This window comes from Microbacterium sp. ARD31, from assembly GCF_031844425.1.
The window spans coordinates 1-114,222 of record NZ_JAUZVE010000016.1 but is presented as its reverse complement, the minus strand read 5'-3'; the positions used below and the strand labels follow the sequence as shown (position 1 = coordinate 114,222).

Here is a 114,222-nt window from a genome sequence, read left to right as displayed (position 1 = left end):
CAGGATCGCGTTGGCGAACCCGGCGAACAACGGCGTCGCGAACATCAGCAGCATGATCGTGCCGTGCATCGTGAACAGCTGGTTGTACTGGTCCTTCGTCGGGACGATCTGCATGCCCGGCTCGAACAGCTCGGCGCGGATGATGAGAGCCATCACGCCGCCGAGCATGAAGAACACGACCGAGGCGATCAGGTACATGTACCCGATGGTCTTGTGGTCGGTGGAGGTGATCCACTTGACGACGATGTTGCCCTTGTGCTCGACGCGCGACGAGCTGAGCAGCGCCGCCTGACGGGGCGGCAGGGTAGTGGGCCGGCCGGAAGGCTTGGCTTGAAGCGGAAGCGTCGTCGCCATGATCACTCGTCTCCCTCGGAGTCTGCGCCCGTACCGGGCAGGTTCTGCAGACGGTCGTACGCGTCGTCGATGTCACCGGTCTGGCCGGCGGCCTCGAGCGAGGCGAGATAGTCCTCGTACTCGGCTTCGCTGACGACCTCGACGTTGAAGAGCATCATCGAGTGGTACTCGCCGCAGAGCTCGGCGCACTTGCCGGCGTACGAGCCCTCGCGGGTCGGCGTGAAGGACCAGTAGTTGTCCTTGCCGATGTACATGTCCTTCTTGTAGAGGAAGTCGATGATCCAGAAGGAGTGGATGACATCTCGCGACTGCAGCTTGATCTGCACCGTCTGGTCGACGGGCAGGTAGAGCGTGGGCAGCTCGGAGATGATGTCGCCGCGCTCGTCGGTCTGGGCCTGAACGCCCATCGACCACACGGTGTCGTCCTCGGACTCGCCGTTGTACTGGAAGTCCCAGGCCCACTGCTTTCCGATGGCGGTGATCGACACGTCGGGATCGTCGTACTGGGTCTCGAGGATCGTCTGGTCGCGTGCGGTGAACGCGAAGAACCCGACGACCAGGATCAGCGGCACGACCGTGTAGAAGATCTCGATCGGCATGTTGTACCGCAGCTGCACGGGGAGGCCGGTCTGACCCTTCCGGCGGCGATACGCGATGGCCGCCCAGCCCATGAGGCCCCACGTGATGACACCCACCACGAGCAGCACGATCCAGGAGGTGGTCCACAGACCCGACACCATCTCGGTGCGGTTCGTGGTGGGCTCAGCCCCCTCCACGAAGCCGGGCAGATAGCCGTTCAGCTCGGTCGGCGTGCAGCCGGCGAGGGCGACGGCCGCGGCGATCCCGACGGGGATCAGGGCCCAGCGTAGGCGGCGTTTCGAGGGCACGGGCGCACCTTTCCAGTTTCGAAATGTGACTGTCGCCAGTCTAGGGCAACTTCTCACGGTTCTCCGGCCAACCACCCAGGTTGACCGGCCTCCGTGGCGGGCAGGAGAACGGCCCGGACCGCTCTGGCGAGCTCGGTCCGGGCCGCGGGATCATGCTCAGTGGAAGCTGTCTCCGCAGGCGCAGCTGCCGGCGGCGTTGGGGTTGTCGATGGTGAACCCCTGCTCCGAGATCGTGTCCTTGAAGTCGATCTGGGCGCCGTCGAGATACGGGACGCTCATGTCGTCGATGATCACCTCGACGCCGTCGAAGTCGACGGTCTTGTCGCCGTCGAGGTAGCGCTCGTCGAAGTACAGCTGGTAGATGAGACCGCTGCAGCCGCCGGGCTGAACGGCCACGCGCAGACGAAGATCGTCGCGACCCTCCTGCTCGAGCAGGCTCTTCACCTTCAGTGCGGCGGCATCGGTCAGGACGACGCCGTGCTCGCGGACGGACGGGTCGGTCGTCAGTGCGGTGTCGGTCATGTCACTCCTCCGGACGGGCCGCTCGCGCGGCGGGTTCGGTCCGATTCTACGCCCCGCCCCGCGACGCGGCGCCGCGCTCAGCCCTCGAGCGTCCGCGCGTCGAGCTTTTCGAGCAGCAGCGCCTCGGCCAGCAGCGCATGACGGAAGGTGTCCAGGTGCAGCGACTCGTTGGGGCTGTGGGCCCGGGCGTGCGGGTCCTCGACGCCGGTCACGAGGATCTGGGCGCCGGGGAACTCGCGCACGAGGTCGGCGATGAACGGGATCGATCCGCCCACGCCCATGTCGACCGGTGCAGGGCCGTAGGCCTGTTCGAGCGCCGCGCGCGCGTCGGCGACGGCCCAACCGGTGGTGTCGACGAGGAACGGGTTGCCGAAGTCCTGGTCGAAGAACTCCAGCTCCGCGCCGAACGGAGCGTGGGCGCGCAGGTGCGCCTCGATGGCGGAGTAGGCCTCGCGCGCGTCCTGCCCCGGCGCGACACGTGCGCTGATGACGACGGCAACCTCGGGCGACAGCGTGTTCGAGGCGTTGACGACGCTCGGCGCGTCGATGCCGGTGACGGTGATCGAGGGCTTGTTCCAGATGCGTCCGAGGATGCTGTCGCGACCGATCGGCCGCACGCCGTCGGGAAGACCGGCCTCGTCGCGGAGCGTCTCCTCCGAGTACTCGGGCGTCTCGGCGTCGCGCTCGGTCAGGCCGTCCACAGCAACGGCGCCGTCGGCGTCCCACAGCGTGGACAGCAGAGTGACGGCCGCCATCATCGCGTCCGGGACGGCGCCGCCGAACATGCCCGAGTGCGACGCGTGCTCGAGCGTGCGCACGCGCATGGTGAACCGCGTGTTCCCACGCAGCGATACCGTGAGGGCGGGAGTGCGGGAGTCCCAGTTGCCGGAGTCGGCGACCACGATCACGTCCGCCCGCAGCACGTCGGCGTTCTCGCTGAGGAACGTCGCGAAGGAGCGCGATCCGGCCTCTTCCTCACCTTCGATGAAAAGGGCGACCCCGAGATCGAAGTCTGCGCCGAGCGCCTCTTTCAGCGCGCGCAGCGCGCCGATGTGCACCATGATACCCGCCTTGTCATCGGCTGCCCCGCGACCGTAGAGCCGGCCGTCGCGGACCGTCGGCTGGAAGGGCGGCGAGTCCCACAGCGCCTCGTCGCCGACGGGCTGGACGTCGTGGTGGGCGTACAGGAGGATCGTCGGCCTGCCGTTCTTGGCCGCACGGCGGGCCACGACGGCGGGCTTGCCGATCTCGTCGGTGCCCGGGATCGACGCGCGCCTGATCTCGACCGTCTTGAACAACGCGGTGCCGCGGACGAGGTCGGCGACGGCCTCGGCGCTGCGCTCGACGTCGGCCGGGTCGAATCCCGGGAAGGCGACGGACGGGATCCGCACCAGTCCTCCCAGATCGGCGATGGCGGTCGGGTAGCCGGAGGCGGCCGCGTCGTGCACGGCCTGGTGTCGGGAGGGCGCGGATGTCATGCGGGTAATCTTAAGCGCACCCCCGTCCCGCACTCTCGAGGATCTCCTGTGGCCAAGACACCCGCCTCCCCCGCACCCGAGGATGCCGGCGACGTCGCCGGCGCGTCGGGCAAGGGGCGCCCCACGCCCACCCGCGCCGAGCAGGAGGCCGCCCGCAAGCGCCCCCTCGTCGCCGACACGAAAGAGGCGAAGGCACGCGCCCGAGCGGAGCTGACGGCCCAGCGCGAGAAGGCCCGCGTGGGCATGGCGGCGGGCGACCCCCGCTATCTTCCGGCCCGCGATCAGGGGCCGCAGCGCAAGTTCGCGCGCGATTTCGTCGACTCCGGCTGGCACCTGGGCGAGGCTGTCATGCCGGCCATGATCCTCGTCATCATCGCGACCTTCATCCCCGTGGCCGCCGTGCAGTTCTACTCGTTCGTCGTGCTGTGGGTGTTCATCTTCTTCGTCATCGGCGACATGATCCTCACGGCCATCAACGTCAAGCGGGGCGCGAAGGCGCGCTTCGGCGCGGATCGAGTCGAGAAGGGTCTCGGCTGGTACGCGGCGATGCGCAGCATCCAGATGCGGTTCCTGCGTCTGCCGAAGCCTCAAGTCAAGCGCGGGCAGAAGCCCTGAGGCCGCGGTTGATCTGACGGGCCCACAGCGGTCCGCGATACAGGAACGCGGTGTAACCCTGCACGAGGTCGGCACCGGCATCCAGGCGCTCGCGGACGTCGCCTGCCGTCTCGACGCCGCCCACCGAAACCACGCAGAAGTCCGCCGGCACGACCGCGCGCACACGTCGCAGCACCGCCAGTGATCGCTCGCGCAGCGGGGCGCCCGACAGGCCGCCCTCGCCCGCGGCCGCGACGACCGCCGGCGGTGTGGAGAGCCCCGCGCGCGAGATGGTCGTGTTCGTCGCGATGAGTCCGTCGAGGCCGAGGTCGACGGCCAGGCCTGCCACGGCCTCGACCTCGTCATCGGGGAGGTCGGGCGCGATCTTCACCAGCAGCGGGGTCGCACCGGCCGCGTCGTGCACGGCCGACAGCAGCGGACGGAGGGTCTCGACCGCCTGGAGGCCGCGAAGGCCCGGCGTGTTCGGAGACGAGACGTTCACGACCAGATAGTCCGCGAGCGGCGCCAGCAGCGTCGCGCTGCGGACGTAGTCCGCCGTCGCCTCGGATACGTCGACGACGCGGCTTTTGCCGATGTTGACACCGACGACCGCGCGCCGACGGCGGCGTCGTCGAAGCTTCTCGAGCCTCTTCGCGGCCGCTTCGGCGCCGGCATTGTTGAAGCCCATGCGGTTGACGACGGCGCGATCCGGGATGAGGCGGAACAGCCGCGGGCGCGGGTTGCCGTCCTGCGGGATGGCGGTGACGGTGCCGACCTCGACATGACCGAAGCCGAGGGCGCGCAGGCCCGCGACGCCCACGACGTTCTTGTCGAAGCCGGCTGCCACGCCGAAGGGCGAGTCGAAGCGCAGGCCGAGCGCGGTGGTGCGCAGCCTCTCATCGGGTCGCGTCAGCGCACGGGCCGCCCACGACAGCGGCGGGACGCCCAGCATCCGGACGACGAACATGCCGGCGTGGTGGGCCGTCTCGGGATCCATGCGGGCGAGCACGGTCCGGAAGAGGAGGGGATACATCGGTCCCAGATTACTGGTCGGCGTCCGCCCGGCCCGACAGGCGGTCGACGTGGTCGGCGCGCAGCTGGGCGATCGACGACTCGAAGTCCTCGAGCGAGTCGAACGCCTGGTACACGCTCGCGAAGCGCAGGTAGGCGACCTCGTCGAGTTCCCGCAGGGGCCCGAGGATCGCCAGACCGATCTCGTTCGTGTCGATCTGCGAGGCACCCGTCTGGCGGACCGACTCCTCGACCTTCTGGGCGAGCATCGCCAGGTCCGCCTCGGTGACGGGGCGCCCCTGACAGGCCTTGCGCACGCCGGACATCACCTTCTCGCGGCTGAAGCTCTCGATCACACCCGATCGTTTGATGACGTTGAGGCTCGCGGTCTCGATCGTCGAGAACCTTCCGCCGCATTCCGGACACTGCCGGCGCCGACGGATGCTGAGGCCGTCGTCGCTGGTGCGCGAGTCGATGACGCGGGAGTCGGAGTGACGACAGAACGGACAGTGCATGGCCCCGACAGACTACGCCTCGAAGCGGGCCTCGACGGCCTCGCCGTGTGCGGGAAGTGCCTCGGCCTCGGCGAGGGTCACGATGGCGTGGCGCACGTCGGCCAGCGCGGCGCGGTCGTACTCGATGACCTGCTGGGGCCGGAGGAACGTCGACGCTGACAGGCCGGCGGCGTAGCGGGCCTGTCCGCCCGTGGGCAGGACGTGGTTGCTGCCGGCGAGGTAGTCGCCGAGACTCACCGGCGAATCGGGGCCGACGAACACGGCACCGGCGTGGACGAAGTCCTCGGGACGTGGATCGGCGAGGTGCAGTTCGAGGTGCTCCGGGGCGTAGGCGTTGCTGAAAGCGGTGGCCGCGGCACGGTCGTCGACGATCACGACGGCGGACTGCGGGCCCTCGAGCGCCGTCTGCACGCGCTGCGCGTGCCGGGTGCGGGGCGCGCGCTCGCGCAGCTCCCCCGCCACGGCGTCGGCCAGCTCAGCGGACCACGTCACGAGCACGGCGGACGCCTGCTCGTCGTGCTCGGCCTGGCTGATCAGGTCTGCGGCGATGAGGCGCGGGTCGCCGCTGTCGTCGGCGACGATGAGGATCTCGGTCGCGCCGGCCTCGGAGTCGGTGCCCACCAGACCCGCGACGGCCCGTTTGGCCGCGGCGACGAAGTTGTTGCCGGGTCCGGTGACGACGTCGACGGGTTCGAGGCCCAGCGATGGCACGCCGTGAGCGAAGGCGCCGATCGCGCCCGCGCCGCCGACCGCGTAGACCTCGTCGACGCCGAGAAGCCGCGCGGCCGCCAGGATCACCGGGTGCACGCGACCGCCGAACTCGCGCTGCGGCGGAGAGGCGACAGCCACCTCGGACACCCCCGCGACCTGCGCGGGAACGACGTTCATGACGACGCTCGAGGGATACACGGCCTTGCCACCGGGCACGTACAGACCGACCCGCCGGACCGGCTGCCACCGCTGCCGGACGCGGGCGCCCGGGCCGAGCACCGTCTCGGTCGGCGGTGGAACCTGAGCCGCCGACGCGGCCCGCACTCGCGTGATCGCCTCTTCGAGCGCCGCCCGCACCCGCGGGTCGAGCCCGTCCAGCGCCTCGGACAGGTGGGATTCGGGGACGCGCAGCTCGTGACCCGAGACGCCGTCGAACCGCGCCGCCTGCTCGCGCAGGGCGACCTCGCCTCGGGCGGCGACGTCGGCGACGATCGCCGTGGCCGCGGCCAGGGCCTCGGCCCGCGCCGCCGCGGCGCGCGGCACCGTCGCCAGCAGTTCGGCGGGCGCCAGGGCGCGCCCGCGCAGATCGATGGTGCGAAGCATCCTTCTACGCTATCGCGGGCGTGCCCGGCTCAGCCGCGCGTGACGCCCTGGACGTCGTGCAGGTAGCCGATGCGCCCGTCGTCGTGACGGACGACGAACGTCTCACCGCGGTCCTCGATGACAAGGGCCCACGCGGTCGGGCCGATCCGGAAGATCGGGATTCCGACCTCGTCGACGACGTCGCGCTCCTCGGGAGCGAGCGCCCAGAACGCCTGCTGGCGAGTGGGCGCCGCCTGCTCCACGGGCTCGTAGGTGCCTCGCGACTGGGCCGGAGCCCACGCTGCGGTCTCGACATCGGCCGTCGATGCGGCGGGCGTCGCCGCTGCCGCGGGCTCGGCGTGGTCGTCGGAATCGCCGGCGCCCGCGAAGAGCTCGTCGACCGGGTCGGCGGTCGCTGTCGAGCGCGAGCGCTCGGGGACGGAGCGGGCGCTCTCAAGGGTGTCGTCGACGCGGTCGTACGACGCGGTCGCCGGAGCCTCGTCGACCGGAGCCTCGTCGACCGGGACATGAGCGGCGGGCCGCGGCTGCGCCTGCGCCTCTGCGCCGTCGGCGTCGTGATCGACGTCGGCGTGCCACACCGCGGTCGGCTCGCCGGCCGGCTGCGCCACGGGCGCGGCGGCGGCGGCCTCGGGAGCGGGGCGCGGCGCCGGAGCCGGGCGCGGCGTCACGGGACGGATCGGGCGCGCGTTGCGGTGCGCGGGGATCTCGCGACGACCCGCGAAGTCCTGATCGAACGGGGCGATGAAGGGGCCGAAGACGGTCAGCAGCACTCCGGCGAGCATGAGGAAGAACTCCACCCAGACGACCCATGTCGCGAGGAAGACGTCGCTGGAGGCCAGCGTGACGAAGGAGTTCCAGATCATCGACAGCCACAGGAACGCCGAGACCGAGAACGCGACCGAGGCGAACTGGTCGATGCCGAGAGACCCGACGCGGCGGATGCCGTCCGGCGACAGGCGACGCAGGACGATGAGGAACACCGCCGCGGTCGGCAGGCCGATCGTGAGCACCCAGTCGATGCCGTTCGTCCAGACCGAGGGTCCGTTGCCGATGCGCCCGTAGATCGGGAAGAACGACACGATGAGCGCGAGGAGCCAGATGCCGCCGAGCGCGACCTCGCGGATGGAGAACGGTCCGACGCCGTACTGCGGCGCCTCGGTGTCGGTCGTCGACGCCTGCTCTGCAGGCTGGTTGTCGGCGTACTGCTGGTCGGTCACGATTGTCCTTCCCGGCCGCGCGCTGGCGGCTCGCGTCGTCGATGATACCCACGCGTCATGAGACGCACATGAGATCACCCCAGGCACTGGGGGCCGAGCAGGCCCTTGAGCTCCCCGTAGAGGTCGGCTGTCACCCGCACCGGCATGGGCACGTCGAACACCTTGGCGGCCGAGCCGCGATGCAGCCGCAGCGTCACCTCGGTGTCGCCCCGGTGCCGCCCGAGCACCTCGGCCAGTTCGGTCACGATGCGCTCGGTCGCTCGACTCTCGGGCAGCAGCAGCGTCAGCGGTCCGGAGGCCTCGAGGCTGCCCAGATCCGGCGAGAACGCCGTCTGCGCGTGCAGGTTCATCCCGTCGTCGCGACGCGACACCCGGCCCCGCACGACGAGGATCGAGTCGGCCTGCAGCATCGACGAGAACTCGAGGTAGGTCTTGCCCATGAACATCACGGTGATCTCGCCGTCGAAGTCTTCGACGGTGATCATGCCGTACGGGTTTCCGCTCTGCTTGGCCACGCGATGCTGGACGCTCGTGACCAGCCCCGCGATGGTCACCTGCGACCCGTCCTCGATGTCGTCCGAGGCGAGCAGGTCGTGGATGCTGGTGGACGCCAGCTTCGCCAGCGGGATCTCGAGTCCGGCCAGGGGATGATCCGACACGTACAGCCCCAGCATCTCGCGCTCGAAGGCGAGCTTGTCCTTCTTCGTCCACTCCGGGCGGTCGGGCACCTTCGTGACCTGCTGGGGCTCGTCCCACAGCGAGTCGAAGTCGAAGCCCACTTCGCCGTTGGCCTCCCGGCGCTTGTCGAGCACCGCCTGCTCGGTGGCATCCTCGTGGATCTCCATGAGGGCCCGGCGCGTGTCGCCGAGCGAGTCGAAGGCGCCCGCCTTGATGAGCGATTCCACGGTGCGCTTGTTGGCCACATGGACCGGCACCTTCGACAGGAAGTCGTGGAACGACGTGAACGGCGCCTCTTGGCGGGCGGCCACGATCGCGTCGACCACGTTGGCGCCGACGTTGCGGACGGCCCCGAGGCCGAAGCGGATGTCCTCGCCGACGGCGGCGAAGTACCGGATCGACTCGCCCACGTCCGGGGGCAGCACCTTGATGCCCATCCGGCGGCACTCGTTCAGGTACACCGCCAGCTTGTCCTTCGAGTCGCCGACGCTCGTCAGCAGCGCCGCCATGTACTCGGCCGGGTAGTGGGCCTTGAGGTACGCCGTCCAGTACGACACCAGCCCGTACGCTGCCGTGTGCGCTTTGTTGAAGGCGTAGTCGGCGAACGACTCGAGCACCTTCCAGAGGGTCTGCTGCGCGGCATCCGAGAAGCCGCGCTCGGTCATGCCGCCGAAGAAGATCTCCTGCTGCTTGTCGAGCTCGGACTTCTTCTTCTTGCCCATCGCGCGACGCAGCAGGTCGGCCTGACCCAGGGTGTAGCCGGCGACGCGCTGTGCGACGGCCATCACCTGCTCCTGGTAGACGATGAGGCCGTAGGTGGTGTCGAGGATGTCGGACAGCGGCTCGGCGAGCTCGGGGTGGATCGGCTCGATCTCCTGCTGCCCGTTCTTGCGGAGCGCGTAGTTGATGTGCGAGTTGACGCCCATGGGGCCCGGGCGGTACAGCGCGAGCACGGCCGAGATGTCTTCGAAGTTGTCGGGCTTCATCAGCCGCAGCAGCGACCGCATCGGACCGCCGTCGAGCTGGAAGACCCCCAGTGTGTCGCCGCGGGTCAGCAGCTCGTACGACGCCCGGTCGTCGAGCTCGAGGTCTTCGAGCACCAGCGGGTGGCCGCGGTTGGCTTCGATGTTGTCGAGGGCGTCGTTGATGATGGTGAGGTTGCGCAGCCCCAGGAAGTCCATCTTGATGAGTCCGAGGGACTCGCACGCGGGGTAGTCGAACTGCGTGACGATCTGGCCGTCCTGCTCGCGCTTCATGATCGGGATGATGTCGATGAGCGGCTCGCTCGACATGATCACGCCGGCCGCGTGAACACCCCACTGGCGCTTGAGGTTCTCGAGGCCGACCGCGGTGTCGAAGACGGTCTTCGCCTCGGCATCCGTCTCGATGAGCGCGCGGAACTCGCTGGCCTCTTTGTAACGGGGATGCTGGGGGTCGAACATGCCCTCCAGCGGCATGTCCTTGCCCATGACCGCGGGCGGCATGGCCTTGGTCAGCCGCTCCCCCATGCTGAACGGGAAGCCCAGCACCCGGCCGGCGTCCTTGAGTGCCTGCTTGGCCTTGATCGTGCCGTAGGTGACGATCTGGGCCACGCGCTCGTCGCCGTACTTCTCCGTGACGTACTGGATGACCTCGCCGCGGCGGCGGTCGTCGAAGTCGACGTCGAAGTCGGGCATCGAGACGCGGTCGGGGTTGAGGAACCGCTCGAAGATGAGGCCGTGCTGGAGCGGGTCGAGGTCGGTGATCTTCATGGCGTAGGCGGCCATCGATCCCGCACCCGAGCCGCGACCGGGGCCGACGCGGATGCCGTTGTCCTTCGCCCAGTTGATGAAGTCCGCGACCACGAGGAAGTACCCCGGGAAGCCCATCTGCGCGATGACTCCCGTCTCGTACTCCGCCTGCGCGCGCACCTCGTCGGGGATCCCCGCGGGGTAGCGGTCCTTGAGGCCGTTCTCGACCTCTTTGATGAACCAGGACTCCTCGGTCTCGCCCGGCGGCACCGGGAAGCGGGGCATGTAGTTGGCGCTGGTGTTGAACTCGACCTCGCACCGCTCCGCGATCAACAGGGTCGAGTCGCAGGCCTCGGGGTGGTCGCGGAACACCTGGCGCATCTCGGCGGGCGACTTGACGTAGTAGCCGTCGCCGTCGAACTTGAAGCGCTTGGGGTCGTCGAGCGTCGATCCCGACTGCACGCACAGCAGCGCCGCGTGGCTGTTCGCGTCGTGCTGGTGGGTGTAGTGCAGGTCGTTCGTGCCGACGAGCGGGATGTCGAGGTCCTTCGAGATCTTCAGCAGATCGCTCATGACCCGCCGCTCGATCGACAGGCCGTGGTCCATGATCTCGGCGAAGTAGTTGTCCTTGCCGAAGATGTCCTGGAACTCCGCCGCGGCGGCCCGCGCCGCCTCGTACTGCCCGAGTCGCAGCCTGGTCTGCACCTCGCCCGAGGGGCAGCCGGTGGTGGCGATCAGTCCCTCGCTGTAGGTCTGGAGGAGCTCGCGGTCCATGCGGGGCTTGAAGTAGTAGCCCTCCATGCTGGCCTTGGACGACAGCCGGAACAGGTTGTGCATGCCCTCGGTGGTCTCGGAGAGCAGCGTCATGTGCGTGTACGCGCCGGCGCCGGACACGTCGTCGTCGCTCTGCTCGGGCGTTCCCCACCGGACGCGGGATTTGTCGGTGCGGTGCGTGCCCGGGGTGACGTAGGCCTCGATGCCGATGATCGGGTTGATGCCGGCGTCTTTCGCGGTCTTGTAGAACTCGTACGCGGCGAAGGTGTTGCCGTGATCGGTGACCGCGATCGCCGGCATCCCGAGCCGGACCGCCTCTTGGATCATCGGCCCGATGCGGGCGGCCCCATCGAGCATCGAGTACTCGCTGTGCACGTGCAGGTGAACGAAGGAGTCGGATGCCACCCGACGAGTCTACGGACGCCTCCGACATCGACCGCGGGCCGCCGGGCGGTTCGCGGCGCGCGTTCGCGAGGTCGTTTCACCCTCGAGCTGAGGGTGAGGGTTCGAGCTCCCGACCGACGTCGCCATAGGGTGTCATCGTGCCGATCCCCGACTTCATCGTCGACCTCCGCCGCCTCGTCGGCACCCGCCCGCTCTCCCTCGTCGGGGTGACCGCGGTCGTGGTGCGCGGCGACGAGCTGCTGCTCGGGCGGCGCAGCGACAACGGCGCCCTGACTCCGGTCACGGGCATCGTCGACCCCGGCGAGGAGCCCGCCGACGCCGCGGTGCGCGAGGCCGAGGAGGAGGCCGGCGTGCGCATCCGCGCCGACCGGCTGGCGTGGGTGCATCAGATTCCGCGGATCGTCTACGACAACGGAGATCAGGCCGACTACCTCGACCTCACCTTCCGCTGCAGCTGGATCTCCGGCGAGCCGTTCCCCGTGGACGGCGAGATGACCGAGGTCGGATGGTATCCGCTCGCCGAGCTGGACGCTCTGCCGCTGGACGACGACATGCGCGCGCGGGTCGCGCACGCGCTGGCGGAGGCCCCGGCTCGCTTCGAGCAGCGGGACTGAGGCCCGTCAGTCCGCGCGCAGCACCTCGAGCGCATGCGCGAGATCGGCGGGATAGTCCGAGGAGAACTGCACCCACTCCCCCGTCGCGGGGTGCGAGAAGGCCAGCTGCCGGGCGTGCAGCCACTGCCGGGTGAGCCCCAGTCGCGCCGACAGCGTCGGGTCGGCACCGTACAGCGGGTCGCCGGCGCACGGGTGCCGGTGAGCGGCCATGTGCACGCGGATCTGGTGGGTCCTGCCCGTCTCGAGGTGGATCTCGAGAAGCGACGCCCCCGGGAACGCCTCGAGGGTCTCGTAGTGCGTCACCGACTCCTTGCCGTCGGGCACGACGGCGAACTTCCAAGAATGAGACGGATGCCGCCCGATCGGCGCCTCGATCGTGCCGGTCAGCGGGTCGGGATGCCCTTGGACCACCGCGTGGTAGATCTTCTCGACCTCGCGCTCCTTGAACGCGTGCTTGAGCGCCGTGTAGGCGCGCTCGGACTTCGCCACGACCATGAGCCCGCTCGTGCCGACGTCGAGCCGGTGCACCACCCCCTGGCGCTCGGCGGCGCCGCTCGTGGCGATGCGGAAGCCCGCGGCGGCCAGCGCTCCGAGCACTGTGGGACCCTCCCAGCCGAGGGAGGGATGGGCGGCCACGCCCGCGGGCTTGTCGATCACGACGAACTCGTCGTCGTCGAAGACCACCCCGAGGTCGGGCACCGCCATCGGCACCACGACGGGCTCCTCTTTCGGCCGCCAGGACACCTCGAGCCACGCGCCGCCACGGAGCCGATCGGACTTGCCGAGCTCGCGCCCGTCCTGCCGCACGCCGCCGGCGTCGGCGACGTCTGCGGCGAAGGTGCGCGAGAATCCCAGCATCTTCGCCAGTGCGGCATCAACGCGCGCCCCGTCGAGCCCATCGGGTACGGGCAGCGTGCGTGACTGCATGCGGGTCAGCCCCGCTCCGGCGTGCCGTCGGCCGGATCCGCGGACCCCGTGTCGATGCGCTCGGCGTCCGTCGGCTCCTCCACTCGGCGCTCGCGCGTGCCGTCGAAGCCGATTCCGACCAGCACCAGCAGAGCGACGGCGATCATCATCGAGACGATGAAGATGTCGGCGACGTTGTAGATCGCCGGCATCATCCACGGAGTGTTGATGAAGTCGACGACGTGGCCCACCGGGAAGCCGGGGGTGCGCAGGACACGGTCGGTGAGGTTGCCCAGCACGCCGCCGAGCAGCAGCCCGAGCGCCACCGCCCACAGGCGGGAGCGCACCCGCATGATCGCCAGGTAGACGATGATGACGGCGACGGCGGCCAGAGCCAGCGTGAAGATCCACGTCACGCCCTCACCGAGCGAGAAGGCGGCGCCCGGGTTTCGCACGAGGTAGAAGATCAGGAACTCGCCGAGGACCGGAACAGGCTCCTCGGGAGGGAGCCCCTGGATCGCGAGGTGCTTGGTGAACTGGTCGGCGGCCAGCACGACCACCGCGAGGATCGCGATGATGGTGCTGGCCGCCGCCTGATGCAGGGGTGTTCGGCCTGCCAAAGACCGGCCTACAGACCGATGGCCGAGACCGGAGTGGCACCCGACGTGGTCGCAGTGGTCTCGAGGTCGCGGAGCTTGCCCTCGATGTAGCTACGCAGCTGCGAGCGGTAGTCGCGCTCGAAGTTGCGGAGCTCCGAGATGCGGTTCTCGAGGTTCGCGCGCTCGCGCTCGAGACGGGCGACCTCTTCGCGGCCGCGGGTCTCGGCCTCGGAGATGATCGAGGCGGCCTGCGCCTTCGCGTCGGCGATGAGCTGGTCGCGCTGTGCGCGCCCCTCGGCGACGTGCTCGTCGTGCAGGCGCTGAGCGAGCTCGATGATGCCGGCGCTGGCAGCGGGCGCGGTGGCGTCGGACGCCGGGGCCTCGACGGCGGGAGCCGGGGCGGGGGCTGCGGCAGCGGCCGGAGCGGGAGCCTCGGCCGGAGCGGACTCGCCGGACTCGTACGCAGCCAGCTTGGCCTTCAGCTCCTCGTTCTCGGCCAGGGCCTTGCGCCACTCGACGACGATCTCGTCGAGGAAGTCGTCGACCTCGTCGGGGTCGAAGCCCTCCTTGAAACGGACGTGCTGGAATTGCTTCGTGACGACGTCATCGGGGGTCAATGCCATGGTGATTCCTCTTTCGAGCGCTCAGGTCGCTGGCCGATGTCGGGTGACCGCCGCGATGAGCGGTCGTATCTGGAAAGCATAGTCGCGGGCTCGGGGCCTGTCGAAGGCACCGCCGCGTGGGCGCGTCGCCCCGTCAGGCCGCCAGCGCGCGCGTGACGCTCAGCAGGATGAACACCAGGAGCATCGTGAGCGCGAAACCGAAGTCGATGGCGATGGCGCCCACGCGCAGCGGCGGGATGAAGCGACGGAAGAACTTGATGGGCGGGTCGGTCACCGTGTAGATGAGCTCCGCGGCGACGAGTCCCGCGCCGCGCGGCCGCCATTCGCGGTTGAACAGCGGCACCCATTCCAGCACCAGCCGTGCGAACAGCACGAAGACGTAGATGAGAAGCGCGAAATTGAGTACTGCTGCGATGAGCCGGATGATGTCCACGAGTCAATGCTGGACGAACGGAACCGCTTCCGGGTCGGCCTGAGCGACCGCCCCGTCACCGGAGACCGCCACATTCTCGGGCGAGAGCAGGAAGACCTTGCTCGTGACGCGCTCGATGCGACCGAAAAGGCCGAGCGAGAGACCGCTGGCGAAGTCGATGAGGCGCCGTGCGTCGGCGTCGCTCATCTGCGAGAGGTTGATGATGACGGGCACGCCGTCGCGGAAGTTCTCGGCGATCACCTGGGCGTCGCGGTACTGCTTGGGGTGGACCGTGAGGATCTCGCTGATCGCGCTGGGCGCGGGCTGGCGGACGACGGTCGGACGGTGCAGAGGGGTCACGGGTGCTGCCTTCTCGACGGACTTCTCCTTGCGGGCGGTCGACTGGGGCGCAGGCTCGTCGTACATCTCTTCCTCGTCGGCGAGGCCCAGGTACACCATGGTCTTCTTGAGCGGGTTCGACATCGCATCCTCCGTTGTGCTCATCTGTGTCGAGGCTAACGGCGCTCGGGCCGTGGGCCGGTGATTGCCGAGCCGATCCGCAGGTGTGTCGCACCGGCGGCGATCGCCTCGGCGAAATCGGCGGACATCCCCGCCGAGATCCAGTCCGCAGAAGGCGCCACCGCGCGCAGGCGCCCCGCGTAGTCGGCCAGCCGGGCGAACGCGGCGGCGGGTTCCTCGTCGAGCGGGGCGACGGCCATGATGCCCCGCAGCCGCAGCGTGCCGCACGACAGCACATGCTCGGTCAGCGACTCGATGTCGGCGGGAGCGACGCCTCCGCGGTCCGGGTCCTCGGTGAGGTTGACCTGGATCAGCACGTCCAGCGGTGCCGACCCGTCGGCGCCTGCACGGTCGAGCGCGTCGGCCAGGCGCGCCCGGTCGAGGGAGTGGACGACGGATGCCGCCTCGCGCACGGCGCGCGCCTTCTTGGTCTGCACCTGGCCGACGAAGTGCCACGTGAGGCCCTCGGGCCGGCCGAACTCCGCGACCTTCTCGGAGATCTCCTGCTGACGGTTCTCGCCGACGTCGCGCACGCCCAGGTCGACGAGGTCGCGGATCAGCGAGAGCGGGTGGAACTTCGTGATGACGATCCGGGTGACCGCGGCCGGGTCGCGTCCCGCGGAACGCGCCGCGCCCGCGATGGACGCATCGACCTCGTCGAGACGGGCGGCGAGATCGGCGTCCACGCGGGCGTGCGCTTTCGGCTTACTTCAGGAAGTCGGGGATGTCGAGGTCGTCGTCGCCGAACGCGGAGTCGTAGCTGCTCTCGGCGGGGGCGCTGACGCTCACGCGAGCAGGCTCGGGCTCGGGACCGCTCTCGCGCGCGGCATCCTCGGCCGGCACCGCCGGCAGCACCGGGGGCGCGACGACACGCGAGGTCGTCACCGGGTCGAGGCGCAGCGTGGGCTCTCCGCTGTCGAAGCCCGCCGCGATGACGGTGACCCGCACCTCGTCGCCGAGCGTGTCGTCGATCACGGTTCCGAAGATGATGTTGGCCTCGGGGTGCGCGGCCTCCTTCACCAGCTGCGCGGCATCGTTGATCTCGAAGATGCCGAGGTTCGATCCGCCCTGGATCGACAGCAGCACGCCGTGGGCGCCTTCGATCGACGCCTCGAGCAGCGGCGACTCGACCGCGAGCTCCGCGGCCTTGATGGCGCGATCCGCCCCGCGTGCCGAGCCGATGCCCATGAGGGCGGAACCTGCTCCCTGCATGACGGACTTCACGTCCGCGAAGTCGAGGTTGATGAGACCGGGGGTCGTGATGAGGTCGGTGATGCCCTGCACACCGGCCAGGAGCACCTGGTCGGCCGTGGCGAACGCCTCGACCATCGAGATGCCGCGATCGCTGATCTCGAGCAGCCGGTCGTTCGGGACGACGATGAGGGTGTCGACCTCTTCCTTCAGGCGGGCGACGCCGGCCTCGGCCTGACTCTGCCGGCGGCGGCCCTCGAACGAGAAGGGCTTGGTGACGACACCGATGGTCAGCGCGCCGATGGATTTGGCGATCTTCGCGACCACTGGCGCTCCACCGGTGCCCGTGCCGCCGCCTTCACCGGCGGTGACGAAGACCATGTCGGCCCCGCGCAGGGCCTCCTCGATCTCCTCGGTGTGATCTTCCGCTGCGCGGCGCCCCACCTCGGGGTCGGCGCCCGCGCCGAGCCCGCGTGTGAGCTCGCGCCCGACGTCGAGCTTGACGTCGGCGTCGCTCATCAGCAGCGCCTGCGCATCCGTGTTGATCGCGATGAACTCGACCCCGCGCAGACCAAGTTCGATCATGCGGTTGACGGCGTTGACTCCGCCGCCACCCACACCGACCACCTTGATCACGGCGAGGTAGTTCTGGTTCTGGCTCATGCCGGCCTCCGTCTTCCCGAACCCGAAACCTTAAACCTCTAGTAGAGGTATAAAGAATTGCTCGGTATGCAATTCCTGCATTGAAAGTAAGCGCGCGCGACCCCGCGAACCGGCACCGTGCGGGCGTGTCGCGACATCTCCCGCGATAGTCGTCTCAGCGGACGACGATGGCGTCCGGCGACGACACGTCGTAGACGCTGACATCGGCCGGCGGACGGGCCGCCATGGTGGTTTCGAGGACGACGGCCTTCAAGGCGGATTCGTCGGCGCTCCCCCACACGATGTCGGTGTCGGTCTCGCCGAGGGTGAGGGTGACGTCGTCCGGCGTCGACGCCGACACCGCCGTCACCTGCACGCGGATCGTCTCGGGAAGCGTGCGCATCACCTGCCCGACCGCGTCGAACGCCTCGGAGTCGGTCCCGCCGCGGATCTCGAGCAGGGGCCGGCCGGCCGCGGGCTTCTCGGTCGTCGAGAGGGCGACACCCGCGGCATCCACGAGCGTGTATCCGGCTTCGGACGAGATGAGCCCGATGGGGGTGCGCTCGACCACGCGCACCACGAGCTCGTGCGGCGGCCGCGCCTCGAGGGCGTACGACTCCACGAGCGGGAAGGCGATCAGCGCAGCCTTGACCGCGCTGTCGTCCACGAGCGGCAGCGGCGTGCCCAGCTGATCCGCCAGGGCCTCCTCGACCGCCACGGCGTCGAGCTCCGACGCGCCCACCACGGTGATGTCCTCGACCGCGAAGAGGGGGCTGTAGGCCGCGCCCAGGCTGCCGAGGACGAGAAGGGCGAGGGATGCCGCGACGCCGAGCCCCAGCATCCGTCGACGCCGCTGCCGCCCCGTGAAGCGCCGCACCTCGCTGCGCAGTGCGCGCCGGCGCGCCCACGCGGCCCGCCACACGGTCGCCAGACTGATCGGCTCGTCCGCCGCCGCGGAACCCGGCGCCGCGCGATCGGGCGGGACGGAATCCGGCGCCGCCGGATCGGACGCCGCGGCGAGGGGTACCACCGGGGCGAGTTCGGTCGTGTCCTCGCGTGCGGTGCTGCCCGACCCCTCGCCGAGGCGGTCCTCGCGCGCGCGGCGCCGGCCGTCGTCGTCCCGCCGCGCCGACGCCGGGGGTGATCCGGCCGGTGGCGGCGGCAGCGGAGTGGGCCGGCGCATGGGGTGCTACTCCCCCGCGCCGTGCGCGGCCGAGTCGTCCGAGACCGCAGACTCCGAGGCTCCCGCAGCGCCCGGCCCGTGGAGGGTGAGGGCCTGCAGGACCTGCGGGATGATCTGGTAGACGTTGCCGCAGCCGAGGGTGATGACGTAGTCGCCGGGTCGGGCTACCTCGGCGGTGTAGTCGGCCGCCGCCTGCCAATCGGCGACGAAGTGGACGTGGCCGGGATCCTGGAACGCGTCGCTGACCAGTTCGCCGGTGACTCCGGGGATGGGATCCTCGCGCGCGCCGTAGACGTCGAGCACGACGGTGTGGTCGGCGTGCTGCTCGAGCACGTCGGCGAACTCGCGGAACATCTCCTGCGTGCGGGAGTAGGTGTGGGGCTGGTGGAGGGCGATGATGCGTCCGTCGCCGACCACCGTCCGCGCGGCGGACAGGGCCGCGGCCACCTCGGTGGGGTGATGGGCGTAGTCGTCGTACACGCTGACCCCGCGCTCGACCCCGTGCAGCTCGAAGCGGCGGATGGTTCCGGCGAAGCCCTCGACGGCGCGCACCGCGGCCTCGAGGCCGTGGCCGAGGGTGACCAGGACCGCGACGGCCCCGGCCGCGTTGACGGCGTTGTGGCGGCCGGGGACCGGAAGCCGCCCCTCGACCGACGAGCCGCCGTGGACGATGGTGAAGGACACCGGCCCGTCGGTGGCGATCCCGGTGACGCGCACGTCCGCCTCGGGCGCCTCGCCGAAGCTCACGACGTTGCGGTGCGAGAGGGCGGCGGCCACGCGACGGGCGCCGGGGTCGTCGGACGAGATGACCACCGCTTCGCGGGCCTCATCGGCGAAGCGGACGAAGGCGTCGTAGAAGGCCTCGCGCGTTCCCCAGTGGTCGAGGTGGTCGGGATCGACGTTCGTGATGAGGGCGATCGAGGTGTCGTACAGGAGGAAGGTGCCGTCCGACTCGTCGGCCTCGATCACGAACAGGTCGTCGGAGCCCGTGCCGCTGGAGGTCCCCAGCTGGGCGATGACGCCGCCGTTGACGAACGTGGGATCCTCGCCGAGGTCCCGCAGGGCGGTGACGATCATGCCGGTCGAGGTCGTCTTGCCGTGTGCTCCGGCGACGGCGACGAGGCGGCGGCCGCCGATGAGCCAGTGCAGCGCCTGCGATCGGTGGATGACGTGGAGGCCGCGCTCCTTGGCGAGGAGGAACTCGGGGTTCTCCGGCCAGATCGCCCCGGTGTGCACGACGGTGTCGGCATCGTCCGGAAGATGAGAGGCGTCGTGACCGACGAACACCGTCGCGCCGCGCGCGGCGAGGTCCTGCAGGGCCGCACTGTCGGCGCGGTCGGAGCCCGAGACCCGGATGCCCCGGTCGAGGAACATGCGGGCCAGGCCCGACATGCCCGATCCGCCGATGCCGATGAAATGGGCAGCGGTGATGTCGGCGGGGAGGGGCAGCGAGAGGTCGGGTCTGATCATGGCCCGTCAATCCTAGATCGGCGACCCGAGGGCGCGGTCCCGGCGCGCTGGCCGCGCGGGCGGCCGGTCAGCGGGCGACGGCGTGATCGATCATCGCGATGAGGTTCTCGGAGCCCGAACGGGTGCCGACGGTCGCCGCGGCGGCCGCCATCGCCGTGCGGCGCCCCGCGTCGCGCAGGAGCGGCAGGACGTCACGGCGCACACGGTCTCCGGTGAACTCGGCATCGGAGATGAGCAGGGCGGCGCCCGCGGCGACGACGGCGGCGGCGTTGAGCGCCTGCTCTCCGTTGCCGACCGCGTACGGCACGTATACGGCGGGGATGCCGAGGGCGCTGATCTCCGAGACGGTGGCGGCTCCTGCGCGCGAGACGATGAGGTCTGCCAGCGCGAAGGCGAGGTCCATGCGGTCGACGTACCGCCGCACGGCGTAGCCCGCAGCGCCCGGGTCGGCCAGTGTCGAGCGCTCCCCCGTCACGTGGATGAGCTGCCACCCGGCCGCGATCACGTCGCGCCAGGCCGCGTCATGACCCTCGCCGAAGGCCTCGTTGAGGCGCTGCGCGCCGAGCGAGCCGCCGAAGACGAGAAGAGTGGGCCGGTCCGCCTCGAGCCCGAAGTGCCCTGCCGCCTCCGCGCGGAGTGCGGCTCGGTCGAGGTCGACGATCTCGCGGCGCAGCGGCATCCCGACCATGTGGGAGCGCGCCAGCCGCGTTCCGGGAAAGGCGACGCCGACCCCGGCAGCGCGTCGCGCGCCGAGGACGTTCGCCAGGCCCGGCTTCGCGTTGGCCTCGTGGACGACGACGGGGATCCGCGCGCGGTTGGCGGCGACGTAGGCGGGTGCCGACGCGTAGCCGCCGAAGCCGACCACGACGTCCACGTGACGATCCCGCAGGTGCGCCCGCACCTGGGCGATCGCCCGGCTGAAGCGGGCAGGGAAGGCGACCGCGGCCCGATCGGGGCGCCGCGGGAAGGGCACCTTGTCGACCAAGAGCAGCTCGTAGCCGCGTTCGGGCACCAGGCGGGCCTCGAGACCCTCTCGGGTGCCGAGGACGAGCACGGTGGCATCGGGGTCGCGCTCATGCAGAGCGTCGGCCACGGCGAGCAGCGGATTCACGTGCCCGGCGGTTCCTCCGCCGGCCAGAAGGTACGTCGTCACCCAGGCGAGGTTACCGGGTCGGGCGCGCGCGGACCGGCGTCGGGCGGGCCGGCGGCAGCGGACCCCGCACGGGCAGGGAGCGCGCGAACGCGAGCAGCACACCGCACGCGATGAGCACCGACAGCAGTGACGTGCCGCCCTGCGACATGAACGGCAGGGGCACGCCGAGCACGGGGAAGACCCGCAGCACGACGCCGATGTTGATGAGCGCCTGGCCGACGATCCAGACGGTGATGGCGCCCGAGACGATGCGGACGAACGGGTCGTCGGTCTTGCGGATGACGTGGAAGGCACCGACCGCGAAGAGGGCGAAGAGGGCGAGCACGACGACGCAGCCGATGAGACCGAGCTCTTCGCCGACGATGGCGAAGATGTAGTCGTTGGCGGCTGCCGGCAGCCAGTCGTACTTCTCTTTCGAGTTGCCCAGCCCCAGCCCGAAGATGCCGCCGCCGGCGAGGCCCCAGATGCCGTGGAGGGGCTGGTAGCAGTCGCCGTAGTAGTCGGCGAGGCAGTCGGGGTTGAGGAAGCTCATGATGCGGCGCATGCGGTCGGGGCTGGTGACCGCGAGGGCGGCGACCGACCCGAGCACGAGCAGCGCCGGCAGGGCGAACAGCCGCAGCCGCACCCCGGAGAAGAACAGCGCTCCGAGGACGATGAGGAACAGCACCATGGCGGTGCCGAGATCGTGACCTGCCAGGACGGTGGCGATGACGAGACCGGCGACGGGCACGACGGGGATGAACACGTGCTGCCACTTGGTCAGCAGCGACCGTTTGCGGAAGAGGACGAAGCCCAGCCACAGTGCCAGCGCCAGCTTGAGGAACTCCGCGGGCTGGGCCTGCAGGCCCGCGATCATGATCCAGTTGCGGTTTCCGTTGGCCGTGACGCCCAGCGGGGTGAAGACCAGCAGCTGGAAGATCACGGCGCCGATGAGCGCCGGCCAGGCGATCCGCTTGAAGAACTTCACCGGGAACCGGCTGGCGATGAACATGATCGGGATGCCGAGCAGGGCGAACACGCCCTGCTTGACCATCGCGTCCCACGCGGGCTGCCCGGCGGCGGTGGCGATGGCGCTCGTGGCCGAGAGGACCATGACCAGGCCGAAGCCGGTGAGCAGGAGCGCGGTGGACGCGATCAGCAGGAACTCGCTGGGGACCGGCGCGAACACACGGCCGAGCGAGACGCGGGCGGCGAGCCCGCGAGGGTCCTCGCCGTCAGCGGGCTGGGCCGGCGGCCGGGTCGGCGGAAGCGTCGTGGTCACCGCCGCCCCTTCCGATCCGCTGTCTCACCGCGTCGGCGAAGCGCCGCCCGCGGTCGGCGTAGGACGAGAACTGGTCGAACGACGCCGCGGCGGGGGCGAGCAGAACCACGTCCCCGTCACGGGCGACTCCGGCCGCGATCTCGACGACCCGCGCCATGACGTCTTCAGTCTCGGCGGAGTCGACCTCGAACACCGGCACCGCCGGCGCGTGTCGCTCGAACGCGGCCACGACGGGCGCGCGGTCCTCGCCGATGATCACTGCGGCCGACACCGCGGCTCCGCGCCGGGCGACGAGGTCCGAGATGTCCACCCCTTTGAGGAGCCCTCCGACGATCCACACCGCGCCCGGGTACGCGGCGAGGGAGGACGATGCCGCGTGGGGGTTGGTGGCCTTGGAGTCATCAACCCACGTCACACCGTCGTGGCGCGCCACGACCTCGATGCGGTGCGGGTCGAGCCGGAAGCCGCGCAGCGCGTCGCGGACGGCGGCGGGCGCGATGTCGAGCGACCGTGCGAGGGCCGCCGCGGCGAGGATGTTCGCCGCGATGTGCGGAGCGCCGAGACCGAGCTCCTGCAGCTCCTCGACGGTGGTGAGCTCGAGCGCGCTGGTGCGGCGGTCCTCCAGGAACGCACGGTCGACGAGGATCCCGTCGACGACGCCGAGGTCGCTCGGGCCGGGCACGCCCAGGTCGAAGCCCACCGCCCGGGCGCCCTCGACCACCTCTGCGTCCTCCACCATGCGGCGCGTCGCGGCATCCGCTTTGTTGTAGACGCACGCAACGCGGGTGTTGTCGTACACGTGCGCTTTGGCGTCGCGGTAGGCATCGGCCGAGCCGTGCCACTCGAGGTGGTCGTCGGCGAGATTCAGGCAGACGGCGGCGTGGGGCGAGAGCGGCTGAGGGCCGGTCTGCCTGCCGAGGTACCACAGCTGGTGGCTCGAGAGCTCGACGACGAGGGCGTCGAACCCCTCGGGGTCGCGCACGGCGTCGAGCACCGGTGTGCCGATGTTCCCGACGGGAGCCGCCCGCAGTCCCCCGGCGACCAGCATCGAAGCGGCGAGCCGGGTCGTGGTGGTCTTGCCGTTCGTGCCGGTGACGAGCAGCCACGGCGCGGTCGAGCCGTCCGCGCGGCGCACCTTGTCGCGCACGCGCCACGCGAGCTCGACGTCGCCCCACAGCGCGACACCGGCCTCCTGCGTCCACCTGATGAGCGGATGCGTCGGCGCGAAGCCGGGCGAGGCGATGACGACCTCGGGCTCGAACGAGGCGAGCTCGGCGGGCGGCTCGGCGAGGGGCCCGGTCCACAGGCGCGCGCCGATGACCGGCAGGAGGCGCTCGTACTCCTCGTCGGCCTTCTCGGTGACCACGAGGACGTCGGCGCCGAGCTCGGTGAGCGTGTCGGCGACGGCGAATCCGGTGACGGACAGGCCGAGCACAGCCACGCGCAGACCCTTCCAGTCGCTGTGCCAGCTCGTGAGGGCGTCCAGCCGTGCCGCGCTCATGTGGCGATGAGCCACTCGACGTAGAAGAAGCCGATGCCCGAGACGGCGAGCAGGCCCGCGATGATCCACATCCGCACGACGATCGTGATCTCCTGCCACCCGCGCATCTCGAGATGGTGGTGCAGCGGGCTCATCAGGAACAGCCGCTTGCCGCGCGTGAGCTTGAAGTACAGCCGCTGCAGGATGACCGAGCCGGAGGCGATGACGTACACGCCCGCGACGAGCACCATGAGCAGCTCGGTGCGGGTCAGGATCGCCATCGAGGCGAGCACGCCGCCGATCGCCATCGAGCCGACGTCTCCCATGAAGACCTTCGCCTTGGGCGCATTCCACCACAGGAATCCGACGAGTGCGCCGACGAATGCCGCCGAGACGATCGCGAGATCGAACGGGTCGCGCACCGCGTAGCAGGCCGGCTGCACCGTCGGGGCGAGGGCCTCGCCACCCCAGCACGCCTGGTTGAACTGCCAGAAGGCGATGAGGCTGTAGGCGCCCACGACGAAGATGCCCGCGCCGGCGGCCAGTCCGTCGAGGCCGTCGGTGACGTTCACCGAATTGGACGAGGCGACGCCGATGAACGAGATCCACGTCATGTAGAGGATCCAGCCGATGATCGGACCGAGCGCCATGAACGACAGCATCGGCACGTCGCGGAAGATCGAGATGTACGGGGATGCCGGGGTCTGACCCCACGCGTTGGGGAAGTTCAGCGCGACGACGGCGAACGGGACGGCGACGAGGATCTGGCCGACGATCTTCCGCCAGCCCGACAGGCCGAGGCTGCGCTGACTGCGCACCTTCATGTAGTCGTCGATGAAGCCGACCGCGCCGAAGCCCACCATCATCCACACCACGAGCCAGCCCGAGATGGTCGGCGGGTTGTTGCCGGTGTAAGCGCCGACGAGATAGCCGACGATCGTGCCGACGATGAAGATCGTGCCGCCCATGGTGGGCGTGCCGCGCTTGGCGCCGTGGCTCGGGTTGTAGATGTTCTCGGGCGTCCGGATGACCTGGCCCCAGCCCCACGAGCGGAACAGCCGCAGGAAGACGGGGGTGAGGAAGAGGGTGAAGGCCAGCGAGATCGCCGCGGACGTCAGAAGGGATCTCACGAGAACGATTCTCCCAGACGATCGCCCAGGAACCGCAGACCGGCGGAGTTCGACGACTTGACCAGCACGCGATCCCCGTCCCGGAGCTCGCCCTGCAGGTAGTCGAACGCCTCGTCGGCGGTGGCGAAGAACACCGCCTCGCCGTCCCAGGAGCCCTGTGCGACGGCCTCGAGGAACATCCGGCGGGCCTCGGGCCCGACGATCACGATGCGCTGGATGCCGAGGCGCACGGCGAGCAGGCCGATGCGGTCGTGCTCCTCCTCGGCGTACTCCCCCAGCTCGCTCATGGCGCCGAGCACGGCCACGGTGCGCTCGCCCGGCCGGGTGATCTGGGCGAGGGTGCGCAGCGCCGCGGCCATCGAGTCGGGGCTGGCGTTGTAGGCGTCGTTGATGATGCGGACGCGATCGGAGCCGAGGGGCTGCATCCGCCAGCGTTCGGCGATCTCGACCGTCTCGAGACGGGCCACGCAGTCGGCGAGCGACACGCCGAGCGCCGTGGCGGCGGCGATCGCGGCGAGGGCGTTCATGACGTGATGCTCGCCGAGGACCCGCAGGCGCAGCGTCGCCGTGTCGTCGTCGGCGTGCACGGTGAACGTCGTGCCGTCGGCGGTCACCTCGACGTCGTCCGCGCGGACGTCGGCTTCGGGCCCGCGGCCGAACCAGCGGACCTCGGCGCCGCGCTCGGCGGCGATCGCGGCCATCGTCGCCACGCGCGCGTCGTCTGCGTTGAGCACCGCGAGCCCTCCGGGACGGACCGCGTGGATCAGCTCGGACTTGGCCGCGAGCGTCGCCTCGATGCCGCCGAACCCGCCTGCGTGGGCCATGCCCACCATCAGCACGATCCCGACGTCGGGGTCGACGAGTCCCGCCAGTCGTGCGATCTCGCCCGGTGCGCTGGCGCCGAACTCGCTGACGAGGTAGCGCGTGTCGTCGGTGACCCGCAGCATCGTCAGCGGGGCCCCGACCTCGTTGTTGAACGACGCCTTGGGCGAGACGGTCTCGCCCTCGTCCTCGAGGATGCGGGCGAGCAGGTTCTTGGTCGTGGTCTTGCCGTTGGAGCCGGTGATCCCGATCACGCGCAGGGAGCCGTGCTCGTTTCGGGCGCCGTGCTCGTTTCGGGCGCCGTGCTCGTTTCGGGCGCCGTGCTCGCGCACGCGCCGCACCACCTCGCGGGCGAGGTCGGACAGCGCGGCCACCGCATCGGCGACGACGATCTGCGAGATCGCCGCCTCGACGGGGCGCTCCACGAGCGCCACAGCGGCTCCGGCGGCGGCGGCGGCATCCACGAATTCATGCCCGTCGGTGGTCTCTCCGGGCTTGGCCACGAAGACGTCACCCGGGCCGATGAGGCGGGAGTCGGTGTCGACGGTTCCCGACACGACCGTGTCGGGTCCGTCGCCGCCGGCCGGGTGCAGCCGTCCTGAGACGGCGTCGGCGAGCTGTGCAAGGGTGAGGGCGATCATGTTCTCTCCGGCCTGATCCAGGTGCTCACCCGAACCTTGGCAGCTCCTTGGGCGCCGTCGTGGCGGGCATGACGCGGTAGGTCTTCAGCACCTGGGTCATGGCCTGCTGGAACGCGGTCGCATTGGCCGCAGACGACTTTACCTTCGTCGGCTCGTCCAGCGTGACGACGACGAGGTACTCGGGGTCGTCGGCCGGGGCGAAGCCGATCATCGTGGTGTAGTACGCACCGGCCTTGTAGCCGCCCTGTCCGTTTGACTTCTCGCCCGTGCCCGTCTTGCCGGCGACGCGGTAGCCGGGGATCTCGACGGCATCGGCGTACGTGGCCTGCAGGAAGACGTTCTCGAGGATGCCGCGCATCTGGGCGGAGGTCTTCTCGCTGACCACCCGGGTGGGCTCGGGGAGGTCGGGCTCGACGACGGTGCCGTCGGGCAGCGTGCACGCCTCGACGAGCGACAGCGGCATGCGCACCCCGCCGTTGGCGATGGCCGTGTATGCGCCGGCGAGCTCGGGCATCGTCGTGGTGAGGCCCTGACCGTACGCAGTGTTGTAGGTCGTCTGGCTGTCCCAGCGCTCGGACGGGTAGACGAGACCGGACTGCTCGCCCTGGAAGCCGACGGCGCTGCCTTCGCCGATGCCGAACTTCTTCAGGTAGTCGTAGCGGGTCGCCGGGCTGACGGTCTCGCTGAACTTCGAGATGCCGGCGTTGGACGAGTCGATGAGCACCCCGGTCAGGGTGTACTCCAGGGCGGGGTGGACGAACGAGTCCCGGACGAACGCGCCGTTGGGGAAGGTCTCGGTGCTCGAGGCCACGACGGTGGATGCCGGGGTCTGGCCGCCCGCGTCGATGACGGTCGCGGCGGTCAGGGCCTTGAAGGTCGAGCCCGGTTCGAACCAGCCGCCGAAGATGCGGCTGCCGCGGTCGTCGGCGTCGGTGGCGAGGACGTCGTTGGGGTCGACCGAGGGGTACTCGGCGGCCGCGCGGATCTTGCCGGTCTTGATCTCGACCACGAGGATGGCACCGCTCTGGGCGCGCATCGCCTGCGACTGCTCGGCGATCAGCTGCTGCATGTACCACTGCAGGTCGCGGTCGACCGTGAGCTGCAGCGTTCCGCCGTCCGTGGCGGGCTGGGTGGTCGCGGTGCCGGGGATCACGACGCCGTCCTTGCCCCGCTGGTAGGTGACCCGGCCGTCCGTGGCGGCCAGGCACGAGTCCTCGGTGAGCTCGAGCCCGGCCAGGGCGCCCTCGGCGCCCATGAAGCCGACGAGGTTTCCCCCGACCGCGCCATCCGGGTAGGTGCGCGCGGGGTGCTGGTCGAAGGTCAGGTAGGGCGCACCGATGTCGACGAGCGCCCGGTACTGCTCGGTGGTCAGCCCGCGCGCCAGATAGGCGAACTGCGACTGGGGGTTGTCGGCGATCGAGTCGGAGACCCCGCGGCGGATGGATGCGGCATCCTGCCCCGTGATCTCGGCCATCTCGGAAGCGGCCTGCGCCCACGGGACGCGGACGGTCTCGCCGTCGACCTCGCGCGGGAACCCGCCCTTCTCCTCGTACCCGGTGATGTTGAGCGGGTCCAGCACGCCGTCGTACGTGAGCACGCTGCCCGCGAGGGTCTGCCCCTGCGCGTCGACGATGGTTCCGCGCGATCCGTACAGCGTGCGCGAGCCGGCGAGGGCGTGCGACATCGAGTCGTCGATGTGCTCCTCGGCGTTGACGACCTGGATGTCGACGAGCCGGACGATGAAGCCCGCGAGGACCGCGAGGACGACGGCAAGGGCTACGACGGTGCGACGGCGGGGGCTTCGGGTGCTGGCCGAGGTCATGAAGTCAGTGTGTGCTCGGAGTGGGCAGGCCGTCGGTCAAGGGCGGCGGCGTGTCGGTCGGCCCGGTTCCGGGGATCGCCGCGCCGTCGGCGGCGTCTCCGGCCATCGTGGCGCCCGGGTCGGTCACCAGCGGCGTCTCGGCGAGGAGCGCGTTGGGCACCGAGGCGCGGCCGAGGGCGTTGACCGAGGCGCGGCCCTCTGCGGCCTCGGAGACCCCGAGGATCTTGCCGTCGCTCAGGCGCAGATAGTTGGGCGACTCCTCGATCACCATGCCCAGCGCGGTGGCGTTCGCCGCGAGGTACTGCGGCGAGCTGAGCCCCGCCACCTCGTCGTAGAGGATCTGCGCCTGCCAGTCCAGCTCTCGCTGCTGCTGGGTGAGCGCCGACATCTCGTAGGAGGACTGCGTCGTGAGGATCGACAGCGACATCTGCGCGATCGCGATCCCCACCGCGCCGAGCACGGCGATGATGCCGTACGCCAGCCGGGGCCGGCGCCGCGGCAGGGGCTCCGCGACGACGTGGAGCCGCCGGCCCGGGGACGTCGTCCGCTGGGGTGCGAGCGTGGCCGCTGTGGCGATCGTGCTCATGACGACGTCCTCACTCGCTCGGCGGCGCGCAGCCGCACGGGGGTCGCACGCGGGTTGCGTGCGCGTTCTTCTTCGCTCGCCAGCTCGGCGCCCTTGACGAGCAGGCGGAACCGGGGAGCGTGTTCGGGAAGCTCGACGGGCAGACCCGCGGGCGCGGTGGACTTCACGGCATCCGCGAATTCGCGCTTGACCAGACGGTCCTCGAGGGATTGGTACGACAGCACGACGATGCGCCCGCCCACCGGCAGGATGTCGAGGGCAGCCGGCACCGCGCGCTCCAGAACCGCGAGCTCGCGGTTGACCTCGATGCGCAGCGCCTGGAAGACCCGCTTGGCGGGGTGCCCGGAGCGCTGCGCGGCGTACGGGGTCGCCGCGATGAGGATCTCGACCAGGCGACCCGAACGGTCGATGGGCGACTCGGCGCGGGCGGCGATGATCGCCCGCGCGTAGCGGCCGGCGAGCTTCTCCTCGCCGTAGCGCTCGAAGATGCGACGCAGATCGCCCTCGCCGTAGGTGGCGAGGATGTCGGCCGCCGTCGTGCCGGCCGACTGGTCCATGCGCATGTCGAGTGGGGCATCCTGCGAGTACGCGAATCCCCGATCGGCGACGTCGAGCTGAAGGGACGAGACGCCCAGGTCGAAGAGGATGCCGTCGGCCACGTCGAACCCGGCGCCGGTCACCGCCTCGGCGATGCCGTCGTAGACCGTGTGGACCAGCGTGACCCGGTCGCCGAAACGCGCCAGGCGCTCGCCCGCGATCCGCAGGGCGTCCTGGTCGCGATCGAGACCGATGAGGTGGATGCCGGGGAACCGCTCGAGGAATGCCTCGGAGTGACCGCCCATGCCGAGCGTGGCATCGACGAAGACGGCGCCGGGGCGCTCCAGCGCAGGGGCGAGGAGTTCGACGCAGCGCTCGAGGAGGACCGGGGTGTGGATATCGCGGAGGCTCATGATGGCAGGGCCTTGTCCCTAGACCCTGATCCCCATCCGCTCGGACCTGGCGCCGGGGAAGTGCGACAGGGCGGGAGCGGCTGGGAGTCAGGATCGAGGGCTCAGAACAGGCCCGGGATCACCTCCTGCTCCAGCTCGGCGTACGTCTCTTCGTTGCTCTCCGCGTAGGCGTTCCACGCGTCGGCGTTCCAGATCTCGGCGTGTGCCCCCACACCCGTCACGACGAGCTCCTTCTCGAGCCCGGCGTAGGCGCGCAGCGGCGGGGGGATGGTGATGCGGTTCTGGCTGTCGGGCTTCTCGGCGCTTGCCCCCGAGAGGAACATCCGCAGGAAGTCGCGGGCCTGCTTGTTGGCCAGCGGAGCTTCGCGGATGCGCTCGTGCACTCTTTCGAACTCCTCCGTGCTGAAGACGTAGAGGCAGCGATCCTGACCGCGGGTCACCACCACGCCGCCGCCCAGATCGTCACGGAACTTCGAGGGCAGGATGACCCGGCCCTTGTCGTCGAGCTTCGGAGTGTGGGTACCGAGCAGCATGTCGGCTCCCCCCTCTCCTCCGCCCCCCGACGGCTTGACGCCACTTTACTCCACTTTCCTCCACTTAGACACCCCTGTGATGAGGAATTCTCCCCCCACGCTCCCCTGGGCACAAAAAAAGCACCGACCCGGAGGTCGGTGCTTTTCGAGGGGGTGGGCGGGCGGGTCAGCGCTCTTGGCGACGGTCCCACCGGTCGTTCATGCGGTCCATGAACGAGGAGCGCGGGGAGGGAGCTCGAGCCGGGCGGGCGCTGTCGGAGGGGACGGCCTTCAGCGGATTCCGGCTCGGGGTGACGGCGAGGACGACGCCGGCCAGCATCACGATGAAGCCGATGACGCCGACGACGATGAGCGGCACGGACACGCCCACCAGCAGACCGCCGAGCCCCAGCAGCACGAGGATCGTGCCGTAGACGATGTTGCGGTAGCTCAGGCTGCGGCCGTCGCGAGGCGCGGTGACGACGTCGGCGTCGTTGTGCATGAGATGGCGTTCCATCTCATCGAGCAGGCGCTGCTCCTGTTCGGAGAGTGGCATGCGTCCCCCTCTAAGTGCTCGGATATCGCACGATTCTACGCGTGCGTCTGATCACTAGGCTAGGCCCGTGCGCCCCTCCCACGACCCGATTCAAGCGATTTCCCAGCGACTGGACACGTTCGTGGCCGCACAGCGGGAGGCCACGGCGGGTCTGGGTGACGAGGCCCGACTCCTGATCGACGCCGCGGCGACCGCGCTCAGCGGGGGCAAGCGCCTGCGCGGCCGTTTCTGCCTCGCGGGATGGCAGGCCGTCGCCGGCGCAGGTGGCGCAGCGCCCGAACCGAGCGAGGACGTCCTCGCGGCGGCGGCCGCCCTCGAGATCTTCCACGCGGCCGCGCTCGTCCACGACGACATCATCGACAACTCCGACACCCGGCGCGGGCGGCCCGCAGCCCACCGCTCCCTCGAGTCCGCGCACCGGGCAGCCGGGTGGACCGGCGACCCGGACTCCTTCGGCAGGTCGGGCGCGATCCTGCTCGGCGACCTCCTCGTGGCGTGGAGTGCCGACCTGCTGGACGAGGGTCTGGCGACGGCTCCCCCCGGGACGACGCGCGCGGCGCGCGGCGAGTACACGGTCATGCGCCAGGAGGTGACGATCGGCCAGTTCCTCGACATCGCCGAGGAGTCGGCGTTCGTGAGCGAGCCCGACGAGCGGCACGCCGAGCGCGCGCTGCGCGTGGCGTCGCTGAAGTCCGCGCGGTACAGCGTGCAGCAGCCTCTCGCCATCGGAGCCGCGCTGGCGGGCGCGGACCACGCGCAGGCGGATGCCCTCGCGCGCTTCGGGCACCCGCTCGGCATGGCCTTCCAGCTGCGTGACGACGTGCTCGGCGTCTTCGGCGATGCCAGCGAGACCGGCAAGCCCTCGGGCGACGACCTGCGCGAGGGGAAGCGGACGGTGCTGATTGCCTACGCCCGCGAGCGCCTTCCGCTTCCCGCCCGGCGGATCATGGACGAGATGCTCGGCGATCCGACGCTCGAGGCGGGTCAGGTGGCGTCGTTGCAGCAGACGATCATCGACACCGGCGCGCTCGAGCGCGTCGAGACGCTCATCACCGACTTCGCGCGCGAGGCCGATCGCGCACTCGCCGGCGCGCGGCTCGAGAACGCCGCCGTCGGCCGACTGCGGGACCTGCTGCGCGCGGCGACCGTGCGGGTCACCTGAGCTGACGTCGGGTCAGGCCAGCGTGCGCGCCACGCGGCGCACTTCGCTCTTGCGACCCGCCTGCAGCGCCTCGATCGGGGCGACGCCGATGGTCTCATCGGCGGTCAGCAGCCAGTCGATCGCCTCGTCGTCGCTGAAGCCCGCATCGTGCAGAACGATGACGGTCCCCCGCAGTGACGACAGTGGCCGGTCGTCCTTGAGGAAGACCGCGGGCACCTTCACCGCGCCGTCGCGGCGCGACCCGATCAGGTAGTGCTCGTCGAGGAGCTTCCGGACGCGCCCGAGCGGCTCGCCGAGGATGTCGACGAGTTCGGGAAGCGAGAGCCAGGTGGTTTCGATGCGAGGCGCGGATTCAGCGTTCACCCTGCCACTATTCCACTTCTGCGAGACCTCATCACCGCCCGTTGACATCACTTTCGCCACAGCAGTCGCACCAGCCCCAGTGGATAGCACATGTTGACACCTGTACACATACGTGACACGGTTCTTCTCAATCCACCCGAGGGGGCACTGTGCGACGTGACATCCGACGAGGCCGCATCCCGGCGACCGTGTCCGCGGGACTTCCGGCGGTGGTCGCCGGCTCGATCGCGCTTGCGCTGACCGCCGCGCCCGCCGCGGTGGCCGTCGAGCCCTCCCCCGCGTCGGATCGCATGCAGCGCGGAGCCGGCGGCGTGTTCACCGCACCCACGACCGCGCCCGCTGCGGCGCCGGTGGCCGCAGCATCCGCCCCGCGCACCTACAAGGTGCGGCCCGGGGACACCGTGAGCACCATCGCCGCACGGCACGGCCTGCGCACGCAGGACGTCCTCAGCCTCAACGGACTCACCTGGAAGTCGGTCATCTACCCCGGGCAGGTGCTGAAGCTGAGCGGGGGTGCCGCCGCGCCCGCCGCGGCAGCCGCACCCAAGCCCGCCTCGGCCGCGACCACCCACACCGTCCGTGCGGGCGACACCATCAGCTCGATCGCCGCACGTCACAAGGTGTCGGTCGGCGCCGTCTTCTCGGCGAACGGCCTCGGCTGGTCGTCGATCATCTACCCCGGCCAGAGGCTCCGGATCCCCGGCGCCGCAGTCGCGTCCGCTCCCCAGCCCGCGCCCGCCGCGTCCGCTGCGTCGGGCATGACGAACGCCGCGGTGACCACGGCGCTGGGCAGCCACACCGTCCGCGCCGGCGACACCATCTACGCCATCGCCGTCCGCTACAAGCTCTCGACCGCGGCCGTGCTCGCCGCCAACGGCCTCTCGACCTCGTCGATCATCTACCCCGGTCAGAAGCTCGTCGTGCCGGTCGCCTCGATCGCCGGGCTCGATGCCGAGCAAGTCGACAACGCCCGGCTCATCATCCAGGTGGGTCGCGAGCTCGGCGTCCCCGACCGCGGCATCGCCATCGCCCTCGGCACCGCGATGCAGGAGTCGTGGATCCGCAACCTCGACTGGGGCGACCGCGACTCGCTCGGGCTGTTCCAGCAGCGACCGAGCAGCGGCTGGGGCACCGCGGCGCAGGTGCGCGACCGCGTGTACTCGATCAAGGCGTTCTTCGGCGGACCGAGCGACCCGAACGGCTCCCGCACGCGTGGCCTCCTCGACATCCCCGGGTGGCAGAGCATGTCCTACGCGGATGCCGCCCAGGCGGTGCAGATCTCGGCGTACCCCAAGCGGTATGCGAAGTGGGAGAAGCCCTCGTACCAGTGGCTCGCCGCTCTCGGGTGAAGCACCACCAGGGGGTGAGCCGTTCCGCGGGCTCACGGCCAGGCATCCGTAGACTCTGAGCGTGAACACGAGCCAGCAGACGGACCCGCTGATCGGCCGTCTGGTCGACGGCCGGTATCGCGTCCGCGCTCGTATCGCCCGGGGCGGGATGGCGACGGTGTACGTCGCGACGGATCTGCGGCTCGAGCGGCGCATCGCCCTGAAGGTGATGCACGGCCATCTGAGCGATGACACGGTCTTCCAGAGCCGGTTCATCCAAGAGGCACGTGCCGCCGCCCGCCTGGCCGACCCGCACGTCGTGAACGTCTTCGACCAGGGCCAGGACGGCGAGATCGCCTACCTCGTGATGGAGTACCTGCCCGGCATCACGTTGCGCGAGCTGCTCCGCGAGCAGCGGCGCCTCTCGGTGCCGCAGGCGATCACGATCATGGATGCCGTCCTCTCGGGTCTCGCCGCCGCGCACCGTGCGGGCATCGTGCACCGCGACGTCAAGCCCGAGAACGTGCTGCTGGCCGAGGACGGCCGCGTCAAGATCGGCGACTTCGGGCTCGCGCGCGCCACCACGGCCAACACCGCCACCGGAGCCCAGCTGCTCGGAACGATCGCCTACCTCGCCCCCGAACTGGTCACCCGTGGCACAGCGGACGCGCGCAGCGACATCTACGCGCTCGGCATCATGCTGTACGAGATGCTCACCGGCGAACAGCCCTACAAGGGCGAGCAGCCGATGCAGATCGCGTTCCAGCACGCCACCGACTCGGTGCCGCGCCCGAGCGTGAAGAACCCGGGAGTGCCCGAGCAGCTCGACGAGCTCGTGCTGTGGTCCACCGAGAAGAGTCCCGACGAACGGCCCTCCGATGCTCGGGAGATGCTCGACCGGCTGCGCGACATCGAACGCGAGCTCGGCATCACGCCGCAGGTCACCCGCACCGGCACCACCAGCGTCACGCACGACACCGGTTCGACCGACGAGCTCACCGCCGTCATGCCGGTCGCTCCGACCGGCCCGATCGCCACGGTCGACGACGGCGACAACGCCACCCGCCTTCGGCGCGCGACCAGGCGGCGCCAGGCGAAGGGCGCGTGGCTCGTCGCGCTCGTGCTGGTGCTGGCAGGTCTCGCCGGGGCGGCGGGGTGGTGGTTCGGCTCCGGTCCCGGTTCGCTGGTCGCCGTGCCGCAGGTCGAGGGCCTCAGCTTCTCCGAGGCGCAGGCCGTGCTCGCCGACGAGGGGCTCCTCGCCGAGGAGGAGGGCCGCAGCAGCCTCGAGGTCGAAGCGGGTCGGATCATCGAGAGCGAGCCCGGTTCGGGCGCACGCGTCGACAAAGAGACCACCGTCACCGTGTTCGTCTCGCTCGGGCCCGCCGAGGTGGAGGTGGCGGGGCTCATGGGTCGCTCCGAGGGTGAGGCGCGCAACGCGCTCACCGGATACGGCATCACCCCTCGCGAGGACACGGCGAAGTACTTCCGCGGCGAGGCCCCCGGCACCGTGCTCGGCGTGCTCATTCATCCGGCCGCCGGTGGGGACGACATCGCGTGCGGCGAGGGGTGCACCGCGAACGAGGGCGACGAGGCGACCCTGTGGGTGTCGCTCGGTCCCGTGCCCGACGTCGTCGGCGACAGCGAGGACGCCGCGCGCAGCGAACTGCAGAACGCGGGACTCGAGGTGGCGGGCGACGTCATCGCACAGACCAGCGAGTCCATCGGCGCGGGCCGCGTGATCGGAATCGCCGAGCGCGACGGCGGCGGAAGCTGGCGCCCCGGCGACACCGTGCGTCTCATCGTGTCGACCGGTCCCCCGCTGTTCGCCGTGCCGAACGTCGTCGACATGACCCGCGACGACGCCATCGCCGCGCTCGAGGCCGAGGGCTTCCAGGTCGACTACGCCGTCTTCTGGGCCGCCATCCCCAACTCCCTGACCCAGGTGACCGGCTCCGACCCTGCTGCCGGCGAGATGGTCGTGCGCGGAGCCCGCGTCTACATCAGGGTCACCGCCACCGGCTGACGCGTTCGCGTTCGCGAGCCGTCACGTGTGCCGGGTTCGGGCGCGGCGCGCTGACACGAGTGACGGCTCAGTGGGGTTGGGGGGATACCGCGGGTGTGAGTCGCGGCATCCGGTGGGTGTCTGGGCGCGGGCCGGGTGGGCCAGGGCACGAGCCGGGTAGGCCAGGGCACGAGCCGGGTGGGCCACGGCACGAGCCGGGGGCCGGGGCACGGGCCGTCACGTATGTCACCCCGTGGCAGCCGCACCCGACACACGTGACGGCTCGCGAACTCGAATCCGGCGCCGGGCTCAGCGTCCGAACGACTCCCCAGCCAGGGCCCGCCGAACGCGAGCGGAAAGGGCGACGAGGCCGGGGCCGGGCAGAGGCCCGAATCCCGCGGCCGAATCTCCCGAGGAACCAGACCCCGAACCAGACCCCGAACCCGACGTGGCACCCGGCCCCACCGCGTCCCCTGCGTCCGCCCTGCCGGCGTCGGCATCGTCGACGTCGTCGGCACCGACGAGCATCACGTGGAAACCGGCGTCCTGCATCAGCTGAACCCGCCGGAGGTCCCGCAGCCACCGTCGGCGCGACACGCGGTGCTCCTCGCCCTGGTACTCGAGCAGCAGCCGCGCGTGCCGATAGCCGAGGATGCTCTCCTAAGAGTCAAGCGGCGATTCTCCTCGGTTTCGTGTTCGGGGTGATGTGTTCGATGCCGGGGTTGAGGAGGAAGTAGACCTCGCGGGCGAGGTAGCGCTTGAGGCAGCGGATGATCTCCATCTTGGAATGCCCCTCGGCGGTCTTCTTCGCTGCGTAGGCTTTTGTCCTCGGGTCGAGCCTGAGGCGACTGATCACGGCGAGGTGGAGTGCGCGGTTGGCTTGCCGGTCGCCGCCCCGGTTGAGCCGGTGTCGTTGCGTCATCCCGGATGAGGCGGGCAGAGGGGAGACGCCGCAGAGCATCGCGAACGCGGCTTCGGACTTCATGCGCTCGGGGTTATCGCCGGCGGTGACCAGTAGCTGCCCGGCGACCTCGATGCCGATCCCGACGCGTTCGAGTAGCTGCGGGGCGAGGGCTTGGACGATGGGGTTGATCAGGTCGTCCAGATCGACGATCTCGTCAGTGAGCTCGAGGTATCGGCGGCCGAACGACTTCAACGCAACCCGGTAGGCGACGACGGGATCGGTCGCATTCGAGACGTCGGGACGCCATGCGGCGAGGTGACGGATCAGTTGCATGCGGGTGAGGTTACGGATCTGGTCGCGGACTTCGTCGGGTGCGGCGACGATCGACATCCGCAGCAGTTGCAGCGTGTTGCGTCGTTCACGGACTGCCTGAGCGCGCGCGACACGCAGGATTCTCAGGGCTTCGACCGCACCGTCTTTGGACTTCGGGATCGTGGTGCGGCGTTCGTGGAGTGCGGCGCGGGCAGCGTTGATAGCGTCCAGATCATCATCCTTGCCTTTCCGGCGGCGGTCTGATCGATCCGGCCGGTCGACCTCGAGGACCGTCACGTCGTTCTTCGCGAGATGCCGGGTGAGGCCTGCGCCGTAAGAGCCGGTGCCCTCGATCCCGATCCGCACCAACACGCCGTGACTGCGCACCCATGCCAGCAGAGCCCGGTAGCCCGCGCGAGTCGTGGAGAAGCTATGCGTCCCGAGAACCGTCCCGGTCTCGTCGACGACCGCGGCGACGTGGATCTCCTTGTGAGTGTCGACGCCGGCGAACACCAACGTTCGCGATTGAGGTTGCTTGCCGGCGTCGGGGATGATGGTCATGTCGTGCTCCGATCTGTACGCATGGGCGGGGAACGGCACCGCGCTCGACCAGACCGGCGGACAAGACAGTGATGAGCACCTGTTGGCGCAGGCTCTCCTTAGGTCACTCCGGCGGCGAGGCGTGACGCCTCACCGGGTGTTCTCAGGGGACCGACAGATCCGTGGAAAGACAGCAGTTGTCGATCGGCGTGAGGGTCAGGAACCCCTGAGAACACCCGGCACCAGCATCCTTGCGCGTCCATCGCTGTGAGGGTCAGGACCCCTGAGAACACCAGCACGAACAGTCTCACTATCCGCATGCTGAACGCCCTCGGCGGTGTCGACCGCGACCTGGACTTCCGGCTCGGGAAGCCCGAGCGCCACCAGTCCCATCCGCAGCTGCGTCTCTTTCGGGGAGTCGACCGGTTCGCGCACCCGCTCGAGCGCCCACTCCAATGCCCGCGCGCCTCTCGCACCGCGACGCCGGGCGGCGGCGTCCTCCAACTGCGCCCGCGTGCACAGCGGATGACGCCGACCGTTCACACGCGGCCCCGTGAGCAGGTGATCGCCGACCGCCACCAGCCATTCCCGCGTGAGCGTGACCCCCATGGCGGTCGCTCCACGCGTCGCGAGCTGACCCCACACGTCCGCAGGGCTGATGACGGGCAGGATGCCGCGCACCTCACCCCGCGCGCTCCGACCCTCCCAGCCGGACACACCCGGCCTGCGCATCCGGAGCGACCGGCCGTTGGCCTCGCCGTCGGCGAGCGAGATCACATGGAGCGTCTCGTCGTCGCGGTAGGGCTTCGGAAGCGGCATCCCCCACAATCGCGCCGCCGTCGCGTGACTGAACCACTGGCCGGGACCCAGCAAAGGGAGCAGCGCTTCGCAACGACCTTCGATCCCCTCGGGCACCGTGCCTGCGGGGACGTAGAGCCCGCGGTGCGGATGCGAGATGTCATCGCGCCGCAGTCGGCCGCGCCCGATGTCGGCCTCGCGCGCCTCGCCGAACTCGAAGGGTCCGCTCCCGAGCGGGTCGGGCAGGGGGTCGCGTGGGGGCCTCGGCATCCGTCGATCCTGCCCGGCCGCGGCGACACGGCCGCCGAGTTCTCCACACCCCTGGAGATAAGCGCCGCGCACGCGGCCGTCACGTTCGCTGAGCCGTCATTGGTGTCGCCTCCGCGGCCGCAATCGCGACACACGTGACGGCTCGCGCACCGGAGCGCTCGCGACCCCACAGCCGCCCGAGCCCGCGTCCGCACCCGCACGAGCCGGGCCGGATGCCGCCCCCCACAGCCCCTCACCGAGCCGTCACTCCGGTCGCCCCAACCCACCCGAACCCGACACGACCGACGGCTCACGCATCAAGAGACCCCGCCGGGCCGGATGCCGCCCCCACAGCCCTCACTGAGCCGTCACTTGTGTCACCGCGACGCGCGCGAACCCGACACACGTGACGGCTCGCGCACCGCAGCGCTCGCGACCCCACAGCCGCCCGAGTCCGCGTCCGCACCCGCCCGAGCCGGGCCGGATGCCGCCCCCACATCCCGCACTGAGCCGTCACTCGTGTCACCGCGACCCGCGCGAACCCGACACAGCTGACGGCTCACGCACCAGACGACACGCGCACACGAGCGCCCGCGACCCTGCAGCCGCAGAAGCGCGCCCCGCGCAGGTCAGCGCTTCTCGAGCTCCTCGGCCACGAGGAACGCCAGTTCCAGCGACTGCATGTGATTCAGGCGCGGGTCGCACAGCGACTCGTACCGCGTCGCGAGGGTGGCCTCGTCGATCATCTCCGACCCGCCGAGGCACTCGGTGACGTCATCGCCGGTGAGTTCGACGTGGATGCCGCCCGGGAAGGTCCCGACGGCACGGTGCGCCTCGAAGAACCCGCGGACCTCGTCCACGACGTCGTCGAAGCGACGCGTCTTGTAGCCGGTGGGGGTGGTGATGCCGTTGCCGTGCATCGGGTCGGTGACCCACAGCGGCGTGGCGCCGGCGTCGCGCACGGCCTCGAGCAGCGGCGGAAGCGCGTCGCGGATCTTGCCCGCTCCCATGCGCGTGATGAAGGTCAGCCGCCCGGGCTCGCGCTCGGGGTCGAGCTTGTCGATGAGCGCGAGGGCGGTGTCGGCCGAGGTGGTCGGACCGAGCTTCACGCCGATCGGGTTGCGGATCTTGGAGAAGTAATCCACGTGCGCGCCGTCGAGCTCGCGGGTGCGCTCGCCGATCCACAGGAAGTGCGCCGACGTGTTGTACGGCGTGCCGGTGCGCGAGTCGATGCGGGTCATGGGGCGCTCGTAGTCCATGAGCAGGCCCTCGTGCCCGGTGTAGAACTCCACCCCACGCAGCTCGTCGAAGTTCGCTCCGGCGGCTTCCATGAACTTGATGGCGCGATCGATCTCGGACGCCAGGCGCTCGTACTGCTGGTTCGCGGGGTTCTGCGCGAAGCCCTTGTTCCACGAGTGCACCTCGCGAAGGTCGGCGAAGCCACCCTGTGTGAACGCACGGATCAGATTGATCGTCGACGCGGCGGTGTGGTAGCCCTTCAGCAGACGCTGCGGGTCTGCCTGACGCGAGCCCTCGGTGAAGTCGAACCCGTTGACGATGTCGCCGCGGTAGGCGGGGAGCGTCACGTCGCCGCGGGTCTCGGAATCGCTCGAGCGGGGCTTGGCGAACTGACCCGCCATGCGCCCCATCTTCACGATCGGCATCGAGGCGCCGTAGGTCAGCACGACCGCCATCTGCAGGACGGTCTTGATGCGGTTGCGGATCTGCTCGGCCGTCGCGCCCGCGAAGGTCTCGGCGCAGTCGCCGCCCTGCAGCAGGAAAGCCCGACCGGATGCCGCGCGCGCCAGTCGCTCGCGGAGGTTGTCCACCTCGCCGGCGAACACCAGCGGCGGGAGCGTGGCGATCTCTGCCGAGACCGCGGCGACCGCCTCCGCGTCGGGCCACTTCGGCTGCTGCTTGATGGGCAGGGTCCGCCAGTGGTCGAGCGCGTCGATCTGCTGAAGCATCCCTCGATTCTAGTCGCGCACCCAGGCGCCGATCCGCCGCATGACGCCGGGCGTCACCGCCCTGTGTCGGCGGCGTCGCCGCCCTGCCCCGCGCGCCGCGTCGAGCGGGTTCAGCGGGTGGCGACGGCGCGGGGCTTCAGCCGGTCCTTGACCGTCGAGGCGTACACGTCCTCGTACTCCTGCTCGCCGAGTCGCTGCAGGGCGACCATGATCTCGTCCGTGATCGAGCGGAGGATGTAGCGGTCGGATTCCATGCCGGCGTAGCGCGAGAAATCCAGCGGCTCGCCGATGACGATGCCCACCCGCACGACGCGGGGCACGCGGTGGCCGATGGGCAGCATCGTGTCGGTGTCGACCATGACCAGCGGCACGACGGGCACACCCGCCTCGAGCGCCATGCGGGCGATGCCGGTGCGACCCCGGTACAGCTTGCCGTCGGGGCTGCGTGTGCCCTCGGGGTAGATGCCGAGCAGGTCTCCCCCGCCGAGCACCTGCAGTCCGGTGTTGAGCGATGCCTCGGAGGCCTTACCGCCGGAGCGGTCGATCGGCAGTTGTCCGGTCGCTTTGAAGAAGACGCGGGTCGCCCAGCCCTTGAGACCTTTGCCGGTGAAGTAGTCGCTCTTGGCGAGGAAGGACACCGGCCGGTCGATCATGAGCGGCAGGATGACGGAGTCGACGAACGACAGGTGGTTGCTCGCGAGGATGGCGCCGCCCGTGGCGGGGACGTTCCGGCGGCCGACGATCCACGGGCGGAAGATCGCCTTCACGATCGGTCCGATCACCACGTACTTCATCAGCCAGTAGAACATCGTCAGGCCTCCACGACCGCCAGATCCGCGGCGCCGATCAGACCGGCGTCGTTGCCGAGCTGGGCGATGGCGAACTCGGCGACGGGGCGGTCGCCGTAGCCCGGCAGCGACGTCTCGTACGCCAGCCGCACGGGACCGAGAAGATCCTCGCCGAGCTGGGCGACGCCGCCGCCGATGACGAAGAGCTCCGGGTCGAGGGCGGCCTGGAAGCCGCCGCACGCCTCGCCGAGAGCGGTCGCGACGCGGCGGAGCGCCTCGACGGCGCCCTCGTCGCCCGCAAGCACGAGCCGCGAGATGGCCGGACCGCTGATGGTGCCCTTCTCGGCGCGGAGCGCGGCCAGTCCCGCGCCGATGCCCCCGGCATCCGCGATGCTGTTCGCCTCGCGCTGCAGGGCGCGCCCCGACGCGTACTGCTCGAGGCAGCCGTTCTGCCCGCAGCCGCACGGGAGTCCGTCGCGGGTGAAGCGCACGTGGCCGAGTTCGCCGCCGATGCCGTGGCCGCCGCGGTAGAGCTTGCCGTCGAGGATGACCGCGCCGCCGACGCCGGTGCCCATGGTCAGCATCATCATGTGGTCGACGTCGCGGCCGGCGCCGTAGCGGAACTCGGCCCAGCCGGCGGCGTTGGCGTCGTTCTCGATCGCGACGGGCATGCCGAGGCGGCTCTCGAAGATGGCCTTGAGGGGCTCGTTGCGCCATGCGATGTTCGGGGCGTGGATGACGGTCGCGCGATCGCGGTCGATGAACCCGGCGGCGGCGACGCCGGTGGCGACGACCTCGTGGTGCAGCGAGAGGTGACGGACCATGTTCACGACGGCGTCGGCGAGTTCGACGGTGTCGGTCGGGGTGTCGACGCGGACCTTCTCGATGATCCGTCCGGTCTCATCCACCACGCCGCCGGCGATCTTGGTTCCGCCGATGTCGATTCCGACCCTGAACACCGCACTCCCTCCGGCCGGCGCGGGCGCGACGGCGCCTTGCAGTCTAGCCGCGGCGCGTCCCGCGCACTGCCGCTGTGACGCCGAGCCGTGTGGTTAGACTCGATCACGACCTCCCCCTTGCCCGACCGGTACCGAAGGAGTTGCCGTGGTCCAATTCGAAGTCCCCGCCGTCGTCACAGCCGACCCCCAGGCGGGGGTGTCCGACCTCCTCGCCGAGCGCGTCAAAGCGACCCCGAATCTCGCCCTCTTCGCCGTTCCCGACGGCGACGGCTGGCGCGACGTCACCGCCGCCGACTTCGAGAAGCAGGTGATCGCGCTGGCCAAGGGCCTGGTCGCCGCCGGCATCGAGCCCGGCGACAAGGTCGGCTTCATCGCCAAGACCACCTACGACTGGACGCTCGTCGACTTCGCCCTCTTCTACGCCGGCGCGGTCATGGTCCCGATCTACGAGACCAGCTCGCCCGACCAGATCTCGTGGATCCTCTCGGACTCCGGCGCGATCGCCTGCATCACCGAGTCCGCCGACCACACCTCGCGCCTCGAAGAGGTCCAGGCCGACCTTCCGCTCGTGCGGAAGGCGTGGGAGATGCACCGCGGCGACCTCGACACGCTGGTGTCCGAGGGAACCGGTGTCAGCGACGACGAGATCCAGCGCCGCCGGCAGATCGCCGTGGGCTCCGACATCGCCACGCTCATCTACACGTCGGGCTCGACCGGCCGCCCCAAGGGGTGCGTGCTCACGCACAGCAACTTCGTGGAGCTGTGCCGCAACTCCGCCAAGGCCCTCAGCGAGGTCGTCTCGGTTCCGGGCGCGTCGACGCTGCTGTTCATCACGACCGCGCACGTGTTCGCGCGGTTCATCTCCATCCTCGACATCCACGCCGGCGTGAAGACGGGCCACCAGCCCGACACCAAGCAGCTGCTGCCGGCGCTCGGGTCTTTCCAGCCGACGTTCCTGCTGGCCGTCCCGCGCGTGTTCGAGAAGGTGTACAACTCGGCCGAGCAGAAGGCCGAGGCCGGCGGCAAGGGGCGGATCTTCCGCACCGCCGCGCACACGGCGATCGAGCACTCGAAGATGCAGCAGGAGGGCAAGAAGATCCCGCTCAGCATGCAGCTGAAGTTCCGCCTCTTCGACAAGCTCGTGTACAGCAAGCTGCGCACCGCCATGGGCGGCAAGGTCGTCTACGCCGTGTCGGGCTCGGCGCCGCTGGGTGAGCGCCTCGGACACTTCTTCCACAGCTTGGGCGTGACGATCCTCGAGGGCTACGGTCTCACCGAGACCACCGCGCCGGCGACGGTGAACCTCGCGACGAAGTCGAAGATCGGCACCGTCGGCCCCGTGCTCCCCGGCGTCGGCGTTCGCCTCGGCGAGGACGGCGAGATCGAGGTGCGCGGCATCAACGTCTTCAAGGAGTACTGGCGCAACCCCGAGGCGACCGCCGAGGCGTTCGACGGCGACTGGTTCCGCACCGGCGACATCGGCTCGTTCGACAGCGAGGGCTTCCTCACGATCACCGGCCGCAAGAAGGAGATCATCGTCACCGCCGGCGGCAAGAACGTCGCTCCCGCGGCGCTCGAGGACCCCATCCGCTCCAACCCGATCGTCGGCCAGGTCGTCGTCGTCGGTGACCAGAAGCCGTTCATCTCGGCGCTGATCACCCTCGATTCCGAGATGCTGCCGACGTGGCTGTCGAACAACGGTCTGCCGGGCGACATGTCCCTGGAGGAGGCGGCGAAGAACGAGGCCGTGCGCGCCGAGGTGCAGAAGGCCGTCGACATCGCCAACAAGCGCGTTTCGCGGGCCGAGTCGATCCGAAAGTTCACGATCCTCCCCACCGAGTGGAGTGAGGCCAGCGGTCACCTCACGCCGAAGATGAGCATCAAGCGCAACGTGATCATGTCGGACTTCGCCAAGGACATCGACGAGATCTACGCCGCGCCCGTCAACACGTCGAACGTCTCGCTGCCGTAAGGCGGAGCGGATGCCGGAGCCCCACGCCTCTTCGGAGGTGTGGGGCTCCGCGCGTCAGAACCAGTCCGACTCGCGGATCTCCTTCATCGCGAGCCTGCGCTCCTCGGGCGTGAGCCGCTGCAGGTAGAGCATGCCGTCGAGATGGTCGGTCTCGTGCTGCAGGGCCTGGGCCATCAGGCCCTCCCCCTCGAGCACGACCTCGTTGCCGTCGAGGTCGATGCCGATGACCTTCGCCCACGGGTGGCGGAGCGCATCGTGCCAGAGTCCGGGCACCGAGAGGCAGCCTTCGCCCGTGGGCTGGGGGTCGCCCGAGACCTCGACGAGCACGGGATTCAGCACGTACCCGATGTCGCCGTCGATGTTGTAGCTGAAGGCGCGCAGGTTCACGCCGATCTGCGGCGCGGCCACACCGGCGCGGCCGGGCAGCTCCACGGTGTCGAGCAGATCGCGCACGAGCGCGCGGACGCCGTCGTCGATGGTCTCGATGGGCGCGCTCGGAGCTCGCAGGACGGGGTCGCCGAAGACGCGGATGGGTCGGACTGCCATGGCGGGGTTACGCCGCCGAAGCCATCGAGCGCAGACCCTCCACGATCACCGCGGCGAGCTCGCGAGCGGCCTGCCGCGTCTCGGGGGCGAGGTCGCGGTAGTGGATCGCGCTCCCGGCGGCGATGTGCGGGTCGTACGGCATCCGCACGACGGCGCGGACGCGCGAGCGGAAGTGGGAGTCGAGCTCCTCGGGACGCACGAGCGGCGTGCCGGGGCGCGAGTTGTTGAGCACGACGACGGCGTTCCGCACCCGCTCGGCGTAGCCGTTGGTCTCGAGCCACGTGAGGGTCTCGGACGCGAGGCGGGCCTCGTCCACGCTCAGCCCCGACACGATCACGAGCTGATCGGAGCGGTCGAGCGTCGCCCCCATGACCGAGTGCACGATCCCGGTGCCGGTGTCGGTGAGGACGATGGAGTAGTAATGCGCGGCCAGCGAGGCGACGTCGTCATAATCCTCGTCGCTGAAGGCCTCGGCGACGTGGGGGTCGGTGTCCGACGCGATGACGTCCAGCCGCGTCTCGTCGCGCGCGACGATCGCCGAGAGGTCGTTGTAGCCGACCACCTCGTCGCGTGCACGCACGAGATCGCGGACCGTCTTGCCGCTGGCGCGTGCGATGCGCTCGGCCAGGGTGCCGCGGTCGGGGTTGGCGTCGATCGCGATGACGCGGTCGTCGCGGGCATCCGCGAGGGCCTGCCCCAGCAGGGTCGTGACGGTGGTCTTGCCGACTCCGCCCTTGCGCGAGAGCACCGGCACGAAGCGGGCGCCGCCGGTGAGCGGGGCGGCGATGCGGCCGTCGAGCTCTTTGCGGGCACGGGCGCGCTTGCTGTCGCCGAGGTTGATGCGGTGACCCGAGAGCGTGTAGACGAGGTGCTGCCAGGCGCCCTCGGGCTCGGGGCGCGCGACGTGGGTGGGGTCGAGCAGACGATCCGCGGTGAGCAGGTCGGCGGTCTCGCGGTCGGCTTCGAACTCACCGAGCCGCTTCGACGCGAGCGTGACCTCGGGACGCGGGGAACGGTGGTCACGCCGGCCGAGCTCGGCGCGACGCGCGGGCGGCGTCGCCGCGGCGGTCGCCGCCGGCACGGTGGGCGCGGGCGGGGCGCCGACGGGCGTGGATCCCGTGGCCGGGGCGGCCTGCGGCGCCGAGGCAGCCGCGTCGAGGTTCGACGCGGCGTGGGCAACGGGGGCGGGTGCGGGCACGGACGTGCTGCCGGTCTCCACCGGGTGCTCCCCCGCATCGGATGCCGCACGCTGCGGTGCGGACGGCTCGACCTCGGGGCGAGCGGGCTCGGACTCGGGCGCCGCGGACTCGTACTCCGGCGCGACGGTCTCGGCTTCAGGCGACGCGAACGCGTACTCTGACTCCGCCTCGGCCGCGGGCGCGAAGCCCGACGAGGGCACGTCGTCTTCGATCACGTCCGCGTCGGTGATGTCGTCGGACGGGTGCGCGAGCGCCCACGCGTCGGGTGCGGCATCCGTCGACGACTGCGCGTCGTCTTCGACGATCTCGCCCTCGGCGGTCACCGCGGGCACATCGTGCGGCAGCTCGTCGCCGGTCACGTCGTCATCGGACCAGTCGTCATCGGACTGCGCGGGCATCACGACGGCCACCTGTTCGGTGGCCCCGCCGAGGAAGCCGAGCGAGGCCGTGTCGATTCCACCGGTCTCTTCGAGGACGGCGTTCTCGTCGTCCTCGTGCGGTGTGTGGTCGGGTCGGTCGAGCGTCACTGAGGGCATCTCCAAGTAGCAAGGGGCGTGCCGGGTGCACTCACGCCGCCCCCCAGGCTAATGCGCCGGACGGATGACGACCAAAAGGTCGCCCGCCTCCACCTGCTGCGTCGCCCCGATCGCGAGCCGTTCGACGACCCCGTCGATGGGCGCGGTGATGGCCGCCTCCATCTTCATAGCCTCGATCGAGGCCACCGGCTGACCGGCTTCGACGGTGTCTCCGACAGCGGACTTGACCGTGACGACCCCCGAGAACGGCGCGGCGACCTGGCCCGGCTTCGTGGTGTCGGCCTTCTCTGCCTGCCGCGCCTCGACCTCGATGCTCCGGTCGCGGACGAACACCGGTCGCAGCTGGCCGTTGAGGGTCGTCATGACGGTGCGCATGCCCTTGTCGTCGGCCGCGCCGATCGCCTCGAGGCCGACGAAGAGCTGCACGCCGCGCTCGATCTCGACCACGTGCTCGGTACCCGCGGCGATGCCGTACAGATAGTCGGCGGTGTCGAGCACGCTCAGGTCGCCGAACACCTCGCGGGTCTGCTGGAACGCGCGGGTGGGCGCGGGGAACAGCAGCTGGTTGAGCATGTCGCGACGCGAGGACGAATCGCCGTCGAGGGCTGCGGTCTCGGCATCCGTCAACGGGGTGACCGCGATGTCGACCGTCCGGCCCTGCAGCACCTTCGTGCGGAAGGGCTCGGGCCAGCCGCCCGGCAGATCGCCGAGCTCGCCCGCCATGAAGCCGACGACCGAGTCCGGAACGTCGTATTTGTGGGGGTTCTCCTCGAAGTCCGCCGGGTCCGCCTTGACGGCGGCGAGGTGCAGCGCGAGGTCGCCGACGACCTTCGACGAGGGCGTCACCTTCGGCACGCGACCGAGGATGCGGTTCGCCGCGGCGTACATGTCCTCGATGAGCTCGAAGTCCTCCGACAGTCCGAGTGCGATCGCCTGCTGGCGCAGGTTCGACAGCTGTCCGCCGGGGATCTCGTGGTGGTACACGCGACCGGTGGGGCCCGGAAGCCCCGACTCGAACGGGCTGTACAGGTGGCGCACGGCCTCCCAGTAGGGCTCGAGGTCGCTCACGGCGCCGAGGTCGATTCCGGTGTCCCGCTCGGTGTGCGCGAGCGCGGCGACGAGCGCAGACAGCGACGGCTGGCTGGTCGTTCCCGACATGGGGGCGGATGCCGCGTCCACGGCGTCCGCTCCGGCGGCACTCGCGGCGAGCAGCGTCGCCAGCTGTCCTCCCGCGGTGTCGTGCGTGTGGACGTGAACGGGCAGATCGAAGCGCTCGCGGAGCGCCGACACGAGCCGCGCGGCCGCCGCGGGGCGCAGGAGGCCCGCCATGTCCTTGATCGCGAGGACGTGAGCCCCGGCATCCACGATCTGCTCGGCCAGGCGCAGGTAGTAGTCGAGTGTGTAGAGGTCCTCGCCCGGATTCAGCAGGTCGCCGGTGTAGCAGACGGCGACCTCGGCGATCGAGGTGCCGGTGGCGAGCACCGCGTCGATCGCGGGGCGCATCTGCGACACGTCGTTGAGGGCGTCGAAGATCCGGAAGATGTCGATGCCGCTCGCGGCGGCCTCGTGGACGAACGCGTCGGTGACCTCGGTCGGGTAGGGCGTGTAGCCGACGGTGTTGCGCCCGCGCAGCAGCATCTGGATCGCGATGTTCGGCAGTGCGGTGCGCAGCTTGTCGAGGCGCTCCCACGGGTCTTCGCCGAGGAAGCGGAGGGCCACGTCGTAGGTGGCCCCGCCCCACGCCTCGACCGACAGCAGCTCGGGGGTCATACGCGCGACGTAGGGCGCGACGGCCGCGAGGTCCTTCGTGCGCACGCGGGTCGCCAGCAGCGACTGGTGCGCGTCGCGGAACGTGGTCTCGGTCACGGCCAGCGACGTCTGCGCGCGCAGCGCCTGGGCGAAGCCGACAGGGCCGAGCTCCTGCAGCCGCTGGCGCGATCCCGCGGGGGCGGGGGCGTGCAGGTCGATCGCGGGGAGCTTCGCCCGGGGGTCGACGGTCACCGGGTTCTCGCCGTTGGGCTTGTTCACGGTGGTGTCGACGAGCCAGTTGAGGATCTTCGTGCCGCGGTCCTTCGACGCGCGGCCCTTGAGCAGCTCGGGGCGCTCGTCGATGAAGGAGGTGCTGACGTCGCCGGCGACGAACGCGTCGTCGTCGAGCACCGCCTGCAGGAACGAGATGTTGGTGGAGACGCCGCGGATGCGGAACTCCGCGAGGGCGCGGCGGGCGCGCAGCACCGCGGCGCCGAAGTCACGGCCGCGGCACGTCAGCTTGGCCAGCATCGAGTCGAAGTGCGGGCTGACCTGCGAGCCGGCCGCCGTCGTGCCGCCGTCGAGGCGGATGCCCGCACCGCCCGGTGAGCGGTAGGTCGTGATCTTGCCGGTGTCGGGGCGGAAGCCCTGCGTGGGGTCCTCGGTCGTGATGCGGCACTGCAGGGCGGCGCCGCGCAGGTGCATCCGGTCCTGCGTGAGGCCGAGCTCGTCGAGGGTCTGACCGGCCGCGATGCGCATCTGCGACTGCACGAGGTCGACGTCGGTCACCTCCTCGGTGACGGTGTGCTCGACCTGGATGCGCGGGTTCATCTCGATGAAGACGACCTCGCCGATGCGCGGCCCGGCGGTCTCGAGCAGGAACTCCACAGTGCCGGCGTTCTGGTAACCGATCGACTCGGCGAAGGCGATCGCGTAGCGGTGCAGGTCCTGGCGGACCGTGTCGTCGAGGTTCGGCGCCGGGGCGATCTCGATCACCTTCTGATGACGACGCTGCACCGAGCAGTCGCGCTCGAACAGGTGCACCGTCGTGCCCGCAGCGTCGGCGAGCACCTGCACTTCGACGTGGCGGGGCCGCTGCACCGCCTGCTCGAGGAAGACGCGCGCATCGCCGAACGCGCTGTGGGCCTCGCGCATGGCCTCGGCCAGGGCGGGCGGAAGCTCGGCGGGGGTCTCGACCCGCCGCATCCCTCGTCCCCCGCCACCGGCGACGGCCTTGACGAAGATGGGGAAGCCGATGTCGGCGGCCTGACCGACGAGGGTGTCGACATCGTCGGACGCCTCGGTGGAGCGGAGCACCGGGACGCCCGCGGCGATCGCGTGGTGCTTGGCCGTGACCTTGTTGCCCGCCATCTCGAGCACCGAGGCCGGCGGGCCGATGAAGGTGATGCCGTTCGCGGCGGCCTTCTCAGCGAGCTCGGGGTTCTCGGACAGGAAGCCGTAGCCGGGGTAGATGGCGTCGGCGCCGCTCTCGCGCGCGACCCGGATGATCTCGTCGACGTCGAGGTAGGCCCGCACCGGATGCCCGACCTCGCCGATCTGATACGCCTCGTCGGCCTTCAGCCGATGCAGCGAATTGCGATCCTCGTAGGGGAACACCGCGACCGTGCGGGCCCCCAGTTCGAAGGCGGCTCGGAATGCGCGGATGGCGATTTCACCGCGGTTCGCGACAAGGATCTTTCGGAACATGCTCACCTCGCGTGCAGCGTCGGGGGGCGGCTGAGTGTGCTCTCAGCCTAGGGGACGGTAACGTGGAGCCTTGTGCACGTGCTCTCGGTCAGCTCACTCAAGGGCGGCGTCGGCAAGACGACCGTGACACTCGGTCTCGCCTCCGCGGCGTTCGCCCGGGGTGTCCGGACTCTTGTCGTCGATCTCGACCCGCAGTCGGACGTGTCCACGGGCATGGACATCCAGGTCGCCGGGCGGCTCAACATCGCCGACGTCCTCGAGAATCCCAAGGAGAAGACGGTCCGTCAGGCCATCACCTCCAGCGGCTGGGCCAAGGTGCATCCGGGCACGATCGACGTCATGATCGGCAGCCCGTCCGCCATCAACTTCGACGGCCCGCACCCCTCGGTGCGCGACGTGTGGAAGCTCGAAGAGGCCCTCGCGACCATCGAGTCGGAGTACGACCTCGTGCTCATCGACTGCGCCCCGTCGCTGAACGCCCTCACCCGCACCGCGTGGGCCGCGAGCGACCGCGTCATCGTCATCACCGAGCCAGGCCTGTTCTCGGTCGCCGCCGCCGACCGCGCCCTGCGCGCGATCGAGGAGATCCGCCGCGGCCTCTCCCCCCGCCTCCAGCCGCTCGGCATCGTCGTCAACCGCGTGCGTCCGCAGTCGATCGAGCACCAGTTCCGCATCAAAGAGCTGCGCGACATGTTCGGCCCCCTCGTCCTCTCGCCCCAGCTGCCCGAGCGCACGTCGCTGCAGCAGGCCCAGGGCGCGGCGAAGCCGCTGCACATCTGGCCCGGCGACTCGGCGCAGGAACTCGCCGCCGACTTCGACGCGCTGCTCGACCGCATCATCCGCACCGGCCGCATCCCGACCGCGAGCGACGTCCGCGCCTGACCCTGCGGCTCTCTCGGACCCGCGAGCCGTCACCCGTTTCGGCTATGCCGGGCCGCCGCCGACACACCTGACGGCTCGCCCCGGCATTCGGAGGACGACCGCCACCCGGCGCACTCTCGGACCCGCGAGCCGTCACGTGTGTCGGCTATGCCGGGCCGCCGCCGACACAAGTGACGTCTCACCCCGGCATCCGGAGCAGCCCCGCCACCCGGCGCACTCTGCCGGCACGTGAGCCGTCACCCGTGTCATCTATGCCGGGCCGCCGCCGACACACCTGACGGCTCACCCCGGCATCCGGATCAGCACCGCCACCCGGCGCACTCTCGGACCCGCGAGCCGTCACGTGTGTCGGCTACGCCCGGCCGCCGCCGACACAAGTGACGTCTCACCCCGGCATCCGGAGCCATGTGCACCCCGAGGCCGCCTGCGCCGGCGTCCTAACTCCCGTGGTCGGCACGGTTGCGGCGCAGCGAGCCGTCATGCGTGTCGGCGCCGAAGGGCGACCCCGGACATAAGTGACGGCTCGCCGCCGTGGCTGGCCCGCGGTGTGGACCAAGAGTCCGGAAACCGGAGGTCTCCCCTCCATCAAGAGTCCGGAGACCGGAGATCCGGCCGATACCCGGATGTTTCTCGTCCAGGAATCCGCGAACGGCACCGGTCTCCGGTTTCCGGAGTCCGGCGCACCGGAGACCGCTGCGGAACGCGGAAGTATCCGGAATCCGGAGTCAGGGAATCGGAATCCGCGGATGCCGCGCCCTGCGCACCCCGCACCTCGGATGCCGCGCCCTGCGCACCCGGAGACCGGATGGCCGAGACCCGCGCCTCGGATGCCGCGCCCTGCGCACCCGGGAACCGGATGCCCCGCCCTGCGCACCCGGAGACCGGATGGCCGAGACCCGCGAGCCCCGGATGCCGCAACCCCGCCCCTGCGCACCCGGACAGCGGACGGCCGAAACCCCGCGAGCCCCGGATCCCGCCCCCGCACGCCGTCAACCGGACGGCCGAAACCCCGCGAACCCCGGATGCCGCACCTCGCACCCCCTGAACCAGACGCCGAGCGCGGGAAACCCGACGCACCCTGAACCAGACGCCGAGCGCGCCAAAACGGGCACGCCCTGAAACCGGACGCCGGGCACGCCCTGAAACCGGACGCCGAGCGCGCGAAACCCCGCGACCCGAAGCGAAACCCGTGCCGCGTCAGGCGGTGCGGGCGGCGCGACGAGCGGCGAGCTCGTCCATGGCGTCGGGCGACTCGGGAGAGAACTCCACGAGGGTCGACTCGACCTCGCGCAGCACCTTGCCGACGGCGATGCCGAAGACGCCCTGGCCGCGGCTGACGAGGTCGATGACCTCGTCGTTCGACGTGCACAGGTAGACCGAGGCGCCGTCGCTCATGAGCGTGGTGCCGGCGAGGTCACGGATGCCGGCGGCGCGAAGCTGATCGACGGCGACGCGGATCTGCTGGAGCGAGATGCCGGTGTCGAGGAGACGCTTGACGAGCTTGAGTACGAGGATGTCGCGGAAGCCGTAGAGACGCTGCGAGCCGGAGCCGCTGGCGCCGCGCACGGTGGGCTCGACGAGCTCGGTGCGGGCCCAGTAGTCCAGCTGACGGTACGTGATCCCGGCTGCGCGCGCCGCTTGGGCACCGCGGTAGCCGACCTCGTCGTCCATCTGCGGCAGACCGTCGGTGAAGAGCAGGTCTGCGACGAACGGCTGTCCGTCGGCCGCTTCGCGAGCAGTCATGCGCTCTCCCATCCGGATGCCAACAGTTCAACGTTAGGTGAGCGGGGGCCCCGCGGCAACGACATCGGCCGTTCGGGCGCGGCGTGTCGTCCGCCGCAACCGAATCGTGATCAGCCGAGCAGACGGTCCAGCGCCGTGCGGATGAAGATGCCGCGCACTTCATCCAGACGCTTGGCGAGCTCGGTGCCGACTTCTCCGGCACGACCGCGCGAGGCGGCATCCGTTCGCCGGAGCACGGGGGCGATGGCCGATTCGATCAGGGCGACGTCACGCTCGGCGTTCTGCCGGAGCGCCCTGACATGGCGCGGCTCGATCCCGTGCCGGTCGAGGGCGACGAGGGCACGCAACAGCGCGACGTGCTGGTCGGTGTAGGCGTCCGAGCCGGCGAGCACGCCCGTGCTGATCGCGTCGTTGAGCAGCTGCGGCGCGGCGCCCGCCGCGGTCAGCAGCTCGGCGCGACGGTAGCGGCGCGGGGCCGCCACGATCGACGGCGGCGGCAGCGTGCTCTGCGGCGACGGGTCGCGGCCGGCGTCGACGTCCTCGAGGTACTCGCGGATGACGTTCAGCGGCATGTAGTGGTCGCGCTGCAGGGTGAGCGCCAGGCGCAGCCGGTCGAGGTCGGCCTGCGAGAACTTGCGGTAGCCCGACTCGGTGCGGGTGGGCGAGACGATCCCCTGCACCTCGAGGAAGCGCAGCTTGCTGGAGGTGAGGGTCGGGAACTCCGGCGTCAGCCGGGCGAGCACCTGGCCGATGCTCAACAGACCCGCGGACGCTGAGCGTTCGCGGGCGGAGGCAGCCGCCATCAGGCGACCGGCGGGTGGGCGAGGTCGGCCGGTGCGACGAAGAAGTTCAGACGGAACTTGCCGACGCGGACCTCGGCGCCGTTGGTGAGCGCGGCGCGGTCAACGCGCTCGCCGTTCACATAGGTGCCGTTGAGCGAGCGCTGGTCGACGAGTTCGAACGTCGATCCGGTGCGGGTGATCTCGGCGTGACGACGCGAGACGGTGACGTCGTCGAAGAAGATGTCGGCCTCGGGGTGACGGCCGACCGTGGTCACGTCGCTGTCGAGGAGGTAGCGCGCCCCGGCGGTCGGGCCCGAGCGGACCAGCAGCAGCGCCGCGCCCGAGGGGAGCGCCTCGATGGCGTCCAGCTCGGCGGTGTTCAGCTCGCTGCCGAAGGGCACGAAGGACAGGTCGGAGTCGTGCCCGAAGGTCTGCGTGGTGTCGGATCCGCGCTCGAAGCTGCGCGTCTCGTCGCCTGCGCCACTTCCGCGCCGGATGTCACCCGGCTCGGGTCGGCGATTGTCGTCCACAGTGGACCTCCTCATGCGGATGCAAGCCTAACGGATAGGGATCGCATCGTCTTCCGGCTTCCCCCGCCTCACAGCGGGTACGTATGTTTCGGCCTGTGTCGAGCGGCGTGCTCTACGGAGCGCCGCGTCTTAGCCTGGCTGAGCAACGAACCTACTGACTGGGAGTCCATCGTGTCGAGTCCGCAGAGCCACATTCCGCCCCTCGAGGTGCGCGAGCGTGCGATCTGCATGTGCTTCGACGGCGGCCCCTGCACCTCGTACGCCCCCGGCCACGCGCTTCACCTGATCCAGGCGCGCCTGGCCTCGGCGACGCCGTCCGACTGGGTCGACGGCATCGTCGAAGAGACGGATGCCGCAACCGGCGTCGTCGTGGTGACGAGTTTCGTCGACGGCACTGCGCACACCGTGTGGAACGGTGCCGGCGCCGCGGCGCGGGTCGAGGTGGGGTCGCCGGTGGCGCTGCACGCGCGTTACGACGTGCTGGCCGCCGGCTCTGCCCGGTTCAACGTCGCGCCGCTCCGCGCGGCCTGACTGCGGGGCCGAGTCCTCGGACTCAGGCGGCCGCCATCATGGCGTCCTTGACCGCCATGCACGCGTCCATGCAGGCCTGGCACGACTGAGCGCACATCTTGCAGACGTCGCTGTGGTCGGCGTGCTCCATGCACTCGTCCATGCAGGTCTGGCACATCGCGATGCAGGCGTCGAGCATGGCCATCATCGAGGCCGGTGTCATGCCCTGCATCCGCATCATGGAGCGCATCATCGTGTTGCACATGTCGGCGCAGTTCATGCACGCCGGCGCGCACGACATCATCTGCGTCGAGCAGACGGTGCATGCCTGCTCGCAGGCCGAGCAGGCATCCATACAGGCCTGCATCACGGCCATGTCCATCGTGTCCATGCCGGGCATCGACATCATGTCCTTCGACATGGCGTCCATCATCATGGTGTCCATTGCGCGTCTCGCTTCCCGTCGGTGAGACGGGCAGGTAGCCCGCCTGCGGCCAGACTAGACGCGTGGGCGGCCCGACGGAAGACCCCCGGTACGCTGGATCGAGTGCGTTCACCCCAGACCCCGCCCCGTCGCCGAAACCTGCTGCTGAGTCTGATCGCGGGGGTGGTGATGCTCGCCGGAGCGCTCGCGCCGGCATCCCCCGCCTTCGCCCACGATGAGCTCGTGGAAAGCGACCCGGCCGCCGATGCCGCCCTGACGGAACTGCCCGACGAGCTGACCCTGACCTTCAGCGCGGCGATCTCGTCCGAGCCGGGCGCCACCGAGATCGAGGTGACGGATGCCGCGGGCGAGAGCCTCGCCGACGGCGAACCGTCCATCGCCGATAACGTGCTGACGCAGCCGCTCGCCGGCTCCCCCGCGGGCGATGTGACGGTGCTGTGGAAGGTGGTCTCCAGCGACGGCCACCCCATCTCGGGCGAGTACGCGTTCACCGTCGAGGCACCCGCGCCCACGGCCGAGCCGACCACGACGGCGGAGCCCGAGCCCACCGAGACCGCTGAGGCCACCGAGACCATCGAGGCGACCGCGTCACCCGATCCCGCGGTTCCGGGTGAGCCGGCATCCGCAGACCCCACCGCGTGGATCATCGTGGGCGTGCTGGCCGCGCTGGGGCTCGGGGCGCTCGCGTGGCTCGCCGTCTCGCGCTCCCGCAGGGGCGACACCGGCACCTCCGATCCCTCCACCGACCGATAGGCTGGGAACCATGCCTCACTACGACGTCGCCATCCTCGGCGCCGGGCCCGGCGGGTACGTCGCGGCCGTGCGCGCAGCTCAGCTCGGACTCTCGGTCGCGATCATCGAAGAGAAGTACTGGGGCGGTGTGTGCCTGAACGTCGGGTGCATCCCTTCCAAGGCGCTTCTGAAGAACGCCGACCTCGCTCACACCTTCAACCACAAGGCCGAGCTGTTCGGCATCGGCGGCGACGTGTCGTTCGACTACGGCGTCGCGTGGGACCGCAGCCGAAAGGTCGCCGACACCCACGTCAAGGGCATCCACTTCTTGATGAAGAAGAACAAGGTGACCGAGTACGAGGGCCGCGGCTCGTTCGTCGACGCCAACACGATCGACGTCGCCAAGGCCGACGGCTCGTCCGAGCGGGTCACCTTCGACAACGCGATCATCTCCACCGGCTCCAAGGTGCGACTGCTCCCGGGCGTCGAGCTGAGCGAGAACGTCGTCACCTACGAGGAGCAGATCCTCACGCGCGAGCTGCCGTCGTCGCTCGTCGTGGTCGGCGCCGGCGCGATCGGCATGGAGTTCGCCTTCGTGATGTCGAACTACGGCGTCAAGGTCACGATCATCGAGTTCCTCGACCGCGCACTGCCGAACGAGGACGCCGACGTCTCGAAAGAGATCGCACGTCAGTACAAGAAGATGGGCGTCGAGATCCTGGTGTCGACCAAGGTCGAGTCGGTCACCGACGCGGGCGACAAGGTCACCGTCGCCTACACCGCCAAGGACGGCACGCAGGGCTCGATCGACGCCGACAAGGTGCTCATGTCGATCGGCTTCGCCCCCAACGTCGAGAACTTCGGCCTCGACAAGACCGGTGTGAAGCTGACCGAGCGCGGCGCGATCGACATCGACGAGTACATGCGCACCAACGTGCCGCACATCTACGCGATCGGCGACGTCACCGCCAAGCTGCAGCTCGCGCACGTCGCCGAGGCGCAGGGCGTCGTGGCCGCCGAGACCATCGGCAAGGCCGAGACGATGCCGCTCGGCGACTACCGCATGATGCCGCGCGCGACGTTCTGCTCGCCGCAGGTGGCGTCGTTCGGCCTGACCGAGCAGCAGGCGCGCGACGCCGGCTACGACGTCAAGGTCGCGAAGTTCCCGTTCTCGGCGAACGGCAAGGCCAACGGCCTGGGCGAGCCCATCGGCTTCGTCAAGCTCATCGCCGACGGCGAGCACCTCGAGCTGCTCGGCGGACACATGATCGGCCCCGACGTCTCGGAGCTTCTGCCCGAGCTGACCCTCGCGCAGAAGTGGGACCTCACCGCTCTCGAGGCCGCCCGCAACGTCCACACGCACCCGACGCTCTCGGAAGCCGTGCAGGAAGCCTTCCACGGCCTCGCCGGACACATGATCAACATGTGAGACCCCGTCTCGCACCGCGAAGCCCCCGCACCGTCAGGTCGCGGGGGCTTCGTCGTTGGCGGGCGGGTGTTCCGGATGCCGAGCCGTCACTTGTGTGCGGTTGCGGTGGGCGTGGTCGACACACGTGACGGCTCGCGCCCAGCGCGTGGGCGGGGTCGGGCGCGCGGGGCTGTGAGCCGTCACTTGTGTGCGGCTGCGGCATCCGGATCGGACACACGTGACGGCTCGCGCCCGGTGCGTGGGCGGGGTCGGGCGCGCGGGGCCCGTGAGCCGTCACTCGTGTGCGGTTGCGGCATCCGGATCGGACACACGTGACGGCTCGCGCACTGGACGCGGACCGACCCGTCTGGGCGCCGGGCACTCACCCCGCACCATCGCGAGCCGTCACCTGTGTCGGGAAGGCCTGCCCGGCACGTGCACACGTGACGGCTCGCGCCCGGCGCGTGGCGGGGTCGGGCAAGTGGGGACCGTGAGCCGTCACTCATGTGCGGTTGCGGCATCCGGAGCGGACACACGTGACGGCTCAGCGACTCAAGCAGCCCCCAGCGCAAGCGCCTCCAGCCCCAGCCCCCGCCCGCGCCCGGGGTCAGAACCCGAGCGCGCGGGCCAGTTTCGAAGCGGATGCCGCGGGCCGGCCGCCCACGGCGCTGACGGCTGCGGCGACGGCGCGGAAGAACGTCTCGCGTCCGGCGTCGTCGTGCGGGCCGGCGGGTCCGAGTTCGACCTCCCACTCCCGCCAGCTGCGCTCGACGCCGGAGCGCTCGTCGCGTGTCTGGACGCGGTCGTCGGCGAACTCCGCCACCAGTCCCCCGTCGGCGTCGCGGAGCGCGTACGCGACGCGGGTGTTGCGGATGCGGGCGAGCGGCGACACGTCCGCCTCGGTCACGCCCGCGTACGCGGCACGCACGGCATCCGGCACCGTGTCGTCGCCGGTGAGCGGCCACTGGGTCTCGGCGCGGCCGTGACCGTCGCGCGGCCCTTTGATGTGCCAGCCCGCGTCCGGTCCGCCGGTGCGTCGCCGCAACGCGTATCCCGCCCGGGCGAGCGCGTGGTCGTCGGTGTCGAGGTAGAGGGCATCGAGCTCCCGCACCTCGCCCACGCCGACCGACACGACGCCCGGCAGAGCGGACCAGTCCGGCAGTGCGGTGATCTCGTCGACGTCGAACTTCAGCTCGACCTCGACCGAGCGCGAGGGCTCAGCGCCGGTCACGCGCCGAATCGCTGTCGGGGTCGATGTCGTCCTGCGCCTCGACGAACCAGAACTCCGCCTGGGTGGGACCGTCGGCCTCACCCGTGTTCTCGGGAGCGCCCTTGCGCTCGTAGACCACCTGGGTCTCGCTGTAGGGGACGATGAGCCGATCGAGGTCGGCGTCGTCGAGGGGCAGAACCTGCCCGTCGAGCGGGCCTCCGTGAAGTCGTGCGATTGCCATGCCCAGAGCCTAGACCCGGGCACCGTCATCACCGCCGCCCTTGACAGCCGCAGCCGAGACCACCTCAACCCGACCCCGACCCGAAATCGTGAGAACTCCCTCATGAAACGTGTCAACACCCCGCTCTCGGGGTTACCGTCGACCCTGCGGGAAAGCGTTTGCTGCTGCAGACCGCACCCGCGCACCACACCAACGAAGGACGCAGAAGCAGTGCGTCCACAGGAGGGTTCGACGATGAACATCAGACAGACGTCCGTGCGGGCGCTGTGCGCCGGCGGGGCTGCCGGGGCACTCATTCTGGGGCTGGCGCAGCCGGTCTCGGCCGCCCCCGCGGCGCCGCAAGGGCCGCCGCAGGCACCCGGCAGCGCCTCGCTCCCCCAGCTCGAGCAGCTCGACCGCGGCCTTGTGGCCGTGTCGACCGGCGAGGGGGTCTTCCTCAGCTGGCGGCTCCTCGGCTCCGAGACCGCGCCGGCGACCGACTCCGGCGTCGGCGGGCCGGCGTTCGCGGTCTTCCGCGACGGCGAGCGGATCGCCACCGTCGACGACAGCACGAACTACGCGGATGCCGCAGGCTCGGCATCCTCGGTGTACACGGTCGCTCCGGTGTACGACGACATCGTCGGCGAGGTCTCGGCCGAGGCGAGCCCGTGGGCCGACGGCTTCTACGACCTGCCGCTCACCAAGCCCGCCGACGGCGTGACGCCGGCCGGCGAGGCCTACACGTACTCGGCGAACGACGCGTCGGTCGCCGATGTGGACGGCGACGGCGCGTACGAGTTCGTCGTGAAGTGGGATCCGTCCAACTCGAAGGACGTCTCGCAGAAGGGCTACACCGGCCCGGTCTACATCGACACGTACGAGCTCGACGGCACGCTGCTGAACCGCCTCGACCTGGGTGTGAACATCCGCGCCGGCGCGCACTACACGCAGTTCATGGTCTACGACTTCGACGGCGACGGCCGCTCCGAGACCATGCTCAAGACCGCACCCGGCACGAAGTCGATCACGTACAACGCCGACGGCAGCGTCGCAGACGAGCGCTACATCACGATGCCGCAGGACGACCTCGACGCCGGCTACGGCCACGACGACGACTACCGGCTGAGCGCCGCGGACTACCGCGAGCACCTGATCGACGTGTTCCTCGACTGGCACGCGCACCCCGAGGTCGTCGCCGGCAACTGGCCCGCGACCCTCGAAGAGGCGTGGGGCACCGAGGTCGCCCACGAGTACCCGCTGAGCGAGGACTCCGCGGCCGAGCTCGCCGACTACTTCATCGACGTGTACGCGCCGGCGCGCAGCTCGCGCAACGACCTGACGACCTTCGAGGGCTTCATCCTCGACGGGCCCGAGTACCTCACGGTGTTCGACTCGGCCACCGGTGAAGAGCTCGAGACCGTCGACTACGAGCCCGGCCGCGGCGACGACGGTCTGCTGTGGGGCGACTACGCGATGAGCCGCATCGAACCGGGTAACCGCGTCGACCGCTTCCTCGCCGGCGTGGCCTACCTCGACGGCAAGAACCCGTCGGCGATCTTCGCGCGCGGCTACTACACGCGCTCGACCATCGCCGCGTACGACTGGGACGGCGAGAGCCTGTCGCAGGAGTGGTTCGTCGACAGCGGCCACGCACCGATGACGAACCCGTTCAACGACGGCCCCCACGGCCGGGACGGCACCGACCCCGAGTTCGGCACGATCACCACGCAGGGCTTCCACTCGCTCAGCGCGGCCGACGTCGACGGCGACGGCAAGCACGAGATCGTCTACGGCGCCGCGACCATCGACGACGACGGCAGCCTGCTGTACAGCTCGTTCGACACCCTGCCCGAGGGCAGCGCCGACCCGGGCGCGGACGTGCGCCTCGGCCACGGCGACGCCATGCACGTCACCGACATCGACCCGGCGCGTCCGGGCCTCGAGATCTGGACGTCACACGAGGGCGGCGCGTACGCGCCCTACGGTTCCGTGCTGCGGGATGCCGCCACCGGCGAGGTGATCCACGGCGCGTACTCGGGTCGTGACACCGGCCGCGCCCTGATCGGCGACGTGCGCCCCGATGTCGACGGCATCGAGACCTGGGCGAGCATGCCCAACGGCTCGGACGGCTCGGGACTGCTGAGCGCCACCGGCGACCAGCTCGAGACCCGCACCCCCGGCACCAACCAGTCCATCAAGTGGGCGGCCGACCTCACCACCCAGATCGTCAACGGCAGCCTCGAGCAGACGCCGACCATCGACGACTGGACGCGCGGGCGCATGCTGACCGCCGAGGGCACGCGGACGAACAACTACACCAAGGGCAACCCGTCGATCGTGGCCGACGTCTTCGGCGACTGGCGCGAAGAGCTCCTCGTCCGCACCACCGACTCCGACGCGCTGCGCATCTACACCAGCACCCAGGTCACCGAGCACAAGCTCCCGACCCTGATGCACGATCTGCAGTACCGCGTCGAGGTGGCCCGCCAGAACACCACGTACAACCAGCCGTCGTACACCAGCTACTACCTCGCGAGCGACATGGACTTCTCGCAGGTGCCGCTGTGGACGACGCCGGCCGAGCCGAAGGGTCCGAAGTTCCAGGACGCCAAGCGCGGCGACGACCGCGTCATCGTCCCGGGCGACCCGTGGTTCGACTACTACGTCGACGGCGAGCTCGCCAAGGCCGGCGCGACGACCGTCGACCCGGGTGCCGAGGTGACCGTCACGGCGGTTCCGAAGGCCTTTGTGTCCGTCGCCGACGGCGCCGAGACGACCTGGAGCCACGCCTTCACCGGCTGATCAACCCGGGTTGATCACACCCCGGTGATCACACCCCTACAGAGCGGATGCCGCGGACTCCGGTTCGCGGCATCCGCTCTCTTTCTGCGCGTCGCACCCCGGCCGGCCCTGCGCGCCGGGCCTCGCGGCGCACCGTAGGCTTGCGGGGTGAAGCCGTTCGTCCTCCTCGCCACGCGCGCCGAGGACGTTCCCGCCGACGAGGAGTACGCGCTCTTCCTGCGTTACACCGGGCTCGACGAGCGCGACCTCATCCGGGTGCGGCTCGAGGCCGGGCCCATGCCGGAGTTCGACCTCGACGAGCTGTCGGGCATCTTCGTGGGCGGGGGTCCTTTCAACGCGTCGGACCCGCTCGAGAAGAAGACGCCCGTGCAGCAGCGGGTCGAGGCCGAGTTCCAGGCGCTGCTCGCGCGGGTGGTCACCCGCGACCTGCCGTTTCTGGGCGCCTGCTACGGCGTCGGCACGGTCGGCGCCTTCCTCGGCGCGACCATCGACCGCACCTACGGCGAGCCGATCAGCGTCGTGCCGGTCACCCTCACCGACGCCGGTCGCGAGGATCCGCTGCTGGCCGGCTTCCCCGACCCCTTCGACGCGTTCGTCGGGCACAAAGAGGCGATCTCGCACCTGCCCGCCGCGGCCACCCTGCTGGCCTCGTCGCCGAACTGCCCGGTGCAGATGTTCCGGGTCGGGCGGAACGTCTATGCTACGCAATTCCACCCCGAGCTCGACGTCGACGGCATCACCACGCGCATCCACGCCTACGCGTCGCACGGCTACTTCGCCGCGCACGAGCTCGAGCTCACGCTGGCGGCGGTGCGCCGGGCGGCCGTGTCGCACCCGGCGCGCATGCTGCGCACCTTCGTCGAGCGCTACGCGCGCGACTGAGCCGGACCGTTCGTCAGCGCGGCGCGCGCGACTGAGCTGCCCAGTCAACGCCGATCGCCCAGACTCAGCGCGGCGCGCGGACGATCCGCGAGACGTCCGCCCACTCCGAGGGCTCGAAGCCGTCGAGCTCGTCGAGCACGTCGATGTCGACCAGCACGATATCGCCGGCCAGCTCGGGGCCGCGACCGCGCACCAGGCCGGGCTTGACCGCCCCGAAGGTCACGGTGACGGATGCCGGAAGCACCGCTTCTCCGGCCTCGCCGGTGTCGGGGTGCAGACCGCTCGGCAGGTCGACGGCGATGACGCGCGTGCGTCCATCCCGCACCGTGGGAAGGAGCGCCTCCACCGCCTCGCGGGCGTTGCCGTGCAGCGCAGGGTCGGCCGCCGTGCCGATACCGAGGATGCCGTCGAGCACGAGATCGTACGGCTCGAGCGTGTCGCGCACCGCCGGGATCTCGACCCTGCGCGCGCCCGCGGCCATCGCCGCGGCGAGACCCTGCTCGTGCACCCGTGCGCCGACGACGAGGATGTCGACGTCGACCTCTTCGGCCAGGTGGGCGGCGGCGAAAAGGGCGTCGCCGCCGTTGTTGCCGCTGCCTGCCAGCACGAGCAGGTGGCGGGCGTGCGTGGTGGGGTGCGGGTGCAGCGGGGCGGCATCCGACTCATCGGCGAAGCCGCCGATCTGGCGCGTGAGCTTCGCCAGCGCCGCGGCGGCGCGGGCCATGAGCGGTTCGCCGTTCGCGAGGAGGGGTGCCTCAGCGATGCGGATCTGCTCGGCCGTGTACGCGGGGGTGTGGGTCATGCGCGCGTCCTCTCCTCTTCTTCGAGCTCTCGCGCCCGTCGCAGTTCGTCGGTGGCGAGCTGCACGGCGACCTCGGCCTGGCGCACGCGCCGCTGCAGGAACGTCGAGGCGCCGTACTTCGCGCGCACGCGGTCGCGCGACTCGTCGATGCCGACCACGATGTAGGCCGTGGCGATGAGGATGACCTGCGACGACAGGTTCACCCACAGCAGCAGGGCAATGAGCGACGCGAACGAGGCCAGCAGGGGATTCGACCCCGCTCCCCCGACGAACAGTCCCGACAGCTGCTGCAGCACGGTGAGGCCGAAGGCACCGAGGAGGGCGCCGGTCCACAGGGCGCGAGCGGGGGGTTTGACGCCCGCGAGCACGACGAAGAGCACAGCGATCGCCGCGGCATCCAGGATGAAGACGACGATCACGCCGATGACGCCGGTCAGCACCGCCACGAGCGGGCTGTCCTGGGGCATCCCGAACCAGTCGGCGAGGATGCTGACGCCGAAGGTGGCGAGGAACGTGATGACCGCCGACGCGCCCAGAGCAAGTCCGATGCCGATCGCCAGGGCCAGGTTCCGCAGGATCACCCAGATGAAGAGGATGTCGTCGTTCGGGGTCGCGGCGATCGAGCGCATGGCCATCCGCATCGAGCCGATCGCACCGATCGCGGCGAGCACCAGACCGACCGTCGCCAGGATGCCGGTGACCGTCAGACCCGCGGGCGCCTGAATGTCGGACGGGTCGATGAGTCCGCCCTCGCCGACAAGGCCGGGGATCACGGCATCCACCGATGCGATGAGGCTCTGGAAGGCGGCCGGATTGCCCGCCAGCCAGAGGGCGGCGAACGAGAATCCGAGGAGCACGCCGGCGAAGATGCTGAACAGAGCCCGGTAGGTGACGCTGTCGGCGAGCATGGGCCCGCGCCGCTCGCTGTACAGCAGGAACGCTCGCACCACCTTGAACGTCAACACCCGGGCGATGATCTTCGCGATAATGGCGGGCATGGCCCCACCCTATCGATCGCGTCGCGAGGCCCGCCGAAGTGCCTCCGCCCCTCCCCCTCCGGTCCCTGTGGCCGTAGGATACGGGGAAGCGATTGGGGACGCTGTGAGAGGTCTTGCACAAACGCTCGTCTTGACTGGGGCAATACGAGCATCTGAAATGTCCGCTGCACTGACGCAGTACGGCGATACACCGGATTTGATCGAGCATCTGGCCGGTCAGTCTTTGGTGACGCAGTCGCAGATCGCCGAGGCGATCGCGCTGAACACCGGGCACCGGTTCGTCGATCTGTCCGAGATGCCGCTGGATCCGAGCATCGTCGCGATGGTGCCGACGGCCGTGTGTCGGAAGTACGGGTTGATACCCATCGACAAACGCGGCGACCGGCTCATCGTCGGCACCCTCGACCCGACCGACATCGTCGCGCTCGACGACGTCGCATCGGTCACCGACCTGTTCGTCGAACCGGTCGTCGTGGCCCGCGATGCGCTGTCGCAGATGTTCGAGCGGTTCCTGCGCTCGGACGAAGAGCTCAGCGAGCTGACAGCCTCCATCGAAGAGACGTCGACCTCGTCGGCGGCCTCGTTCACCGAGGAGCTCGGCGAGCAGGACAGCGACGCGCCCGTGGTCAGGTTCGTGAACCTGCTGATCGCGCAGGCCATCAACGACCGTGCGAGCGACATCCACGTCGAGCCCGGCGAGAAGCAGCTGACCGTGCGGTTCCGCATCGACGGCGTGCTGCACGAGATGCAGAAGGCCGATCGCGGCATCCAGGACGGGATCATCTCGCGTCTGAAGATCATGTCGTCGATCGACATCGCCGAGAAGCGCAAGCCGCAGGACGGCCGCCTGTCGGTGTCGCACGACGGTCGCACGGTCGACCTGCGCGTGGCGACGCTGCCGACGGTGTGGGGCGAGAAGATCGTCATGCGCATCCTCGACAACACCGGCCAGACCATGGCCATGCGCGACCTGATGTTCTCGAAGATCAACGAGACGCGGTTCCGCGAGGCCATCACCCGCCCGCACGGCATGATCCTCGTCACCGGCCCCACCGGCTCGGGCAAGTCGACCACCCTGTACACGGCGCTGCGCGAAGTGGCGAACCCGAAGATCAACGTCATCACCGTCGAAGACCCGGTCGAGTACCGGCTCGCCGGCATCAACCAGGTGCAGGTGAACAACCGCGCCGGACTGACGTTCGCATCGGCGCTGCGGTCGATCCTGCGAAGCGACCCCGATGTGGTGCTCGTCGGTGAGATCCGCGACAAAGAGACCGCGGTCATCTCGATCGAAGCGGCCCTCACCGGTCACCTCGTGCTCTCGACGCTGCACACCAACGACGCGCCGTCGGCGCTGACGCGACTGACCGAGATCGGCTCAGAGCCGTTCCTCGTCGCCACGGCCCTGTCGGCCGTGATCGCCCAGCGCCTCGCACGCCGGCTGTGCCTCAAGTGCCGTGCGCCCTACACCGAGCCGTCCGAGGTGCTCGATTCACTGGGCTTCCCGCACGACCCGCAGGACGTGCCCGAGATCTATCGCGCCGTTGGCTGCGAGTCGTGCTCGGGCACCGGCTACCGCGGGCGTCTGGGTCTGCATGAGGTGATGACGATGACCGACGAGCTCGAGCAGCTCGTCGTCACCCGCGCCACCGGCACCGAGATGCGTCAGGTCGCGATCAAGCAGGGCATGGTCTCACTGCGCGAAGACGGCTGGGCGAAGGTCGCCCAGGGCCTGACCACGATCGAGGAAGTCCTCCGCGTCTCGCTCTGATCGGCCCGGGCCGAGGCCCGGACCCCACTTCCCCGGCCGCGCGCCCTCCGGTCGCGCCCCCGCCGCACACCCCCGGCCGCTGAGCGAGCAAAGCGAGACGAAGCGCACCCCGCGAGCCCGCCTCTCCGGCCGCTGAGCGAGCAAAGCGAGACGAAGCGCCCCCGCGCCCGCACACCCCCGGCCGCTGAGCGAGCAAAGCGAGACGAAGCGGCTGCCCCCGGCGGCTGAGCGAGCGCAGCGAGACGAAGCGCGGCGCTCCACACCTCAAACCCCGCTCCGCGCACCGTCCCCGGGCGCTGGGGGTATCCCGGGGACGGCTCTACACGCCGTCATCGCACCGACGCGGTCGGGTGCGGCGGCGGAGCTGTACTACTGCTGTCCGAGTTCACCGTACAGCGAGAAGATCGGCAGGTATAGCGAGATGACCATGCCGCCGATGATGATTCCGAGCCCCACGATGAGAATGGGTTCGATCGTCGCAGAGAGTTGCTCCGTGGCGGTCTCGACCTCGTCCTCGTAGAAGTCCGCGATCGACGCGAGCATCTCCGACAGCGTGCCCGACTCCTCACCTACTGACACCATCTGCGGGACCATCGGAGGGAATACCTCCGCTTTCGCCAGCGGCGTCGCAAACGACTTGCCGTGCCGAATCGACTCCTGAACGTCGTTGATCGCCTGCTCGATCTTGAAGTTGTTCGAAGCCTGCGCGACGATCGCGAGGGCCTGCATGATCGGCACGCCCGCCTCGAGCATCATCGAGAGGTTCCGGGCGAACCGGGCGACAGCCATCTTGGTCGCGAGCTTGCCGAAGATCGGCAGGCGAAGCTTGACCGGGTCGACAACCTTTCGCACCCGCTCGGTGTTCCGATTGCGCATCCACCAGATCCAGGTGCCGAAGCCAACGACGGCGAGAAGCGGGAGGATCCACGCCATGTTCTGAGAGAGTGCCACCAGAATGAGGGTCGGGACGGGGAGCGTCGAGCCCATACCCGAGAACATCTTCTCGAAAACGGGGACGATGAAGATGATCATGGCCAGCACGCCCAGCACGGCGACGACCAGAACGATCAGCGGGTAGGCGGTGGCGGCTCTGATCTTGTTTTGTAGTTCCGACTCTTTGCGGTAATTGTCCGCGATCGAGTTCAGTGCCGCCCCAAGGAATCCGCCAGTTTCGCCGACTCGCACGATGCTCAGGAGAAGCGGTGGAAACACATCGGGGTGTCTCGCCATAGCGCCGGAGAGAGACGAACCGCTCTCGACATCTGCATGCACAGCGACCAGAGCTGGCTGCAGTCGTTTGTCATCACTCTGCTCGATGAGGATAGACAGCGTGCGCATGAGGGGAAGACCCGCATTGATCAAACCCGCCATCTGCTTGGCGAAGATGGCAAGCGACTTCGCTTTCACGTGTTTGGTCAGTCCAGGAATCTTGATCTCGCGATGGAGGCCTGTCTTCGAGAGCTCCACCACCTCGAGCGGCGTGAGCCCCTGCGCCTTCAACTTGCCCGTCACTGCTGATTCGGTGGCAGCTTCGATTGTCCCCTTGACAACCGCGCCACCGCGCGGGTCGATCGCTCGATAGCGGAACTCCTGCAGGACCGCCATGTCAGACTCCCGCGTCCTCGTGGTGCCACTCGCTAGCGCGGTTGCTCCACTCGTCGGCGTCGAGATCCCGGGGCCTTACGTAGACGTTCTCAAGCGTCGATGGATCGACCGCATACGACTGAGCGACGTTGAGGGAGATCACGCCCTCCGACACGAGACGCTTGAGGTCCTGGTCCAGAGTGTGCATGCCGACGGCCTGCCCCGCCTGCATCGCAGAGTACAGCTGCGCGACCTGGCCCTCGCGGATCATGTTGGCCACAGCCGGGGTGTTCACGAGCACCTCGGTCGCGATCGTCCGACCCTCGGTCTGCGACAGCGGCATGAGCGTCTGGCTGATAACCCCCTGCAGCGTGTCGCCGAGCTGAGCGCGGATCTGGTGCTGCTGATCAGCGGGAAATACGTCGATGATGCGGTTGACGCTCTTGGCGGCGCCCTGGGTGTGGAGGGTCGAGAGCACGAGGTGGCCGGTCTCCGCCGCCGATAGCGCGGTGCGGATCGACTCTGGGTCGCGGAGCTCACCGACGAGAATGACGTCGGGGTCTTGGCGCAGCACGCGACGAAGGGCCTCGGCGAAAGAGTTGGTGTCGGACCCGATCTCGCGCTGGTGGATGAGCGACCGCTTGCTCTTGTGCTGGAACTCGATCGGGTCTTCGATCGTGATCACGTGAGCGGGCACCGTGTGATTGATGATGTCGACCATGGCCGTCAGGGTCGTGGACTTTCCCGATCCGGTTGGGCCGGTGAGCAGGACGAGGCCACGCGGCTTCAACGCAAGCTCACGCGCGATGGCGGGCGCGCCCAGCTGCTCGAGGGTGTACACCTTGTTCGGGATGAATCGCAGAGCGACCGCGACCGCCCCGAGCTGCCGGTACACGTTGATGCGAAGTCGACCAAGACCGTCGATCGAGTGCGCGAGGTCGACCTCATGATGCGTCTGGAACTCTTCGCGCTGAGATGCCGACATTAACTCGTACGCGGCGGCTTCGAGCCATGAGGCCGAGATGATGTCGGGGTATCCCGGAATCGACTCGAGATCACCGTCGACCCGCATCAGGGCGCGTGCGTCGGCGGTCAGGTGAACGTCTGAAGCGCGGCCCCTAGCGGCGGTCGCAAGGAGGTCATCAAGCATATTCGCGACCACGTCACTCCTCCGGAAGCACAAAGGCCAGAGCGGCCACCGACACATCGAATCGAGTGCCGGTAGGGATGATGCTTGTCTCGATCGTGCTGAGGAGCCGCGGCCCATCTCGTAGGCGATCCAGGAAGTTAATCGCGTCCTGGAGTTGCGAAGCAGTGACGTCAATGGTGAAGGCGACCTGCTGCCGCCCTTCCAGCGGTGCTCCGTCCGTGGTAGGGGTTGGCGTGGCGTCTACATCTGCCGCCTCGGTGGTGCCTTCCGCTTCAGGGGTAGCTGCCTCTCCGGTCGGGACGTCCGTCGTCGTCTCCGTCGGTGATGGCTCGGGCTCTTCACCCACCCGTACCGGACTCGTGCGAGTGATGAACGGTGCGTTGTCTTCCGCTGCGACCGTTTGAACCTGCACATTTGTGGTCGCGGCAGCGCGCGCAATGAGCTCAAACACACCGTCGAGCCGATTGGACGTCGGAACCTGCTCGCGTAGAGAACTAACCGACGCGGAGATCTCGTCAAGTCTTTCCTGCTCCAGCAATAATCCGTCGACCTGGCTCTCTAGCAGGTCGTTATTCTGAGCGGCCAGAGCGGTCTGCGTACCTGTCGCGAGCGACGCGAAATAGATCGGTAGGGCACCCAGCGCGATGGCGAGAACGAGTACTACGGCGCACGCCACGACGCCCAGTAGATTGATGAGTTGTTTCGGCATCACTCGCCTTCTCCGTCGGCCAAAAATCGGCCGGAGTAGATATCCTGCGTGAACGTGACTGTGAGCTCGTAGGTGTACGAATCTGCCGCCTGTTCACTCGTTGTCACGAGTCGTCCGTCCACCGCGGCCACTCCGGACATTTGGCGCAGTGACCTCACCACGGGCGCGATAGCAATCGCGTCCTGACTGCGCATTGAGACTGTGCCCGTGAGCCCCGGCTCCAGCGTCGCAACCTCCCCGGTTGGAACCCCACCCGTCGTTAGGTCAACGCCGATCAGCTCGACGCCACCCGGAAGCCGGCCACGGAGGTCTGCGATCAGCGGCACCCAAGAGAAGTCAGAACCCATAGCTTGTGAACGGAACTCGACGAGGTCACGTTCCGCTGTGAGAGCGGTGCTTACCTCTGACAATTCGCTGAGCTCGTTGAGCAACGAGCTTGTCTCGAGCTCCTCGACTGCGAGTCGCTGTGCGGCGATGAGCTTCAGACCCATTGCACCTGCGATCAACGCGAGCGAGAGAAGAAGCGCGCCCAGCACTGCCCAAACCCAATTGCGCGCGGTCGAAACCCGGTCTCTCCGCTCGAGCTCTGATCGGGGGATCAGGTTGACTCGCGGAACTCCTCCAAGTACCAGCGTAGGAACGGCAGAACTCATTTGCTTCCTTCTCCCAGGAGCACGCCCACCGACGCAACGGCGTCGAAGGCAAGGTCGTCGCTGATCGGGCGTCCTCGCGTGTTTGCCAGTTGCTCCAGCCGCACTGGTATGACCGGCACGTCGAACGCACTCGCCGCGGCCTCAGCCACCCCGGGAGCGAGAAAGCCAGCGCCGCTCATAAGTACTTGGACGATGCGTGGCGCTCCCTCCCTGCCCTGGAAGAACGAAACGGTGCTACGGAGACGAGACACGAGCTCGGTGACGGCCGGAGTCACAGCCGGGCCAGAGCTGCGCATTGCGGCGCGTCCAGTAGGTCGCCGAGGAATAATTCCACTCGCGCCGACCGGCTCGAATGCTTCCTCCATGACCTCTCCGACAGCGGAGTCCCCCTCGTGTCGTCTCGTCGCGGAGGTCGCGATCTCGACGGGGATGATACGAACGAAATGGGGAATGCCGTTCGTCACAACCGAGACGTACGAGGTGTGATCCCCGAGGTGGATCACGGCAACCGTGTCGTTTGGGGCCGCCAGGATCTTTCCTACACGCGCGAGGCCGAAAGGCACGAGGTCTACTCGATCCACCGAAAGCTTTGCGCGACTCAAGGCGGCAATTAGCTGTTCGATATTCTCGGCAACCGCCGCGACAAGCAGACCCGATACCTGATCACCGATCTGTGACGTCGGATAGAAGTCGAGCACCGCCTGAGACACCGGGACTGGAAGGAGATCCTGCACCTGGTAGGGGAGGGCCTGTTTCAGCAACTGCGGGCTCATTGCTTGCGTGGTGTACTCACGGACAAGTATCCGCCGACTGCCAACGCTGAGCGTCACCCGTTTGCCCCTGAAACCTGCCGTCGACCACAGCTGTCGGAGTGCGAGCGTGACAGCCTCTGGATCGAGAACTTCCGAGTCTCGAGCTGCGTCGCGCGGAAGGGGCACCTCACCGATAGCCATGAGCGATGGCGAACGACCTGTAGTCACTTCAACGCCACGAACACCCTCTTCCGTGATCTCCAAGCCGATACGCGTCTTAGCCATCGTCGGTCACTTTCTGACGTCAATCACGTCACTATGAACAGTTCGACATACCAGCGAGCCAGTGGCTCACCGAACAGCAGGCCCATCCACGTTCCCAATATCATCCATGGCCCGAACGGTATCGCGGACCTGCGGTCCGCGCGCTTAACCAACATCAGCGCCACGCCGAAGACACCGCCCAAGAAGAACGCCGCAAAGGCCCCGACGATGGATGCCCCCCAGCCTGCGTATCCGAGGTACAGGCCAAGCACCCCAGCAAGCTTGACATCTCCGCCGCCCATACCGTCCGGCCGTATGAGCCGCAACACCCAGTAGAAGATGTACAGGCCCGTCATCACAAGCGCACCACGGAGAAGAGCAACCCAATCGCCCGTGAGTGCACTACCGGCAGCAAGAAGAGCCGCGGCGACAATGTAGCTCGGTAGAACGATGACGTTGGGGAGGCGGTGGGTGTCGAGGTCGATGATTGTGAGAACGATGCTGATACTCGCGAGATAGAGATACGCTGCCGCGATTGCCGCGACTCCGAACGCCTCAGTCGTCCCCACCGCGATCGGGACCCCGCGAGAACTCCCCGGCGCACCTGCGACCGGGACAACGAGCCAAAAGGTCACTGCGGCGAAGGCCAGCCCCGCGAGCGCTTCAACCATTGGATATCTCGCTGAGATGGGTCGCCCGCATGTGGCACATCGCCCTCGCAGGAGGACCCACCCCAGCACTGGAATATTCAGCGACGGCGGGACCTTTGACTCGCAACTCATGCATCGACTCTCACGCAACAGAGACACGCCAGCAGGAACCCGATATGCGACAACGTTCAGGAAGGAACCGATAGCGAGGCCAAGGACCCCTGCTAGCGCCACGAAGTAAAAGGCAAGCGGCGTCACTGGTTAGCGTTCGGTTTGGTACGCGAGCTTCTCAAGCCGCGTCACAGTGTTCGTGGGATCAAAAATACCGCCGCTACCACGCACGCCGCAGCTCAAGCCCGAGAGGGTCGGCTTCCAGGACATCGGCTCGCAATTGAAGGTGCCGCCGTTCAGGTGCAATCCATCGTTCCCCATGTATAGCTGTCCGCTAAGCGTCAATGACATCGTCTTGGTGATACCGCAAGCGCTGTAGATCATGATCCGCACTGTGTTCGTGGCGCTCGCCGTCAGCTTGTCGGAGCCGGTACCACACGTGGGTTGCCCATCGGCCCCATTCGAATCCGCGTGCACGATAAAAAGCTGAGGGTCAGTTGCAGCGGAGGCCTTTTTGATGGTGCCGCTCAGATTCAGGTCCATCGTGGCCGTTGCCGGAACAAATATCACGACGTCCCGCGCAAGACTCACATCGCCTGGATCCACGTTGATACCACCTGCGGATGGGCAGCCACTCATATCCACAATGGCCCGATCTCCGGCTGACCCGAGCACAGTCTTCAAGGCACTGGACGTACACTGTCCGGAGTACGAAACTGTGGGTTGAGTCGCGGAGCTCCACGTCGTAGTGCTCGTGAGCTCGATCCAATTCGTCGCTTCGAAAACCTGGTCCAAGGTGGGTGCGACTGTTGGAGCTGTCTGCCCGGTCAAGGCAGGTACTGACGAACCATCTGTCCTCTTCCAGGCCGCGGCATCGTGATCCACCATCGTGCCTGTGGTACGGAAGGAGCCGTCGACCGTGCCTGATCCATTCTTTGTCGTGATATTGCCGGCCGCGTACACGTCACCACCGATCTTGACGCTGCCTGCGGTCAGCTGAATTTCCCCACTAAGGGACATCACGTCAAGTCCCACGGTGAGTTTGTGGTTCTTGATCACGATCGGGCCGCGGGTGTAAATGTTTCCTGTGATCGTGCAGTCGTCTGTGATCACGAGCCCGCCGTTCAGCACCCACAAGTCGCCGTCGATCGAACCGCTCGCACCGTTGTTGCACTCGTAGTCGCCGACATCGCGTATGACAAGGTCACCCTGATAGGTGGACTTGGTCGCTTTGAACGCGCCTTCGAAGAATGCGAGTGTCCCCGCGGGTTGAGTCGCCGGCCCGTGGAACCACGGGTAGATCGAGTCGGTCGTGGTGTCGGCGGCGCCATCGGCTTCCCAACCAGTGGATTCAATCCAAACCCACTTCGTCGCTGTCGTTGGGCACGACATCGCCCAATCCCCGCTCGTCGATGAGGGCTCGGGTCGCGCAAAGCTGTCGCTCGACCAAATCTGGTATCGCCAGTGCGGAGCCTCGCTGGCGTCCGAGACCCCATTCCCGTTCGCATCGGAGTCGTCATTCATGGATACCAGACTGCAGTCAATGTCTTTTGGCCCAATCGCCCCACTTAACGAAGCCACTGCGACGTCTCGTCCCGACTCTGCGGCGATGAATCCCTGCGTGGAGCTCTTGTTGGTGACATTTGACTGCGCGGTGTACATAACCGACGTCGCGATGGTCGCCGCGATGAGGAATCCCACCAACATCACGACAACGACGGTGAGGAGCACCGCGCCAGCCTCGTCGGCGCGGCGCGCACGCCAGCGGCCCCTCAGGCGTTCAATCAACTCCAACACGGGCTCACCCCTCCAGCCTCGGGCGTGCGCAGCGACACTTGGCCTTTGAACCGGACCGGTGCTGCCGTGTCAGTCGCGAGGTCGACGTCGAATGCGTAGCTCAAGTTCAGCCCTGATCGGGCGAAGAAAGGAATTGTGGAGGCTCGCTGCTTGACGCCCTCGGTGAGCCAGGGCTTTGGCCAGGAGGCAGGATTGAGCGAAGGAATCGGGTCCGCTGTCCCGTCTGCTCGTGTGCCCCACGTGCTCGTCTGATATAGCGCACCGCTAGAGACCCAAAATGCCTGGCATCGCTGGTCGCCGCTCAAGTTCGTGTCGACACGCAGCAGACCGCCTGATGCTGAGACATCGAAGGCCTGAGCATTTCGCATAGCTCGCTCAATGGACTGGCTCACGATCTGGCCGCGGTTCGTCGCATCCGACATCGTCTGCACGTTCGTCTGGGTGGTCCAGGAGTTCGCCAGTAGAGTGGCCATGCCACCCAGAAGCAGGCTCGCCAAGAGCATGTACATGATCAGCTCGATCAGCGACAATCCGGCCTCACGGTCAGTGGTGGTGTCGATCCGAGACGCCGACGGGCACTTCGACGTCATGGCACGTACACAATGGCGGAGGCACGAGCCAATGTCGCACCGTCCGCGTCTGCTGCAATTAGATCCAGCGTCACTTTCATATCCGACGCAGGGCACGAGGACGCGGATCCCGTGACCGTCATCAGGTCTCCCCCGATGCCCCGCAGAGTCTGACTACCCGTCGCAACCGCGGTCGTGACCGCAGCACACGTAGGGTTCATGCGGACCTGCTCGATCCGGGAGTTGAGTTCGCGCGTTGCTGTCGCGGTCGCGGATTGTTCCGCGGACAAGAGGTAGCCCTGCCACAGCGCAGGGATGATGGCCACCGAGATGATCCCGAGGAGCATCAAGCCGATTACGATCTCGATCAAACCAAGACCGTCGTCCGCGGAGCCCCTAGTAGCGCGAGCGTTGTCCCCGACCAACGTCGCCTCCTTCGAAGAAATGACAGATGATGATGGCCGGAGCAGACTCACCCCGGCCATCATCCGTCAGCAGAGATTTAGCAGCCCGGACCGGACTTGTATCCGGTTGCAGCGGCCTTGTACGTCTCGCCGCCCGGGTTGTGCCCGGTGACACAGATGTTTGTTGCCGTAGCACCGCTGGCGGGTGCTACGGAGAGCACAAGTCCGTCCAGAGCGAGCGCGCTGACGTCAGGTGTGGTTCCCGACCCGGCCTGCGACACCGCAGTTGTCGCAGCGTTCTTAGTACCCGCTTCGGTAGCTCCGTCGACAGCAGTCCGCTGGATGAAGCCGAACAGCGGCAAAGCGATCGCGGCAAGAATCCCGATGATGACCACGACGACGATGAGCTCGATGAGCGAGAAGCCCTTCTCGTCGTTCTCTTCACGGCGCGCCTTCTCGGCGGCGATGTAGTTCTTGAATGTTGCACGCATGAGCGCAGTACTCCCCTGTTTGTTGGACATGACAAGCCCTGAGTTTCACGATTCGTTCGGACTGGATCCCCAGTGATCCGCGAACTGTCCTATGAAACGATCAACTCAGTTGTGGGGACGGCCTGCACGGGTGTGATGCCACTGATTCCCCCTGCCGACGATCCTGGCGTTATCCGTCCCACTGCGTCAACGAAATCCGCTGTTGCTTCGGTAAAGAATCCCTCAGGAAAACCCCCACCCGGATGCTAGCGGGATCGTGTTACTCGTGTGAACAGAGTGAGAGTTGTATATCGGATCACGATCTGGTCACGCGTCGAGGACGACCAGCTGGACGGTGACGGGGTCCTCGTCTGCAAGACCTTCGGCGTCGCGCACGGACTTCTTCAGCGGCAGCACGTACGCGCCGAGGCCCTTGTCGGGGAAGATCGACGTCGCCCACTCGGAACCCCCGACGCGAACGCGGACGCGTACCGAGCCGAAGCCGCGGGTCGGGCGCGGGATCTCGCGGATCTCCTCGCTCAGTTCGGGCGGCAGCGCGGCGAAGTACCACGAGGAGTCCTCGCGGCCCGACCAGCGGAAGACTGTGGAGTCGAACTCGAAGTTCACGCGTATCGCTCCACCAAGCGGGAGAGGCAGTCGGACCACCCCTGCTGGTGCGACGCGAACTCCTCGGGGGTGCGCAGCCCGGAGTGGACGACGCGCACGCGCGTGGAACCGGCATCCGCTGTATCGAGACTCACCTCGACCTCGGAGCTGAAGTCCTCGCCCTCCCACGCCCACTGCAGCCGCATCACGTGCGGCGGGCTGAGCGACACGATCGTCCCGAGCACGGCCATGTCGGCCGGTACGGAACGCACCAGCCACGCACCCGATGTCTCGGGCACGATGTGCGCGGCGGGCTGCAGGCGCGGCGGCCAGAACCACTCCTCGACCGCTGCGGCGTCGGTCCAGTCATTCCACACGGTGTCGAGCGGAGCGGCGACACGCACTTCTTCGGTGAGCTCGTCCATGGGCTCAGCGTATGCGGGGTCACGGGATCGCGGTACGGCGAGGACGCGCCCACAACAGCGCGTGGCGACTACTTGCGGAACGACACGTCGAAGGTGTGCGTCGAGCCGTCCGAGAGCTCCATCACGAACTGGCCCGTGTGCTGGGCCCACGCCTTGCTCGTCTTCCACACATAGGTATACGTGTCGGTCGAGGGGTCGTACGACAGGCCGGAGTTGCCGGCCGCCGCAGCATCCACCCACTCCCCCGTAGGGTTCAGCACCGTGCCCTCGTCGCGGAACCGCGCCGACACGAGCACCTCGAGGCCCCGGTCGCCGCCGAGTGAGAACTTCACGGGAATCGCCTGACCTGCCTTGGCGAGGTTGGGCTCGCCGTCGGCGACGGGTGCGAGAAAGCCCGAGAACGGGAACGCGTCGGGGATGCCGAGCACGAACGGCGAGAAGCTCAACGTCGTGCCGCACACCACCCCGGGAGTCCGCGACGTCGTGATCTGCTGCCACTGGAACAGCACGGGGTCGAAGTGGTAGATGTGCGGCGGGGTCGCGAACTGGTCGCGGTCGTACGCGAAGCAGACGGTGACCGCCCCGTCGAACTCGACAGTCGAGTCGATGTGCAGGTACAGCGGCGGATCCGACGTCAGCTGGAACCCGGTCGGCAGTGGACCGGTCGAACTCGGGATCACCGTGGTCTCGCCCGCGCTGGCGTCGGTCGGGAACGTCAGCGACACGGTCGTGGATTCATCGACGGCGATCGCAACGGGCTCGGTCGGGTTCGCGGGCGATGCGGCCGACAGCACCGTCGACGGCTGACTCACCTCGAAGTCGTCGTAGGTGCCGGCCGGCCAGTACCGCTCGGCGCGCACTCCCGCGAGCAGCTGGTAGATGCCGTCCGCGGTGCCGGACGGCACGGTGAAAGTTGCCGCGAGACTGCCGTCCGGCGCCACCGTGCCCTCGCCCACCTTGATCGAGCCGACGGCGAGCCCGCCGCCGAAGATCTGCACGAACGCGTAACTGGTGTCCTGGGTGATCCACAGCTCGAGCTGCTCGCCGGGTGGCAGATCGGATGCCGTGACTGTCGCGGTCACGCCCGCGAAGACCTCGGGGATCAGACCGCTGCCCGACACAGTGGCACGCTGACCCATCGCGGCCGAGATGTTGTCGAGATCGCCGCCGCCCAGGTCTGCCGGCACGTGACGGCCGGGAGTGGTGATCGACAGCAGCGGCGTTGCCGCCGGCGCTGCAGCGGGCGCGGGCTCGGGTGCGCTCTCGAGCTCGAAGATCGTGATCGTGTGCCCCGACCACGCCGGCAATCCGTCGGCGAAGCGGCCGGTGCCCACCATCGACTGGCCGGGCAGCAGTTCGTACCAGAACTCCCCGGCGAGTCCGACGTCCTCGGCCGCATCGCTGAAGGCACCCCAGCCTTCCGGCATCCAGATCTCGTCGATGACACCGGGAGTGACGAGGTCGGTGCCGAGCGCGAAGTAGCGCGGGCGTTCGGATTCGTTCACGACATCGGGGCGGTAGATCGGCATCTCGTCGAGGACCTCGGGGCCGCCGAACGGCGAGAAGGTCGAGGTCGCCGTCTGCCACGACACCGTCGCGTCGTCGACGACGACCGACGAGTGCGGCTGCCAGACAGGTGGGGGCGGGCCGTCGGCGACGGCGGGGGCGAGCACGCCCCCGACAAGGAGTGTCGCGAGGGCGACGGCGAACACGGGACGGGACGATCGGACGGCCATGACCGGAACCCCTTGCCGCGGCGGATGGCGCGGCGCCGCAACGCTGCGACGGCCCCACACCGTCGATGGGATCACTGTCCTGCCGCGCGGGCGCGAGATCAAGAGGCGTGGATGCCGGGCGGGAGAGTTCGCGGCGGGGCGGGTGGGAGGGTTCCCGTCGCGGCTGAGCGGGGCTGGTCGGGTGCGCCGCCTCCTCGATCACCGGGCGGGTGCCGGGTGAGCAGGCGGTGGGCAGCTTCGGGGTCAGAAGGTGGGCAGCTGCAGGTCCAGCACCTGGCCGGCGGCGAGGTAGAGGGCGCCGGCGAGCGAGGCTACCGCGAGCAGCAGCGCGATCGCGGGCGCGATCCAGCCCGTGCGGCGGCTGATGCCGACGACCAGCGAGCCGATCGCGAGTGCCGACGACAGCACGAGCAGCACGACGGCGAGGGCACTGGCGATACCGGCGAGCATCACATCGCTCGCGCCGAGCCGCCACAGCGAGGCGCCGGCGGCGACCATGCCGAGGCCGGTGAAGACGAGTGATGCGGCGACGAGTCGGTTGCGACGTGCGGGGACGACCACCGGCATCCGATCGCCCTGGGCAGCAGTACCGGCAGCCCAGCCCGGGCGGTGAGCCGGAGTCTGCGGAGCGAAGCGCTCACGGGCGGGCGGGACGAACCCGGGCACCACGACGTTGTCGTGGGCGGAGGGCGGGGTGCGCCGCGAGGCGGGGCCGTCGGAGTTGTTGCGGGACGAGCGCAGCATGGGCTGCGCAGGCGCGTACGGCGAGAGCGTGTTCATGTCTTCTTCCCCAGCGAGAGTCATCAGGTTCTTCCCACAAGAACCGGTTCGGGGATCAAGCTACTCCGGGAGTCCCCGGAGTAACCGCAATGTCGCCTGAATTTTTCGCTGAGAATCCGTAAGTTGGGCGCATGCCGGGGAGGACGAGGGCGGGCGACATCGACGGGCTGCGGATCGTGCCCGCGAACGAAGCGTCGTGGGATGACCTGCAGGCGATCCTCACCGGCACGGCCGGACGCTGCCAGTGCCAGCGTCAGCGCCTGGGCGATCGCGACTGGTGGTACCTCCCCGTCGCCGAGCGCGGCGCGATCCTGCGGGCCGAGACCCACTGCGACGACCCCCGCGCGACCGAGACCATCGGGCTGGTCGGCTACCTCGACGACGAGCCCGTGGCGTGGTGCGCGGTCGACCGGCGCTCGGTCTACGGGCGCCTGCGCGGCTCACCGGTGCCATGGAAGGGCCGCACCGAGTCGCGCGACGACCCGGACGTGTGGGCGATCCCCTGCCTCGTGGTGCGGCGCGGGTACCGGGGGCGTGGGCTGACGTACCCGATGGTTGCGGCGGCGGTGACGCACGCGCGCTCGCGCGGAGCCCACGCGATCGAGGGCTACCCGATGGTCACCGGCGGGCACGAGATCACGTGGGACGAGATGAGCGTCGGCGCCGTCGGCCCCTTCCTCGCCGCCGGATTCCGCGAGGTGAGCGCGCCGACGAAGCGACGACGCGTCGTGCGGTTGGAGTTGGCTTAGTTTCGTATCTTTATTCGTACGCGTTCGATGTCGCGGTCAGTACTGGACTGGCTCTGAGACTGGCGGGGGCGGCATCCGCTCGAAGATGTAATGTCGGAGGCCTTCTCTAGTATCGAAGACATGATCGATAGCCCGACATCGCATGAGGTGGATCCGCTCGCGCCGATCCGCGATGCGCTGACGGTTCTGCAGGCGGCGTGGACGGGTCAGGATGCCGCGGGCACGGCCCCCGCCACCGTCGAAAGCCTCGGTCGGTCTCGACTCGTCGCCGCGAACGACGCGCTCGGTGTGCTCGCCCGTGCGGTGAACGGGCTGCAGGCCGCGACCGCCGCCGAGATCGCCCGCGAGTCGCGCCCCGAACTCGGGCCCGACGCACTGGCCAAGCAGCAGGGGTTCCGCAACCCGGTGACGCTGATCGCCGCCACCACCGGAACGACGATGGGCGAGGCGAGCCGTCTGGTGAAGGTCGGGCAGGCGACGGCTCCGCGCACGTCGCTGACCGGCGAACCCATGCCCGCCAAGCACCCCTACGTCGCCGAGGGCCTCAAGTCCGCGTCGATCGGAACCCAAGCGGCCTCGCTCATCATCACGATGCTCGACCGCGCCGCGCTCCGTGCGGATCTGGCCGCGTTGCAGAAAGCCGAGCGGATGCTGGTCGAACAGGCCGCCGGACTCTCCCTCGACCTGCTCAAGAAGATCATCGCCCGCGCCGAGGCCTACCTCGACCCCGACGGCATCGCCCCACGGGAGCGCGATGCCCGCGGCGAGGGCAGCCTGCGGATGTTCGAGCGCGACGGGTTCCTCCACATGGAGGTCAAGTGCGACGCGGCGTCGGGCGCGCCGCTGAAGCTGGCGATCCAGGCGATCGTCTCAGCCGACTACCGCAACGCGTTCGGCCGCGCCGCTGGTGACGGGGACTCGGTCGGCAGCGACCGGGGCGGTTTCGGCGACGCGGGATTCGGGCACGGCGGCCGGGGCTTCGGTGACGCCGGGGCGCACGGGCACGATGGCGGTCGCGGGCACGGCCACGGCGGCGGCGACTCCCCCGGGCCGCTCGGCGCCGACCCGGATCTGCGCTCGCACGCTCAGCGTCAGCTCGATGCTCTCCTGCGGCTGGTGGCGCACGCGGTCGGCTGCGACAACAACGATCTGCCGCTCGGCGGCGCCACCGTCGTCGTGCGGATGACGCTCGACGACCTGCAGACGGGTGACGGCCACGCGCTCGTCGACGGCATCGACACCCCCATCAGCGTCGCCGCGGCACGCAGACTGGCCGCGGGCGGTGGTGTGATCCCGGCGGTGTTCGACTCCGAGGGCGAACTGCTCGACTGGGGGCGGAAGAAGCGGTTCTTCACCCAGGCTCAGCGGCTCGCGCTGGTCGAAAGGGACGGCGGATGCGCCGGCTGCGGCGCTCCACCGGGAATGACGAGAGCCCATCACCTCGATTGGTGGGCTCGGGACAACGGAAAGACCGACCTCTCGAGGGGCGTGCTGCTCTGCGAGTCGTGTCATCACCGCGTCCACGACAACGGGTGGGAGATCCGGATCGACGGCGGGACCATCGCAGCGAAAGTGTGGTTCATTCCGCCACCGCACGTCGATCCGCACCGCACACCACGCCTGGGCGGCCGAGCCCGCTACGACTACAACGCCGCGTGAGCGTGCCACGCTTCGTCTCGTCGCTGCGCTCCTCGCTCAGCGACCGGGGCCCCGCGACCCAGAACCCGGACGCTGAGCGAGCGCAGCGAGACGAAGCGCGCCACGCACGGCACCCACGCTTCGTCTCGTCGCTGCGCTCCTCGCTCAGCATCCGGAACCCGCGCCCCAGAACCCGGACGCTGAGCGAGCGCAGCGAGACGAAGCGCCCCACGCACGGCACCCACGCTTCGTCTCGTCGCTGCGCTCCTCGCTCAGCGACCGGAAACTCCCGCGCTCCGCTCCTCGCTCAGCGACCGGACACGGCGCCGCGCCTCACCACTGGGGGTGAATCGCCTCGCGCAAGCGCCGGTCGTACACGTCGCGGACGACGGCGTCGAAAGCCTCGACGTCGAAGCCGCCGTCGATGAGGGCCGCGGCATCCGCGTTCGACGTCGCCTGATCGACGTTCCGCGCGCCCGGGATGACGCTCGTCACACCCGGTCGCGTCGCGATCCACGCGAGCGTCGCCTGCGGCAGCGACACGTTCGCCGGCAGCGCCTCGGTCAGCTCGCGAACCGCGGCGAGCCCCTCGTCGAAGTCGACGCCCGAGAACGTCTCACCCTTGTCGAAGGCCTCGCCCTGCCGGTTGTAGGTGCGGTGGTCGTTGTCGGCGAACGTCGTCGACGCCGAGTACTTCCCAGACAGCAGCCCCGACGCCAGCGGAACCCGCGCGAAGATCGCGACCTTCGCGGCCTCCGCCGCCGGCAGCACCTCGTCCATGGGCTTCAGCCGGAACGGGTTGAAGATGATCTGCACGTTCGTCACGTTCGGACGCCTGATCGCGGCGAGCGCCTGCGCCGTCGTCTCGACCGACACCCCGTACGCGTTGATCGCCCCGTCGGCGACGAGGGCATCGAGTGCCTCGTAGGTGGCGTCGTCCTCGATCACCGCGGTCGGCGGACAGTGCAGCTGCACAAGATCCAGCGTGTCGACGCCGAGGTTCTCGCGCGAACGGGCCGTCCACGCGCGGAAGTTCTCGGGCGTGTAGTTCTCGGGCTCCTGCGCCATGCGCCGGCCCATCTTCGTCGCCACGGTCACGCCGTACGCATCGTGCGACGACATGAAACGGCCGATGAGCGTCTCGCTCCGACCATCGCCGTACACGTCGGCGGTGTCGAAGAGCGTCACCCCCGAAGCGACGGATGCCGCAAGCACGGCCTCGGCCTCGGTCTCACTGACCTGGCCCCAATCGGCGCCGAGCTGCCACGTGCCCAATCCGATCGCCGAGACGTTGCGGCCGGTGCGGCCGAGCGGGCGCTGCTGCATAGGGATCCTCCTCGATGTCCGACCCCCAGCATCCCACGCCCGCGAAGCGCCCGGGCCTCACGGACGGATGCCGGGGAGCCCCGAACTCGACATCTCGGCCCCCGGCGACTGGTACACCCGCGTCGGCGGCTCGTACGCCTGCAGCCGATCGAGCACGTCGTCGATGTCGTCGCCGATCACGAGCATGTCGGTGTAGCGCCGGTGAGTGAACCCCCTGTCGCGCATGTTCTGCACGAGGGCGATGAAGGGGTCGTAGTAGCCGTCGACGTTCAGCACACCGCACGGCTTCTCGTGGATGCCCAGCTGCGCCCACGTCCACTGCTCGGTGAGCTCCTCGAGCGTGCCCGGCCCGCCGGGGAGGGCGAGGAACGCGTCCGCCCGCTCCGACATGATCGTCTTCCGCTCGTGCATCGTGTCGACCACGATCAGCTCCGTCAGATGATCGTGCATCGCCTCGCGCGACTGCAGCGCCCGCGGAATCACACCCGTCACGGTCCCCCCGGCGGTCAGGGCTCCGTTCGCGGTCGTCCCCATGAGTCCGACGTGTCCGCCCCCGTACACGAGGTGCATGCCGCGTTCGCCGATCACCGACCCCACGTGCGCGGCGGTCTGCACGTAGACCGGGTCGAAGCCGGGGGCAGACCCGCAGAAGACAGTCACGGTGAAGGGGGTGCTCATGGGTCGGCACGCTAGCACCGCGCTGTTTCCCGTCGGTTTCGCCGACCGGCATCCCATTTCGCGTGAGCGGGTATTGACACGAAATGTACGCGGGTCTAGCGTGCGTGGCATGAGCCGGACCCGCACCTACCGGCAGTCGGCCAGAGCCGAGGCAACGGCCGCGACGAAGACCGCCATCGTCGAGGCAACCATCGCCGCGGCGCGCGAGTTGCTCACCCTCGAGATCACCCTCGACCAGATCGCCGAGCGCGCCGGAGTCTCGGTGCAGACCGTCCTCCGTCACTTCGGCTCCAAGGACGCCCTGTTCGCTCACGCCCTCGGTGCGGCGAGCGCGCAGATCGCCGACGACCGCCGGGTCGAGCCGGGCGACATCGACGCCGCCGTCCGCGCCGTCGTCGACCACTACGAGGTCTGGGGCGAACTGGTGGTGCGCCTCGTCGCGGCTGAGACCAGCGACGACCGCATCCGCCGCTTCACCTCGGTGGGCAAGGAAGTCCACCGCCGCTGGGTCGAGGAGTCCTTCGCCCCGCAGTTGACGCACGTCCGTGACCGCGACGCGCTCGTCGACGTCCTGTCCGTCGCGACCGACCTGCAGGTGTGGAGCCTGCTGCGCCGCGACCGCGGACTGGCACCCGGAGTCGTCCGCCAGCGGATGCGACTCCTCATCGACGGAGCCCTCTCCGCCGCCGCTTCTCCCGAAAGAACACGGACATGACCACTGTCCTCTTCGCCACCCTTGACGCGGGCGGCAACCTGCCCCCGGCCCTGGCCATCGCGCGGGCCGTCGTCGACGCCGGCGGCTCCGCCCGCTTCCTCGCCGCACCCGCGCAGCAGGCCCGGATCGCCGCGGCCGGATTCCCCGTCGAGCCCTACGTCACCGCGCGCCGCTTCGTGGCGACCGAGCCCGGCAACCTCGTCGCCGTCTCGTTGCGACAGGCCCGCGCGTTCGCGGACCGCGGCGCCGGGCGCGACATCGTCGCGTCGTACCGGCGCTCCCCCACCGACGTCGTCGTCGTCGACTGCCTGCTCGTCGGCGGCGCCGCCGAGGCCCTCGCGGCGGGGCTCCCCGTCGTCAGCCTCGTCCACACCCTCTTCAGCTTCTTCGACCGCGCCGTCGACGGCCCCCTCGGAAAGCTGATCCGGATGCTGGGCGTCGACGCCCCCGCGATCCTGCACGCTCCGGGCACCAAACTCGTCACCGCGATCCCCGAGTTCGAGTCGCCCGTCGATGCCGCGGGACTGCACCACGTCGGCCCCACCGAGGCGATCGGCGCCGTCGCCGCCGCTCCCACCCACCCGCGCGTGCTCGTCAGTCTCAGCACCGCCGCCGTCCCCGGACAGGACCGGATGCTGCAGCGCATCCTCGATGCCCTCGACGGACTGTCCGCGCTCGCGACGACGGGCCCCGCGATCGACCCGCGCCGACTGCGCGTCCCCGCGGGCGTCGACCTGCGCGCGTACGCCGACCACACCGCCGAACTGCCCACGGTGTCGCTCGTCGTCTCGCACGGCGGACACGGCACCACCGCCCGCGCGCTCGCCCACGGCATCCCCGTCCTCGTGCTGCCCGCCAACCCGCTGACGGATCAGCCGGTGATCGGCGCGGCCGTCGCCCGGCTCGGCGTCGGCGAGACCCTGTCGTCGCGTGCCAAGCCCGCCGCCATCCGCGCCGCGATCGACAGGCTGCTGGCCGACGGGCCGGTTCGCGATGCGGCGAGCGCGCTCGGCCGGCGACTGCGGGACCAGCATCCGGGCGAGGCGGCCGTGCGCGTGCTGGAGGAGGCCGCGCACCGCGTCAGATGAGCACGGACTCCCCGAGTCGCGGCACCCGCACCTTCCAGCCGAGCCGCCATTCGATCTGCTGACGCAGGGCGTCGGCGGCCTCGGGCTCGCCGTGGGTGAGGAACGTCTGACCCGGCGGCTCGGGGGCGGTGCGCAGCCAGTCCATGATCTGCCGCCTGTCGGCGTGCGCCGACAGTGACCCGATCTGGTGCACCTCGGCCTCGATCTCGACATCGCGTCCGAAGATCCGCAGGCTCCGCTGCCCGCGCTGCAGCGCCGCCCCGCGCGTGCCGCCCGCCTGGAAGCCGGTGAGGATGATCGCGTTCCGCGGGTCGGACCCGTAGGCGTTCACGTGGTGCAGCACACGTCCGCCTTCCAGCATCCCGCTCGCCGAGATGATGACGCACGGTCCGCCGCGCAGGTTCAGCAGCTTGGAGTCGTCGACCGTCCGCACGAGCGTCGGCAGCTGGTACATGTGTGCGAACTCGTCGTTCGAGATGCGGTGCTCGTCGCGGTGCCGCTGGTAGATCTCGGTGGCGTTGATCGCCATCGGACTGTTGAGGAACACCGGCACCTCGGGGATGCGGCCGGCCTGGCGCAGCCGCGCGAGCTGCAGCAGCAGCGACTCGGCCCGCCCGACCGCGAACGCCGGGATGATCACCACCCCGCCGCGCCCGCACACCCGCCCGATGACGTCGGCGAGCACATCCGCCGGGTCCTCTTCGGCGTGATCGCGATCGCCGTACGTCGACTCGGTCACCAGCACGTCGGTCTTCTCGAGCGGCCGCGGCGGATTCATGAGCGGATCGTCGGCGCGTCCGAGGTCGCCGGTGAAGTGCGCCGTGCGTCCCTCGGTCTCGATCCGCACCTGCGCCGCGCCCAGGATGTGCCCGGCCGGCACGAACCGCACCCGCACGCCGCCGAGGTCGATGTCGTCGTCGAAGGGGTGCGAGACGAACCGGTCGACGGCGGCATCGGCATCCGCTCGCGTGTACAGCGGCGCGGGCCGCTCGTGCTTGGACGTGCGGTGGCGCGCGCGGAACCGCGCCTCCTCCTCCATGAGGTACCCGCTGTCGGGAAGGATGAGTCCGCTCAACTCGGTCGTGCCGGTCGTGGCGTGGATCCTGCCGCGGAAGCCGTTCTTCACCAGTGCCGGCAGGTAGCCGGTGTGGTCGAGGTGCGCGTGGGTCACCACCACCGCGTCGATGCTCGCCGGCGGCACCGGGAACGGCTGCCGGTTGCGCTCGCGCAGCGTCTTGTAGCCCTGGAACAGGCCGCAGTCCACCAGGATGCGCGTACCGCCGCCCTCGACGAGCGTGCGGGATCCGGTCACGGTGTCCACGGCTCCGTGGAACGTCAGTCGAGCGGTCATCTGAGCCCCTGGCGCTCACGGTACTCCCGCCACGACCGGCCCGACAGGACCTTCGTCACGCGCTACGGGCGGATGTGCACCGGCGTTCCGAGCGGCAGGGCGGCGAGCGCCGAGATCGCCGCGGGGTCGAGCCGAGTTCGGCCACGCCGCCGCCGCGTCGCGGGCGGGCGCGGCGCCCGGCGCGATGGGGGCCGGGCTCTACCTCGTGTGGCCGGCGTTCTACACCGACGTCACCGACTCGTACCGCCTCGGCCGCCGCGGGCGCCTGCTGACCGACCTCGGCGGACTGTACTTCAACGCGATCGTCGCGGTGGCGATCGTCGGTGTGTGGTGGGTCAGCGGCTTCGACGCGCTGCTGCTGGTCGTCGCCACGCAGCTCATCATGATGGTCCGCCAGCTGCTGCCCATCGTCCGCTTCGACGGCTACCACGTGCTCGCCGACACCACCGGTGTGCCCGACCTCTTCCAGCGCATCCGCCCCACCCTCGCAGGCCTCCTGCCGTGGCGGTGGAACGATCCCGAGGCCCGCGTCCTCAAGCCGTGGGCGCGCGCGATCATCACGATCTGGGTGATCGTGACCGTGCCGCTGCTGATCTTCATGCTGATCACCCTCGTGCTCGCCCTCCCCCGCCTGCTGGGCACCGCGTGGAGCGCCGCATCCGAGCAGGCCGCCTCGATCGGCCGCGCCACCGCGAGCGGCGACGTCGTCGCGGCCGGCGCTCACGTGATCGGGATCCTCGCCATCGCGATACCCATCGCCGGAATCGTCTACATCCTCGTCCGCCTCGTACGCCAGGTCGGCCGCGCCGCCTGGAAGGGCACCGCGGGCAAACCCGTCAAGCGAGCCGCCGCGATCATCGCCGCGCTCGCGATCATCGCCGCGCTCGCCGCCGCCTGGTGGCCCGACGCCGAACGCTACCGGCCCGTCCAGCCCTACGAAGACGGCACCCTCGCCGCCGCCGTGTCTCCCGTCCTGTCCACCGCGCAGGGTCCGGCGACCGGGTTCGCCGAGGGACGCCAGGGCGACACCGTCGCCGTCATGCCCGAAGGCACGCAGCTGCCCGGACCCGAGGAGCCCGCACTCGCGGTCGTCCTCGTCCCGCGCGACGACCTCGACGCGCCGTCGTGGGTGTTCCCGTTCAACCGACCGGATGCCGCAACCGGCGACGACACGCAGGCGCTGGCCGTCGCCACCGAAGACGGCTCGGTCGTCTACGACGTCGCCTTCGCCCTCGTCTGGGCGGGCGGCGACACCGTCGACACCACCAACGAGGCGTACGCGTTCGCCAGCTGCACCGGCTGCGCCGCCGTCGCCGTCAGCTTCCAGGTGGTGCTGATCGCCGGACAGGCCGACGTCATCGTGCCCCAGAACCTCTCGGGCGCGGTGAACTACGAGTGCATCGAGTGCGTCGCGTACGCGCTCGCCAGCCAGCTCGTCGTCACCCTCGACGGGCCGCTGTCCGAGCAGAGCACCGCCGAGCTCGAGGAGCTCTGGGCCGAGATCGCCGCATACGGCGACACGCTGCAGGACAGACCGCTCGCCGAGATCGCCGACGCACTGAACTCCTACAAGGCGCGGATCCTCGACATCCTCGGGCAGTCCCCCGCGACGGCGACCACGAGCCCCGAGCCGGAGGATCCCCGGGCGACGCCGTCACCCGCGACGACCGCACCGGCCCCCGATCCGACGTCCGAGCCGGAACCTGATCCCGATCCCGAGCCCGACGCCACCCCGGCGCCAGAGCCGACGGAGCAGGCGCCCGCGCCCACCACCACGCCGGTGCCGACCCCGACCGTCGAGGCCACCCCCGCTCCCACCCCCGCCGAGGGCTGAACCGCGGCGGAGGCCACGTCGATCAGCTCTGCAGGGTCAGCATCCGTCGCTGCTCGACCAGCGGACACGCGAAGGCGTCCCGCTCACCGAGTCCCACCCGGTTGATGTACCGGACGACGATCGCGTACGACGTCCACAGTCCCACCTGCGTGTACGGCACCCCGCGCTCCCGGCAGTACGCCGCGATGATCGGGGCGGCCTTGCGCAGGTGCGGGCGCGGCATCGACGGGAACAGGTGGTGCTCGATCTGGTAATTGAGCCCGCCCATCGCGACGTCGATGATCCTGCCGCCGCGGATGTTGCGGCTCATCATCACCTGCCGGCGCAGGAAGTCGAGCGTCATCTCGCGCGGCACGATCGGCATCCCCTTGTGGTTCGGCGCGAACGCCATACCCATGTAGAAGCCGAACAGCCCCAGCTGCACGACGAGGAACACCGCCGCGATCCCCGGCGAGAGCACGAGGAACACCAGCACGAGGTACCCCACGATCCGCACCGTCAGGAACGCGATCTCGACCCAGCGGCGTCGCAGGCGCTCGCGCACCAGCACGCGGCGCACGCCCGATGCGTGGAGGGACACGCCCTCGAGCAGGAGGATCGGGAAGAAGAACAGCCCCTGATGCCCGCGGAACCATCCGCCGATGCGTCCGCGCGGAGCGTCCCGCTGCTCGGCGGTCAGAGCGATGACCGGCAGCTCGATGTCGGGGTCGGCGCCGTCCTTGTTCGGATTGGCGTGGTGTCGCGTGTGCTTGTGCTGCCACCAGCCGTAGCTCATCCCGACGAGCAGGTCGCCGAGGATGAGGCTGATCCAGTCGTTCCAGCGACCCGACACGAAGATCTGGCGGTGCGCCGCGTCGTGGCCGAGCATGGCGATCTGCGTGAACACGATCGCCAGCGCGGCCGCGATGAACAGCTGCCACCACGTGTCGCCGATCAGCGCGAAGGCGACCAGTCCTGCCGCCAGCACGGCCGGCAGGGCGATCAGCTTCGTCCAGTAATAGCCGTACCTTCGGCGCAGCAGACCGCTCTGCCGGATCCGCTGCGCGAGTTCCGTGAACTCGGTGACTCCGGATGCCGCGGCGCGGCGTTCGGGGCGGGGACCGCTCGGACGGGGGACGGTGGGGCGGATGTCGCTCATGGCGACCTCCTCGGGTTCTGCGGGTGTCAGGCCACGGCGTGGGGCGCGCGGGGCGCGGCGTCGAAGCTGACGGATTCTGCGAGCGCCGCCACATGCGCGGCGCGGTCGTGCTCGACGGCGGAGCTCGCGAGGAACCGCGCTGCGGCATCCTCGCGGCGACCCTGCACCTGCGAGCTGATGTCCGCGAGGCGCGCGGCGATGACGCCGCCGAGTCCGTCGCGGAGTTCTTCGAGGTTGGTGTTGGCGATCTCGAGTCGTCGATCCGAGACGTTGACGTGCACCATGGCGTACCCGGCACGCGAGAGGTGGTCGCGGGTGTCGTTGCCGAGCACCATCGCCACCTCTTCGGAGTCGGGCTTGCGGGTGAAGACGGCTTCGACCGTGTAGCGCTCGGGCGCCTCGGCGGTCAGCAGCGTGGCAGGAAGCGAGCCGATCAGGACCGACCCCAGTCCCAGAGTGCCGGTGTCGGCGGGTCGGTTTTGTGTGCTCATGATCGGACGTTACGCCCGTCAGATGTGAGGCTCACAGGTTCGCGGGCCGCCGAGCCCGCGTCCAGATCACGTGTTCTGATCGAGCGCACCCGTTGTGCGCGCACGTGACGCGTGGGCTCGGCGAAAACACGTGATCCGGACGACGGAGGTGGTGTCCCGGAACCCGCGCGATCAGGGCAGGATTCCGGCGGCCCGGGCCGGCGCGGCGTACGCCTCGGCGAGCGTGGCCACGGTGTCGTGCGCGTTCAGACCGCTGGGGTTCGGAACGACCCACAGCTCGGCGCCCGCCAGCATCCCGTCTTGACGACCGGCGAGGGCCTTCGGCCGTCGGAAGCCCTGCCGGTACGCCGTGAGACCGACCACTGCGACCACGCGCGGCTTCCACTCGGCGGCCGCGCGGGTGAGGTCGGCGGCACCCTCGCGCAGCTCGTCGCGCGTGAGCTCGTCTGCGCGGGCGGTCGCCCGTCGCACCAGGTTCGAGATGCCGATGCCGGCGTCCAGGAACATCCGCCGGTCGGCCTCGGCCATGCCGTCGTCGTCGATGCGCGGCAGGCGCGGGATGATCCCCGCGGCGGCGAGCGCGGGGTAGAAACGGTTGCCCGGGTAGGCGAAGTGCGCGCCGGTGGCCGCCGTCCACAGCCCCGGGTTGATGCCGACGAAGACCAGCCGGGGATGCTCGGGCATCAGGTCCGGCACGCTGCGGCCGCGGAACGCCTGCAGCTCGGCGCGTGTGAATCCCATGGTGCCCGCCAGCCTACGACCGGTGTCGGGGTGTGCCGCTAGCGTGGGCGGGTGATGGACATCACAGCGACGCACGCACGGCGGATGCGGTGGCAGGCGCAGCTGCTGGGCGGATCCGCCCTCGCGCCCGCCGACGTGACGCGGCACATGGTGGCGCTGCAGGGACAGGACCTGCCCGCCGTGCTGCGTGCTGTCGCGCTCCGCGCCGGCGGGGGCACCACCGTGGCAGACGTCGTCGCCGCCTTCGACGCCGGCGAGCTGGTGCGCAGCTGGCCGATGCGAGGCACCCTCTTCGCCACGACGCCCGACGACCTCGCCGTGCTGCTTTCGTTCACGGGCGACCGCATCCGCCAGGCCACCGTGCGTCGGCGGGCGCAGCTCGACCTCGACGACCGGACCATCGGGCGGGCGCGCGACCTCGCCCTCGAGGCTGTGGCGGGCGATGGGCTCCGCCGGAGCGAGATGCTCGCGGTGTGGGAGTCCGCGGGGATCAGCACCGAGGCGGGACGCGGCTACCACCTGCTCATGCACCTGTGCGTCGAGGGGCTCATGCACTGGGGTCCGTTCGCTCCGGGCGGTGGCGAGCAGCTGCTGACCCGCTCGGATGCCGCGGCCACGGTCGACCCCGACGCGGCGCTCGCGGGCATCGTCCGCCGGTACGTCGCCGCACGGCAGCCCGTCACGCTGACCGACCTGGCGTGGTGGACCAAGCTGCCGAAGACCGCGCTGCGGCGCGTTGCGGCATCCGTCGATGATCTGGTCGACGTGACGGTCGACGGTCAGCCGGCCTGGGTGATCGGCGAGCCGGGGGTGGGCGATCACACGGGCGTCACCCTCGTGCCGGGCTTCGACGAGTGGATCCTCGGTTACGGCGACCGCTCACTCGTGGCCTCGCCGTCGATGCTCGAGGCCCTCGTGCCCGGGTCGAACGGCGTATTCCGCCCGGCCGTGCTGGTGGACGGCGTGGTCGTGGGAACGTGGCGGCCCGCTCGCGGCCGGGCAGAGGCCGTGATCGACCTGGTCGAGAAGGTGTCCGCGGCGACCAGTCGTGACATCACGCGCGCCGTCGCGGACTGGCCACACGGATAGGAGGAGCAGCATGAAGATCGCCGTCGCCGGGGGCACCGGCCTGATCGGAGCGATGGTCGCGGCCGAGGCTCGGGCCCGCGGACACGACGTGGTCGTCATGGCGCGATCGACGGGGGTCGATCTCGTCGCCGGGACCGGGGTCGCCGACGCGCTGACCGGCACTGACGTGGTGATCGATGTCACCAACGTGTCGACGTTGAAGGCGGATGCCGCCACCGCGTTCTTCTCGGCCGTCACGCGCTCGCTGCTCGAGGCCGAGCACGCGGCGGGCGTGGCGCGACATGTCGCGCTCTCGATCGTGGGGGTCGACCGCGCGCCGCACGACTACTACGCCGGCAAGCGCGCGCAGGAGCTGCTGGTCGAGAAGGCGCCCGTGGCCTGGACGATCCTGCGGGCGACGCAGTTCCACGAGTTCGCGCCGCAGATGTACGCGGCGGCGAAGGCAGGACCGCTTCACCTCGCCCCGCGCATGCGCACGCAGCCGATCGCGGCCCGCGAGGTCGCTGCGCGGCTGGTCGACCTGGCCGAGAGTCCTGCCCGCGGGTATGTCGAGATCGCCGGTCCGCGCGAGGAATCGCTCGTCGACATGGTGCGCCGCTTCGCCCGCGCCTCGGGTCACCGCGGCTGGATCCCCAGCATCCCCCTGCCCGGCCCTCTCGGCCGTGCTCAGCGCGACGGCACGCTGCTTCCCGGCCCCGACGCCGAGCGCGGCTCCGAGACCTTCACCGCCTGGCTCGCCCGCACCGCGCCCTCCGCCTGACGCGCCGGACCGCGAGAGTACATCTGGCGGACGAGACGGTGGGGCGCACCCGCACTCTCGCGCGTCACGTGTTCTCTCGCGGCAACGGCCGGACGCGGCGCATTGGACGCGCGGGGCGCGAAATGGCAACCTGGCCGGATGAACACCCTGCTTCTCCGCGAGGGCGCGGATCGGCTCACCGTCGAGCTGCATCGCCCTGACGTGCGCAACGCCATCGACGATGAGATGGTGTCCGAGCTGCACGGCGTCTGCTCTCAGCTGGAGCGGGATCCCCGCATCCTGATCCTCACGGGTGCGGATGCCGGTGGAAAGGGCGTCTTCGCGGGCGGCGCCGACATCCGCACTCTGCGGGAGCGACGACGCGACGACGCGCTCCAGGGAATCAACTCGACCCTGTTCTCGCGCATCGCCCGGCTGCCGATGCCCGTCATCGCCGCCGTCGACGGCTACGCGCTGGGCGGAGGCGCGGAACTCGCGTACGCCGCCGACATCCGTGTCGCCTCGACGCGGGCCGTCTTCGGCAACCCGGAATCGGCGCTCGGGATCATGGCCGCCGCCGGTGCCACCTGGCGGCTGCTGGAACTGGTCGGAGAGCCCCTCGCGAAGGAGATCCTTTTCACCGGACGCCGTCTCACGGCTGACGAGGCTCTGCGCGTCAACCTGGTCGCATCCGTCCACGAGCCCGAGGACCTGCTCGCCGCTGCCGACGCGATCGCCGACCGCATCTGCGAGCAGGATCCCCTGGCCGTCCGGCTGACGAAGCGCGTGCTCGCGGCACCGCGCTCGGCGCACCCGCTCGTCGACGACCTCGCGCAGGCGATCCTCTTCGAGTCCGAGGCCAAGACCGAGCGCATGACCCGATTCCTGGACCGGTCGAAGGAGACCTCATGACGCTGCCCGCATCCGTCGGCGTGATCGGCGGCGGCAGGATGGGCGCGGGTATCGCGCAGGTCTTCGCCCAGGCCGGGGCCGATGTCACGGTGATCGAACGGGACGACACCGCCGCCGAGCATGCGCGAGCGCGCCTCGAGGACGGCGTCGCCAAGGCCGCCGCACGGGACGCCTCCGTCGACGCCGAGCGCCTGCTCGCCCGCGTGCGCGTGGGCACCGACTTCGCCCACCTGGCGGGTGCCGAGCTGGTCATCGAGGCCGTTCCGGAGGCATTCGAGATGAAGGTCGAGGCGCTGACCGCGGCCGAGAAGGTGCTCGGCGAATCCGCATGGCTCGCCACCAACACCTCATCGCTCTCGGTCACCGACCTGGCCGGCACGCTGCAACAGCCGGAGCGATTCTGCGGCCTGCACTTCTTCAACCCGGTCCCACCGTCGGCGCTCGTCGAGATCGTCCTCACCCCGCAGACCGCGCCCGAGCTGCGCGCGCAGGCGGAGTCCTGGGTCGCCGCGCTCGGAAAGACCCCGATCGCCGTCAACGACGCCCCGGGTTTCGCCAGTTCTCGCCTGGGTGCGGCGATCGCGCTCGAGGCGATGCGGATGCTGGAAGAGGGCGTCGCCAGCGCCGAGGACATCGACACCGCTATGGTGCTCGGCTACCGGCACGCCACCGGGCCGCTTCGAACCTCGGACCTGGTCGGGCTCGACGTCCGGTTGGGGATCGCGGAGTACCTGCACGAGACGCTCGGCGACCGCTTCGCACCGCCGCAGATCCTCCGCGACAAAGTCGCCGCGGGCGACCTGGGCCGCAAGACCGGTCGCGGCTTCTTCGACTACCCCGCCCGCTCCTGACCCCGCCGCGGCCCGCGCGGCGCCGCCCCGGGCACCCACGCCAGACCGCGAGAGTACACCCTGCCGCCGAGACGCCGGGCGCACCCCACGCCCTCGTCCGCCCGATGTACTCTCGCGGTCCAGACAGGCTCGCGGGTACGACAGCACGGGGGACGCGAAAGGGCCCGCCGAACGGCGGGCCCTTTCGTTGTCCGGTCGGGATGACAGGATTTGAACCTGCGACCCCTTGACCCCCAGTCAAGTGCGCTACCAAGCTGCGCCACATCCCGGACGTCGTCACCTGCGTGAAGACAACTCCCCTATCGTAGCCTCTCCGGAGACCGCCCGCGAACCGAGACGCTTGCCGCACGTCGGATGCCGCGACTACGGTCGCCGCCATGACCGAACACACCGCACGAGTCACCATCGAACCGGCCACCGCCGACCGCTTCGACGACGCTCAGCATGCGCTGACCGGCGGAGGCGACGGCAAGAGCTGCCAGTGCCAGTGGTGGAAGATGAGCAGCGCCCGGTTCAACGCGACCTCCGCCGACGAGCGCAACGCGATGCTGCGGGACGAGATCGCCGCCGGGCCGCCGCCCGCCCTCATCGCCTACATCGACGGCGAGGCAGCGGGCTGGGTGCGGGTCGGCCCCCGCACGGCTCAGCCGCGCCTCGGTCGGACCAAGGCGTACGCCTCGGTGTCCGAAGAGCCGTGGGACGACCCGGTCGTGTGGGCGATCAGCTGCTTCGTCGTCCGGCGGGAGCATCGCGGGCGGGGGCTCAGCGCACAGCTCCTCGACGCGGCGGTGCGACACGCGCGCGACAACGGGGCGCGAATCGTCGAGGGCTACCCGGTCGATCCGGATGCCGGGCATGCGCACTCCGCGAACAGCCTCTACCACGGGGTCGTCCGCACGTTCCGCGACGCCGGTTTCCGCGAGGTGGGCCGCTCCCGCGCCGACCGCGTCGTCATGGCCCTCGACCTGGCGGCACCGCAGGTTTGAGATCATGGTCGGATGACCGCAACCGCCCGCGTCGACGCCTGGCTCTGGGCCGTCCGCGTCTACAAGACGCGGTCCCTTGCCACGACGGCATGCCGTGCGGGCCACGTGCGGGTCAACGGCGAACGGGCCAAGGCCGCTCAGCCGGTACGGCCGGGCGATGAGCTGCGCGTCCGTATCAACGGCTTCGACCGGATCCTCGTCGTGAAGACGACGATCACCAAGCGGGTGGGCGCCGCGCTGGCGGCAGAGGCCGTCGAAGACCGTACGCCCCCGCCGCTCCCGCGCGAAGAGACGCCGTTCGTCCCCATCCGCGACCGCGGCGCCGGCCGCCCGACCAAGCGCGAGCGCCGCGACCTCGACCGCCTGCGCGGTCGTGACGACTGACCGGACCGCCCGCGCTCAGCCGGCGAAGTGCTCGGCGAAGCCCCGCACCGCCGCACGCAGGTCGAGATACACCGAACGGGGTGTGACGTCGTCGCCCGCATCGTGCCGGCGCGCCCACACGTCGAAGGTCTGCCGCGCGAGAGTGCCGAACAGCGCCACGAGCAGCTTCAGTGATGCAGGGTCGGCCTCCGATGACGCTGCCAGGGCCTCCGCCAGCACCTGAGCCTGCTCGGCGTCGCGGCGAAGGGTCACGGCGAGCAGGGCCGGCTCGGAGAAGATCAGCGCGTGCAGCCGGCGCCCGCGGGTCCGGCCCTCGACGTCGCCGGCGACGATGTCGAACACCGCGAGCCAGCCCGCTTCGAGTGCGGCGGCGGGCGACGCCCCGGCGTCGAGCGCCCGCAGCGTCTCGCGCACGAGCAGGTCGCCCTCGGGGTCGTCGAGGAACGCCGCCTGCTCCTTGGTCGCGAAGTACCGGAAGAACGTCCGCGGCGAGATGCCGGCGGCATGCGCGATCTCGTCGACCGTGGTGGCGTGGACGCCCTGTCGCTCGAAGAGGTCGAGAGCGGCATCCGAGATCTCGCGCGTCGTCTCGAGGCGGCGTCGCTCGCGCAGGCCGACGGGCGCGTCGACCGCGTCGTCGTCCACCACCGAGGAAGTGCTCATCCCGGCCCAGTGTACATCAGGTGCCAACTTGACAGTGTCTGCCATAATTGCAGGTGATGACTCTTGAAGACTCCCGCACCGCGTCCACTCCGGTGCCCACCGCCCCCGCCGTCGATCGCGGCACCGGCTCGGTGATCGCCCTCCTCGTCGCCTCGGCCTTCGTCGTGATCCTCAACGAGACGATCATGAGCGTCGCGCTCCCCCGCCTCATGAGCGACCTCGCCATCACCGCGAGCACCGCCCAGTGGCTGACCACCGGCTTCATGCTCACGATGGCCGTCGTGATCCCGCTCACCGGCTTCCTGCTCGCGCGGTTCCCGCTGCGGAACATCTACTTCACCGCGATGGGGCTCTTCACCGCGGGAACCCTGATCGCCGCGCTCTCACCCGGCTTCGAGGTGCTGCTGGCCGGGCGCATCGTGCAGGCGTCGGGCACCGCGATCATGATGCCGCTGCTGTTCACGACGGTCCTCACGATCGTCCCGGCCACCCATCGCGGCCGCATGATGGGTGTCATCTCCATCGTGATCGCGGTCGCCCCGGCCATCGGGCCCACCGTGTCGGGCATCATCCTCTCGGCCCTCGACTGGCGCTGGATGTTCTGGCTCGTCCTGCCCATCGCCGTCCTGGCGATCGCCCTGGGTGCGGTGTGGGTGCGCAACGTCACCGAGACCGTCCCCGCGACCCTCGACGTCCCCTCGGTCATCCTGTCGGCGCTCGGCTTCGGCGGCCTCATCTTCGGCCTCAGCTCCATCGGCGAAGCCGCGTCGGGCCACGCGCCCGTCCCGGTGTGGATCCCGCTGGTGGTGGGCGCTGCCAGCCTGATCACCTTCGTCGTCCGTCAGATCCGCCTGCAGAAGACGGATGCCGCGCTGCTGGACCTCCGCACCTTCCGGTCGCGCACCTTCAGCCTGGCGGTGTCCCTCGTCGTCGTGGTGTTCGCCGCGCTGTTCGGCTCGCTCGTGCTGCTGCCGATCTATCTGCAGCAGGTACTGGGCCTGGACACCCTCGCCGTCGGCCTGATGCTGCTTCCGGGCGGCATCCTGATGGGTGTCATCGCCCCGATCGTCGGCTCGCTCTTCGACCGCTTCGGACCGACCCCGCTCGTGATCCCGGGCATGACCGTGGCCGCCGCCGCACTGTGGGGCATGGCGACCTTCGACGAGGGCACCACTGTCGCGTGGGTGATCGCCGTGCACGTCGCCCTCAACCTCGGCCTCGGCTTCGTCTTCACCCCGCTCATGACGTCGGCCCTGGGGTCGCTCCCGCGCCACCTGTACCCGCACGGCAGCGCGATCGTCGGCACCATCCAGCAGGTGGCCGGCGCCGCCGGCACGGCCCTGTTCGTCACGCTCATGTCGGTGCAGGTCGCGGCATCCGCCTCACGCGGCGCCGACGCGGTGGCGGCGACCGCCGACGGCGTGCACGCCGCGTTCCTGGTGGGAGCGATCATCGCCACCGCTGCCGCGGGACTCGCGCTGTTCGTCCGCAAGCCGGTCGAGCCGTCGGACGCGGTTCCGGGGGACGCTCCCGCGTTCGCTCACTGATTCAGGATGCCGGGGTCACCAGGTCCAAAAGCCATCGCGCGCCGCGGACCGTGCCCCCGGCATCCGTCACGCGGGCGGCGAGCTCGCGGTCACTGGTGACCACCGTGACCTGCTCGCCCCGCCCGAGCCGTTGGCGGGTCTCGGCCACGATGGCGTCGTCTCCGGATGCCGGAGCCCGCACCACCTCGACGCGACCGGCGGCGGGAGCCTGCCGCGCCTGACCCTCGACGACCGCCGCGATCGCCGGGAACCAGCGGTGCTCCGAGAGCCCGAGCTCACCGCCCGGGATGCCGTCGACCTCGAGCCCCGCCACGCGCGCGATGAGGCGCTCGGCCGCTCCGCGTCGATCGCGCCACCATCCGTCGGGGACGGCGCCCATGACGTTGGCGACGTCGATCACGAGGGCGGGCCGGACGTCGAGCAGCTCACGAAGCGCCGGCCACGAGGCGGCGAACCCCGGGTGCAGCGGCCGGGCGACAACCTCGTCGACGGGAACCCACGCGAGCTCGACGCTCTCGGGGTCGCTGATCACCGGCTCGAACGGCCGCTCGACGTCGGCGACGAGCGTGGCATAGCTCCAGTAGTCGAGGTCGAGGACGCTCAGCAGGCGCGGCCGCACGGCCCCGTCGGGCACGCCGGCCTCTTCGGTCGCCTCGCGGATCGCGCCGTCGGCGGCCGACTCGCCGTCGTGACGGGCGCCGCCGGGCAGCGCCCACGTGCCGCCGAAGTGACTCCACGACACGCGATGCTGCAGCAGGATGCCGCGCGCGGCGTCGTGGGCCAGCAGACCCGCGGCACCGAAACGCCCCCAGTACCGCTCTCCGGTGGGGGCGACGACCCAGGCGTCACCCGGGTCGCGCGGCCCGGTGCGGGGCGGCGGGCCCCCGGCATCCGGCTGTCGCGTACTCACCGTGTCAGCCTGACACACCACCGCACCGGCGGCGCCGGCCTCAGCGCTGCCGACGCTCGCGCACCCGCATGTTGATCACGATGGGCGAACCCTCGAAGCCGTACAGCTCGCGCAGTCGTCGCTGGACGAAACGGCGGTAACCGGCATCCAGGAAGCCCGTCGTGAACAGCACGAAGGTCGGCGGACGCGTCGAGGCCTGGGTGCCGAACAGGATGCGGGGCTGCTTGCCGCCGCGCAGCGGATGCGGATGCTCGGCGACGAGCTCGGACAGGAACGCGTTGAACTTACCGGTCGGGATGCGCTGATCCCACGAGTCCAGCGCCGTCTCGAGCGCGGGCACCAGCTTCTCGAGGTGGCGCCCGGTCTTGGCCGAGATGTTCACGCGAGGCGCCCACGCCACGTGGGCGAGATCCTGCTCGATCTCGCGCTCGAGGTAACGACGACGATCGATGTTCTCCATGTCGTCGTCGTTCAGGCGATCCCACTTGTTGAACGCCAGCACGAGCGCGCGGCCCGATTCGAGCACCAGGTCGATGATGCGCACGTCCTGCTCGCTGAGCGATTCGCTCACGTCGAGCACGACGACGGCGACCTCCGCCTTCTCGAGCGCCGCCGAGGTGCGCAGCGATGCGTAGAAGTCGGCGCCCTGCTGCAGATGCACACGACGACGGATGCCGGCCGTGTCGACCAGGCGCCAGAGGCGCCCGCCGAGTTCGACCACCTCGTCCACCGGGTCGCGCGTGGTGCCCGCGAGCTCGTTCACCACGACGCGCTCCTCGCCGGCGGCCTTGTTCAGCAGCGACGACTTGCCGACGTTCGGGCGACCGAGGATCGCCACGCGACGGGGACCGCCGATCTCGCCGCGTGCGACGGCCGAGACCTCGGGGAGCTTCTTCATGATGTCGTCGAGGAGATCCGCGACGCCGCGGCCGTGGATGGCCGACACCGGGTACGGCTCGCCGAGACCGAGGTTCCACAGGGCGGCGGCCTCGGGCTCCTGGCGGGCGTCGTCGACCTTATTGGCGACGAGGAACACCGGCTTGCCGCTCTTGCGCAGCAGCCGCACGACGTGCTCGTCGGTGGAGGTCGCCCCCACCATCGCGTCCACGACGAACAGCACCACGTCGCACAGGTCGATGGCGACCTCGGCCTGCGCGGCCACCGAGCGGTCGATGCCCCTGGCGTCGGGCTCCCACCCACCGGTGTCCACGAGCGAGAACCGGCGGTTCATCCACTCGGCCTTGTAGGTGACGCGGTCGCGCGTGACGCCCGGGGTGTCTTCGACGACCGCCTCGCGACGGCCGAGGATGCGGTTCACCAGTGCCGACTTGCCGACGTTCGGGCGGCCGACGATCGCGACCACAGGAAGGGCGGGAAGGATCTCGATGCCCTCGCCGCCGTCGACCAGGCCCGCCAGCAGCGCGGCGTCCTCTTCGTCCAGCTCGTAGTCGTCGAGGCTCGCGCGCAGGGCCGCCGCGCGCTGGTCCGCCAGCTCGTCGTCGATCTCGTCCAGCGTCTCGGCGAGGTGGTCCTCGCCGTACTCGTCTTCGGTTCCGTGTTCGGTTCCGTCAGCTGCCATGTCGTGCTCCCGCCTCTGTGGGGATGGCCCGTCCGACCACGCCGAGGACGGCGTCGACGGTCTGGGCGAAGTCCAGTTCGCTCGAATCGACCACGGTCACGCCCGGTGCCGCGGTGAGGAAGTCCACCACCGCCGAATCCGAGGCGTCGCGCTTGGCCATCGCCTGGGCGACCTCGATCGCATCCTGCGAGGTCAGTTCGGCGCTGCGCCGCGCCGCCCGCACCTCGGGCGAGGCCGTCAGAAGGATGCGCACGGGTGCGTCGGGGGCGACGACGGTCGTGATGTCCCGGCCCTCGATGACCACGCCCGGCGTGCCCGCCCGCCCCGCGAGGGCTCGGAAGAGCGCGCTCGCGGACTGGCGGACGGCCGGCACCCGGGCGACGCCGCTGACGGCGTCGGAGACCCGCGGCTCGCGGATGGCCTCGGTCACGTCGGTGCCGCCCACGCGCACCCAGAAGTCGTCGGGGTCGGTCGAGACCTCGTACTCGAAGTCGCCGGTCACCTCGAGCACGCTCGTGGCGTCTGACGTGTCGACGCCGTGGTCGAGGGCGTGCCACGCCAGCGCGCGGTAGGCGGCGCCGGTGTCGAGATAGCCGTAGCCGAGCCGCCGCGCGACCTCTTTCGACACGCTCGACTTGCCGCTGCCGGCGGGACCGTCGATCGCGACGATCACCGGATCGGTGTGGACGGAGTCAGTCATTGGTGGTGCTCGCAATCTTCCATCCGCGGGCTTCGAGCCCGTCGATCGCCCGACGGACGGCGGTGGGGGCGACGCTGATCTCGGCGAGACCGAACTGCGCACCCGGGGAGTGCTCCAGGCGCAGGTCCTCGACGTTGACGTCGAGCTCGCCGAGCTCGCCGAACAGCCGGCCGAGCTGGCCGGGGGTGTCGTCGACCATGACGACGATCGTCTCGAACCGGCGGTTCTGGCCGTGCTTGCCCGGCAGCCGCTCGACGCCGTCGTTGCCGCGGCGGATCGTGTCGGCGATCGCGCGGCGCGCTCCGGGGGCGTCGGGTGCCCGGAGCGCGGCGGCCACGTCGGTGAGGTCGGCTGCGAGGGCGTCGAGGACGTCCACGACCGGGGTGGCGTTCGCCCCCAGGATCTGGACCCACAGCTCGGGCGCCGACGCCGCGATGCGCGTGGTGTCGCGAACACCCTGCCCGGCGAGGCGCAGCGAGCCGTCCGGCGCGTCGACGAAGCGGCCCGCGAGCAGGCTGGCGACCAGCTGGGGCACGTGCGAGACGAGCGCCACGGAGCGGTCGTGGTCTTCGGGCGACATCTCGATCGGCATCGCGCCGAGATCCAGGGCCAGGCCCTCGACGAGGGCGAGATCGGATGCCGAGGTCTCTTCGTCACGGCACACGACCCACGGCCGGCCGACGAAGATGTCGGCTCGGGCGGCGATGGCTCCCCCGCGCTCGCGGCCGGCGAGGGGGTGCGAGCCGATGTAGCGGGCGATGTCGACGCCGCGCTCGCGGAGCGTGCGCAGCGGCTCGAGCTTGACGCTCGCGACGTCGGTGATCACGGCATCCGGGTACGCGGAGAGTTCGCGGGCGATCACGTCGGCGGTGACGTCGGGCGGCACGGCGACGACGACGAGGCTCGGCCGGTCGTCCTCTCGGGCGGCGCGTCCGGCGCCGTAGTCCACGGCGAGCCGCAGCTGCGCCGGCGAAGTGTCGGACAGGGCGACGTCGACCCCGAGCCCGGTGAGGGCGTGGCCGATGCTCGACCCGAGCAGGCCCGCTCCGACGATGCGAACCGTGCCGTGGACGCGCGCGCGGACGCGCGCGGACGCTGTCGCGGTATCGGTCACGTGTTCTCCTGATCGCTGCGACCCTCGGACGTCGGGTCGCCGGTCGCCTGGCGCGCGAGAGTGAGCAGCGCGCCCCGCTCCACCTTAGTCAACTCGCGTGCCTCGCCCGCTGGAAGGGTTCCCAGGTGCAGCGGGCCGAACTGCCGCCGCACGAGCTCGACGACGGGGTGCCCGACCGCGGCCATCATCCGCCGCACGATGCGGTTGCGCCCGGAGTGCAGGGTCAGCTCGATGAGCGACCCGCCGCCGGCGTCCGAGCTCGACAGCAGCCGAGCCTTGTCCGCTGCGATGGGGCCGTCCTCCAGGTCGATCCCCCGCGTCAGCCGGGCGACGGTCTGAGGCGTCACCCGCCCCTCCGCCTTGGCGATGTAGACCTTGGTGACGCCGAACGACGGGTGGGCGAGCACGTGCGAGAGCTCCCCGTCGTTGGTGAGGACGAGCAGGCCGCTCGTCTCGGCATCCAGTCGCCCGACGTTGTACAGCCGCTCCGGCCAGTCCTTCGTGAACCGGCGGAGGTCGGGCCGCCCTCGGTCGTCGCGCATCGAGCTCACGACGCCGGTGGGCTTGTTGAGCATGACGTAGCGCTTGGTCTGGTCGAGCTGCACGGCGGTGCCGTCGACGTCGATCAGGTCGGTGTCGGGGTCGACGCGCGAGCCGAGCTCGGTGACCACGGCGCCGTTGACCCTCACGCGCCCGTCGACGATCAGCTGCTCGGCGACGCGGCGCGACGCGACGCCGGCGTTGGCCAGGGCCTTCTGCAGCCGGACGCGGCCCTCGTCGCTCATCGGATCACCTCCGCATCGAATCCCTGCGCGCCGTCGTCGAGGAGGGGCGAGATGTGGGGCAGCTCATCGAGGGAGTTGATGCCGAGGTGCACCAGCAGCGCGTCGGTGGTGCCGTAGTGGATCGCGCCGGTCTCGGGGTCGGCGAAGCGCTCCTCGATGAGTCCGCGCGACAGCAGCGTCCGCACGACGGAGTCGACGTTGACCGCGCGGATCGAGGCGACCTGACCGCGCGTGACGGGCTGCTTGTAGGCGATCACCGCGAGGGTCTCCAGCGCCGCCTGCGACAGGCGGGACGGCGCCTGCGAGTTGACGAACTCGCTCACCAGATCGTCGTGCTCGTCCCGCACGTAGAGCCGCCAGCCGCCGCCGACCTCGCGCAGCTCGAAGCCGCGGCGCGGACCCCCGGAGAGTCCGTCGTAATCGGCGACGAGCCCTTCGATCGCCTGGCGGACGGCGGGTACGGGCGCCGAGACCGCGGTGGCCAGCGCCACCAGACTCTGAGGCTCGTCGACGACGAGCAGGATGGCCTCGAGCCGGCGGGCCACGTCGGCGGTCGTCCGCGGCCGCGTCGACGCGTCGGCGTCATCGGCGGTGGTCGTGTCATCTGTCATAGTCGGCCCCCAGGGTCGCGAGGTTCTCATCGGACCACCGGTCGGCGGTCCAGCGCAGGGTCAGTTCGCCGAGCGGCTCCAGCTGCTCGAAGCCGATCGCCGCGTGACGGTAGAGCTCGAGCACCGAGATGAACCGCGCCACGACGACACCAGGCTGCGACACCCCGGCCACGAGCTCCCGAAAAGTGAGTGTTCCGGCATCCCGCAGCAGGGTGACCACGACGGCGGCCTGTTCCCGGATGCTGATCAGCGGCGCGTGCAGGTGATCCAGTCGCACCGACGGGATCTCCTTCGGCGTCATCGCCAGCAGCGCGAGGGCGGCGAAGTCGTCGGGGCTCAGCGTCCACACGAGCTCGGGGACGGCGTTCCGGTACTTCTCGTCCAGGCGCACCGCGCGCACGTGACGGCGCTCTTCGCGCTCGAGGCACCTCGCGAACCACGTCGACACCTCTTTGAACGCCCGGTACTGCAGCAGGCGGGCGAACAGGAGGTCGCGCGCCTCGAGCAGCGCCACCGACTCTGCGTCGACGAACTCGCCCTGCGGCAGCAGTCCCACGACCTTCATGTCGAGCAGTGTCGCGGCCACGACGAGGAACTCGGACGCCTCGTCGAGATCGCCGTCGGGCCCGGCGTCCCGCAGATACGCGATGAACTCGTCCGTCACCTTCGACAGCGACACCTCGGTGATGTCGAGTTCGTGCTTGGAGATGAGGTTCAGCAGCAGGTCGAACGGACCGTCGAAGTTGGTCAGCGAGACCCGGAACCGGTCGGGCTCGTCAGGCGACGGCGCCACGCGAGACCAGCTCCCGGGCCAGTCGCAGGTACGCCTGGGCGGCCGCGTGCTCGGGCGCGAACTCGGTGATCGGCATGCCCGACACCGACGCGTCGGGGAACTTCACCGTGCGCCCGATGACCGTCTCGAGCACGTCGTCGCCGAACGCGTCGACGACCCGTTCGAGCACCTCGCGCGAGTGCAGGGTACGCGGGTCGTACATGGTGGCCAGGACGCCGTCGAGGGTGATGGCCGGGTTCAGGCGGTCGCGGACCTTGTCGATGGTCTCGATCAGCAGCGCCACGCCGCGAAGCGCGAAGAACTCGCACTCCAGCGGGATGATGACGCCGTGGCTGGCGGTCAGCGCGTTGACGGTGAGCAGCCCGAGCGACGGCTGGCAGTCCACCAGGATGACGTCGTACTCGCCCGACACCTTGCGCAGCGCGCGCGAGAGGATCTGCTCGCGTGCCACCTCGTTGACCAGGTGCACCTCGGCGGCCGAGAGGTCGATGTTCGCCGGCATCACGTCGAGGTTCTCGACCGAGGTGTGCACGATGACCTCGTGCGGATCCTTCTTGGAATCCAGCAGCAGGTCGTAGATCGTCGGGATCTCGTGGGTCTGGATGCCCAGGCCCGCCGACAGCGCGCCCTGCGGGTCGAAGTCGACCGCGAGCACCTTGCGGCCGTAGTTGGCCAGGGCCGCCGCGAGGTTGATGGTGGTCGTCGTCTTGCCGACCCCGCCCTTCTGGTTGCACAGGGCGATGATGCGCGCGGGGCCGTGGCCGTCGAGCTTCGGCGGGGTCGGGAAACCCTGGTAGGGACGACCCGTGGGACCCATCGGGGTGTCGCCCACCGAGGCCTTGGCCATCCCTCGCTTGCTGCCCGGCTTGCTGACCGCCACCGACTCTCCTGCCTTCGCGTACGTTCGCTCGATTCTAGTCACGCCGGTTCGCTTCGCCCACGAGGCGCAACGCGCGGGGGCGGGATCGGTCAGCGCGCGCGGGGGTGCGAAGTGGCGTAGACGTCGCGCAGCGCGTCGACGCTCACGTGCGTGTAGATCTGGGTCGTCGCCACCGAGGCGTGGCCGAGGAGCTCCTGCACGACGCGGACGTCGGCCCCGCCCTGCAGCAGGTGGGTGGCGAAGGAGTGACGCAGCGTATGCGGCGACACGTGCGCGGTCAGCTGCGCGCTCTCGGCCGCCTGCTGGATCACCGCCCACGCGCTCTGACGCGACAGCGGCGCGCCGCGCACGCCCAGGAAGAGCCGCGGCGTCGCGCGCCCGCGCCGCGACAGCTCGGGCCGCACCCGGGTGAGGTAGGCCTCGACCGCGCGCTGCGCGTACGAGCCCACCGGCACGATGCGCTCCTTGTCGCCCTTGCCCCGCAGCCGCAGGACGTCGCGGTCGGCGACGTCGTCGACGTCGAGCTGAATCACCTCCGACACCCGTGCGCCGGTCGCGTACAGCAGCTCGAGCAGAGCCCGGTCGCGCACGCCCGCGAAAGCCTCGGGTCCGGTCGCCGCGGCCGGATCATCCGAGGGCGCGGGGCCTGCGGCATCCAGCAGGCTCTCGACCTGGTCGATCGTCAGCGCCTTCGGCAGGCGACGGGGCAGCTTCGGGGGGCGCAGACGTCCGGCCGGATCGGCCTCGTCGATACCCTCGCGCACCAGGAAGCGATGCCACCCGCGCACCGTCGACTGCAGCCGCGCGATGCTGGATGCCGCCACCGGCGGCTCTGCGCTCGCCCGCTCCGCCGTGAACCGACCCACCAGGTCGGCGGTCACGTCGGCCGAGTCGTCGACACCCTGCGCGCGCAGCCACCCGACGTAGCCGGCGAGGTCGCGCCGGTACGCGGCGACGGTGTGCTCGGACAGTCCGCGCTCGATCGAGATGTGCCGGAGGTACCGGTCCACCCCGCGATCGAGCCGCATTCACTCCCCCGCGCTCGCGCGGCGTCGCAGCGTCTCGGCCGCGGCGAGGACTCCGGCCACGAGGATGCCGTTGCGGAGCCTCCCGGCCAGCACACCGTCGACGGCGTCCGCGAGCGGCACCCATTCGAGCCGGATGTCGGCCTCCTCCGCCTCGCGCGGGTGCGGGGTGTGATGGGCCGACAGGCCCCGGGCGAGGAACAGGTGCACCACCTCGTCGTTGCCGCCCGGCGTCGTGAAGATGCTCACGAGGGGCTCGCACGTCTCGGCGACGAGGTCGGCTTCCTCGGCGAGCTCGCGGAGGGCCGTCTCGCGCGGCGACTCCCCCGCGACGTCGAGGAGGCCGGCGGGCACCTCCCAGTCCCGGTACCGGATCGGGTGCCGGTACTGCTGGATCAGCAGGACGCGCTCGTCGTCGTCGATCGCGACCACGGCGGCCGCGCCGGGGTGGTCGACGTACTGGCGGACGATCTCTTCGTCGCCGTAGCGGATGGTGTCGCTGCGGACGTCCCACACCCGCCCCTCGTACACCAGGTCGCTGTCGACGACGTCAGGGTCGACCGGCTCGTCGCGCAGGTCGGCGCCCGCGCCGGCAACCGCTCCGGCGCGATCCGTCACGCGCGCGCCTCCTGCGCGTCCTCGAAGGGCTCGACATCGAACAGCTCGCTGGCGCGGTGGCGTTCGAGCGCCGCGCCCACGAGTCCCCGGAACAGGGGGTGCGGCTCGGTGGGGCGCGAGCGCAGCTCGGGGTGCGCCTGCGTGGCGATGTAGTACGGGTGCACGTCGCGCGGCAGCTCGACGAACTCGACCAGGTCGAGGTCGGGGTTGACGCCCGAGAACACGAGGCCGGCCTCGGCGATCTGCTCGCGGTAGCGGTTGTTGACCTCGTACCGGTGGCGGTGGCGCTCCTGCACGAGCGTCGACCCGTACACCTCGGCGGCCAGCGAGCCGTCGGCGAGGTCGGCGGGGTAGAGCCCCAGCCGCATCGTGCCGCCGAGGTCGCCCCGGTCGAGGATGTCGACCTGCTCGGCCATCGTGGCGATGACGGGGAACTCGGTGTCGGGGTCGAACTCGCTCGAGGACGCCCCCGCGAGCCCGGCCATGGTGCGCGCGTACTCGATGACCATGCACTGCAGGCCCAGGCAGATGCCGAGCGTCGGGATGCCCTGCTCGCGCGCGAACCGCAGTGCGCCGAGCTTGCCTTCGATCCCGCGGATGCCGAATCCGCCGGGAACGATGATGCCGTCGAGCTCGCCCAGCGCCTTGGCCGCGCCCTCGGGCGTCTCGCACTCGTCGGACGGGATCCACCGGATGCTGACGTGGGTCTCGTGCGCGAAGCCGCCGGCCTTGATCGCCTCGGTGACCGAGAGGTACGCGTCGGGCAGGTCGATGTACTTGCCGACGAGGCCGATGGTCACCTCGTGCTTGGGGTTGTGGACGGCGCCGAGCACCCGCTCCCACCGGGACCAGTCGACGACTCCGGCCCGCTCCAGGCCGAGCGAGCGGACGATGTACTCGTCCAGCCCCTGGTCGTGGAGCATCGAGGGGATGTCGTAGATGCTCGGAACGTCGACGGCGTTGACCACGGCATCCTCATCGACGTCGCACATGAGGGCGATCTTGCGCTTGTTCGACTCGGTCACGGGCCGGTCGCTGCGCAGCACGAGTGCGTCCGGCTGGATGCCGATCGAGCGGAGGGCGGCGACGGAGTGCTGCGTGGGCTTGGTCTTCTGCTCGCCCGAGGCCCCCATGAAGGGCACGAGCGAGACGTGCACGAAGAAGACGTTGCCGCGCCCGAGCTCGTGGCGGATCTGCCGGGCGGATTCGATGAAGGGCTGGGACTCGATGTCGCCGACCGTGCCGCCGATCTCGGTGATGATGACGTCCGGCTGAGGGCGCTCATCCGCCTGCAGGCGCATGCGCCGCTTGATCTCGTCGGTGATGTGCGGAATGACCTGCACGGTGTCGCCGAGGTACTCGCCGCGACGCTCCTTCGCGATCACCTGCGAGTAGATCTGGCCGGTGGTGACGTTGGCCGCCTGGCTGAGCTCGATGTCGAGGAAGCGCTCGTAGTGTCCGATGTCGAGGTCGGTCTCGGCGCCGTCGTCGGTGACGAAGACCTCACCGTGCTGGAACGGGTTCATCGTCCCGGGGTCGACGTTGAGGTAGGGGTCGAGCTTCTGCATGACCACCCGCAGTCCCCGCGCCGTGAGGAGGTTGCCGAGACTGGCCGCCGTGAGGCCCTTGCCCAATGAAGAAACGACACCGCCGGTCACGAAGATGTGCCGAGTGGTGCCGATCGAAGAGCCGTCCGAAATACTTGCCGATTGAGTTTCCGCCACGGGCTTTTATCCTATCAGTCGGGCTGGACCCGGAGGCCCAGCAACTCGCGCGCGTGGGTCAGGGCGGCGTCGGAGTCGGGCATGCCCGACAGCAGGCGCGCCATCTCGGCCTCGCGGTCCGGTCCTTCGAGGCGCCGGACATCCGACGCGGTGACCGAGCCGTCGCTGGCCTTCACGACGGTCAGGTGATTGGTCGCGAACGCGGCGACCTGGGCGAGGTGCGTGACCGCGATGACCTGGGCGGACTCGGCCAGGCGGGCCAGGCGCCGACCCACCTCGATGGCGGCGGCACCGCCGATCCCGGCATCCACCTCGTCGAAGACGAACGTGGGGACCGGGTCGGTTCCTGCGATGACCACCTCGATGGCCAGCATCACCCGGCTGAGCTCCCCGCCCGAGGCCCCGCGCGAGACCGGCCGCGGCTGGGCTCCCGGGTGCGGGGCGAGAAGGATCGCGACGTCGTCTCGCCCGGACGCGGTCTCCGGGCCCGGCCCGACGTCGACGGTCACGGTCGCGTCCGGCATCGCCAGGGCGCGCAGCTCGGCGGTCACCGCCGCGCCCAGGCGCTCGGCGGCGCTCCGCCGCGCTTCGGTGAGGATCTCGGCCGCCTCGTCGAGAGCCGTGGCCGCGGCATCCCGCTGCGTCGTCAGCCGCTCGATGCGGTCGGAGTCGTCGTCGAGCTCGAGAAGACGCTCGGAGCCGGTCTGAAGCAGGTCGATGGCCGCATCGAGCGAGCCGTGCGTGCGCGCGAGTCCGGCGAGCACCGCGCGACGCTCCTCGACGGCGGCGAGCTCGTGGGGTCCGGTCTCGTCGAGGTCGGCGAGGTAGCCGGCGAGGGCGGCCGCGAGGTCGGCGGCACGGTATCCGAGATCTGCAGCCTGGGTCGCGAGCTCCTCCAGCAGCGGGTCGTGCGCGGCGCGCTCGAGCTCGCGCCGCGCGGCGCCGAGCAGCGTGAGCGCATCGGGTCCGCCGGCCTCACTCGAGAGGGCGTCGTGCGCGGTCGCCGCAGACAGCCGCAGCTCTTCGACGTTCGCGAGCCGCTCTGCGCGCACCGCCAGATCGGCGTCCTCGCCCGGCTGCGGCGCGGCCTCCTCGATCTCGGCGATCTGCGTGCGCAGCTCGTCGGCTTCGCGGGCCCGCGATTCGCGATCGCCGGTCAGTCGCTCCAGTTCGCTCTCGAGTCCGCGGGCCCGTTCGAAGGCGTCGCGGTAGGCCGTCTTGACCGCGTGCAGGGCCGGACCCGCGAAGCGGTCCAGCGCATCGCGTTGGGCGACGCCGGAGCGGAGGCGCAGCTGATCGGACTGGCCGTGCACGACGACGAGGTCGTCCGCCAGATCCGACAGCACGCCGGCCGGCGTCGCACGACCCCCCACCGAGGCACGGCCCCGGCCCTCGCTCGAGATGGACCGGCCGACGAACAGCTCGGCGCGACCGTCGCCCAGCGGCTCGAGGTCGCCGCCGGCTTCGCGGACCCGCTCAGCCACCGAGCCGTGCTCCGGGACGATCCACACGCCGTCGACCGACGCCTGGGACGCGCCGGCGCGCACGGCGCCGGAGTCCGCCCGCTGGCCGAGCAGCAGCCCGAGGCCGGTGACCACCATCGTCTTCCCGGCACCCGTCTCACCGGTGATCGCGGTGAATCCGGGGCCGATGGGCAGCGTCGCTTCGGCGATGACACCGAGGTCGCGCAGTCGCATCTCCTCGATCACGTCGCGCCGCCGCCTTCGGCCGACGGGGCGGATACCGGTGACGAGCCGTTGGAGAGGCCGTTGGAGATCCCGTTGGAGATCGTCGGGCCCCGCCACCCTTCCACCGGAAGCCGGAACTTGCGCACGAGCCGGTCAGTGAACGCGGCCGGGTGCAGGCGTGCGAGGCGGACCGGGCGCTCCGAGCGTCGCACGACGACGCGGGCACCCGGCGGAAGGTCGTGCGAGCGGCGGCCGTCGCACCACAGCACGCCGTCGCCTCCGGTGCGCTCCAGCAGTTCGATGGCCACAGCGTGCTGCGGGCCGACGACCAGGGGCTTGGCGAACAGGGCGTGCGCCGACAGCGGCACCACCGAGATGGCCTCGACGGTGGGCCAGATGACGGGGCCGCCGGCCGAGAAGTTGTACGCGGTCGATCCGGTCGGCGTCGAGACGACGACGCCGTCGCAGCCGAAGCTCGACAGCGGTCGGGCGTCCACCTCGATGACGACCTCCAGCATCCGCTCGCGGCTCGCCTTCTCGACGGTCGCCTCGTTGAGGGCCCACGTCTCGTAGACGACGGCGTCGGCGGAGTCCTTCACCCGCACCAGCAGCGCCATGCGCTCCTCGACCCCGTAGTCCCTGGCGATCACCCGGCGCACCGCGTCATCCATGTCGTCGCGCTCGATCTCGGCAAGGAAGCCGACGTGCCCCATGTTGATGCCGAGGACCGGCGCCGTGCCGTCGCGGACGAGTTCGGCAGCGCGCAGGATGGTGCCGTCACCGCCGAGCACGATCGCCAGCTCGACGTCGGCGACGGCGACGTCTTCGCCGAGCACCGCGGTCTCGCCCAACGCCGGGACGATCGCCGAGAGCTCCTGGTGGTCGGAGGGCGCGAGGACGGGGCGGGCGCCCGCGCCGCGCAGAGCGGCGATGACGCGCTCGGCCGCCTGCACGGTGTCGTCGCGGCCGGCGTGGGCCACGACGAGGATGCTGCGGTCGTCGGCTGTCATGTGCTCCCCGTCAGTCGGTTCACGATGTCCAACCATTCTGTCGGATTGGTTCCGCGACCCGGCGCGAGGTGGACGATGTACTCGGCATTGCCGTGCGTGCCCAGGATCGGGGAGGAGACGACGCCGCATGTGCCGAGACCGGCATCCCACGCCGCCCACAGCAGCGTCGCGACGGCGTCCGCGCGCAGAGCGGCGTCGGTGACGAGCCCGCCTCGGACGGCGGTGCGGCCGACTTCGAACTGGGGCTTGACCAGCAGCACCGCGTCCCCGCCGGGCGCGATCACCGCGCTCACCGCGGGGAGCACATGCGTGAGCGAGATGAAGGACAGATCACCGGTCACGACGGTGGGCGCTTCATCGACACCGGATGCCGCGGCCAGCGTGGCAGGCGTCATGTAGCGCACGTTGAAACCCTCGACGGCGACGACCCCCGGGTCGGCCTGCACGAGTGGCGAGAGCTGTCCGTGGCCGACGTCGACGGCGATGACCGACTGCGCGCCGCGCTCGCGCAGCACCTGCGTGAACCCGCCGGTCGATGCGCCCATGTCGAGGGCGAGACGACCCCGCACAGCGACGCCGAACGCGTCGAGACCGGCGATGAGCTTGTGCGCCGCGCGGCTGACATAGTGGTCGGTCGCGGCGACTTCGAGGGCGGCGTCGTCGTGCACACGCGTGGACGCCTTGACCACCGGGACACCGTCGACGGAGACCACGCCCTCCGCGATGAGCGCGGCAGCGTGGGTGCGCGAGCGGGCAAGGCCCCGCGCGGCCAGCGCCGCGTCCAGGCGTTCCGTCATGGACGGGACACGCCGGCCGGCCCGGATTCCAGCCGGCGGGCGAGGGCGTCGTGGAGCGCCTCGTACGCTTCGGCGCGCTGCGCCAGCGGCTGGGACTCGATGATCTCGAGATCGCTCAGCAGGTCGCTGCGGTCCGTCGCGGGTTCCATCCCCTCAGGATACGTGCGGGCGGGCCTCAGGGCCGGTGAAACGGGTCGGCGTAGAGGATCTCGGGCACCCGGAACCCGAAGATCGCGCGCCCGGTCTGCCAGATCGCCGCCGCAGCCGCGCGCAGGAGGTCGATCTGCGCCCCGCCCGTCGACAGGATCTCGATGTCCGCACCCGCGATGCGCACCGTGGACTCGCCCACCGTCACCGCGCCGTCGCGGACGATCGTGCGGGGATAGGGCTCGTGAAGCTCTCTCAGGTCCCCGAGGATGAACGTCGGCTGCGAACCGGCAGGGGCCGCCAGCACGTGCTTGGGCCGGTCGATGCCGGTCAGCACGAGCGCGGACGGCACGCCGGCGCGGTTGGCGCCCAGGATGTCGGTGTCGAGACGGTCACCGAGGAAGAGCGGCCGGGCGGCGCCGAAGCGCGCGACCGCCTCGTCGAAGATCGGCACCTCCGGCTTGCCCGCCACCGTGGCGAGTCGGCCGACAGCGGTGTGGACGGCGGAGACGAGCGTGCCGTTGCCCGGGGCGACACCGCGCGACTGGGGGATCGTCCAGTCGGTGTTCGTCGCGATCCAGGGGATGCCGCCCTCCTCCTCCGGCACGGCCAGGGCGTACGCGGCCTCGGCGAGCTGCGTCCATCCCACCTCGGGCGCGAAGCCCTGCACGACCGCCGCGGGCGCATCGTCGGCACTGCGGGTGACGGTGAAACCGGCCTTCTCCACCTCGACGACGAGTCCTTCGCCCCCCACGACGAGGATCGTCGACCCGGGCGCGACGCGGTCGGCGAGCAGCCGCATGGCGGCCTGCGGGCTGGTCACGACGTCGGTCGGTCGTGTGTCGAGCCCGAGCCCGGTCAGATGCTGCGCCACGGCGGCATCCGTTCGGGAGGCGTTGTTGGTGATGTAGCCCAGGCGACGGCCGTCGTCGCAGGCGCGGGTGAGACTTTCGACCGCGTGAGGAATGGCGCCGGAACCGGCGTAGACCACGCCGTCGAGATCAGCCAGCACCACGTCGATGCCGGCCAGCGGCGTCGACTGCTGCTCCGCGCGCCGCGAGAAGAGCCCCATCAGGCCTCGTCCCGGGTCGCGTCGTCCTGTTCCGTGTCCTCCTCGTCGGAGACGTCGGGCGACTGCTCGTCCACCGGAGCCGTCGAGGCCGGATCGGTCATGGGCTCGTCGTCGACGTCATCGACATCGTCGATCTCGTCGATCTCGTCGATCTCGTCGATCGTGATGGTCTCGAGATCGCCGAGACCGGATGCGGCGTCCAGCGCGTCGGCGGCGATGACGGCGCGCTGGTGCCAGCGGTCCGCCTCGTCGGTGCGTCCGAGTTCCTCGAGCACGGCTGCGCGGGCGGCGAAGAGGGCCGGGCTCCATTCGAAGGCGCGATCAGGATCGAGTTCGGGGATGTCCAGCTCGAGCAGAGCGCGTTCGGCGTCGCCGAGGTCGAGACGGGCGCCCGACATGGCGATCGCGAGTTCGACGCGCACCGGCGCGGGCAGGTCTTCTCTCGAGACGGAGCGGCCGACTTCGAGCGCCCGATCGGGACGTCCGACGCCGCGCTCGCTGTCGACCATGAGCGCGATCTGATCGTCCTTGCCCGATATACGGCGGTAGGTGCGCAGTTCGCGCAGCGCCAGGGCGAAGTCGCCGATCGCGTACGCGGTGATGGCGAGGGTCTCACGCACGATCGCGATGCGGCCGGCGCGGCGTGACGCGGCCAGGGCGTGCCGGTGCGCGAGCTCGGGGTCCTCGTCGATCAGCTCGGATGCCATCGCGAGATGGCGGGCCACCTCATCGGCGTTCTCCTTGCTGAGGGTCTTCAGCTCGTTGCGTGCCCCGGTGTTCAGGTCGTGGGGCGTGATCTCCTCGGGGATCGGCGGGTCATCGTGCCGCGGCCGGTCGGGTCGGGCTTCGCCGGGACGCACGGCACGGTCAGGCCGACCCGCGCCGGCGCGCGTCGGCCGCGCGGACCGAGCACCCGCTCCCTCGCGAGGCGTGTACGGCTTGCGGTCGCCGTCGCGCTTCACGTACGGTTTCCGCTCACCGTCGCGGGGTGCGTACGGCTTCCGGTCGCCGCTCTCGCGAGGCGTGTACGGCTTGCGGTCGCCGCTCTCGCGAGGCGTGTACGGCTTGCGGTCGCCGCTCTCGCGAGGCGTGTACGGCTTGCGGTCGCCGTCGCGCTTCACGTACGGCTTACGCTCACCGTCACGGGGCGCGTACGGCTTCCGGTCACCATCGCGTTTCGCATAGGGCTTCTTGCCGGGTGCGCCGCTGCGCCGGTCGGACGAAGCGCGCGAGGAGCCTTCCTCGTCACGAGGGTTCTGCTCTGCCATGGCTTCGATCCTCTCGTCCGCGACCGGAGCGCGCAATCGTCGGGTTAACGCGAAAGGGCCACCCAGCGTTGGGTGGCCCTTTCATGAAAGAAGTCCGGCGGTGTCCTACTCTCCCACAGGGTCCCCCCTGCAGTACCATCGGCGCTGTGAGGCTTAGCTTCCGGGTTCGGAATGTGACCGGGCGTTTCCCTCACGCTATGGCCGCCGAAACACTATTGATGTTTCAGTCTGCACAACGATTGTTCGTTATGCGGTTCTCGACCGTACATCGAGAACCACTCAGTGGACGCAAGCACCTAAACGGTGTGTTATCAAGTCATCGGCTTATTAGTACCGGTCAGCTTCACGTGTTACCACGCTTCCACATCCGGCCTATCAACCCAGTAGTCTGGCTGGGAGCCTCTCACCCGAAGGTATGGAAATCTCATCTTGAGGCCGGCTTCCCGCTTAGATGCTTTCAGCGGTTATCCATCCCGAACGTAGCTAACCAGCGGTGCTCTTGGCAGAACAACTGGCACACCAGAGGTTCGTCCAACCCGGTCCTCTCGTACTAGGGTCAGATCCTCTCAAAC

The 114,222-nt window shown here is 69.9% G+C and carries 109 protein-coding genes, 1 tRNA gene and 2 rRNA genes (1 of these 112 only partly in view); 26 read left to right on the top strand and 86 right to left on the bottom strand.

Going from position 1 to position 114,222, the window contains the following annotated elements; translation table 11 throughout:
• The 4 genes from ctaD to Q9S36_RS28495 all read right to left on the bottom strand — a co-directional run.
• On the bottom strand, positions 1-354 hold the 5' end (the start) of the coding sequence (ctaD, locus tag Q9S36_RS28510; RefSeq protein WP_311288205.1) for a cytochrome c oxidase subunit I. It extends 1,410 nt beyond the left edge of the window; only the first 354 of its 1,764 coding nucleotides appear in the window; the start codon lies at positions 352-354; its stop codon lies off the left edge, out of view.
• A gap of 2 nt (positions 355-356) precedes the next feature.
• Positions 357-1,241 carry a cytochrome c oxidase subunit II gene (gene coxB / locus Q9S36_RS28505; protein WP_311288204.1) on the bottom strand — a complete coding sequence of 295 codons (885 nt, stop codon included), beginning with the start codon at positions 1,239-1,241 and terminating at the stop codon, positions 357-359.
• A 156-nt stretch (positions 1,242-1,397) separates the two neighbouring features.
• Positions 1,398-1,763, bottom strand: a complete 366-nt coding sequence (erpA, locus tag Q9S36_RS28500) for an iron-sulfur cluster insertion protein ErpA (RefSeq protein WP_251449498.1) — start codon at positions 1,761-1,763, stop codon at positions 1,398-1,400.
• Positions 1,764-1,840: 77 nt separating this feature from the next.
• Positions 1,841-3,241, bottom strand: coding sequence for a dipeptidase (locus Q9S36_RS28495; RefSeq protein ID WP_311288203.1), 1,401 nt, complete (start codon positions 3,239-3,241; stop codon positions 1,841-1,843).
• A 48-nt stretch (positions 3,242-3,289) separates the two neighbouring features.
• On the opposite strand from Q9S36_RS28495, the gene Q9S36_RS28490 reads away from it, so the two are divergent.
• Entirely contained in the window at positions 3,290-3,856 is a 567-nt protein-coding gene (locus Q9S36_RS28490; RefSeq protein WP_311288202.1) for a DUF3043 domain-containing protein, read from the top strand.
• Here Q9S36_RS28490 and Q9S36_RS28485 read toward each other — a convergent pair.
• The 5 genes from Q9S36_RS28485 to dnaE form a co-directional block, all read right to left on the bottom strand.
• Positions 3,834-4,868, bottom strand: coding sequence for a quinone-dependent dihydroorotate dehydrogenase (locus tag Q9S36_RS28485; RefSeq protein WP_311288201.1), 1,035 nt, complete (start codon positions 4,866-4,868; stop codon positions 3,834-3,836). The two genes, Q9S36_RS28490 and Q9S36_RS28485, sit on opposite strands and share 23 nt — an antisense overlap.
• 10 nt (positions 4,869-4,878) lie before the next feature.
• The gene (gene nrdR / locus Q9S36_RS28480) at positions 4,879-5,361 is read right to left on the bottom strand and encodes a transcriptional regulator NrdR (protein ID WP_251449494.1); all 483 of its coding nucleotides are present in this window, start codon (positions 5,359-5,361) and stop codon (positions 4,879-4,881) included.
• Positions 5,362-5,373: 12 nt separating this feature from the next.
• Positions 5,374-6,675 (bottom strand): histidinol dehydrogenase, encoded by a 1,302-nt coding sequence (gene hisD, locus Q9S36_RS28475; protein WP_311288200.1) that lies wholly within the window; start codon positions 6,673-6,675, stop codon positions 5,374-5,376.
• A 29-nt stretch (positions 6,676-6,704) separates the two neighbouring features.
• Positions 6,705-7,892 (bottom strand): hypothetical protein, encoded by a 1,188-nt coding sequence (locus Q9S36_RS28470; protein WP_311288199.1) that lies wholly within the window; start codon positions 7,890-7,892, stop codon positions 6,705-6,707.
• Positions 7,893-7,966: 74 nt separating this feature from the next.
• Positions 7,967-11,479: a DNA polymerase III subunit alpha gene (gene dnaE, locus Q9S36_RS28465; RefSeq protein WP_311288198.1), complete on the bottom strand. Its 3,513-nt coding sequence runs from the start codon at positions 11,477-11,479 to the stop codon at positions 7,967-7,969.
• 137 nt (positions 11,480-11,616) lie between these two features.
• Here dnaE and Q9S36_RS28460 point away from each other — a divergent pair, with 137 nt between their 5' ends.
• A complete protein-coding gene (locus Q9S36_RS28460; RefSeq protein WP_311288197.1) occupies positions 11,617-12,093 on the top strand; it encodes an NUDIX domain-containing protein in 477 nt (158 codons plus the stop codon).
• A 6-nt stretch (positions 12,094-12,099) separates the two neighbouring features.
• Here Q9S36_RS28460 and Q9S36_RS28455 read toward each other — a convergent pair whose 3' ends face one another.
• The 19 genes from Q9S36_RS28455 to Q9S36_RS28365 all read right to left on the bottom strand — a co-directional run bounded on the left by Q9S36_RS28455 (position 12,100) and on the right by Q9S36_RS28365 (position 30,551).
• Positions 12,100-13,020, bottom strand: coding sequence for an RluA family pseudouridine synthase (locus Q9S36_RS28455; protein ID WP_311288196.1), 921 nt, complete (start codon positions 13,018-13,020; stop codon positions 12,100-12,102).
• 5 nt (positions 13,021-13,025) lie between these two features.
• Positions 13,026-13,619: a signal peptidase II gene (lspA, locus tag Q9S36_RS28450; protein WP_311288195.1), complete on the bottom strand. Its 594-nt coding sequence runs from the start codon at positions 13,617-13,619 to the stop codon at positions 13,026-13,028.
• A gap of 8 nt (positions 13,620-13,627) precedes the next feature.
• The gene (locus Q9S36_RS28445) at positions 13,628-14,221 is read right to left on the bottom strand and encodes a DivIVA domain-containing protein (RefSeq protein ID WP_251449488.1); all 594 of its coding nucleotides are present in this window, start codon (positions 14,219-14,221) and stop codon (positions 13,628-13,630) included.
• A 133-nt stretch (positions 14,222-14,354) separates the two neighbouring features.
• A complete protein-coding gene (locus tag Q9S36_RS28440; protein ID WP_311288194.1) occupies positions 14,355-14,654 on the bottom strand; it encodes a YggT family protein in 300 nt (99 codons plus the stop codon).
• 3 nt (positions 14,655-14,657) lie between these two features.
• Positions 14,658-15,116, bottom strand: a complete 459-nt coding sequence (locus tag Q9S36_RS28435; protein ID WP_251451415.1) for a cell division protein SepF — start codon at positions 15,114-15,116, stop codon at positions 14,658-14,660.
• A gap of 32 nt (positions 15,117-15,148) precedes the next feature.
• A complete protein-coding gene (locus Q9S36_RS28430) occupies positions 15,149-15,838 on the bottom strand; it encodes a YggS family pyridoxal phosphate-dependent enzyme (protein WP_311288193.1) in 690 nt (229 codons plus the stop codon).
• 19 nt (positions 15,839-15,857) lie between these two features.
• Positions 15,858-17,006: a cell division protein FtsZ gene (ftsZ, locus tag Q9S36_RS28425; RefSeq protein WP_311288192.1), complete on the bottom strand. Its 1,149-nt coding sequence runs from the start codon at positions 17,004-17,006 to the stop codon at positions 15,858-15,860.
• Positions 17,007-17,160: 154 nt separating this feature from the next.
• The gene (locus tag Q9S36_RS28420) at positions 17,161-18,168 is read right to left on the bottom strand and encodes an FtsQ-type POTRA domain-containing protein (protein WP_311288191.1); all 1,008 of its coding nucleotides are present in this window, start codon (positions 18,166-18,168) and stop codon (positions 17,161-17,163) included.
• A gap of 6 nt (positions 18,169-18,174) precedes the next feature.
• Positions 18,175-19,638, bottom strand: coding sequence for a UDP-N-acetylmuramate--L-alanine ligase (gene murC / locus Q9S36_RS28415; RefSeq protein ID WP_311288190.1), 1,464 nt, complete (start codon positions 19,636-19,638; stop codon positions 18,175-18,177).
• A 67-nt stretch (positions 19,639-19,705) separates the two neighbouring features.
• The gene (gene murG, locus Q9S36_RS28410; RefSeq protein ID WP_311288189.1) at positions 19,706-20,791 is read right to left on the bottom strand and encodes an undecaprenyldiphospho-muramoylpentapeptide beta-N-acetylglucosaminyltransferase; all 1,086 of its coding nucleotides are present in this window, start codon (positions 20,789-20,791) and stop codon (positions 19,706-19,708) included.
• 10 nt (positions 20,792-20,801) lie between these two features.
• Positions 20,802-22,052 carry a putative lipid II flippase FtsW gene (ftsW, locus tag Q9S36_RS28405; protein ID WP_311288188.1) on the bottom strand — a complete coding sequence of 417 codons (1,251 nt, stop codon included), beginning with the start codon at positions 22,050-22,052 and terminating at the stop codon, positions 20,802-20,804.
• Positions 22,006-23,553 (bottom strand): UDP-N-acetylmuramoyl-L-alanine--D-glutamate ligase, encoded by a 1,548-nt coding sequence (gene murD / locus Q9S36_RS28400; RefSeq protein WP_311288187.1) that lies wholly within the window; start codon positions 23,551-23,553, stop codon positions 22,006-22,008. The genes ftsW and murD overlap by 47 nt, the downstream gene beginning before the upstream one ends.
• A complete protein-coding gene (gene mraY, locus Q9S36_RS28395) occupies positions 23,550-24,662 on the bottom strand; it encodes a phospho-N-acetylmuramoyl-pentapeptide-transferase (RefSeq protein WP_251449479.1) in 1,113 nt (370 codons plus the stop codon). The genes murD and mraY overlap by 4 nt, the downstream gene beginning before the upstream one ends.
• Positions 24,659-26,125, bottom strand: a complete 1,467-nt coding sequence (gene murF / locus Q9S36_RS28390; protein WP_311288186.1) for a UDP-N-acetylmuramoyl-tripeptide--D-alanyl-D-alanine ligase — start codon at positions 26,123-26,125, stop codon at positions 24,659-24,661. The genes mraY and murF overlap by 4 nt, the downstream gene beginning before the upstream one ends.
• A 25-nt stretch (positions 26,126-26,150) precedes the next feature.
• Positions 26,151-27,947, bottom strand: coding sequence for a penicillin-binding protein 2 (locus Q9S36_RS28385; protein WP_311288185.1), 1,797 nt, complete (start codon positions 27,945-27,947; stop codon positions 26,151-26,153).
• A gap of 4 nt (positions 27,948-27,951) precedes the next feature.
• Complete coding sequence (locus Q9S36_RS28380; RefSeq protein ID WP_311288184.1) at positions 27,952-28,533, bottom strand: hypothetical protein; 582 nt, start codon at positions 28,531-28,533, stop codon at positions 27,952-27,954.
• The gene (gene rsmH / locus Q9S36_RS28375; protein WP_311288183.1) at positions 28,530-29,483 is read right to left on the bottom strand and encodes a 16S rRNA (cytosine(1402)-N(4))-methyltransferase RsmH; all 954 of its coding nucleotides are present in this window, start codon (positions 29,481-29,483) and stop codon (positions 28,530-28,532) included. Before rsmH ends, Q9S36_RS28380 begins: the two co-directional genes overlap by 4 nt.
• A 101-nt stretch (positions 29,484-29,584) precedes the next feature.
• Entirely contained in the window at positions 29,585-30,016 is a 432-nt protein-coding gene (gene mraZ, locus Q9S36_RS28370; protein ID WP_311288182.1) for a division/cell wall cluster transcriptional repressor MraZ, read from the bottom strand.
• Positions 30,017-30,182: 166 nt separating this feature from the next.
• On the bottom strand, positions 30,183-30,551 hold the full coding sequence (locus tag Q9S36_RS28365) for a DUF3040 domain-containing protein (protein ID WP_311288181.1): 369 nt from the start codon (positions 30,549-30,551) through the stop codon (positions 30,183-30,185).
• A gap of 67 nt (positions 30,552-30,618) precedes the next feature.
• On the opposite strand from Q9S36_RS28365, the gene Q9S36_RS28360 reads away from it, so the two are divergent.
• On the top strand, positions 30,619-31,713 hold the full coding sequence (locus Q9S36_RS28360; RefSeq protein ID WP_311288180.1) for a polyprenyl synthetase family protein: 1,095 nt from the start codon (positions 30,619-30,621) through the stop codon (positions 31,711-31,713).
• Positions 31,714-31,725: 12 nt separating this feature from the next.
• On the opposite strand, the gene Q9S36_RS28355 is transcribed toward Q9S36_RS28360, so the two are convergent.
• Positions 31,726-32,052 (bottom strand): Rv2175c family DNA-binding protein, encoded by a 327-nt coding sequence (locus Q9S36_RS28355; protein ID WP_251451413.1) that lies wholly within the window; start codon positions 32,050-32,052, stop codon positions 31,726-31,728.
• Between the two features lie 173 nt (positions 32,053-32,225).
• On the opposite strand from Q9S36_RS28355, the gene Q9S36_RS28350 reads away from it, so the two are divergent.
• Together Q9S36_RS28350 and pknB are read left to right on the top strand one after the other, a co-directional pair.
• Positions 32,226-33,425: a LysM peptidoglycan-binding domain-containing protein gene (locus tag Q9S36_RS28350; protein WP_311288179.1), complete on the top strand. Its 1,200-nt coding sequence runs from the start codon at positions 32,226-32,228 to the stop codon at positions 33,423-33,425.
• A 61-nt stretch (positions 33,426-33,486) separates the two neighbouring features.
• Entirely contained in the window at positions 33,487-35,427 is a 1,941-nt protein-coding gene (gene pknB, locus Q9S36_RS28345) for a Stk1 family PASTA domain-containing Ser/Thr kinase (RefSeq protein WP_311288178.1), read from the top strand.
• A 646-nt stretch (positions 35,428-36,073) separates the two neighbouring features.
• Here the strand turns inward: pknB and Q9S36_RS28340 are convergent.
• From Q9S36_RS28340 to Q9S36_RS28320, 5 genes are all read right to left on the bottom strand, one after another.
• On the bottom strand, positions 36,074-37,183 hold the full coding sequence (locus tag Q9S36_RS28340; RefSeq protein WP_311288177.1) for an IS110 family transposase: 1,110 nt from the start codon (positions 37,181-37,183) through the stop codon (positions 36,074-36,076).
• Positions 37,184-37,378: 195 nt separating this feature from the next.
• A complete protein-coding gene (locus tag Q9S36_RS28335; RefSeq protein ID WP_311288176.1) occupies positions 37,379-38,302 on the bottom strand; it encodes a hypothetical protein in 924 nt (307 codons plus the stop codon).
• Between the two features lie 536 nt (positions 38,303-38,838).
• Positions 38,839-40,176: a class II 3-deoxy-7-phosphoheptulonate synthase gene (locus Q9S36_RS28330; RefSeq protein WP_251449468.1), complete on the bottom strand. Its 1,338-nt coding sequence runs from the start codon at positions 40,174-40,176 to the stop codon at positions 38,839-38,841.
• Between the two features lie 110 nt (positions 40,177-40,286).
• Positions 40,287-40,985 carry a 1-acyl-sn-glycerol-3-phosphate acyltransferase gene (locus Q9S36_RS28325; RefSeq protein ID WP_251449467.1) on the bottom strand — a complete coding sequence of 233 codons (699 nt, stop codon included), beginning with the start codon at positions 40,983-40,985 and terminating at the stop codon, positions 40,287-40,289.
• A gap of 2 nt (positions 40,986-40,987) precedes the next feature.
• Positions 40,988-41,923, bottom strand: a complete 936-nt coding sequence (locus Q9S36_RS28320; RefSeq protein WP_311288175.1) for an ROK family glucokinase — start codon at positions 41,921-41,923, stop codon at positions 40,988-40,990.
• A gap of 145 nt (positions 41,924-42,068) precedes the next feature.
• Here Q9S36_RS28320 and Q9S36_RS28315 point away from each other — a divergent pair, with 145 nt between their 5' ends.
• Positions 42,069-43,895: a long-chain fatty acid--CoA ligase gene (locus Q9S36_RS28315; protein WP_311288174.1), complete on the top strand. Its 1,827-nt coding sequence runs from the start codon at positions 42,069-42,071 to the stop codon at positions 43,893-43,895.
• A gap of 54 nt (positions 43,896-43,949) precedes the next feature.
• Here the strand turns inward: Q9S36_RS28315 and Q9S36_RS28310 are convergent, their stop codons facing one another.
• From Q9S36_RS28310 to Q9S36_RS28300, 3 genes are read right to left on the bottom strand one after another with little or no spacing between them, the layout of a single operon-like run.
• Positions 43,950-44,441: a peptide deformylase gene (locus tag Q9S36_RS28310; protein ID WP_311288173.1), complete on the bottom strand. Its 492-nt coding sequence runs from the start codon at positions 44,439-44,441 to the stop codon at positions 43,950-43,952.
• Between the two features lie 7 nt (positions 44,442-44,448).
• A complete protein-coding gene (locus tag Q9S36_RS28305; RefSeq protein WP_311288172.1) occupies positions 44,449-46,176 on the bottom strand; it encodes an AAA family ATPase in 1,728 nt (575 codons plus the stop codon).
• A gap of 48 nt (positions 46,177-46,224) precedes the next feature.
• The gene (locus tag Q9S36_RS28300; protein ID WP_311288247.1) at positions 46,225-49,632 is read right to left on the bottom strand and encodes a pyruvate carboxylase; all 3,408 of its coding nucleotides are present in this window, start codon (positions 49,630-49,632) and stop codon (positions 46,225-46,227) included.
• Between the two features lie 72 nt (positions 49,633-49,704).
• Between Q9S36_RS28300 and Q9S36_RS28295 the strand changes: the two genes are divergently transcribed.
• A complete protein-coding gene (locus Q9S36_RS28295) occupies positions 49,705-50,514 on the top strand; it encodes a ParA family protein (protein ID WP_311288171.1) in 810 nt (269 codons plus the stop codon).
• A 1,197-nt stretch (positions 50,515-51,711) separates the two neighbouring features.
• On the opposite strand, the gene Q9S36_RS28290 is transcribed toward Q9S36_RS28295, so the two are convergent.
• The 3 genes from Q9S36_RS28290 to Q9S36_RS28280 all read right to left on the bottom strand — a co-directional run bounded on the left by Q9S36_RS28290 (position 51,712) and on the right by Q9S36_RS28280 (position 53,569).
• Positions 51,712-52,257, bottom strand: a complete 546-nt coding sequence (locus Q9S36_RS28290; RefSeq protein WP_251449460.1) for a MerR family transcriptional regulator — start codon at positions 52,255-52,257, stop codon at positions 51,712-51,714.
• Between the two features lie 110 nt (positions 52,258-52,367).
• On the bottom strand, positions 52,368-53,060 hold the full coding sequence (locus tag Q9S36_RS28285) for a MerR family transcriptional regulator (protein WP_311288170.1): 693 nt from the start codon (positions 53,058-53,060) through the stop codon (positions 52,368-52,370).
• The gene (locus Q9S36_RS28280) at positions 53,060-53,569 is read right to left on the bottom strand and encodes an FHA domain-containing protein (protein WP_311288169.1); all 510 of its coding nucleotides are present in this window, start codon (positions 53,567-53,569) and stop codon (positions 53,060-53,062) included. The genes Q9S36_RS28285 and Q9S36_RS28280 overlap by 1 nt, the downstream gene beginning before the upstream one ends.
• A 171-nt stretch (positions 53,570-53,740) precedes the next feature.
• Between Q9S36_RS28280 and Q9S36_RS28275 the strand changes: the two genes are divergently transcribed.
• Entirely contained in the window at positions 53,741-54,100 is a 360-nt protein-coding gene (locus Q9S36_RS28275) for a hypothetical protein (RefSeq protein WP_311288168.1), read from the top strand.
• 22 nt (positions 54,101-54,122) lie between these two features.
• On the opposite strand, the gene Q9S36_RS28270 is transcribed toward Q9S36_RS28275, so the two are convergent.
• Positions 54,123-54,287, bottom strand: coding sequence for a hypothetical protein (locus Q9S36_RS28270; protein WP_311288167.1), 165 nt, complete (start codon positions 54,285-54,287; stop codon positions 54,123-54,125).
• On the opposite strand from Q9S36_RS28270, the gene Q9S36_RS28265 reads away from it, so the two are divergent.
• From Q9S36_RS28265 to lpdA, 3 genes are all read left to right on the top strand, one after another.
• Positions 54,277-54,549 (top strand): hypothetical protein, encoded by a 273-nt coding sequence (locus tag Q9S36_RS28265; RefSeq protein WP_311288166.1) that lies wholly within the window; start codon positions 54,277-54,279, stop codon positions 54,547-54,549. The two genes, Q9S36_RS28270 and Q9S36_RS28265, sit on opposite strands and share 11 nt — an antisense overlap.
• Positions 54,550-54,626: 77 nt before the next feature.
• Positions 54,627-55,277 (top strand): copper resistance protein CopC, encoded by a 651-nt coding sequence (locus tag Q9S36_RS28260; RefSeq protein WP_311288165.1) that lies wholly within the window; start codon positions 54,627-54,629, stop codon positions 55,275-55,277.
• Positions 55,278-55,287: 10 nt separating this feature from the next.
• Entirely contained in the window at positions 55,288-56,685 is a 1,398-nt protein-coding gene (gene lpdA, locus Q9S36_RS28255; protein ID WP_311288164.1) for a dihydrolipoyl dehydrogenase, read from the top strand.
• Between the two features lie 586 nt (positions 56,686-57,271).
• Here lpdA and Q9S36_RS28250 read toward each other — a convergent pair.
• Together Q9S36_RS28250 and Q9S36_RS28245 are read right to left on the bottom strand one after the other, a co-directional pair.
• Positions 57,272-57,895 carry a CYTH domain-containing protein gene (locus tag Q9S36_RS28250; protein ID WP_311288163.1) on the bottom strand — a complete coding sequence of 208 codons (624 nt, stop codon included), beginning with the start codon at positions 57,893-57,895 and terminating at the stop codon, positions 57,272-57,274.
• On the bottom strand, positions 57,882-58,115 hold the full coding sequence (locus tag Q9S36_RS28245) for a response regulator (RefSeq protein ID WP_251449452.1): 234 nt from the start codon (positions 58,113-58,115) through the stop codon (positions 57,882-57,884). The genes Q9S36_RS28250 and Q9S36_RS28245 overlap by 14 nt, the downstream gene beginning before the upstream one ends.
• Positions 58,116-58,349: 234 nt before the next feature.
• Between Q9S36_RS28245 and Q9S36_RS28240 the strand changes: the two genes are divergently transcribed.
• Both Q9S36_RS28240 and Q9S36_RS28235 read left to right on the top strand, forming a co-directional pair.
• Entirely contained in the window at positions 58,350-60,896 is a 2,547-nt protein-coding gene (locus tag Q9S36_RS28240) for a rhamnogalacturonan lyase (protein WP_311288162.1), read from the top strand.
• Between the two features lie 147 nt (positions 60,897-61,043).
• A complete protein-coding gene (locus Q9S36_RS28235; protein WP_311288161.1) occupies positions 61,044-61,778 on the top strand; it encodes a glutamine amidotransferase in 735 nt (244 codons plus the stop codon).
• A gap of 64 nt (positions 61,779-61,842) precedes the next feature.
• Here Q9S36_RS28235 and Q9S36_RS28230 read toward each other — a convergent pair whose 3' ends face one another.
• Positions 61,843-62,580 carry an NAD(P)H-hydrate epimerase gene (locus Q9S36_RS28230; RefSeq protein ID WP_311288160.1) on the bottom strand — a complete coding sequence of 246 codons (738 nt, stop codon included), beginning with the start codon at positions 62,578-62,580 and terminating at the stop codon, positions 61,843-61,845.
• A complete protein-coding gene (locus Q9S36_RS28225) occupies positions 62,577-63,578 on the bottom strand; it encodes a YihY/virulence factor BrkB family protein (RefSeq protein WP_311288159.1) in 1,002 nt (333 codons plus the stop codon). The genes Q9S36_RS28230 and Q9S36_RS28225 overlap by 4 nt, the downstream gene beginning before the upstream one ends.
• 157 nt (positions 63,579-63,735) lie before the next feature.
• On the opposite strand from Q9S36_RS28225, the gene Q9S36_RS28220 reads away from it, so the two are divergent.
• On the top strand, positions 63,736-65,349 hold the full coding sequence (locus Q9S36_RS28220) for an ATPase, T2SS/T4P/T4SS family (protein ID WP_311288158.1): 1,614 nt from the start codon (positions 63,736-63,738) through the stop codon (positions 65,347-65,349).
• Positions 65,350-65,718: 369 nt separating this feature from the next.
• Here Q9S36_RS28220 and Q9S36_RS28215 read toward each other — a convergent pair whose 3' ends face one another.
• From Q9S36_RS28215 to Q9S36_RS28150, 14 genes are all read right to left on the bottom strand, one after another.
• Positions 65,719-66,954, bottom strand: a complete 1,236-nt coding sequence (locus tag Q9S36_RS28215; RefSeq protein WP_311288157.1) for a type II secretion system F family protein — start codon at positions 66,952-66,954, stop codon at positions 65,719-65,721.
• Position 66,955: 1 nt separating this feature from the next.
• Complete coding sequence (locus Q9S36_RS28210; RefSeq protein ID WP_311288156.1) at positions 66,956-68,200, bottom strand: type IV pilus twitching motility protein PilT; 1,245 nt, start codon at positions 68,198-68,200, stop codon at positions 66,956-66,958.
• On the bottom strand, positions 68,097-68,792 hold the full coding sequence (locus tag Q9S36_RS28205) for a hypothetical protein (protein ID WP_311288155.1): 696 nt from the start codon (positions 68,790-68,792) through the stop codon (positions 68,097-68,099). Before Q9S36_RS28205 ends, Q9S36_RS28210 begins: the two co-directional genes overlap by 104 nt.
• Positions 68,792-69,328, bottom strand: a complete 537-nt coding sequence (locus Q9S36_RS28200) for a hypothetical protein (RefSeq protein ID WP_311288154.1) — start codon at positions 69,326-69,328, stop codon at positions 68,792-68,794. The genes Q9S36_RS28205 and Q9S36_RS28200 overlap by 1 nt, the downstream gene beginning before the upstream one ends.
• 113 nt (positions 69,329-69,441) lie before the next feature.
• Complete coding sequence (gene pilM / locus Q9S36_RS28195; protein ID WP_311288153.1) at positions 69,442-70,482, bottom strand: pilus assembly protein PilM; 1,041 nt, start codon at positions 70,480-70,482, stop codon at positions 69,442-69,444.
• 23 nt (positions 70,483-70,505) lie between these two features.
• Positions 70,506-71,345, bottom strand: coding sequence for a prepilin peptidase (locus tag Q9S36_RS28190; protein ID WP_311288246.1), 840 nt, complete (start codon positions 71,343-71,345; stop codon positions 70,506-70,508).
• A gap of 27 nt (positions 71,346-71,372) precedes the next feature.
• Entirely contained in the window at positions 71,373-73,019 is a 1,647-nt protein-coding gene (locus Q9S36_RS28185) for a polymer-forming cytoskeletal protein (protein WP_311288152.1), read from the bottom strand.
• Complete coding sequence (locus tag Q9S36_RS28180) at positions 73,007-73,609, bottom strand: hypothetical protein (protein ID WP_311288151.1); 603 nt, start codon at positions 73,607-73,609, stop codon at positions 73,007-73,009. The genes Q9S36_RS28185 and Q9S36_RS28180 overlap by 13 nt, the downstream gene beginning before the upstream one ends.
• Entirely contained in the window at positions 73,606-73,959 is a 354-nt protein-coding gene (locus Q9S36_RS28175) for a hypothetical protein (protein WP_311288150.1), read from the bottom strand. The genes Q9S36_RS28180 and Q9S36_RS28175 overlap by 4 nt, the downstream gene beginning before the upstream one ends.
• A gap of 131 nt (positions 73,960-74,090) precedes the next feature.
• Positions 74,091-74,513, bottom strand: coding sequence for a prepilin-type N-terminal cleavage/methylation domain-containing protein (locus tag Q9S36_RS28170; protein ID WP_311288149.1), 423 nt, complete (start codon positions 74,511-74,513; stop codon positions 74,091-74,093).
• 276 nt (positions 74,514-74,789) lie between these two features.
• A complete protein-coding gene (locus tag Q9S36_RS28165; RefSeq protein WP_311288148.1) occupies positions 74,790-75,089 on the bottom strand; it encodes a DUF1905 domain-containing protein in 300 nt (99 codons plus the stop codon).
• The gene (locus Q9S36_RS28160) at positions 75,086-75,493 is read right to left on the bottom strand and encodes an SRPBCC domain-containing protein (RefSeq protein ID WP_311288147.1); all 408 of its coding nucleotides are present in this window, start codon (positions 75,491-75,493) and stop codon (positions 75,086-75,088) included. Before Q9S36_RS28160 ends, Q9S36_RS28165 begins: the two co-directional genes overlap by 4 nt.
• 68 nt (positions 75,494-75,561) lie before the next feature.
• On the bottom strand, positions 75,562-77,229 hold the full coding sequence (locus tag Q9S36_RS28155; protein WP_311288146.1) for a PxKF domain-containing protein: 1,668 nt from the start codon (positions 77,227-77,229) through the stop codon (positions 75,562-75,564).
• Between the two features lie 243 nt (positions 77,230-77,472).
• Positions 77,473-78,009, bottom strand: a complete 537-nt coding sequence (locus Q9S36_RS28150) for a hypothetical protein (RefSeq protein ID WP_311288145.1) — start codon at positions 78,007-78,009, stop codon at positions 77,473-77,475.
• Between the two features lie 131 nt (positions 78,010-78,140).
• On the opposite strand from Q9S36_RS28150, the gene Q9S36_RS28145 reads away from it, so the two are divergent.
• Both Q9S36_RS28145 and Q9S36_RS28140 read left to right on the top strand, forming a co-directional pair.
• The gene (locus tag Q9S36_RS28145; RefSeq protein ID WP_311288144.1) at positions 78,141-78,758 is read left to right on the top strand and encodes a GNAT family N-acetyltransferase; all 618 of its coding nucleotides are present in this window, start codon (positions 78,141-78,143) and stop codon (positions 78,756-78,758) included.
• 90 nt (positions 78,759-78,848) lie between these two features.
• On the top strand, positions 78,849-80,417 hold the full coding sequence (locus tag Q9S36_RS28140; RefSeq protein WP_311288143.1) for a DUF222 domain-containing protein: 1,569 nt from the start codon (positions 78,849-78,851) through the stop codon (positions 80,415-80,417).
• A 312-nt stretch (positions 80,418-80,729) separates the two neighbouring features.
• On the opposite strand, the gene Q9S36_RS28135 is transcribed toward Q9S36_RS28140, so the two are convergent.
• Positions 80,730-81,722, bottom strand: coding sequence for an aldo/keto reductase (locus Q9S36_RS28135; RefSeq protein ID WP_311288142.1), 993 nt, complete (start codon positions 81,720-81,722; stop codon positions 80,730-80,732).
• A gap of 57 nt (positions 81,723-81,779) precedes the next feature.
• A complete protein-coding gene (locus Q9S36_RS28130; protein ID WP_311288141.1) occupies positions 81,780-82,400 on the bottom strand; it encodes a TIGR00730 family Rossman fold protein in 621 nt (206 codons plus the stop codon).
• 109 nt (positions 82,401-82,509) lie between these two features.
• Between Q9S36_RS28130 and Q9S36_RS28125 the strand changes: the two genes are divergently transcribed.
• Positions 82,510-83,115 carry a helix-turn-helix domain-containing protein gene (locus tag Q9S36_RS28125; RefSeq protein ID WP_311288140.1) on the top strand — a complete coding sequence of 202 codons (606 nt, stop codon included), beginning with the start codon at positions 82,510-82,512 and terminating at the stop codon, positions 83,113-83,115.
• Positions 83,112-84,203 carry a nucleotide disphospho-sugar-binding domain-containing protein gene (locus Q9S36_RS28120; protein ID WP_311288139.1) on the top strand — a complete coding sequence of 364 codons (1,092 nt, stop codon included), beginning with the start codon at positions 83,112-83,114 and terminating at the stop codon, positions 84,201-84,203. The genes Q9S36_RS28125 and Q9S36_RS28120 overlap by 4 nt, the downstream gene beginning before the upstream one ends.
• On the opposite strand, the gene Q9S36_RS28115 is transcribed toward Q9S36_RS28120, so the two are convergent.
• A complete protein-coding gene (locus tag Q9S36_RS28115; protein ID WP_311288138.1) occupies positions 84,196-85,554 on the bottom strand; it encodes an MBL fold metallo-hydrolase in 1,359 nt (452 codons plus the stop codon). The two genes, Q9S36_RS28120 and Q9S36_RS28115, sit on opposite strands and share 8 nt — an antisense overlap.
• A 184-nt stretch (positions 85,555-85,738) precedes the next feature.
• Between Q9S36_RS28115 and Q9S36_RS28110 the strand changes: the two genes are divergently transcribed.
• Complete coding sequence (locus tag Q9S36_RS28110; protein WP_311288137.1) at positions 85,739-87,388, top strand: hypothetical protein; 1,650 nt, start codon at positions 85,739-85,741, stop codon at positions 87,386-87,388.
• Positions 87,389-87,410: 22 nt separating this feature from the next.
• Here Q9S36_RS28110 and Q9S36_RS28105 read toward each other — a convergent pair whose 3' ends face one another.
• The 3 genes from Q9S36_RS28105 to Q9S36_RS28095 form a co-directional block, all read right to left on the bottom strand.
• The gene (locus Q9S36_RS28105; RefSeq protein WP_311288136.1) at positions 87,411-88,526 is read right to left on the bottom strand and encodes an acyl-CoA desaturase; all 1,116 of its coding nucleotides are present in this window, start codon (positions 88,524-88,526) and stop codon (positions 87,411-87,413) included.
• A 26-nt stretch (positions 88,527-88,552) separates the two neighbouring features.
• Positions 88,553-89,017, bottom strand: coding sequence for a hypothetical protein (locus Q9S36_RS28100; protein ID WP_311288135.1), 465 nt, complete (start codon positions 89,015-89,017; stop codon positions 88,553-88,555).
• Between the two features lie 171 nt (positions 89,018-89,188).
• Complete coding sequence (locus tag Q9S36_RS28095; RefSeq protein WP_311288134.1) at positions 89,189-89,758, bottom strand: mismatch-specific DNA-glycosylase; 570 nt, start codon at positions 89,756-89,758, stop codon at positions 89,189-89,191.
• 54 nt (positions 89,759-89,812) lie between these two features.
• Between Q9S36_RS28095 and Q9S36_RS28090 the strand changes: the two genes are divergently transcribed.
• From Q9S36_RS28090 to Q9S36_RS28075, 4 genes are all read left to right on the top strand, one after another.
• Positions 89,813-90,847: a winged helix DNA-binding domain-containing protein gene (locus tag Q9S36_RS28090; RefSeq protein ID WP_311288245.1), complete on the top strand. Its 1,035-nt coding sequence runs from the start codon at positions 89,813-89,815 to the stop codon at positions 90,845-90,847.
• Positions 90,848-90,857: 10 nt separating this feature from the next.
• Positions 90,858-91,607 carry an SDR family oxidoreductase gene (locus tag Q9S36_RS28085; protein WP_311288133.1) on the top strand — a complete coding sequence of 250 codons (750 nt, stop codon included), beginning with the start codon at positions 90,858-90,860 and terminating at the stop codon, positions 91,605-91,607.
• A gap of 138 nt (positions 91,608-91,745) precedes the next feature.
• Positions 91,746-92,498 (top strand): enoyl-CoA hydratase/isomerase family protein, encoded by a 753-nt coding sequence (locus Q9S36_RS28080; protein WP_311288132.1) that lies wholly within the window; start codon positions 91,746-91,748, stop codon positions 92,496-92,498.
• Positions 92,495-93,349, top strand: coding sequence for a 3-hydroxyacyl-CoA dehydrogenase family protein (locus Q9S36_RS28075; RefSeq protein WP_311288131.1), 855 nt, complete (start codon positions 92,495-92,497; stop codon positions 93,347-93,349). The genes Q9S36_RS28080 and Q9S36_RS28075 overlap by 4 nt, the downstream gene beginning before the upstream one ends.
• Positions 93,350-93,544: 195 nt before the next feature.
• On the opposite strand, the gene Q9S36_RS28070 is transcribed toward Q9S36_RS28075, so the two are convergent.
• Positions 93,545-93,618, bottom strand: a tRNA-Pro gene (locus Q9S36_RS28070).
• 108 nt (positions 93,619-93,726) lie between these two features.
• Here Q9S36_RS28070 and Q9S36_RS28065 point away from each other — a divergent pair.
• A complete protein-coding gene (locus tag Q9S36_RS28065) occupies positions 93,727-94,335 on the top strand; it encodes a GNAT family N-acetyltransferase (RefSeq protein WP_311288130.1) in 609 nt (202 codons plus the stop codon).
• A 12-nt stretch (positions 94,336-94,347) separates the two neighbouring features.
• A complete protein-coding gene (locus Q9S36_RS28060; protein WP_251449370.1) occupies positions 94,348-94,719 on the top strand; it encodes an RNA-binding S4 domain-containing protein in 372 nt (123 codons plus the stop codon).
• A gap of 15 nt (positions 94,720-94,734) precedes the next feature.
• Here Q9S36_RS28060 and Q9S36_RS28055 read toward each other — a convergent pair whose 3' ends face one another.
• Positions 94,735-95,382 (bottom strand): TetR family transcriptional regulator, encoded by a 648-nt coding sequence (locus Q9S36_RS28055; RefSeq protein WP_311288129.1) that lies wholly within the window; start codon positions 95,380-95,382, stop codon positions 94,735-94,737.
• 56 nt (positions 95,383-95,438) lie between these two features.
• On the opposite strand from Q9S36_RS28055, the gene Q9S36_RS28050 reads away from it, so the two are divergent.
• Complete coding sequence (locus Q9S36_RS28050) at positions 95,439-96,929, top strand: MDR family MFS transporter (protein WP_311288128.1); 1,491 nt, start codon at positions 95,439-95,441, stop codon at positions 96,927-96,929.
• Position 96,930: 1 nt separating this feature from the next.
• Here Q9S36_RS28050 and Q9S36_RS28045 read toward each other — a convergent pair whose 3' ends face one another.
• The 19 genes from Q9S36_RS28045 to Q9S36_RS27955 all read right to left on the bottom strand — a co-directional run.
• On the bottom strand, positions 96,931-97,839 hold the full coding sequence (locus Q9S36_RS28045; RefSeq protein ID WP_311288127.1) for an NUDIX domain-containing protein: 909 nt from the start codon (positions 97,837-97,839) through the stop codon (positions 96,931-96,933).
• A gap of 40 nt (positions 97,840-97,879) precedes the next feature.
• A complete protein-coding gene (der, locus tag Q9S36_RS28040; RefSeq protein ID WP_311288126.1) occupies positions 97,880-99,418 on the bottom strand; it encodes a ribosome biogenesis GTPase Der in 1,539 nt (512 codons plus the stop codon).
• Entirely contained in the window at positions 99,408-100,118 is a 711-nt protein-coding gene (gene cmk / locus Q9S36_RS28035) for a (d)CMP kinase (RefSeq protein WP_251449355.1), read from the bottom strand. The genes der and cmk overlap by 11 nt, the downstream gene beginning before the upstream one ends.
• On the bottom strand, positions 100,111-101,232 hold the full coding sequence (locus Q9S36_RS28030; RefSeq protein ID WP_311288125.1) for a prephenate dehydrogenase: 1,122 nt from the start codon (positions 101,230-101,232) through the stop codon (positions 100,111-100,113). The genes cmk and Q9S36_RS28030 overlap by 8 nt, the downstream gene beginning before the upstream one ends.
• Entirely contained in the window at positions 101,229-102,017 is a 789-nt protein-coding gene (locus tag Q9S36_RS28025; RefSeq protein WP_311288124.1) for a pseudouridine synthase, read from the bottom strand. The genes Q9S36_RS28030 and Q9S36_RS28025 overlap by 4 nt, the downstream gene beginning before the upstream one ends.
• On the bottom strand, positions 102,014-102,628 hold the full coding sequence (gene scpB, locus Q9S36_RS28020) for an SMC-Scp complex subunit ScpB (RefSeq protein ID WP_311288123.1): 615 nt from the start codon (positions 102,626-102,628) through the stop codon (positions 102,014-102,016). Before scpB ends, Q9S36_RS28025 begins: the two co-directional genes overlap by 4 nt.
• Entirely contained in the window at positions 102,618-103,421 is an 804-nt protein-coding gene (locus Q9S36_RS28015; RefSeq protein WP_311288122.1) for a ScpA family protein, read from the bottom strand. Before Q9S36_RS28015 ends, scpB begins: the two co-directional genes overlap by 11 nt.
• On the bottom strand, positions 103,405-104,268 hold the full coding sequence (locus Q9S36_RS28010) for a ParA family protein (RefSeq protein WP_251451407.1): 864 nt from the start codon (positions 104,266-104,268) through the stop codon (positions 103,405-103,407). The genes Q9S36_RS28015 and Q9S36_RS28010 overlap by 17 nt, the downstream gene beginning before the upstream one ends.
• Before the next feature lie 122 nt (positions 104,269-104,390).
• Positions 104,391-105,329, bottom strand: coding sequence for a site-specific tyrosine recombinase XerD (gene xerD, locus Q9S36_RS28005; protein ID WP_311288121.1), 939 nt, complete (start codon positions 105,327-105,329; stop codon positions 104,391-104,393).
• Entirely contained in the window at positions 105,330-105,944 is a 615-nt protein-coding gene (locus tag Q9S36_RS28000) for an NUDIX hydrolase (RefSeq protein WP_311288120.1), read from the bottom strand. It lies immediately after the preceding gene.
• Positions 105,941-107,668, bottom strand: coding sequence for a CTP synthase (locus tag Q9S36_RS27995; RefSeq protein WP_396653859.1), 1,728 nt, complete (start codon positions 107,666-107,668; stop codon positions 105,941-105,943). The genes Q9S36_RS28000 and Q9S36_RS27995 overlap by 4 nt, the downstream gene beginning before the upstream one ends.
• 14 nt (positions 107,669-107,682) lie before the next feature.
• The gene (recN, locus tag Q9S36_RS27990; RefSeq protein ID WP_311288119.1) at positions 107,683-109,377 is read right to left on the bottom strand and encodes a DNA repair protein RecN; all 1,695 of its coding nucleotides are present in this window, start codon (positions 109,375-109,377) and stop codon (positions 107,683-107,685) included.
• On the bottom strand, positions 109,374-110,366 hold the full coding sequence (locus tag Q9S36_RS27985; protein WP_311288118.1) for an NAD kinase: 993 nt from the start codon (positions 110,364-110,366) through the stop codon (positions 109,374-109,376). The genes recN and Q9S36_RS27985 overlap by 4 nt, the downstream gene beginning before the upstream one ends.
• A complete protein-coding gene (locus Q9S36_RS27980; protein WP_311288117.1) occupies positions 110,363-111,163 on the bottom strand; it encodes a TlyA family RNA methyltransferase in 801 nt (266 codons plus the stop codon). The genes Q9S36_RS27985 and Q9S36_RS27980 overlap by 4 nt, the downstream gene beginning before the upstream one ends.
• Positions 111,160-111,312: a hypothetical protein gene (locus tag Q9S36_RS27975; protein ID WP_251449344.1), complete on the bottom strand. Its 153-nt coding sequence runs from the start codon at positions 111,310-111,312 to the stop codon at positions 111,160-111,162. Before Q9S36_RS27975 ends, Q9S36_RS27980 begins: the two co-directional genes overlap by 4 nt.
• Before the next feature lie 26 nt (positions 111,313-111,338).
• Positions 111,339-112,382, bottom strand: a complete 1,044-nt coding sequence (locus Q9S36_RS27970) for an HAD-IIA family hydrolase (protein WP_311288116.1) — start codon at positions 112,380-112,382, stop codon at positions 111,339-111,341.
• Positions 112,382-113,650, bottom strand: coding sequence for a primosomal protein (locus Q9S36_RS27965; RefSeq protein ID WP_311288115.1), 1,269 nt, complete (start codon positions 113,648-113,650; stop codon positions 112,382-112,384). Before Q9S36_RS27965 ends, Q9S36_RS27970 begins: the two co-directional genes overlap by 1 nt.
• A 92-nt stretch (positions 113,651-113,742) precedes the next feature.
• A 5S ribosomal RNA gene (gene rrf / locus Q9S36_RS27960) occupies positions 113,743-113,859 on the bottom strand.
• A 98-nt stretch (positions 113,860-113,957) separates the two neighbouring features.
• Positions 113,958-114,222 (bottom strand): 23S ribosomal RNA (locus Q9S36_RS27955); the annotation flags it as partial.

Bases quoted from the DNA above. Each gene is read 5' to 3' on its own strand.
- lpdA (WP_311288164.1), top strand. From the start codon at position 55,288: ATGCCTCACTACGACGTCGCCATCCTCGGCGCCGGGCCCGGCGGGTAC.
- Q9S36_RS28065 (WP_311288130.1), top strand. From the start codon at position 93,727: ATGACCGAACACACCGCACGAGTCACCATCGAACCGGCCACCGCCGAC.
- Q9S36_RS27980 (WP_311288117.1), bottom strand. From the start codon at position 111,163: ATGACGGAACGCCTGGACGCGGCGCTGGCCGCGCGGGGCCTTGCCCGC.
- erpA (WP_251449498.1), bottom strand. From the start codon at position 1,763: ATGACCGACACCGCACTGACGACCGACCCGTCCGTCCGCGAGCACGGC.
- Q9S36_RS28225 (WP_311288159.1), bottom strand. From the start codon at position 63,578: ATGCCCGCCATTATCGCGAAGATCATCGCCCGGGTGTTGACGTTCAAG.
- Q9S36_RS28245 (WP_251449452.1), bottom strand. From the start codon at position 58,115: ATGGCAATCGCACGACTTCACGGAGGCCCGCTCGACGGGCAGGTTCTG.
- Q9S36_RS28025 (WP_311288124.1), bottom strand. From the start codon at position 102,017: ATGAGCGACGAGGGCCGCGTCCGGCTGCAGAAGGCCCTGGCCAACGCC.
- Q9S36_RS28150 (WP_311288145.1), bottom strand. From the start codon at position 78,009: ATGAACACGCTCTCGCCGTACGCGCCTGCGCAGCCCATGCTGCGCTCG.
- Q9S36_RS28105 (WP_311288136.1), bottom strand. From the start codon at position 88,526: ATGAGCGACATCCGCCCCACCGTCCCCCGTCCGAGCGGTCCCCGCCCC.
- Q9S36_RS28050 (WP_311288128.1), top strand. From the start codon at position 95,439: ATGACTCTTGAAGACTCCCGCACCGCGTCCACTCCGGTGCCCACCGCC.
- Q9S36_RS28310 (WP_311288173.1), bottom strand. From the start codon at position 44,441: ATGGCAGTCCGACCCATCCGCGTCTTCGGCGACCCCGTCCTGCGAGCT.
- Q9S36_RS28095 (WP_311288134.1), bottom strand. From the start codon at position 89,758: ATGGGATTCACACGCGCCGAGCTGCAGGCGTTCCGCGGCCGCAGCGTG.
- Q9S36_RS28455 (WP_311288196.1), bottom strand. From the start codon at position 13,020: ATGCAGTCACGCACGCTGCCCGTACCCGATGGGCTCGACGGGGCGCGC.
- Q9S36_RS28420 (WP_311288191.1), bottom strand. From the start codon at position 18,168: ATGCGCCGGCCCACTCCGCTGCCGCCGCCACCGGCCGGATCACCCCCG.
- Q9S36_RS28055 (WP_311288129.1), bottom strand. From the start codon at position 95,382: ATGAGCACTTCCTCGGTGGTGGACGACGACGCGGTCGACGCGCCCGTC.
- xerD (WP_311288121.1), bottom strand. From the start codon at position 105,329: ATGCGGCTCGATCGCGGGGTGGACCGGTACCTCCGGCACATCTCGATC.
- Q9S36_RS28285 (WP_311288170.1), bottom strand. From the start codon at position 53,060: ATGGCGGCTGCCTCCGCCCGCGAACGCTCAGCGTCCGCGGGTCTGTTG.
- pilM (WP_311288153.1), bottom strand. From the start codon at position 70,482: ATGGCTAAGACGCGTATCGGCTTGGAGATCACGGAAGAGGGTGTTCGT.
- Q9S36_RS28170 (WP_311288149.1), bottom strand. From the start codon at position 74,513: ATGTCCAACAAACAGGGGAGTACTGCGCTCATGCGTGCAACATTCAAG.
- Q9S36_RS28495 (WP_311288203.1), bottom strand. From the start codon at position 3,241: ATGACATCCGCGCCCTCCCGACACCAGGCCGTGCACGACGCGGCCGCC.
- Q9S36_RS28380 (WP_311288184.1), bottom strand. From the start codon at position 28,533: ATGAGCACGATCGCCACAGCGGCCACGCTCGCACCCCAGCGGACGACG.
- ftsZ (WP_311288192.1), bottom strand. From the start codon at position 17,006: ATGAGCCAGAACCAGAACTACCTCGCCGTGATCAAGGTGGTCGGTGTG.
- Q9S36_RS28215 (WP_311288157.1), bottom strand. From the start codon at position 66,954: ATGGCGGTCCTGCAGGAGTTCCGCTATCGAGCGATCGACCCGCGCGGT.
- Q9S36_RS28240 (WP_311288162.1), top strand. From the start codon at position 58,350: ATGAACATCAGACAGACGTCCGTGCGGGCGCTGTGCGCCGGCGGGGCT.
- Q9S36_RS28115 (WP_311288138.1), bottom strand. From the start codon at position 85,554: ATGACCGCTCGACTGACGTTCCACGGAGCCGTGGACACCGTGACCGGA.
- Q9S36_RS28220 (WP_311288158.1), top strand. From the start codon at position 63,736: ATGTCCGCTGCACTGACGCAGTACGGCGATACACCGGATTTGATCGAG.
- Q9S36_RS28365 (WP_311288181.1), bottom strand. From the start codon at position 30,551: ATGCCACTCTCCGAACAGGAGCAGCGCCTGCTCGATGAGATGGAACGC.
- Q9S36_RS28265 (WP_311288166.1), top strand. From the start codon at position 54,277: ATGGCCATCATCGAGGCCGGTGTCATGCCCTGCATCCGCATCATGGAG.
- Q9S36_RS28435 (WP_251451415.1), bottom strand. From the start codon at position 15,116: ATGTCGAACCCGCTCAAGAAGACCATGGTGTACCTGGGCCTCGCCGAC.
- Q9S36_RS28270 (WP_311288167.1), bottom strand. From the start codon at position 54,287: ATGATGGCCATGCTCGACGCCTGCATCGCGATGTGCCAGACCTGCATG.
- Q9S36_RS28135 (WP_311288142.1), bottom strand. From the start codon at position 81,722: ATGCAGCAGCGCCCGCTCGGCCGCACCGGCCGCAACGTCTCGGCGATC.
- murC (WP_311288190.1), bottom strand. From the start codon at position 19,638: ATGATCAGACCCGACCTCTCGCTGCCCCTCCCCGCCGACATCACCGCT.
- Q9S36_RS28485 (WP_311288201.1), bottom strand. From the start codon at position 4,868: ATGTATCCCCTCCTCTTCCGGACCGTGCTCGCCCGCATGGATCCCGAG.
- mraZ (WP_311288182.1), bottom strand. From the start codon at position 30,016: ATGCTGCTCGGTACCCACACTCCGAAGCTCGACGACAAGGGCCGGGTC.
- Q9S36_RS28155 (WP_311288146.1), bottom strand. From the start codon at position 77,229: ATGGCCGTCCGATCGTCCCGTCCCGTGTTCGCCGTCGCCCTCGCGACA.
- Q9S36_RS28300 (WP_311288247.1), bottom strand. From the start codon at position 49,632: ATGTTCCGAAAGATCCTTGTCGCGAACCGCGGTGAAATCGCCATCCGC.
- Q9S36_RS28230 (WP_311288160.1), bottom strand. From the start codon at position 62,580: ATGACCCACACCCCCGCGTACACGGCCGAGCAGATCCGCATCGCTGAG.
- rsmH (WP_311288183.1), bottom strand. From the start codon at position 29,483: ATGAGCCTCCGCGATATCCACACCCCGGTCCTCCTCGAGCGCTGCGTC.
- Q9S36_RS27970 (WP_311288116.1), bottom strand. From the start codon at position 112,382: ATGGGGCTCTTCTCGCGGCGCGCGGAGCAGCAGTCGACGCCGCTGGCC.
- scpB (WP_311288123.1), bottom strand. From the start codon at position 102,628: ATGACAGATGACACGACCACCGCCGATGACGCCGACGCGTCGACGCGG.
- Q9S36_RS27985 (WP_311288118.1), bottom strand. From the start codon at position 110,366: ATGACAGCCGACGACCGCAGCATCCTCGTCGTGGCCCACGCCGGCCGC.
- Q9S36_RS28145 (WP_311288144.1), top strand. From the start codon at position 78,141: ATGCCGGGGAGGACGAGGGCGGGCGACATCGACGGGCTGCGGATCGTG.
- Q9S36_RS28090 (WP_311288245.1), top strand. From the start codon at position 89,813: ATGGACATCACAGCGACGCACGCACGGCGGATGCGGTGGCAGGCGCAG.
- Q9S36_RS28125 (WP_311288140.1), top strand. From the start codon at position 82,510: ATGAGCCGGACCCGCACCTACCGGCAGTCGGCCAGAGCCGAGGCAACG.
- Q9S36_RS28385 (WP_311288185.1), bottom strand. From the start codon at position 27,947: ATGACCTCGGCCAGCACCCGAAGCCCCCGCCGTCGCACCGTCGTAGCC.
- Q9S36_RS28060 (WP_251449370.1), top strand. From the start codon at position 94,348: ATGACCGCAACCGCCCGCGTCGACGCCTGGCTCTGGGCCGTCCGCGTC.
- Q9S36_RS28180 (WP_311288151.1), bottom strand. From the start codon at position 73,609: ATGACGTCGAAGTGCCCGTCGGCGTCTCGGATCGACACCACCACTGAC.
- Q9S36_RS28160 (WP_311288147.1), bottom strand. From the start codon at position 75,493: ATGGACGAGCTCACCGAAGAAGTGCGTGTCGCCGCTCCGCTCGACACC.
- hisD (WP_311288200.1), bottom strand. From the start codon at position 6,675: ATGCTTCGCACCATCGATCTGCGCGGGCGCGCCCTGGCGCCCGCCGAA.
- Q9S36_RS28305 (WP_311288172.1), bottom strand. From the start codon at position 46,176: ATGCCCTCAGTGACGCTCGACCGACCCGACCACACACCGCACGAGGAC.
- Q9S36_RS28085 (WP_311288133.1), top strand. From the start codon at position 90,858: ATGAAGATCGCCGTCGCCGGGGGCACCGGCCTGATCGGAGCGATGGTC.
- Q9S36_RS28140 (WP_311288143.1), top strand. From the start codon at position 78,849: ATGTCGGAGGCCTTCTCTAGTATCGAAGACATGATCGATAGCCCGACA.
- Q9S36_RS28100 (WP_311288135.1), bottom strand. From the start codon at position 89,017: ATGAGCACACAAAACCGACCCGCCGACACCGGCACTCTGGGACTGGGG.
- nrdR (WP_251449494.1), bottom strand. From the start codon at position 5,361: ATGCACTGTCCGTTCTGTCGTCACTCCGACTCCCGCGTCATCGACTCG.
- Q9S36_RS28210 (WP_311288156.1), bottom strand. From the start codon at position 68,200: ATGGGCCGCGGCTCCTCAGCACGATCGAGACAAGCATCATCCCTACCG.
- Q9S36_RS28130 (WP_311288141.1), bottom strand. From the start codon at position 82,400: ATGAGCACCCCCTTCACCGTGACTGTCTTCTGCGGGTCTGCCCCCGGC.
- murD (WP_311288187.1), bottom strand. From the start codon at position 23,553: ATGAGCGCGGCACGGCTGGACGCCCTCACGAGCTGGCACAGCGACTGG.
- cmk (WP_251449355.1), bottom strand. From the start codon at position 100,118: ATGACTGACTCCGTCCACACCGATCCGGTGATCGTCGCGATCGACGGT.
- Q9S36_RS28290 (WP_251449460.1), bottom strand. From the start codon at position 52,257: ATGACTGCTCGCGAAGCGGCCGACGGACAGCCGTTCGTCGCAGACCTG.
- der (WP_311288126.1), bottom strand. From the start codon at position 99,418: ATGGCAGCTGACGGAACCGAACACGGAACCGAAGACGAGTACGGCGAG.
- Q9S36_RS28340 (WP_311288177.1), bottom strand. From the start codon at position 37,183: ATGACCATCATCCCCGACGCCGGCAAGCAACCTCAATCGCGAACGTTG.
- murF (WP_311288186.1), bottom strand. From the start codon at position 26,125: ATGATCGCCCTCACCCTTGCACAGCTCGCCGACGCCGTCTCAGGACGG.
- Q9S36_RS28120 (WP_311288139.1), top strand. From the start codon at position 83,112: ATGACCACTGTCCTCTTCGCCACCCTTGACGCGGGCGGCAACCTGCCC.
- Q9S36_RS28325 (WP_251449467.1), bottom strand. From the start codon at position 40,985: ATGTTCTACTGGCTGATGAAGTACGTGGTGATCGGACCGATCGTGAAG.
- Q9S36_RS28080 (WP_311288132.1), top strand. From the start codon at position 91,746: ATGAACACCCTGCTTCTCCGCGAGGGCGCGGATCGGCTCACCGTCGAG.
- Q9S36_RS27975 (WP_251449344.1), bottom strand. From the start codon at position 111,312: ATGGAACCCGCGACGGACCGCAGCGACCTGCTGAGCGATCTCGAGATC.
- Q9S36_RS28010 (WP_251451407.1), bottom strand. From the start codon at position 104,268: ATGGCCAAGGCCTCGGTGGGCGACACCCCGATGGGTCCCACGGGTCGT.
- Q9S36_RS27965 (WP_311288115.1), bottom strand. From the start codon at position 113,650: ATGGCAGAGCAGAACCCTCGTGACGAGGAAGGCTCCTCGCGCGCTTCG.
- Q9S36_RS28075 (WP_311288131.1), top strand. From the start codon at position 92,495: ATGACGCTGCCCGCATCCGTCGGCGTGATCGGCGGCGGCAGGATGGGC.
- Q9S36_RS28110 (WP_311288137.1), top strand. From the start codon at position 85,739: ATGGGGGCCGGGCTCTACCTCGTGTGGCCGGCGTTCTACACCGACGTC.
- Q9S36_RS28205 (WP_311288155.1), bottom strand. From the start codon at position 68,792: ATGCCGAAACAACTCATCAATCTACTGGGCGTCGTGGCGTGCGCCGTA.
- Q9S36_RS28445 (WP_251449488.1), bottom strand. From the start codon at position 14,221: ATGGCATTGACCCCCGATGACGTCGTCACGAAGCAATTCCAGCACGTC.
- Q9S36_RS28330 (WP_251449468.1), bottom strand. From the start codon at position 40,176: ATGCTTCAGCAGATCGACGCGCTCGACCACTGGCGGACCCTGCCCATC.